Here is a 114,025-nt window from a genome sequence, read left to right as displayed (position 1 = left end):
CACCGACGCAGGCACGCTCGATCCGATCATCGACCGCATCCTGCGCGCGGTCGGCACGAAGCCCACGCGCATCGTGATGGGCACGACGCTCCTCGCGCTGCTGATCCATCTCGACGGCTCCGGCGCGGTCTGCTTTCTCGTGACGATTCCCGCGATGCTGCCGCTCTACGATCGCCTGAACATGGACAGGCGCGTGCTGGCGGCGGCGGTGTCGATGGCGGCGGGCATCAACTTCCTGCCGTGGACCGGGCCGATGATCCGCGCGTCCGCGTCGCTGCATCTGCCGATTTCGGCGCTCTTCAATCCGCTGATTCCGGTGCAGGCGATCGGCCTCGCGTTCGTGTTCGGCATGGCGTGGTGGCTCGGCCGCCGCGAGGAAAAGCGTCTGGGCTATTCGAGCGCGAACGGCGCGATTCCCGTGCCCAAGCGCGAACTCACGCCCGAGGAACAGGCGCTGCGCCGCCCGAAGCACTTCTGGTTCAACATCGTGCTGACGATCGTCGTGCTCGGCACCATGGTCGTGATGGGCGAGAAGATTCCGCCCGCGATCATGTTCATGGTTGGCCTGTGCATCGCGCTGATGGTGAATTACCCGAACGTCGACATGCAACGCAAACGCATCGACGCCCACGCGCGCGCCGCGCTGATGATGGCGGGCATTCTGCTCGCGGCGGGCGTGTTCACCGGCATCATGCAGGGCAGCGGCATGCTCAAGGCGATGGCGCAGGCGGCCGTCGGCTTCGTGCCGCCCGCGATGGCCGGACATATTCCGGTCGTACTCGGCCTCGTGTCGATGCCGCTTTCCATGCTCTTCGATCCCGATTCGTTCTATTTCGGCGTGCTGCCGGTGATCGCCGAAGTGGCGTCGCAACTCGGCGTGCCGGCGGTGCATGTCGGACAGGCCGCGCTGCTCGGCCAGATGACCACCGGCTTTCCCGTGAGCCCGCTCACGCCCGCGACGTTTCTGGTCGTCGGGCTGTGCGGCATCGATCTCGCGGATCATCAGAAGTTCACGTTCCCGCTGCTGTTCGGCGCATCGATCGTCATGACGATCGCGTGTGTCGTGCTCGGCGTGTTTCCGCTTTAATCCAGAACGGACGAAGTCATGAAAGACACCATCAGAATCGGCGCGGGCGCGGGCTATTCGGGCGACCGCATCGAGCCTGCCGTTGAACTCGCCGAACACGGCGCGCTCGACTATCTCGTGTTCGAATGCCTCGCCGAACGCACGATCGCAATCGCGCAGCAGGCGCGCCGCAACGATCCGGACCACGGCTACGACCCGCTGCTCGAAGCGCGCATGCGCGCCGTGCTGCCGGTCGCGGCGAAGCACGGCGTGCGCATCATCTCGAACATGGGCGCGGCCAATCCCCGCGCGGCGGCGTGCAAGACCGCGCAGATCGCGCGCGAACTGGGCCTGCACGGACTGAAGATCGCCGCGGTCAGCGGCGACGACGTGCTCGATGTCGTCCTTCGTTCGCCGCTGCGTTTCGAGGAATCCGGCGACGATGTCGGCGCGTACGCCGAGCGCATCGTGTCGGCGAATGCGTATCTCGGCGCGGCGCCGATCGTCGCGGCGCTCGCGGCGGGCGCGGATATCGTGCTGACGGGGCGTGTCGCCGATCCGTCGCTGTTCACGGCGCCGCTCATCCACGAATTCGGCTGGTCGATGGACGACTGGAACACGCTCGGGCAGGCGACTGTCGTCGGTCATCTGCTCGAATGCGCGGGGCAGGTAACGGGCGGCTATTTCGCCGATCCCGGTTGCAAGGACGTCGGCAATCTCGCGCGTCTGGGCTTTCCGATCGGCGAGGTGAGCGCGGATGGCTCGGTCGTCGTGACGAAGGTCGCGCACGCGGGCGGATGCGTGACCGAGGCCACATGCAAGGAACAACTGCTGTACGAGATTCACGATCCGGGCCGATACTTCCAGCCCGATGTCGTCGCGGATTTCACGCAGGTGCGCGCGGTGCAGGAGGCGCAGGATCGTGTGCGCGTGACGGGCGGACGCGGCAACCCGCGCACCGATACGCTCAAGGTCTCGGTCGCTTACGCGGATGGCTACATCGGCGAAGGGCAAATCTCCTACGGTGGACCGAACGCGGTAGCGCGGGCGCGGCTGGCGCTGGACATCGTGCGCGAACGCCTCGCGATCACGGGCGTCGACACGAGTGAACTGCGCTTCGACCTGATCGGCGTGAACGCGCTCTATGGCGACACGCTCGGCGCACGACGGGACGATCCGTATGAAGTGCGCGTGCGCGTCGCGGGCCGTACATCGAGCGCGAAGGAAGCGGCGCGCATCGGCAACGAGGTCGAGACGCTCTATACCAACGGACCGGCGGGCGGCGGCGGCGTGACGAAGGCGACGCGCGAAGTCATCGCCGTGCAATCCGTGCTGCTCGCGCGCGAGCATGTGAATCCGGTGTTCGAATTCGTGGAGGCAAGCGATGAAACTGCGTGAACTGGCACACGGCCGCACCGGCGACAAAGGCAATACGCTGAATGTCTCGGTGATCTGCTTCGATGCGAAGCACTACGCGCAATTGCGTGAACAACTCACGCCCGAACGCGTGAAGGCCCATCTCGCCGATGTCGTGAAAGGCGAAGTCGTGCGCCACGAACTGCCGCTACTGAACGCGTTCAATTTCGTGCTGGGCCACGCGCTCGGGGGCGGCGTCACGCGTTCGCTCGCGCTCGACGCGCACGGCAAGTCGATAAGTTCGGCGCTGCTCGATATCGATATCGACGCGATTTCGTAGGAAGAAAGCGCCCGCTCGCATAGGGTTCGCGATGTCGCCCCATATCTTGGGATGTCTAACTGGTTAGGTAAAAAGAGCCGCTCGAAGCTGGACAAAAACTCGCCAAACGCTCGTATAAAGCTCTCGTTAGACTTTTTTACATTTTAGTTGGAGGGTGGTCCTAAACGTCTGAATACAATCGATTTGTTACGAATTGAGCAGTCGCCGGGACCCATGAACACGAAGCGAAAAACGAGACTTTCCATTTTCGGGGCGCCGCCCGAAGCCATCAAGATGGCATCCCTCCTCAAGGCGTTGGCAGCGGAACCGGACGTGCGTTCCGTGGCGTGCGTGACCGGCCGGCATCGCTCGATGCCGCAGCACGCGTCGCTCGTCCTCACCGATCCGGACGGCGTCGCGTCGCTCGCGGGCCGTCCCTTCGAAGCATTCAATCCTGCGACGCCGCGCGCAATGAAATCTGCGACGCGCGTCGTGCGCGAGGCATTCGCGTAGGCACCCGGCATCCTGTTTCACGCAACCGGGGCTAAACGCGCGCGATGTGCTCATTCCTTCGCGGCCATCCCGTCTCGTTGCGTCAATTTCGAGTCACTCAACTTGCTCAACGACATCATCGACCGGCGCGGCCTGCGTGCCGTGCTGGCTTCACTCTTCACGTGCGCGGCGCTCCTGGCGGGCCTCCAGGATGTCGCCCTCGGCGCCACGACGGACACGCCGGGCGCTATCGAGCGCCTCGGCCTCGATGTGCCGGAGACGCGCACCGTGACCTTGCGGCAACTGGGCCTGCTCGAAAGCGTGACGCTCAATGCGCCCGAGACGCGCCGCGAATTCTTCCTGCCCGTGCCCGCCGGCGTGCCGATCAGCGACGCCACCTTGCAATTCGACGGCGGCTACGTGCGCGGCGACGGCGGCCGGGTGACCATGCTCCTTTCCCTCGACGGCGCTCCCGTGCTGGCGCGTGCGTTCACGCAGGATGCGGGCGGCGTGTCCGTGAATCTCGGCGTCGATGCCGCGGCGCGATCGGCCGGCTTCGTGCGCCTGGGTCTCGGCTTCGCGTCGGTGATCAGCCAGAGCGAGTGCGCGGATCAGACGGCCATCGGCAACGTGCTGCGCGTCGATCCGACCACGCGTCTCACCTTCCGCTTCAATCCCGCCGATGTGCAGGATCTGCGCACCGCATGGAGCGCGCTGCCCTATGCGCCGGTGCTCGCGGTGTCCGGCCGCAAGCTGTCGACGAATGCATTCGACACCGCCTGGCGCACCGACGCGCTGTTGCAACGCGACGGCAAGCGCCCCGTGATGCAGACGCTGCCGGCCGTGGGCGACACGGTGGATCTCACGGGCATCGACGTGCCCGCGGCGTTGCGCAGCGTGCCGGCCTTCGGCGCACTCGCTGCGGGCGGCAAGCATGCCATCGCGGATCAGGCGGAACTGGGCGCGCTCGTCGCGCTCGGCGCGCGCGCGGCGTTCGGTCCGGATGTCGTCGTCACCGACGAAACGATGCGCAAGACCATCAACGGCGCGCTCGACGCGCTGCGCGCGCAAGTCGCGAACACCTCGGGCGAGGCGCTCGCCGCCTTCGACGCATGGCGCAAGCGCACGGCCTCGCAACTGACGGCGCAGCTCGCCCCGGGTGAAGTGCGCGTCGCGCATGTCGGCGGGCGCGCGATGATCGTCGTCGGCGACCCGCGCGGCATCGGCGCGCTCGCGCAGGGCTGGCGTCCGATCGACGTATCGAACCGCGTGATCGTGCATCGCATCGATACCGCGCAGCAGACGCGTGGCGACACCATCGCGCTGTCGGAGCTGGGCGGCGATCCGCGCAGCATCGACGTGCAGACCGCCGCATCGTGGAATGCGCGTTTCGATCTCGCGGCGGCATCGGGCAACGGCCGGCTGCCGGAGCAGGTCGTGCTCGACCTCGCCGCCTCGCCGACGCTCTCCAACGGCGGCGCGACCGCCACCGTGTATCTGAATGACGTGATGATCGGCGCGAAGCTGATCAACGTCGACGGCGCGCGTCAGCGTCTCGTCGCGCCGATTCCGCGCTACGCGCTCGCGCGCACCAACGATCTGCGCGTGACCTTCCGCCGTCAGCCCGACGGCGGCTGTCAGGCGCGCCAGACCTATCCGGTCGCGGTGCTGCCGTCGAGCCATCTGCGTCTCGCCACGGCCACGCCGGACAACACCTTCGCGGGCATGGCGGCGCGCTATGCGTCGTCGGCCACCGTGTATGTGCCGCGCGCCTGGCTCGACGATGCCCTGAACAGCGTACCGCGCCTCGCCGTGCTGACCGGCGCGGCGGGCATCGCGCCGGTATCGGCGAAGTTCGCGGTGAGCAACGCACAGGACGCCGCGCAGCCCGATGGCCCGTTCCTCGCCGCCGATGTCCGGCTCGCCGACGAGAAGAACCCCGCCGTCTATTCGGCCGAGCATCTTTCGCTGAGTTCGCCCGCGGGCGATACGCTGCTCGACATGTCGGGCCTGTCGCGCGTCGCGGTCGTGAGCGTGGCGAGCGCGGGCGGGCAGAGCGGGGTCGTGTATCGGTCGGCGGGCGCCGCGCCGGTTCTCACCGACCGGCTGCAACTCTCGCGCGGCAATATCGCCGTGGTCGACGGCAGCGGCGTGCTGAAGCAGTTCGACACCGTGAACCCCGAAGAGATGACCGACGAGCCCGCATCCAGCAACGACTGGGTGACGCGGCACTGGGCGCGCTGGGGCATTCCGGCCGTGCTCGTCGTGCTGCTGCTCGCGCTGATCGCGCTTGCCGGTAACGCGCGCCGCCGACATCGCAACCGACGCGCCCGCGACGACGAGGATCGCGTGTGATGCTGGAGACGCTTAGGTGGTACGGCGAGATCCTGCTCGCCGATTACTACCAGGGACTCGAATACGTGGCCGCGACGGTCGCGGCGATCATCCTGCTTTCGAGCCTGGACGATCTGTTCATCGACGCCTGGTACTGGACGCGGAAGTGCTGGCGGCGTGTGACGGTCGAGCGCCGTTACGCGCCGCTCACCGTCGAGCAACTCTATGCGCGCGAAGAGCAGCACATCGCGATCATGGTGCCCGCGTGGCACGAGCACGACGTGATCGCCGCGATGATCGAGGATCTCGTGCGCGTGCTCGACTATCGCGCGTACACGGTGTTCGTCGGCACGTATCAGAACGATGCGGCGACGATCGCCGAAGTGGAACGCATGCGGCATCGCTACAAGCATCTGCATCGCGTGGAAGTGCCGCACGACGGCCCGACCTGCAAGGCCGACTGCCTCAACTGGCTCGTGCAGGCGATCCTGCATTACGAGTTCGAGGCGGGCATCGAGTTCGCGGGTATCGTGATGCACGACAGCGAGGACGTGCTGCATCCCGTCGAGCTGAAGTTCTTCAACTATCTCCTGCCGCGCAAGGACATGATCCAGTTGCCGGTGGCGTCGCTGGAGCGGCACTGGTTCGAGCTCGTCGCGGGCACCTACATGGACGAGTTCGCCGAATGGCACGCGAAGGATCTGGTCGTGCGCGAGAGTCTGGCGGGCGCGGTGCCGTCGGCGGGCGTGGGCACCTGCTTCTCGCGCCGCGCGATCCTCGCGCTCGTCGAAGAGACGCAGCATCAGCCGTTCAACACCGAAAGCCTCACTGAAGATTACGACATCGGCACGCGCATCACGCGGCTCGGCATGCAGTCGATCTTTCCGCTCTTTCCGGTCGAATTCACGACGCGTCGCAAAGGCTGGTTCGGCCTCGGCCGCGAGCGCGAAATCAAACTGACGATGCCGCTGTGCGTACGCGAATTCTTTCCCGATACCTTTCGCACCGCGTACCGGCAGCGCGCGCGCTGGACGCTCGGCATCGGCTTGCAGGGCTGGGCGCTGACCGGCTGGAGCGGATCGCTCGCCAACCGCTATCTGCTGATGCGCGATCGCAAGGGCGTGGTGACGGCGTTCGTCGGCATGCTCGCGTATCTGCTCGCCGTGCAGTTCATGCTGTTCGCCACGGCGTCGTATTTCGGTCTCGCGAGCGACTTCTTCCCGTCGCCGTTCATCGATTCACGCTGGCTGCAGTTTCTGCTCGCCGCGAACTCGGTCGCGCTCGTGCTGCGCGTCACGCAGCGCATCGTCTTCACGACGCGGCTCTATGGCTGGGAGCACGGTGTGCTCGCGGTGCCGCGCATGGTTATCGGCAACGTCATCAACTTCATGGCGGTGGCGCGCGCGTGGCGGCTCTTCATCGTGCATATGGTGACGGGGCGGCGGCTCGCGTGGGACAAGACGATGCACGATTTCCCCAGCAACGAGGGCCTGCGCGATACGCGTCAGGATCTCGGCGAACTGCTGGTCTCGTGGCAGGCGATCGACCCCGAACGGCTCGAAGAAGCGCTGCGAACCGATCACGCGCGCGAGGCCCCGATCGGGCGCGTGCTCGTCACGCGCGGCTGGCTCGACGAGGAAACGCTCGCCGAAGCAATCGCGTTTCAGGCGGACCTGCCGCGCAGCCGTTTCGAGGCCGCGCGCATGGACCTGACGACCGTCGCCACGCCTGAGACGCTCGTGCGGCTGCGCGCGCTGCCGCAGGGCGTCGATGTGAACGGTCACGCCGTGTTCGTCTGCGCGAGCCTGCTCGACGACGTGTCGCTCGCCGAATTGCACGCGGCGGCGGGCCGCTCGGTCGCGCTGCATATCGTGCGCGAAAGCGAGATCGCGGGCGGACTGCGGATGCTGCGCGCGGTCGGCATGCCCGTCTATGCCGGCGACGGGGACGAGGAAGCGTCGCCGTCGCTCGCGGATGCGACCGCCGCGCGCGGCGTGCCGCTCGTCGGCGACATCATGATCGAGATGGGCCTCGTCACGAGCAGCGCGTTCGAGACCGCGTTGCGCAACTACCGGCCGGAGCGGCACGGGCGTATCGGCGATTACATGGTGGCGGAGCAGGTCATCACGCCCGATGCGCTGACCGTCGCGATCGCGGAGCAGCGGCGCCGCTATCTCGCGCGGGCCGGGATTCGATGACGCGGCGCTTGCGACTCGCCGTGTGGACTGCCGCCGCGTTGTGCGCCTCGGGGGCAGCCCGCGCCGACGAGACCTTGCCGCTGCCGCTCGCCGGCGCGGCGTATCGCGTGGCGCGCGAAGCGTTCGCGGCCTACGACGCGCATCGATATGCCGAAGCCATCGCCGGCGCGCGCGAGGCGATTCGCCAGCGGCCGGATGTCGCGGAGTTGCGTCTGCTGCTGGCCAATGCGCTCGCGGCGCGCGGGCGTCTGAAGGACGCGAGCCGTGCGCTCGCCGACGCCATCGCGCAACTTGGTCCGCTGCCCGCGCTGACGGCGCGGCGCAGGCAGATCGACGTGCTGATCGCGTCGGGCGGCGCGGGCGGCGTGCCGGGCGATCTGCCGGAACCGGCGCTGAAGGCGGCGCGCGCGGCGTATCGGTCGTATGCGCGCAAGGACTACGCGGCTGCGGTGGCCGAAAGCCGTGAAGCGGTGCGGCTCGCGCCGCAGGCCGAGCGCTTGCGCTATCTGCTGATCGATTCGCTCGCCGCATCCGGCGACGATCTCGCCGCCTATGACGCCGTCGCCGACGCATCGAAGCGCTTCGGCGAGCGTGACGGCTTGCGCGAGCGGCAACGCTTCATCGGCGACAGACTTGCGCCGGCGGCGTCGAAAGCGGCGTATGCGGCGCGCGAGCGAGGCGATATGGACGCGGCGCAAAGGCTCGCGCAACAGGCGGTCGCGTATGCGCCGGAGCGCAAGGATTTTCGCACGCAGCTCGTCGAGATACTGTTCGCGCGCGGCGATTTCGCGGGCGTGGAGACCACCACGAGCGATGCCATCGCGCTCGATCGCGACGATACGCTCGCGTGGACCTTGCGCGGCTATGCGCGCGCGGCGCTCGGACAAGACGCCGGCTTCGCGCAGGCGCTGACGCTCGCCGCATCGACCGATGCAGCCGACGAACGCCGATACCGCGATGCCCGCGTGGCGCGCACGATCATCGCCGATGTGCGGCTCGCGCAAGGCAACCCGCAAGCGGCGCTCGACGCGCTGCCGCCCGTCGCAACACAGACTCCCGATGACGCCGACGCCGCGATCACCTTGCGCCGCCATCGCGCGCAAGCCATGTTGCGCATGGGCGCGGCGCAAGCGGCGCAAATCGATCCGCGCGCGCGCCCGACCTTCGAGTGCCGCGAAGATTCGTTCGGCGCTTCCTGCGATGTCTATGCGCACGATCCCGCGCTCGCCGCGACACGCGAAGCGCGTCTTGCGGAACGGCGCGGCGATCGCGGCGCGGCGATCGGCTACTGGCGCACGGCGATCGCCGAAGTGCCCGACGATCCGCAGCCGCGCATCGCGCTGATCGATGCGCTCGCGGCGACGGGCCGCACACGCGAGGCGTCGGGCGAAGCGCGCGCGTTGATCGATGCGAACCTGCTCGACTCGATGACCGACACGCAGGCCGCGTTCATCGCGCGGCGCGCGGGCGACAGCGCGCTCGCGCTGAACTACTTCGCGCGCGCCGAGCGCGACGGCAAGCTGTCCGCATCGGCGCAAGCGGACGCGGGTTATGCGGCGCTCAGTCTGCATCGCAATGAAGAGGGCGCGAAGTATCTGGAACGCGCAATCGACCACGGCGCAAGCGCGCCTGCCGACGACGCGCTCACGCCCGAAGCACTGAACGACGCGCGCGCGGCCCACGCCGAAGCGACGCGCAACTGGGGCTTCAGCGCGACCGTGAACTATCGCGGCAACGGCGCGCAGCAAGGCTTCGCGTTCGCGCCGACGCCCGGTTTGTCGAACAACTGGCAGGCGGGCGCGGAAGCGTACTGGCGTCCGTTCGGCAGTCTCGGCGACCGCATGTTCGAGGTGTATGCGCGCGGCTACGAGAACTTCGGCGTGCAGGGCGACGGGCCGTCGGGGGCATCGACGTTGCAGGCGGCGATCGGCGCGCGCGTGAAGCCGTTCGCATCGGTCAATGCGATTTTCGCCGTCGAAAAGATTCTGCCGATCGGCTCGGACGTGCGCTCGGACTGGCTCGTTCGCGCGGCGTATTCCAATGGTTTCGGCGACACGCGCCGGCTCGACGTACCGAGCTGGTGGACCGGCACGGTGTACGGCGAAGCGGGGCATTACATCGAGAACGATTCGACCTACGCGACCGCGAACGCGCGTCTGGGCCGCACGTATCGGCTCGATGCGCTGAGTCCGCGCCTGACGGTGTTTCCGCATGCGGTCATCGGCATGGACTACGATTCGGCGATCGATCACAGCGTGCCGGTGGGCGTCGGCGCGGGCGTGGCGGCGCGTTACTGGTTCCGTGGCGGTCCGTACGATGCGCCGCGGTCGTTCGTCGATGTGTCGGTGCAATACCGGTTTCGCGTCGCGGGCGATGATCGCGCCAAAGGCGTGTTCTTCGGTGCGGTATTCTCGTACTGATGTCTTCCCTGATCTCCGTTCTCGTCATCGCGTGCTGCCTTGCGTGCGCTCCGGTTTCGGCGCATGCCGATGCCGCGCGCGCGCGTGCGCATCTCGTCGACGGCATCGTCTGGCAGCCCGACAACGCGCATGCCGATCCGCACGGCGACTGGGACAGGCTCGGCGCGCATGAGCTGATCGTGCAATGGACGTCTGTCGATGGCATATCGTTCGTGCCGGGCGCGGGATTGCGCGCGGCGGCGCGCATGCCCGACTGGGAGCGCATCGGGCAGGAGCCGTGGGCGCGCGATGTGATCGTCGGGCTCGCCGGGCGCTTCGACGAAGCGGCGGCGCGTGCGAATGCGGCGCAACTGTTCATCGAATCGATGCGGCTCGCGGAGGTTCATCCGCCCGTGCATGTGACGGGATACTACTTTCCCGTGGAGATCGATCCGACCTGGCAGAACGCGAGCGCGTTGCGCACGATGCTCGATGCGTTGCCCAAGCCGTTGTGGGTCAGTGTTTATGACCGCGCGAATGTCGGCGGCGCGGCGATTGCGGAATGGCTGGATCAATGGTTGCCGCGTGATGTGGGCGTGCTGTTGCAGGATGGATGCGGGGTGTATGCGCGTGAGCCGCGCGTCGCTCGGGAGTATGCGGATCAGCTTGCGGCAAAGCTGGGGCGGCATCGGGTGAGGATCATCGCGGAGGCGTTTCGTCCGCAGGTGGGCGGGGGGTTTCGCTCCGCGACGGTGGAGGAGCTGAAGCCGCAGATCGATGCTTATCGGGGGTATCGGACGTATCTCTTCGATGGACCGCATTATGTGTCGGCGGATGTTGTGCAGGGGTTGGTTGATGCGTATTCGTTCGTGCGCAAGTGATAGGCTGATACGTTCGGTTTGTTCCTGAAGAAGATCGGTAGGCTTTCGCCGAATCTGGCATTCGCGTTAGGTTCTGCGCCAAGTTTCTCGCTGACAACCTGTAGATGCCCCGCGCGAGGATCAAGGTGCCAGTCGTCCTGATCGGGTGTACGCATTGAGCGCGCCCAAGCAATGCTCGGACCGTGTCTCTTCCGCTTTATAGTTGACTTAGTCAGCGTTTTCAGCTTAAAGGTTAACCCGCATTTATCCCGAAATAAATCCCGCTTATGTTTCGACCCGTCAAATTTGCGTCAGCTTGTTTGACCGCTCAGCAATGCGGTGCTTTCAGGGAAATTGTTTATGCCGCGTCAATTCGACTATAGTTTTATTTTCAAGTCCGCCAGCGGCTTGACTTTCGATGTATTGGAGTTCGATTTAGAAGAGGCATTATCCGAGACTTTCGTTCTCAACGTTGAACTCTCAAACGCCGATCCTGCCGTTGATTTCAGCAAGGTTCTCGATCAGGGGGCGCTGCTCACCATTCTGTGCAACGGCGAGCCGGTGCGCTACGTTCACGGAATCGTGAGCACCTTCGAACAAGGTGAAACGGGTTTCAGGAGAACACGCTACCACGCAGTTATTGAACCTCTGCTCGCTCGCGCTTTTTTGCGAAGTAATTGGCGTATTTTCCAGCAACGGAATATTCCGCAAATATTGCAGACGCTGATGAGCGAGCAAGGCATTACTGACTACGAGCAGCAAACGTATCTCGAATACCTGCCGCGTGAGTATTGTGTCCAGCCGGGTGAAACGACACTCCAATTCATTCAAGGGCAGGCAGCGGAAGAAGGGCTTTTCTACTATTTCCAGCATTCTGCCTCCGGCCATCGAGTTATTCACAGCGACAGAGCCTACGTGCATGGTGCGATCGATGGCGGTCCCGTCTCCTACAACCCGAACCCCGGCGGCGACGCGCCCGAACCGGCGCTTCGCACCTTCCGCTATACCGAGCAAGTCCGGACTGCACGCCAAGTGCAGCGTGACCGAACGTTTAAGCACCCGCGATACAACCAGCAGCACGTTGCTGAAGGCGCGAATCTCGACCATCAAGGGCGCGATTACGAGCGCTACGATTCGCCGGGGCGGTACAAGGAAGATTCAGCTGGGAAGCCTATGACGCAGACCCGGCTGCTGGCATTGCGCCGTGATGCGCGCATTGCCATCGCCGAGGGCGATGACGCGCGTCTTGTTCCCGGTTTGGCGTTTGACCTCGAAGGGCATCCCCGCGAGGAGTGGAATCGCGGCTGGCGGCCCGTGCGCGTCAAGCACCACGGCAAACAGCATGTGAGCCAGGAAGAGGAATCGGCTGAAGCCGCCGAGGGCACGCATTACAGCTACACCGCCGAACTCGTGCCGGATGACGTCGAATGGAAGCCCGCCCTGCTACCGAAACCGCGCATCGATGGCCCGCATATAGCGATCGTCACGGGACCGGCGGGAGAGGAAATTCATACGGACCAGCACGGCCGCGTGACCGTGCAATTTCCGTGGGATCGCGAAGGCAAGAACGACGAGCACAGTTCCTGTTGGATACGCGTCGCGCAGAACTGGGCCGGGGCCACGTGGGGGCACATGGCGATACCGCGTATCGGGCAGGAAGTCATCGTTGACTGGCTCGACGGCGATTGCGACCAGCCGATTATTATTGGCCGCACCTATAACGCGCTGAACCTGCCGCCCTACGAACTGCCGCGCCATAAGACGCGCATGACCATCAAAAGCCAGACCCACAAGGGCGACGGTTTCAATGAACTGCGCTTCGAGGACGAGGCCGGGCAGGAGGAAATCTACGTTCACGCGCAGAAGGATCAGAACATCCATGTGAACCACGACGAGACAACCTTCGTCGGCAACGACCGCAGCGAGAACGTCGGGCATGACGAAACCATCGGCATCGGGCACGACCGCACGGAGACGGTCGGCAATGACGAACAGGTAAACATCGGGCGCAATCGCCGTCACCAGATCGGCCAGGATGCGTTTCTTCTGATCGAGCGTAACCACACGATCAACATCGGCAAGGATCGCGTTGAAACGGTCGGCAACCATCGGAAAGACCAGACCACGGCCAATCACATCAGTGACGTGGGCGGGCATGTCGAGCACACCGTGCAGGGGCATCACAAGCTCAGCGCGGGGCAACGCATCGAACGGCAGACGCAACGCTATCTGTTACAGGCCAGCGACCGCACGGTCATTCAAGGGCCAGGCGGCACCATCACCATCGACAGCAGCGGCGTCAAGATCGAAGGCACGGCAATCAGATTCAAGGGGCCATTGACGATCGATTCGGCCGGTGCCGGAAACGTCTTTTGGGCCGAAGCAAATCCGAACTCAGGCGTCGCTTCGGACATTGGCTCCGTCGTGCTCGACCACCGTTACCACGACGACGAAGGGCTTCGAAGCGCGACCTATGTCGCCACGCTCGCCGACGGCACCCAACGCACAGGACAACTCGATGCACACGGCCAAGCCACCCTCGCCGATGTGTCGGGAGGCAGCGCGTGGGTGCAATACAGTCCTGCGGAGTTCGATTACGCGCGGCGTGATCGACGCCCTACGCCCGACCACAACCCGAATCCTGTGGGCACCTTTAACGCGCGCATCGAGCGCTATAGCGATCAACGAAATGAAACCAACGAGGACAACGCATGAACGCAGTAGTCAATGACAAGGGGGCTGCGCCGGGCGGCATGAGTTGGGCTGGTTTCAAGGCTCTGGCTGTGGATACGGGACAGTGGATATGGGGCACGGCTCAGGGCACGTTCAACACCAAGGCGACCGTTTCACAGATCATCGTCGATGCCGTCATCGGTATGATTCCGCTGCTGGGCGACGCGACTGCGGTCCGCGATCTGATTGCTTCGTCAATGGGTCTGATCGACGACCAGAAGAAGCGCGACGACAAATGGGAATGGGTGCTGTTCATCGTCCTGTTGCTGGCGCTCATTCCCGTACTAGGCGGAGTAGTAAAAGGTGTCGGACGCCTGATTATCAGCGGTGTACGCAGCGGCGAAGCAACGGCCAAGCTGGCGACCGATATTGTCGAAGTGCTCAACCATCTGGGACACGGTAATGCGGAGCAATGGTTGCTCAAGCTGCGCTTTGCCGACTACCAGCCGCAGATCATCGACGCGCTTAACCGCTATACCGCAACGATGGTGGATGGCGTCACCGCGATTCGAAAGCGGATGCACCTTCCTGAGAGCCTGGCCAATCGCCTCGATCGATTGGGAAAAAGCATGCGCTGGCTGAAGGACGAAGCCGGGAAGCGTATCCCGGACGCGCTCAAGGAACTTGATCAGAAGCTACGGGAAATTCAGGCGTGCATTCGCAGCGGCGGAGAAACTACCAGTCGGGCCGTCCGATATGAAGTGTCGGCGGGTGAAAAGGCGCACACCTATACCGACGAGCGAAGGGTGGTCGAGGAAGGCGCTTTGCCCATGCGTTCGAGGCGTGGTGGGTGGAAGCAGAATCCGGCGGACGCGCAGAGACCAAAATCGTTGGAGCCCTATTATGAGCCCAAGGAAGGCTATCCCGACTTGGCCAAAACGCCGGATGACAAAGGTCAATTGACAAAAATCGCGGCTTACAGTGGCCGGATCACGAACCGGCCCTTGGCAAAAGGAGAAAAAATCGCGCGATTATTCGGACCGGAGGACCTCACGCTTGGCGTACACGTCGGCCCGTCGTCTGCCGGAGGCGCGTGGTGGTGGATTGGCGAACCTCCGGCCAATGCAAAGCAATGGCGCGAGCAGGCGGCTGTGCTGGATGAATTCAATCGCGATGGCTACATCGTCACTGGACATGTGATTAGCGACCAAGGACCGAAAGCTGCGGTTGGTACCGTTTCAGAACAGGTAAGCGAAAAGATTCCGGGCCAGTATCTGCCTGGCGGCGGAACGCAAGCGTTCTTCTTTTTGAACAAGGAATCTTCCGACATGCTCAGTGAACTGGGCAAGAACGTCATCGACACGCGAAGCCCTGTTCCATGGGTCGACGAGATATCAGGCATCGCCTTCGAAATCAAGCCGACCGGATGGAAAGACGCCAATGCCGTGCATGGTTACTTGCGTCTGCCCGGGCAAGGGACTGTTCAAACCGTGAAGTTGGGTAAGCGCGAGCAAGCCAGCAAAACAGAGGAAGCCACCCAATGAGTACGTATCCCCAAGGCGTCATGCTGCCCAGCGAGCAGGAACGCAAGCAGATCTTCCATTGGCTCAAACGCGTCAGTTCCTATACCGCGTGGAACCGCATTTTGAGCTATTTCCGTGCGTGGGCTAAGATCACCGAGAAAAGCGTACAGGCCGCCAGTGAGCGCGGGTGGAGTGAAAAGACCGGCGTACCAGAAAGTGATCTGATTCTGATCCTCAAGTGTCTGGCCCACTGCGAGGAAGGGGTCAGTCGCCTGCGCGCGGGAGACAAGCGCGTATTCAAGTACGGTGCCAACGGTGAGTTTGTCATGGCAAACCGAATACTCTCCTATTGGAACCAGATGCAAGATCGCATCGAAATTGGCGAAAACTACATCGACGAGAAGCACACACCGTTGTGGCAGGAATTCAACTTTGCATTGTCACAACTGAGCGACGTTTGGAGGGAGTGTTGTCCAAACATCATCGAGCGTCGCGACCTCGACGAGCCCTCACTGGTTGTCTATGGCGTTTGGCTGCAAGAATGGTTGCCGAAGATGACCTTTCCCACGGTGTTGCCCGATGTGCCCGATCCAGCGAAACACACGCTGGTCGTCACTGGAAGAACTACGCCATGTTCGGGCATTTGGGAACCGGTAGAAGTGCCCAAACCGAAGGGCTTTCATCTGTTCGGTGCGCCGCCGCCTCCCGAAGGACCGCTGCCTAAGATCGGATGCATGGCCTACCTACATGGTCAATCCAATGCACCGCAAGCCTCGCTGGAAACCGCCGACGCCAATCCGAACGCAGACGTTACATGGCGCTTGCTCTGGCGCGATGACCGCTACGAAGACGGCACAGTCCCCGAGGAGGAGAGCGAGTACGCGTTCCTTTCTCCGGACCCGACGCGCGAGGCCCCCGAGCCGGAAGAACTACGCGGCGGCATGCGCGTGTGGTCGGACACGCCCTGCCCGTATCCGGGCGTATGGCAATGCCTCGACAAACCGCTCGGGCCACAAACCGTAGCCTTTGGCGTGCCAATGCCGCGCCTGCAAGGTGAGCGTGTGCTGTGGCGTCTGATGAAAGCGGTCTGAAGTAGCTAATGTCCGAGTCACGCCGTGAGCATCTGCTAGTGGAGGAGGAATCGGACGCGCGGGGTCTAAAACCCCCAGAATCCTGTTCCTCAAGCGGGCGAACTCGAGCATGTGCTGATCGATTCGACCGTCATCCGAGCACTCCAGCATTCGGCCGGAGCGCGGAAAAAAGCGGACCCCAAGCGCTCGGGCGATCGCGCGGAGGACTGAGCACCAAGATTCATCTGGCTGTGGATTCGCTTGGTCGAGCGCTGCGATTGATTCTTACCGAAGGACAGGTGGCTGATATTGCGTGCGCGCAAGATCTGGTCGACGGACTGCGCTGCAAAGCGGTCATCGCCGACAAGGGCTATGACTCGGACGCCTTTGTCAAAAGCATTCGCGCCAGTCGAGCCAAGGCCGTCATTCCACCACGCTCGAACCGCAAGATTCAACGTCGTTACTACCGTTCGTTGTACCGTCAGCGCAATTTGGTCGAACGCTTTTTTAACCGTATCAAGCATTTCCGTCGCGTCGAGGCGCGTGGTGGGTCGGCGAGCCGCCAAAAACCGCCAAGCAATGGCGTCATGACGCCGCCGTGCTGGATGAATTCAATACGGACGGATTCGTGGTGATTGGTCATGTCACCGGCGACAGCGGACCCAAAGCCGCAGTAGGCACAGTATCCGAACAAGTCAGCAAAAATATCCCCGGCCAATATCTTGAAGGCGGTGGCACTCAGGCGCTGTTCTTTATGGATCGAGCCTCGGGCTCGCGACTGAGTGAACTTGGACAGGAAGTGATCCAGACCAAACAGGTTAAACGGTGGCTCGATCCTGTTTCAGGCATCTCATTCGAAATCAAACCCACCGGCTGGACCGATGCCAATGGTATGCACGGATACCTGCACCTTCCGGGACCGGGAACGGTTCAGACCATGAAGCTGGGAGCCCGTGAGCAAGCCAGCAAAACAGAGGAAGCAACCCATGAGTAACTACCCACCCGGCGTGATGCTGCCGAGCGAGGCGGAACGCAAACAGATTTTCTACTGGCTCAAGCGGATTAGTTCCTATACAGCGTGGAAGCGCATTTTGGGTTACTACCGTGCGTGGGCCAAATTTACCGAGAAAAGCGTTCAAGCGGCCAGTGAGCGCGGCTGGAGCACCCAAACCGATTTGCCCGAAAGTGATCTGGTGCAGATTCTGAAATGTCTAGCCCACTGCGAGGAAGGGGTCAGTCGCCTGCGCGCGGGAGACAAGCGCGTATTCAAGTACGACGCCAACGGTGAGTTTGTCATGGCAAACCGAATACTCTCGTACTGGAACAAGATGCAGGATCGCATCGAGATTGGCGAAAACAGTATCGATGAGAAGCACACGCCGTTGTGGCAGGAGTTCAACTTTGCATTGTCTCAACTGAGCGACGTTTGGAGGGAGTGTTCGCCTTCCATCTTAGAGCCGCGAGAACTGGATGAACCATCACTAACCATTTACGGCGATTGGTTGCTGGAATGGCTGCCAAAGATGACCTTCCCCACGGTGTTGCCCGATGTGCCTGATCCAGCGAAACATACGCTGGTCGTTACTGGCAAGGTCGCCCCGTGTTCAGGCATCTGGGAACCTGTCGAGATGCCCAAACCGAAGGGCTTTCACCTGTTCGGGACGCCGCCGCCAGCGGAGGGACCGCTGCCTATCGTCGGTTGCATGAGCTATCTTCACGTTGGCTCGAAAGTGCCGCGAGCGCGTCAGGAGACGAAAACAGAAAGCCTACGGAATGATGTTACATGGCGCTTACTCTGGCGCGATGACCGCTACGAAGACGGCACCGTCCCCGCGGAAGAGAGCGAGTACGCGTTCCTTTCGCCGGACCCGACGCGCGAGGCCCCCGAGCCGGAGGAACTACGTGGTGGGATGCGCGTTTGGTCGGACACGCCCTGCCCGTATCCGGGCGTATGGCAATGCCTCGACAAACCGCTCGGACCGCAAACCGTAGCCTTTGGCGTGCCAATGCCGCGCCTGCAAGGTGAGCGTGTGCTGTGGCGTCTGATGAAAGCGGTCTGAAGTAGCTAATGTCCGAGTCACGCCGTGAGCATCTGCTAGTGGAGGAGGAATCGGACGCGCGGGGTCTAAAACCCCCAGAATCCTGTTCCTCTCCTTCTCCCATTTCGTGTACGACGAAGGGGTTGAGCGTAGTGACTAGACGACGCTTGCTCGGAAACGCGTCAGCGCGAACACCAGATTGAGCGGCGCGGCTCGATGCGGGTCTGCGTTCATGCGAGCGTATGTGAATCATCTCCGCTCAAAACATCGCCATATGCAAATGATGCGGGTCCGCGAGCATATCCGCCACTCGCTTTACGGCCTCCCGGCAATCCTCCCGCCCCTGCGGCCCGCCAAGACACAAGCGCAGCGCATTCGGCGGATTGCCATCAGTGGAAAACGCCGCCCCGGCCACCGCACCGATGCCTTGATTGCGCAACTGCAACGCGAGTTCGGAAGCACTCCAGTCGCACATCGGCGGCACCGGAAGCCACAGATGAAATCCATGCGGATCGGCATCGAAGGCAAACTCGCCAAGTTCGACCGCCGCGATCGCCTGCCTCGCCGAAGCTTCATCGCGAATCGCGCAAAGCACGTCGTCGGCGGTGCCGTCGTTGATCCAGTGCGTCGCGAGCAGCACGGTGAACGGGCTAGGCATGACCGTCGTCGCCCGCAGTGCGCCCGCGATACGCTGCGTCTGCCGCGGCGTCGGCGCCTTCAGATACCCGATCCGCAAACCCGCGCCGAGCGTCTTCGATAAGCCCGTGACGTGATACGTCAGCTCGGGCGCAAGCGTCGCCAATGCCGGCGGCGCATCGGGCGGCAACATCCCGTAAGGCTCGTCCTCGATGATCGGCACGTTGTAGCGCAACGCCACATCGGCAAGGGCTTCGCGTCGCTGTCGCGTCAAGGTCAGGGTGCCCGGATTCTGCAAAGTCGGATTGCAATAGAACCCGCCCGGCTTCTCCGACTTGCACAACGCCTCGAATGCATGCGGCAAAGGGCCGTCATCATCGCGCGGCAACGCCTGCAACCGCACGCCCAGTTGCGACGCGATCGCCTTGATGCCGGGATAGGCAAGCGAGTCGAGGCAGATCATCTCGCCGGGCCGCGCAAGCTGCGACACCAGCGCCACGAGCGCGCCGTGAATGCCCGGACACACGAGCACGGTATCGGCATCGCAATCCGGCACGCGCGCGCGAAGCCAGTCGCGTCCCGCCGCGCGATCCGCCGCCGTGCCGCCGAAATCCTGATAGCGCAGCAACTGATACGGGTCCGCGCCACGCATCAGCGCCGCCGCCGATTCACGCAGGCGCGACGCGAGCGCGGTCGGTTCCGGCGGCATGTTCATCGACATCTCGACGCTGCTGCCGCCCGCGAGCGGCAACGTCTGCGTTTTGCCGCGCACGAAGGTGCCGCTGCCCGCGCGCGCATCGAGCAGGCCGCGCTTGCGTGCTTCCGCATAGGCGCGCGCGACCGTCGTGTAGTTCAGGCACAGCAGATCGGCGAGATCGCGCAAACCCGGCAGGCGATCGCGCGGCCGCAACCGCCCGCTCGCGAGGTCTTCCTCGATCAGGTCGGGAATCGTCAGATACGCGGGCTTTCTGCTCTCTTCGAGCTTTCTGATCCAGTGATGCGCCGGCTGATTCATCGTCCGATACCCCGTGGAATCGCACTTGATTGCATTGATCGCATCGATGCACGGCTTCGGTGTGCCGCGCACCATGCACACGCGCCTTTGCGCTGAAAGCGTGCGTGTCCGGTTCGCGCAGCGCGTCTGCGCGATGTCGCGAAAGCTCGCCAGTCAAGCCGCAGCCAGAAAATTTTCGCGTCGCTCGCGCAAATTCGTTTTGCTTGATCGCAAAGTGATTGCATTTCGCGGGCCAATCATTGGCATATCCGTTGCGTTTGAGCGCTCGCCATCACTCGACAATCACGGAGAATGCCATGCCCGCAGTCAGTCAACCGCTTCACAAGAACGGCGATTATCTGGTCGACTACGAAGAAAAAGTCTTCGAGGACGTGAAGGCCGAGCCCGGCGAGAAAGCGCTCGTCACGTTTCATACGGTGGCGTTCGAAGGCTCGATCGGCTTCGTGAATCTGCTGCAGGCGACGCGCCTGCAACGCAAGGGCTTCGATACATCGGTCCTGCTCTACGGCCCCGGCGTGACGCTCGGCCTGCAACGCGGCTTTCCGACGCTCGGCGACGAAGCCTTTCCCGGCCATCTCAACTTCAACAAGCAACTGCAGAAGTTCATGGCCGAAGGCGGCAAGGTCTACGCATGCCGCTTCGCGTTGCAGGCGCTGTACGGACACGGCGAGGCATCGCTGATCGAAGGCATCCGGCCGATCAACCCGCTCGACGTGCTCGATCTCCAGTTGCTTCATCGCAAGGAGAACGCGCTCATCATCCACACGTGGACCGTGTGACGATCATGGCCGCGACGCCCTCGACCAAACGCATCGTCCGCGCGGCGGCGGTGCAGATCGCGCCGGACTTCGAACATGCGGGCGGCACGCTCGACCGCGTGTGCACGGCGATCGATGAAGCCGCGGCGCAAGGCGTGCAACTGATCGTGTTCCCCGAAACCTTCGTGCCGTATTACCCGTACTTCTCGTTCGTCCGCGCGCCGGTCGCATCGGGCGCGGATCACATGAAGCTCTACGAGCAGGCGGTGGTCGTGCCGGGGCCGGTCACGCAGGCGGTCGCGGAACGCGCGCGGCTCGCGAACATGGTCGTCGTGCTCGGCGTGAACGAGCGCGATCACGGCAGCCTCTACAACACGCAACTCGTCTTCGATATGGACGGCAAGCTGCTGCTCAAACGCCGCAAGATCACGCCGACGTTTCATGAACGCATGATCTGGGGACAAGGCGACGCGGCCGGTTTGAAGGTCGTCGAGACCGGCGTCGGACGCGTGGGCGCGCTCGCGTGCTGGGAGCACTACAACCCGCTCGCGCGCTATGCGCTGATGACGCAGCACGAAGAGATTCATTGCAGCCAGTTTCCCGGCTCGCTGGTCGGGCCGATCTTCGCGGAGCAGATCGAGGTGACGATCCGCCACCACGCGCTGGAGTCGGGCTGCTTCGTCGTCAACGCGACGGGATGGCTCACCGATGCGCAGATCGAAGCCATCACGCCCGATCCGAATCTTCAGCGCGCGTTGCGCGGCGGCTGCAACACGGCGATCGTGTCGCCCGAAGGCCAGCATCTCGCCGAGCCGTTGCGCGAGGGCGAGGGCATGGTCATCGCGGATCTGGACATGTCGCTCATCACGAAGCGCAAACGCATGATGGATTCGGTCGGCCACTACGCGCGTCCCGAGTTGCTGAGTCTTGCGATCAACGACCGTCCCGCATCGCCCGTCACTTCTTTCAAGGACACCCACGACGATGAGCGCGAGAGAGAACCTGCCGGCGTCGAGCCGGCAATTGATGACTGAGCTTCAGTCGACCGGCCTGCGGCTCGTCGATCCGCGCGCGGGCGTAGCGAGCCGGCGCGGTGGCGCGGGTCCGTCGGATCACAAGGCGGTCACCGTCGATGGCGTGACGATCATGGTGCCCGTGCACACGAGCACGGCCTGGGATTCGCCATTCGTCGCCGGGCAACCGGATGCGAACGGCAACAGCGCGCTCATGCGCGACGCCATTCCGATCGCCAACATCAGCTTTCCGAAGGCGCCGCGCTTCTATGCGATGCAGACACTCGACGGCGTGCCGTATTCGCACATCGCGACGCTGCACGGCGCGGACGTACTCGCGACGACGGTCCTGCAAACCTGCATCCGCTACGAAAGCCGCCGCAAGTCGTGCAAGTTCTGCGCGATCGGTCAGTCGCTCGCGGCGGGGCGCACGATCGCGCGCAAGACGCCCGAGCAGCTCGCGGAAGTGGCGCGCATGGCCGTGTTGCTCGACGGCGTGAAGCACATGGTCCTCACGACCGGCACGCCGCCCACGCCCGATCGCGGCGCGCGGATCCTCTGCGAGAGCGCGTTCGCGATCAAGGCCGCCGTGAATCTGCCGATCCAGGCGCAATGCGAGCCGCCCGACGACGATCGCTGGTTCGAGCGCATTAAGGCAAGCGGTATCGATACGCTCGGCATGCATCTCGAAGCCGTGACGCCCGCCGTGCGTGAACGCATCATGCCGGGCAAGGCGACGGTGCCCGTCGCGCGCTACATGGAAGCGTTCGAAGCGGCGGTGAACGTGTTCGGGCGTGGGCAGGTGAGCACGTACATCCTCGCGGGTCTGGGCGACAGCGCGGCGGCCATCGTGCAGATCGCGCGCGAATGCATCGCCATCGGTGTGTATCCGTTCGTCGTGCCCTTCGTGCCGATCAGCGGCACGCCGCTCGAAGATCATCCCGCGCCCGCGCCCGATTTCATGCGCGCGGTGCTCGCGCCCATCGGTGCGATGCTGGCCGATGCCGGCATGCGTTCCGCCGACATCAAGGCGGGCTGCGGCAAATGCGGCGCGTGTTCGTCGCTTTCATCGTACGAGGTGTGAACATGTTCGTCGATGCCATTGAGGGCGATGCGCTCGCGCTCGATTACATACCGGTCGAATATCGCGTGAAATGGGCGACGCTGCCGTGGGAAGCCGATGAAGCGTACAAGTTGAGGCGCGCGGTGTTCTGCATCGAGCAGGGCGTGTTCGCCGGCGATGATCGCGACGAGATCGACGCGCGCGCGCAACTGCTCGTCGCGTTGAGTTGCGTCGCGGGCATGCCCGAGCAGGTCGTCGGCACGGTGCGTATCCACGAGAACGAGCCGGGCGTGTGGTTCGGCTCGCGGCTCGCGGTGCATGCGGCATTTCGCTCGCACGCGAAGATCGGTGCGACGCTCATCCGGCTTGCGGTGTCGAGCGCGCATGCGCAAAGTTGCGAGACGTTTCTCGCGCACGTTCAGGCGCAGAACGTGGCGCTCTTTCAGCGCTTGAACTGGACATCGCTTCGCGAGGAAACGCTGTTCGGCCGGCCGCATCATCTGATGCGTGCGCAACTCGATGCGTATCCGCCCTGCGTCACGCCGCAAAGCGGTTTCGTCGCGCTGTCGCGGAGGGTGTCGTGAGCGCGCTCACCGAACTGGTCGAACGCTTGCGCGAGAGTCGCGGCTTTCGTCACAAGCGCGATATCTCGCAGGTGCTTTCACGCTTGCCGCAAGGTGCGCAGAGCGTCGCGATAGGCGACGATTGCGCGGCGATTCCCGATGGCGACAGCTACATGCTGTTCGCGATCGAAGGTCTCGTGAGCGACTTCGTTCGCACGATGCCGTGGTTCGCGGGCTATAGCGGCGTGATGGTCAACGTCAGCGATATCTACGCGATGGGCGGCCGTCCCATCGCCGTCGTCGATGCGTTGTGGAGCGGCAATGCGCAAGACGCACGCGACGTGCTCGCGGGCATGGCGGCGGCATCGGCGGCGTATGGCGTGCCGATCGTCGGCGGACACAGCAACGTGCGCAGCGATGGTGCGCAACTCGCGGTCGCGATCGTCGGCTGGGCGCGCAAGCTTCTGACGAGCTTCGATGCGCGTGCCGGCGATGCGCTCGTCATGACCGTCGATCTGCGCGGCAAGTTCGAAGAGCCGTATCCGTTCTGGAACGCGTCGGTGGGCGCGCCCGAGGGCCGCGCCCGCGGGGATTTCGAACTGCTGCCCGCGCTGGCCGAAGACGGTCTGTGCGATGCCGCCAAGGACATCAGCATGGCCGGCGCGCTCGGCACGGCGTTGATGCTGCTCGAATGCTCGGCGGTGGGCGCGCGCATCGATATCGACGCACTGCCGCGTCCTGCCGATGTCGATATCGAACGCTGGCTCACGGCGTTTCCGAGCTTCGGTTTCGTGCTGTCCGTGCGTCGCGAACATGTCGATGAAGTATGCGCGAGGTTTGCATCGCGTTCGCTTGCATGTGCGGTGATCGGCGAAGTGGATGCGTCGTGCGAGGTCGTCGTCGAACGTGGTTCGGAGCGTGCGTTGCTGTGGAATCTGCACGATGAGCCGTTCATATGTGCGCGCTGAACGGTAAGCGGATCAGGCCATTCTCCGGCTTTCTCGACGACGCGCTCGACGCATAAAGGAAACGCGATCATGCCAGTCATGCACTTTCGAATTCGCTGGCCCGATGGCATCGAGGCGAATTGCTATTCGCCATCGACTGTCGTCGGCGAGTTCTTCACGGCGGGCGAGAGCTACGGCGTCGGCGAGTTCGTCGCGCGCTCGCGCGAGGCGCTCAACATCGGCTCGGAACGCGTGCGCGAAAAGTACGGTTTCGCCTGCTCCGCCGCGCTCGATCAGCTCGCGCGCATCGAAGAAGACGCGCGCCGCTTCATCGCAACGCACGACGCGCGCGTCACCGTGCTCGCGCTCGATTGATTCATTCATCTGTGGGAGAGGATGCGGATATGTCGAACGTTCAAGCAACGCATTACAGCGTGATCGTCGTCGGTGGCGGGCAGGCGGGGCTGTCGGTCAGTCACTTTCTGCAGCGGGCGAACATCGATCATCTCGTGCTCGAAAAGCACACGCTCACGCATACGTGGCGCACGCAACGCTGGGACACGTTCTGCCTCGTGACGCCCAACTGGCAGTGCGCGTTGCCGGGGCATCCGTATTCCGGCGCGGATCCGCACGGTTTCATGAAGAAGGACGAGATCATCGCGTATCTCGATGGCTTCATCGGGAAGGTGAATGCGCCCGTGCTCGAAGATGCGGCGGTCACGCGCGTCAGGCGCGGCGCGGATGGACGTTACATCGTGGCAAGCACGCGCGGCGAGTTCACGGCCGATCGGATCGTGGTTGCGTCGGGCGGCTATCACACGCCGATCGTGCCGCGCATGGCCGAACGCTTGCCCGTGCAGATCGCGCAGGTGCAGTCGTCGGACTATCGCAATGCGGATGCGTTGCCGCCGGGCGCGGTGCTGGTCGTCGGTTCGGGCCAGTCGGGCGCGCAGATCGCGGAGGATCTGCATCTGGCGGGCCGCAAGGTGCATCTCGCGGTGGGCGAAGCGCCGCGTTGCGCGCGTTTCTATCGCGGACGCGATGTGGTCGACTGGCTCGCGGACATGCGCTACTACGACATGCCCGTGACCGATCATCCGTTGCGCGAAGGCGTGCGCGACAACACCAATCACTACGTCACGGGCCGCGACGGCGGACGCGATATCGACTTGCGCCGCTTCGCGCTGGAAGGCATGGAACTGTTCGGCCGTCTGGAAGACTTTCGCGACGGCAAGCTGCGTTTCGCACCGAATCTGCGCGCGAATCTCGACGATGCCGACGATACCTATAACCGCATCAACGCGAGCATCGACGGATTCATCGCGAAGCACGGCATGGATGCGCCGCCGGCCGCGCGTTACGAGCCGCTGTGGCAACCGGATGGCGAACGTATCGAGCTTGATCTGGAGGCGAGCGGGATCGGATCAGTGGTGTGGTGCATCGGCTTCACGCCGGATTTTGGCTGGCTCGACGCGCCGGTCTTCAACGGGCGCGGACACCCGGCGCACTTGCGCGGCGTGACGGCGGTGCCGGGGCTCTATTTCATCGGCCTGCCGTGGTTGCACACGTGGGGATCGGGCCGTTTCTCGGGCGTTGCGCGCGATGCGCAATATGTCGTCGATGCAATCTGCGCGGAGCGCGCGAACGCGCCCGATCGTGTGTCGATTGCCTGCGCGTGAAGCTTACCTGACCGATGCGGTGTCGATCGCACGCGCCGAATCGGCGGGCAGCACCGAGGTCAGCACGCTGGCCGGCACATGCTGCGCTTCTTCCTGCGACACCGCGCCGACGAACTTCCATCCCGACGGCATCTTCACGAAGGTGAAGCCGGTGGGCTGATCGACGAACACCGAATACGGCGCGGGCGAGGCCGCCGTCGCCGTGGTTTGCGCGAATGAAACGAGCGGGCTCATCAGCAGCAACGCGGCTGCAAGCGCGGACAAAGTCGATTTCATGACGACACTCCTAAGAAGGTTCCGGGATTTATGTAGCGATCGATACACATATTTGAACATTGTCCCGCGACAGCGTCCAGTTATTTTGTTACGATCGACACATAATTCTGAATTTCAGTGCGCGCACTAATCGCAGGCACGCACGAGGAGCGAGACATGTCGTCGGAAATACGAGAGACGCAGCACAAGGCGCGCGGGCGGCCGCGCGCGTTCGATCGCGAGGCGGCGCTGCGAAGCGCGATGGACGTGTTCTGGGCCAAGGGCTTCGACACCTGCTCGATGGCCGATCTCGTCGACGCGATGGGCATCAATTCGCCGAGCCTCTACGCCGCGTTCGGCAGCAAGGAGGATCTGTACCGCGAGGCGGTCGAGCTTTATACGGACGCCGAAGGCGGCGCGGCGCTGCGTCAGTTGCAGGCGCATGAATCCGTGCGCGACGGGCTGCGCGCAATGTTCCGCGCGAGCGTCGAGCTGTTCACCGGCACGCAGAATCCGCGCGGCTGCATGATCTTTCTGGGCGCGATGTCCGTCGGCGCCGAGCACGCGCAGTTGCGCGCCGAGATGCAAAAGCGCAGGCGCAAGGTGGCGTCGATCGTCGCGGCGCGGCTCGCGCAAGGCGTCGAAAATGGCGAGTTCGACGCGCGCACGGACGTTCAGGCGCTCGCCGCGCTGTGCATGACGCTGTTCGCGGGTTTGTCGATTCAGGCGCAGGACGGCGTGCGCCGCGCGGTGCTCATCGCGGCGATCGATCAGTTTATCTCGACATTGCCGCTGCGCGCGAAACGCTGAAATCCGGTTGCGAATGTCGTTGCGTGCAACGATCGCGGCCCGCGTGAACCAGGATGAAACAAACTGTGCGTGCGCTTGCTCGCGCGCCGAGTGACGGGACAAAATGCCCGACACACGGCATCACGGAGCATCGCCATGACGACCCACGTCATCAGTTTTTTCGCCGACGACAACGCTCGCGCGTCGTTCGAGAATCATCGCCGCTACTGCGCGCGGCGTTCCTACGCGCACGAATATGTCGATGTGAGCTCGATCGGCTGGCCGCATCTGCGCCTGTTTCAGAAGTACCAGGTGTTGTTGCGTACGCTGCGCGCTTGCGCCGAAGGCGATCTCGTACTGCTGCTCACGCAGGACTGCATGCTGTTGCGCGACGTCCCGTGCGAGACGTTGATGCGCGACGAAAGCCGCGACTGGATCGTCACGTACCGCGACAGCGCAGCCGATGATGTGATGGCGTCGTTCCAGCTCTGGCGCAATACGCCCGCCACGCGCGAACGCGTCGAGCGCCTCTGCGCGGGCGCTAAGTTCGGCGGGGCGCTTGCGAGCGAAGCCGACTTACTGCGCGGACTGGAGCCACAGCCCTACAACTCGATGATCGAAGGATACGTGCCCGTCGTGCTTGCCGCGCTGCACGTCCATCCGGTTTGGGCTGAATGGCCCGCATTCGCGCTCGCGCTCGCGGATCTGCCGGACGCGCCGCACAACCAGCCCGTGTTCGCCGACCTGCGCGATCTGCTCGCGGAACACGTCAACGATTGCCAGGCGCGCGGCGCGCCGTATCTCACGCTGCCGCCACCGGAAGCCGGCGAAGCGCCCTGCGAAGCGTTGAACGGCCACGCACCCATCGCACTCGCGATGCTCTATACGCCGAACATCCGCGAGTACGGTGCAATCGCCGAGCGCAATCTGCGCCGTTATTGCGAGCGCCACGGCTATGCGCTGCATCTTTATCGCGAGGTGCCGCCGGAAGCAGGCCCGGACGCAAGCGGCAACTGGCTGAAGCCGTGGGTGTTGCTGCGCCATCTGCCCGAGCACGAGTGGATTTTCTGGATCGATGCGGACGTGCTCGTCGTCGATCAGGGACAGCCGCTCGAACCGCTGTTGCAGCATCGCGACCGCGTGATAGCGACGGACATGAGCTGGCAGTTCAATTCAGGCATCCTGGGCTTTCGCAATACGCAGCAGAATCGCGATCTGCTGACGGAGATCGAGCAGACGATCGGCGGGATCGCGGATAAATCGTCCACCTATGCGAGCGGCGGCGATCAGGACGTGTTCATCAAGGTGCTGCAACGGCACGGTCTGGCAGAGGACCACGATCTCTTCGACTGCATGACGATCAACACGCCATACCAGCTTCAGAACCGCGACAGCTTCATGGTGCATTACATGCATATGTGGCCGTCGCTGCGCGCGCTCCTGATGCATCACGGCGACCTGACGAGCCAGATGCGCGGTGCGCGCCGTCCTTGACTTTCTGATCGTTTACGCGCGAGCATGAAACGCGTTCGCGCGGGGCTGCCGCGCGGGCATCGCCTCTGTACGTAGTCCCTACTTACACATCACTCCGATGTCGACGCGCGCGCCCACAACACGGCAGCAGATCCGCCTCTGCACGGCGAGCGACGGCGTGCGCATCGCGTATGCGACGTGCGGTTCGGGCCCGCCGCTCATCAAGGCGGCGAACTGGCTCAGTCATCTGGAACTGGACTTCACGAGCCCGGTCTGGAGCCATCTGATGCGCGAACTGTGCAGCCGCCACACGCTGATTCGCTACGATCAGCGCGGCTGCGGTCTCTCCGACCACGATGTCGGCGATATTTCCTTCGACGCCTGGCTGCGCGATCTCGAAACCGTCGTCGATGCGAGCGGCTTGGCGCGTTTCCCGCTGCTCGGGATATCGCAGGGCGCGTCGATCGCCATCGCGTATGCGGTGGCGCATCCCGAGCGCGTCACGCATCTCGTGCTGCACGGCGGCTACGCGCGCGGCCGTTTGAAACGAACGTGCGATCCGGCGCTGCACGAGGAAGCCGAAATGCTCGTGAAGCTCGCGGAACTCGGCTGGGGCAAGCACAATCCGGCGTTTCGTCAGTTCTTTACGACGCAGTTCATCCCCGGCGGCACGCCGCAGCAGCATCACTGGTTCAACGAGCTAGAACGGCTCACGACGACGCCGCGCAACGCCGCGCGCATCATGCGCGTGTTCAACGAGATCGACGTGGTCGACCTGCTGCCGCGCGTGCAATGCCCGACGCTCGTGCTGCACGCGAGCGGCGACGCGCGCGTGCCCTTCGACGAAAGCCGTCTGCTGGCGGGGCAGATTCCCGGCGCGCGCTTCGTGCCGCTGGAAAGCGAAAACCATCTCACGCTCGAATTCGACGCTGCCTGGCCGCGCTGGTGCGAGGAAGTGCGCGCGTTCCTGCCCTCGGCGCAAGTGAGCGATCCCGTGTTTTCCGCGTTGACGCCGCGCGAGCGCGATATCGTCGAATTGCTCGCGGGCGGGCGCGACAACGCGCAGATCGCCGCGCGCCTCGCGCTCAGCGAAAAGACCGTGCGCAATCACATCACCAGCATTTTCTCGAAGCTCGAAGTCGAGAACCGCGCGCAGGCGATCGTGCTCGCGCGCCGCGCGGGCTTCGACGCCTCCGCCTGAGTCTGCCCAAGCCCGTCGGGACACAGGTCCCGCTTTCCCGCCGACAAAACCCAGTCTCCCGGTACGCAACCGGGACATGCGCCTCATGTGCGCAAACGCGCCTTTGCCGAGAATGATTCGCAGAACGGTGACGCGACGCATGACCCTACGCCGACCTGTTCGACGCAGCGCGCCGCTCTACATGGCGCCATTTCATCGCAATCATCGACGCAGAGTCATCCCGGAGTTCGCACATGAAAGCTGTTCAACACGAGTCCGCCAAGGTCAGCCCGCATCAACGCTATGCGAAGTGCATCGAAGTGTCCCGCCGCATCCGCTGGGACATCGATCGCGACGTATTGCGCGGCCGTCAATTCGATCCCGCGCACAAGTTCATGCCCGACGGGCTGTCCGAAGTGAACCGCCTGCCGTTTCTCGATACGCGCGAACGCCGCCTGATGTCGCAGATCCAGGGCCGCACCTACGCCAACATGTTCGGCATGATCGAGCGCTTCGTCGGCGCGAAGATGCTGGAAGTCGGACGCGATCACGCGCTCGGCGACCAGACCGCGCTCGAAGCGATCGTCCGTTTCACCGATGAGGAGCTGAAGCATCAGGAACTGTTCCGCCGCGTCGAGGCGCTCGCGGCGCTCGCGCTGCCGCCCGGCTACCGCTTCGTCTCGCAGGCCGACGAAGTCGCCGCGTTCGTGCTCGGCAAATCCACCTGGTCGATTCTCGCGCTGACCTGTTGCGTCGAGATCGTCACACAGGTGCATTACCGGCAGAGCATGGAGAGCGACGCGACGCTTTCGCCGCTCTTCAAGGACATCTTCCTGTTTCACTGGAAGGAAGAGTCGCAGCACGCGATCATCGACGAACTGGAGTGGCTGCGCGAGGATGCGCGCATCGACGACGCCGCGCGCGATGTCGCGATCGGCGATCTGATCGACCTCGTCGCCGCGATCGACGGCATGATGCAGGCGCAAGCCGCCGCCGATGCACATTACTTCGTCACGCTGCTCGACCGCGCGTTGTCGGATGACGAAGAGGCGCACGTGCATGCGGCGCTGGTCGATGCGTATCGCTGGCAGTACATCATCTCGGGCGTCGACGAGCCGCGCTTCGGCGAGATTCTCGGGAGCGTGATCACCGAGGCGCAGGGCGAACGCCTCGGCGCGGCGCTCGCGCCGATCAGACGCCGCGCGCTCGCGAGCGAACTCGACGCGCTCGCCTGATCCGCTCAGGTAGATGCGGACGAAGGCCGGGCGATCGTGCCCGGCCTTCGCCGTTTTCGAAAGCAATACGTAAGAGAAAACGTTTTGCTGCTCTGCAAAACGCTGAATTACCGTGAAAATCTAGTTGTTACTGACGTACTGAACCGCGTTCTTTTCGTGCAACATATGCGTCAACAGGTAGCCGCCGTTCGCTGTCCCAAACTGATAACTAGATTGGACCATCATGCTCGCCGCACCGTTGCCGCACGCATCCGACATCGAGAAATTCGCCGAAGATCACGAACGCTTCGCGCGCCATACGCCATCCGAGATTTCCATCTGTCTGCGCAGTCTCGCGCAGCGCCGCGACATGCTGACCGTGACGAGCGCGCGCGGGCAGATCGTCACGCAATTGCTGGAGGTCGACGTGCGCGGCGCGCGCATCGTGTTCGACTGGGGCGGCGTGGAATCGGACAATCGCGCGTTGCTGGACGCGCGACAGTTGTATTTCAAGGGCGCGCCGGACGGCGTGCGCGTCGAGTTCACCACGGGCGCGGCGCTCGCCGTGACTCATGAAGGGCGACAGGCGTTCGAAGCCGAGTTTCCCGCGAAGCTCTATCAGTTCCAGCGACGCGAATATTTCCGCGTGCCGGCGCCGATCCTCGATCCGTTCTACGCGAAAGGCGCATTCGCCGATGGCGAAGCGTTCCGCTACGAAGTGCACGATCTGTCGCTCGGCGGCATCGCGCTGCGTATGGACACGCCGCGTCTCGCGGAAACGGAGATCGGCACCATGTTCAGCGATGTCGTGCTGCATCTCGGTGCGGGCGCGGCCTTGCCCGTCGATCTGGAATTGCTGTCGCCGCGCACGGTGACCACGCCGCGCGGCGACGTGCGCTATGTCGTCGGCTTTCGCTTCGTGCGACTCTCCGGCGCGGCGGAAAACGTGCTGCAGCGGCTCATCACGCGCATGGAGGCGAAGCGCCGTAGCCTCTCGGTGTAGGCCATGCGTGGAGTAGAATGCGTGCCTCCTTCCACTGCATCGCAACGCATGTTTCGCAAGGCCTGGCGCGGAGAAGAACGCTTCTGGAAAGTCTGGTGGCTGTTGGGCGTGCCGATCCACCTCGCATGGTGGTTCGTGTACCTCGACCTCTGGACGAGAGGTGTCGCTCCCGAAACATTTCTGCTGCTCACTGTCTGGTTCTGGCCCGGCATGCTGGGCGTATTCGCCGTCTGCTCGGCGCTGTATCTGCTGTGGTGCATGCTCGCGTGGCGCTGCTCGGGCAATGTCGATCGCCGCGTGTGGACCTATGTCGCGCGCGTGCTGATCGGCGTCGGGCTCGGCTCGTTTCTCACCGAATGCGCGTTGATTCTCACGCAGCCGTTCGCCTGAATCGCGTAGCAAATCCACGCACGTTCGTCCAGTTAGCGTGCACAATGTCCGGGCTTGCAGCACGCCTACGAACGGACAAAAACGCGCATGCTCAACGAATTCGCCCGGACGGTTCTCGTGATCGTCGCCGGATTGTTCCCGATCATCAATCCGCCCGCGACGGCGCTCGTCGTGCTGAGCATGCTGCCGCATATCGGCGATGACGATCGCGCGGAGCTCGCGCGGCGCATCTGCATCAACAGTTTCGCGATTCTGCTGGCGTCGCTTTCGATCGGCGCGTACGTGCTGTCGTTCTTCGGCATCTCGATTCCGGTGCTGCGCGTGGCGGGCGGCCTGGTCGTCGCGATGGCGGGATGGGGTTTGCTGCAGGCGCCCGATGACGACGACGCCGTTGAAACCGCGCCCCGGCCGCGCAGCGGCGCGTCGCTGCGCGCGAAGGCGTTCTACCCGCTGACGCTGCCGATCACCGTCGGACCGGGCGCGATCGCGGTCGCCATCGCGCTCGGCACCGGCTCGCCGCGCCACGGCGTGCAGCCGGTGCATATCGCCGGCGTGGGCGTCGGACTGGTGATCCTGTGCGCGAGCATCTATGTGTGCGTGCGCTTCGCCGGGCATCTGGAACGTCTGCTCGGCACCGCCGGCACGCAGGTCGCGATGCGCCTCTTCGCGTTCGTCATCTTCTGCATCGGCGTGCAGATTCTGTGGCTCGGGCTTTCGGAACTGATCGCCTCGGTGCATCTCACCATCAAATAGCGAATTCCCCGGACAAACCCCAAGCGACGCTCGCCGATCACGCCGATACCATTTTTCGTCGCATGGTAGCGCAACCATCAAGGAGAGGTTGTTTGACTTCGAATCGCAAGAAGCCGGAGGAACTCCGCAGTCACCGCTGGTACGGCGTGAACGACCTGCGCTCGTTCGGCCATCGCTCGCGCACGGCGCAGATGGGCTATCACCCGTCCGATTACATGGGCAAGCCGGTGATCGCCGTGGTCAATACGTGGAGCGAGATCAACTCGTGCCACACGCATTTCAAACAGCGTGTCGAGGAAGTGAAGCGCGGCGTCTGGCAGGCGGGCGGCTTTCCTGTCGAAATGCCGGTGATGACGCTCGCCGAACCGTTCCAGAAGCCGACGACCATGCTCTACCGCAATTTCCTCGCGATGGAAGTCGAGGAAGTGCTGCGCTCGTATCCGTTCGATGGCTGCGTGCTGATGGGCGGCTGCGACAAGACCACGCCCGGTCTTCTGATGGGCGCGATCAGCATGGATCTGCCCGCGATCTATCTGCCCGCCGGACCGATGCTGCGCGGCGACTGGAACGGCCGCACGCTCGGCAGCGGCTCGGATACCTGGAAATACTGGGCGGAACTGCGCGCGGGCAAGATCAGCGAGGACGAGTGGAAGGGCGTGGAAAGCGGCATCGCGCGCTCGCCGGGCCATTGCATGACGATGGGCACCGCATCGACGATGACGAGCGCCGCCGAAGCGCTCGGCCTGACGCTGCCGGGCTTCGCGTCGATTCCGGCGGTGGACTCGCGGCACGCGCAGCATGCGTCGCTGACGGGACAGCGCATCGTCGAGATGGTGTGGACGGACCTGAAGCCGTCCGACATTCTCACGCCGAAGTCCTTCGACAACGCGGTGACGACCGTGCTCGCGCTGTCCGGCTCGACCAACGCGATCGTGCATCTGGTGGCGGTCGCGCGGCGCGCGGGCGTGCCGCTCACGACCGCGCGCTTCGACGAACTGGCGCGCGTGACGCCGGTGCTCGGCAATATCCGCCCGGCCGGCAAGTATCTGATGGAAGACTTCTTCTACGCGGGCGGCCTGCGCGCGCTGCTCGCCGAACTGGGCGATTTGATCGATGGCTCGCAACTAACCGTCAATGGCGCGACGCTCGGCGAGAACATCGCGGCTGCCGAAATTTTCGACGACGACGTAATTCGCCGTCGCGACAATCCCCTGGTTCCGAACGACGGCCTCGCGGTGCTCACCGGCAACCTCGCGCCCGATGGCGCCGTGATCAAACCCGCGGCGATGGAAGCGCATCTGCTGAAACATCGCGGCCGCGCGGTCGTGTTCAGGGATTACGCCGACATGGCCGCGCGCATCGACGACGACGCGCTCGACATCGACGCCGATTCGGTGATCGTGCTTCAGCACGCGGGGCCGGTGGGCGCGCCGGGCATGCCGGAGTGGGGCCAGTTGCCGATTCCGCAAAAGCTGCTGAAGCAGGGCGTGCGCGACATGGTCCGCATTTCCGATGCGCGCATGAGCGGCACGAGCTATGGCGCATGCGTGCTGCATGTGGCGCCGGAGTCGTTCGTCGGCGGGCCGCTCGCGCTGGTGAAGGATGGCGATATCGTCGAACTGGATGTGCCCGCGCGCCGCCTGCATCTCGATGTCGGCGACGATGAGCTTGCCGCGCGCAAGCGCGCGTGGAAAGCGCCGAAGCGTCCGTTCGAACGCGGTTTCGGCGTGATGCATCAACTGCATGTGACGCAGGCGGACAAGGGCTGCGATTTCGATTTTCTCGAAGAGAGAACCGCGACGGGCGGCGAACCGGACATTCACTGAGACGCGACAACATGACGACAACCGATATCGCCATTTCCGACGAGACCATCGAACTGCTGCGCCACGTCAGCACCGCGACGCTCACGACACAGCTTTTCAAGCGCGGTTTGCGCAACGTTTTTCTGCAAGGCGTCGCGCCGCTCGTGAAGCCCGCGAAGGGCGCGCCGAACATGGTTGGGCCGGCGTTCACGCTGCGCAATATTCCGGCGCGCGAGGATATCGATCATGTCGGCGTGTTTCAGGACCCGGATCATCCGCAGCGCAAGGCCGTCGAGACCGCGCCGCCCGGCAGCGTGCTCGTGCAGGATTGCCGCGGCGAGCGCAGCGTTGCGTCGACGGGCTCGATTCTGACCACGCGGCTGAAGATTCGCGGTGTCGCTGGCATGGTGTCGGATGGCTGCGTGCGCGATTCGGGCACGATCGGCGATATCGGCCTGCCGCTCTTTTGCGCGGGCGCGAGCGCGCCGCTCAATCTCGCGAAGCATCATGCGGTCGATATGGATGTGCCGATCGCGTGCGGCGGCGTGGCGGTGTATCCGGGCGATATCGTCGTCGGCGATGTGGATGGGGTCGTGATCGTGCCGCGCTATCTGGCCGAGGAAGTCGCGCGGGATGCGACCGAGCAGGAGGTGATGGAGGAGTTTCTGTCGGCGCGGGTGGAAGGGGGCGCGGTGCTGCGCGGGACGTATCCGCCTAGTGAGGAGACGCTGGCCGCGTATAGGCAGTGGCGGAGCGAGCGGGAGTGAGTGACTCCCGGCGGCGCTTGGGTTGCTGGTTTCCTGGCACCCGTCAAGGCAAAAGATTCCACTTGATGATCGCGCGCACATCGCGCTCGAACCCGAGCACGCTCATCGCAGCCGTATCCATCGCCAGATGGGCCCCGAGCGACGCCGCCCCCGTCGCCCATTGCGCGCCGAACACCCGCGAAAAATGCGCATGCGAAAAGAGCGCGATATTCGTCGCCCCCGTCGCGAGCAGCTTGTCGATGAGCGCCTGCGCGCGCTTGCCGACATCGGCGAGACTCTCGCCCTCGGGAATCGGCGACGTCCACACCGACCAGTCCGGAATCTCCTTGCGGATGTCCGCCGTCTTGCGCCCTTCGAAAACTCCGTAATTCCACTCGTGCAACTTAGGCTCGATCTGCGCGCGATCGCCCAGGCCCGCGAGGCGGCAGGTCTCGATCGCGCGGTCCATCGGACTGGTCAGCACCAGATCGAACGTCTGAGCCGCGAGAATCGGCACGAGCGCGGCCGCCTGTTTGCGGCCGTCATCGGTGAGCGGCACGTTGGTCGTGCCGGTATGCTGGCCCGATTTGCTCCATTCCGTCTCGCCATGCCGGATCAGCCAGATATGGACGCCGCCTTTCATGTTCATGTCGTTCACCCGGTGTCTGAGGAATGCGGCCACGCGCCGGCGCGGCACAGCTTCGGATTTTGCACTGATTGCCGATCGCGCGCCTCAGTCCAGCTCGCCCTGCGCAAATGCCTTCAGCAAATGATGCGCGATCGCGAACGGCTTCGGCGCCGAAAGCACCTGTTCGTGCGTGCCGTCGAGCATCGCGGCGACTTCCTGGCGCGTGAACCAGCGCGCGTCTTCCAGCTCGTTCCTGTCGACGACGATCTCCGTACTCGCCGCGCGCGCGAAACACCCGATCATCAGCGACGACGGAAACGGCCACGGCTGCGACGCGTAGTAACGCACGTCCGTGCAGCGAATGCCCGCTTCCTCCAGCACTTCGCGATACACCGCGTGCTCGAACGTCTCACCCGGCTCGATGAAGCCCGCCAGCGCCGAATACATCCCCGGCAGAAACTGCGGCTGGCGGCCGAGAAGGCACCGTTCGCCGTCGGTGACGAGCATGATCACGACCGGATCGACGCGCGGAAAATGCTGCGCCTTGCAATTCGGACAGATGCGCCGCCAACCCGCGCCCGCGGAATCGGTCGGCTGGCCGCAGTTCGCGCAGAACCGGTGACGACGATGCCAGTCGAGCATCGAGCGTGCTTCGCCGAGCGCGCTGACCATCGGCGGCGGCACGAGGCCCTGCATCGCGATCGGGCGAAGTTCGATGGCTTCGACTTCCGGGGGCGGCGGCGCGCCGTCATCGAACGAACTTGCGAAGAGTGCGCGATTCTGCGTATCGCGGCCGAGAAACACGGTCTGCAAAGGCGCGCCGAGCGTCGCGGCTTCCTGCGCGCTGAACAGGGGATCGTGCCCGTTCGCGCGCTTGAAGAGCGGCACGTTGTTCACGAACAGCAGAAAGCGGGTCGACGGATCGTCGCGCAGACCGGCGACGAAACGCTCGTCGTCGCGCTTCTCCGACAGGCGATCGAGCGGGTCCAGCGTAAAACCGATGGCATGAGGCGGCGTGGGCATAGTATTTTGTGTGTGGCGGCGCGCGGGGTCCGGTGCGCCGCGTGACGGGAACAAGCGGGACGAAGCAAGGCCAATCGGGAATCGTAGCGAAGTTGGCGCGTCCTTGCAGGGCGACGCCCGGAGACATCGATGATCACGCTCTATTCGTATCCTCAGTTGTTCGGCCTCGAAGACAACAATCCGTTCGGATTGAAAGTGTTCGCGTTCCTGAAGCTGGCGGGCTTGCCGTTCGAGCATCGGCACGTGCTCGACACGAGCGCCGCGCCGCGCGGCCAGCTTCCGTATCTCGTCGACGACGATGAAACCATCGGCGACAGCGATGCGATCATCGCGCATCTGAAGCGCAAATACACGCTTACGCTCGACGATGCGCTGAGCGCGCCGCAACGCGACCTCGATCTGCTGATCCGCCGCACGCTCGACGATCTCTACTGGGTGATGTCGTACTCCCGCTGGCGCGACGACCGTTATTGGCCGCAGTTCCGCGATGCGCTGCTGCATCAGCATCCGGACATCGGCGCTCAGGCGCTCGAGGGTGCGCGCAAGTACAACTTCGAGCGGTATCGGTATCAGGGCATCGGTCGATACGAACCGGACGCCGCGTATGCGCGCGGCATCGCAAGCCTTAAGGCCATCGCGAATCTGCTGGGCGACGGGCCGTTCATGTTCGGCGATGCGCCCGCGAGCATCGATGCCGCATTGTATGGGTTCGTCGCGAGCATCTGGTTTTATGACATCGATACGCCGCTCAAAGGGTTTGTCGCTACGCAGGGCAATCTCGTGAAGCATTGCGCAGCAATGCGCGAGCGCATGGGGCAGAGCGCGGCGCCGTGAATACCTTCACTAATCAGATTTATCTAGTGCTCGCGCCGCGCGGACCCTTCTACAGTTGGACTTCCACGATCCCGGATGGAGACATACGATGGAGTCCAAAATGAGCGTCGCAGTCAATGAGAAAGGTCAGGCAGTCATCACTTATTCGATGCCCTTGAGCGACTATTGCTCGCAGCGCGCAAGAACCCTGCGCGCAATGGTGCAGGTCGTCAGCGGTGCGAAAGGAACGGACGAAAGCGCGGCGCTCGTGAAGCCGCTGATGGAACTGATCCGCATGCATGTCGATGAACTCGAGCCGCTTTTCAAGTCGCTCGATCAGCGCGCCTATGAGAAGGGCTTCGAGGACGGGCGGGACGTCGGCTTTCCGAAAGGGAAGAACCAGATCGAGTACACCAAAGCACCGGTTGCCGAGACCGCCGTAATCAGGACCGCGCGATGAATGTTCGGACGTTCATGCGAACGCCGCAATAGTCCGGATTCGCCTCGGAAGAATCTGCGGCGTCTTCGGCGTCCCGATAGCCAGCGATGCGCTGCGAGACGACTTCATGCGCGCCTGAGACCACGCGTGCACAAACGCGCTCGAAGGCGCGCGCTTCTTCGCGTGCGCTCACGATTCCTGCCGCGTCCGCGCGCAGCATGTCGGCCAGCGCTTGCGCGTCGGTTTCGTCGGTGAAGACGACGACAGGCGTATCCGGGAACGTTCGCCGCAATGCGCGCAGCAGCGCGAAATCGTCCGCACGCGAACCTTCCAGGCCGCTGCCCAGTACGATCACGTCGTAATGCGCGGCATTCAGCCTTGCAAATAACTGATCGGCGGTTTTGACGCACGCCGCTACCTGAAACCGTTCGTGTGACTCGAACCAGCTTTGCAAGCCATACAGCACCACAGGGCGATCGTCTGCCATGACGATCTTGATTTTGTCTTCGCGCTTCATTCTTTTTCGACCAGCCTCGTCGGACTATTGTGGGAATCCGCCGCTTTTACAATTGCCTTGGGACAGGCACGTTAGCAAATCAGCCGCGGTCAGGTTGCGCTGCACAACAAAATATGTCCGATTCGTTGTCGATTCGCACGCATGCCGCTCGTCGTGCATATAACCGGCGCTGCAAATCGTCGCGGATGACTGTCGCGCCGCATCCTGAACCGCTTGACAATCCGGAGGCTGTCAGATGAGTTTGCAACTGTATGCACACCCGTTTTCTTCATATTGTCAGAAAGTGCTGGTGGCGCTGTACGAGAACGGCACGCCCTTCGAATGGCGCGCGCTCACGCCCGAGGCGCCGCAATCCATGCGGGAACTCACCGAAATCTGGCCGATGAAACGCTTCCCGGTGCTCGTCGACGACGGGCGGCCGGTGATCGAGGCGACCGTGATCATCGAATATCTCGGGTTGTATCACCCGGGCCCGGTGCGTCTGATTCCCGCCGATCCGCGCGACGCGCTCGAAACGCGCTGGATGGATCGCTTCTTCGACAACTACCTCTCGACCCCGGTGCAGAAGATCGTGTTCGACGCCATGCGCGATTCCGCAGAGCGCGATACGCGCGGCGTCGCCGATGCCCACACGATGCTCGAAACGTCCTACGCCTTTCTCGAACGCAAGATGGCGACACGCGAATGGGCGGCGGGCGACACCTTCAGCCTCGCCGACTGCGGCGCCGCGCCGTTCCTGTTCTATGCCGACTGGACGCACCGCATCGGCGACGCGTATCCGAACGTGATCGCGTACCGCAAGCGTCTGCTCGCGCGGCCTTCGTTCGCCCGCGCGGTCGACGAGGCGCGGCCGCACCGGAATCTGTTTCCGCTCGGCGCGCCGGACCGTGATTGAGCCGATTATCGTTGAGGAGATCGAACATGAGCACGACCACGAACTACGTTTCGGCCAGTGAACTCGCGATGCGCGCGACAATGCGGTTCCCCAATGAAAGCGCCGAATACCGGCGCGCACGGACCGAACTGCTGGCGGAGGAAATCGAGTTGCGGCGGCATATCGAGCGCGTCGCGCAGATGCGTCGCGCGCTGCCGCCCGGCGGCGAAGTGAAGGGCGATTACCGATTCGAAGGCGAGCGCGGCGCGGTCGATTTCGCGGGACTGTTCGGCGACAAGGACACGCTTGTCACCTATAGCTACATGTTCGGACCGCAGCGCGAACGGCCGTGTCCGATGTGCACGTCACTGCTGTCGGCGTGGGAAGGCGAGGCGCGCGATATCGAACAACGCGTCGCGCTTGCGGTGGTCGCGCGTTCGCCGCTCGCGAAGCTCGTCGCGTTCAAGAAGGAACGCGGCTGGCGCGATCTCCCGCTTTTCTCCGATACCAACGGCGAATTCAGCCGCGATTATCACGCGATATCGAAAGAAGGCGGCGACGAAGCCGCACTCAACGTGTTCACGCGGCGCGACGGCGTGATTCGCCATTTCTGGAGCGGCGAGATGGATTTCGACACTGCCGATCCCGGCGAGGACCCGCGCGGCGCGCCGGATCTGATGCCGCTCTGGACCGTGCTCGACATGACGCCCGAGGGGCGCGGGACGAACTGGTATCCGAAGCTGGATTACGGGCCGCGCGGATGAATCAGCGCGCCGTCATTCAGGCGCGCCTCTGTAAAGATGGGTCATAACTTCGGCGCACGCGTCAACTTCGACGCGTGGCGCACGTTGTGAGCGAGCCGATACCAAAAGTGTCGGCATTTTTTATTGGAGAGGCTCGCTCATGCAGGACAACGGATTCATCGCGCACTGGGGCGCGGCCGGGATCGCGGCCATCGCGGCATCCGGCGCATGCGCGACGTTAAGCGGATGCGCAACGCATCCGCCCGCGCCACCGAAGGAGGCGGGCACGCCGGCCATTTTGACGGAAGGCGCGCACGTCGCGGATTCGATGCAGGGTCACGAAAGCAACTCGCTCGATGCCGAGCCGCTCGACTATCACAGCGCGAGAGCGAGCGTCGCACCGCAGATCGGCTGGGCGTCGTATTACAGCGGGAAGTTCCAGGGCCGCCGCACGGCCAGCGGCGAACGCTACGACATGCGCGCGCTGACCGCCGCGCATCGCACGTTGCCGATCGGCACGCGGGTGCGCGTGAGCAATCTCGCGAGGACGAGATCGGTCGTCGTGCGGATCAACGATCGCGGTCCGTTCGTAAAAGGCCGCGTGATCGATCTGTCGTTCGCCGCCGCCGTCGAACTCGGTCTGCAACACGCGGGAAGCGCACAGGTGATTCTCGAACCGGTCAGCCAGACAGTCGCGCAGACGGCCACACCGCGCGCGCCCGAGCGCATCATGCTGCGGATTGCGCCTCATCCACGGCACAGCCGGAAGCGCGCGCATCGTCATTGAGGCGGGACGGATACAATGCGGCGGCGCGCGATCATCGCGTGCCTCGCCAAGGCTTTCCGATCCACGTCATGAACAATTCGCCCCGGGCCGTTCTTCTGGGCCCGCTTCTCAAGAGCGTGTCGCGCTCGTTCTATCTCACGCTGCGCATCCTGCCGGCCGGCATGCGCGATCCCATCGGGCTGGCGTATCTGCTCGCGCGCGCGGCGGATACGATCGCGGATACCTCGCTGATTTCGCCGCAACGCCGTCTCGAACTTCTGCTTTCGCTGCGCGCGCAAGTCAATGGCGCAGCCGATGACGGCGCGCTTGCGCGCATCGCGGGCGAAGTCGCCGGTCAGCAGGCGCAGCCGGACGAGCGCGCGTTGCTCGAAAGCCTGAGCGCCGCGCTCGCGATCCTGCCGCAACTCGACGTTCAGGATCAGGCCGCCGTCCGCGACATCGTCACGACGCTCAGCACCGGCATGGAGTTCGACCTGCGCACGTTCCCGGACGAGACATCCGGCGAGATCGTCGCGTTGCAGGAATTCAGCGAGCTGGACCGCTATACGTATCTCGTCGCGGGCTGCGTCGGCGAATTCTGGACGAAGATGACCTACGCGCACAAACCAGGCACGTTGAAGGCCGCGCCCGAGACCATGCTCGCGCTCGGCGTGCGCTTCGGCAAGGCGCTGCAGATGACCAACGTGCTGCGCGATTGCGCGCGCGATCTGCGCATCGGCCGCTGCTATCTGCCCGAAGTGATGCTCGCGCGTCATGGGCTGACGCCGCATGCGCTCTTGCAACCGGAATCTTCGGCGCGCGCGCGGCCTGTGCTGTTCGAGCTTTTGCGGACATCGCTTGCGCTGTTCCAGGACGCGGTCGCTTACACGCTTGCGATTCCACCGGGCGCGGTTCGCCTGCGCCTCGCGTGCCTGTGGCCGATCATGATCGGCCTCGACACGCTCGTACTGCTCGCGCGCAACGACGCGTGGCTCGATCCCGCCAGCATCTCGAAGGTGCGCCGCAACGACGTGTATCGCATCATCGCGGCATCGTTGCCGATGGTCGCATCGAACGGCATGTTGCGCGCGTGGACCGCCCGCCGCATCCGCGCAGTCGAAGCCGCGCTCAGCGCCGCAACTCGGCCATGATGCGCTCGGCGAGAAAGTCGCAGGGCGGGCGTCTGGACGCCGCGCTGCGCGCGAGCACGACTTCGAGCGTGCCGATATCGGGCAGGCCTTGCGCCGCTCCGAGCAGCGTGAAATGCGAAGGCACCGCGCATTTTGCGAGCGGCGTGACGGCAAGGCCCGCTTCGGCCATCGTCAAGAGACCGAGCAGACTCGGGCTTTCATACGACGTCCGATAGCCGATGCGCGCGCGCTCCAGGCTGCGGATCGCGTTCTCGCGCGCGACGCTGCCGGGCAGAAACACCGCGATCGGCAAGGGCCGCTCCTTCCAGATTTCGGTCGCGCCGGGCGCGGCGGCCCAGACCATCGGCTCGTGGCGCAGGAATTCGCCGGACAGCCCCTTCACGCGCGTCGCGCAGACGAGATCGACCGTGCCGTCCTTCACCATCGGCGCGAGCGCGAGGCTCGGCAAGCCGACCACCTGAATCTCGACCTTCGGATACGTCGCCGAGAATTTCTTGAGGATCGGCGGAAACAGCGACGACGCGTAATCGTCCGGCACGCCGATCACCACGCGCCCGGTCACGTCGGGCCGCACCACCGCCGCCCACGCCTCGTCGCGCAGCGCGATCATGCGGCGCGCGTAGGTGAGCAGCACCTCGCCGTCCTGCGTCGGCACCACGCTGCGCGGCTTGCGCACGAACAGCGGCTTGCCCAGCGCGGTTTCCAGCGTCTTGATCTGCATGCTCACCGCCGATTGCGAGCGATGCACGAGCTCCGCCGCGCGGCTGATATTGCCGGTTTCCGCGACGGCGACGATCATCGACAGGACATCCAGATCGAGCGCTTTCATGGTGAACGACCGTTTGGTATCAGAAAATCTGAACGATTCTATCAAAATTATGCGTTTTTCTTTTGGTGCAGTGCGGCGCATAGTCGCATCAAAGGAGCGAACCATGAACGCGCGAACCGATCTTTCCGTCCTCACCGCCGTGCAAGGCCTGCCCGAACCGTCGTTCGCCACTACGGCGTCGGGGGTTTCGGTGCCGTACATCGAGTGCGGCGAGGGCGAGCCGCTCGTCTTCGTGCATGGCTCGCTGTGCGACTACCGCTACTGGAGCGCGCAGATCCTGCCGCTCGCGAAGCAGTTCCGCTGCATCGCGCCGAGCCTGTCGCACTACTGGCCCGCCGTCGATGCCTTCGTGCGCGGCGAATTCGGCTGGGAAGCGCACGTCACGGAAATGGCCGAGTTCATCGAATCGCTCGATCTCGCGCCGGTGCATCTCGTCGGGCATTCGCGCGGCGGCTGCGTCGCGTTTCATCTGGCGCGCGAGTATCCGCGGCTCGTGAAGACGCTCACGCTCGCCGATCCGGGCGGCCCGCTGCAAACGACGCCGCAGGCCGTGCCGGCCACGCTGCCGCCCGCGACCAACGCGCTGCGTGCGCGCGTCGCGGAGCTGATCGAGCAAGGCGAGTTCGACAAGGGGCTGGAGATGTTCGTCGATTCGGTGAGCATGCCGGGCTTCTGGAAGAAGAGTTCGGAGAGCTTCCGGCGCATGGCGCTCGACAACGCGCTCACGCTGCCCAAGCAATTCCGCGATCCGTTGCCCGCCTACACGCGCGAAGCGGCGCGCGACATCAAGTGCCGCACGCTGCTCATCGACGGGCAAAAGAGCCCGCGCATGTTCCGCAACAACGTCGACCGGCTGGAAGAGTGGATCGAGTTCGCGGAGCGCCAGACGATCGCGGGCGCGTCGCACGGCATGAACGCCGCCAGCCCCGGTGCGTTCAATCGCGCGGTGCTGGCGTTCGCCGCCGCCTGGTGAGCCGCACGCGGGTTACTGCAGCTTCCAGATGTTCGCCGCGATCGTGCCTTCGTCGTTGAAGACGTTGAGGATGTCGGGGACGTCGGTGATCGGCACGTTGTTCACCATCAGCGCGAACGCGAGCCTGCGGCCGCTCTTCGCGTCGATATAACCCGCGAGCGCCTGTCCCTTGAGCGTCGTCTGCACCTGGCCGTTCGGGAGGTCGGTGCCGATCGCATACGTGCCCGTCTTCGCGTAGACCTTGCCTTTCGCGTCCGCGAGCGTCGGATCGCTTTCGAACGCGGTCGTGCTCGCGAGCGAGCCGTCGACGCCGAGGAACGGCATCGAATCGACATACGCCGGGAAGGCCGGGCGGCCATTCATCGCGCGCAGCATCGCGATGACCGCGATCGGCGTGGCCGTGGTCTCGCCGCCGCCGCTGCCGTCGATGAAGTGCGTCTGGTTCATCGGCACGTTGAACGGCGCGCTCGAGAGCGTCGCGTTTTCGGCGGCGAGCGCGGCGTCGAGCGTCGTCGAGCCGTTGTTCGCGACGCCGAACAGCATCAGGCTCGTGTCCGCGCCGATGTTGTAGCTGACCTTCAAAATCCACTTCGTATATTCACTGTACGGCTGCGACGTGAGCTGCGCGACGCGCGTATCCGCCGCGTACGCGTTCTTCGCGGGCAGCAGTTGCACGGGATTGTTCTCCACCGCCGTCGCGGTGACGGTCACGCCTGCGCGCGCAAGCGCTTCGATGAGCACCGTGCGCGCGTAGTTCGACGGCTGCGTGATGCGAAACGTGCGGATCACCGGGAAACTCGGGACGATCGGCGGCACGTAATCGGCCGGAATCGTGCCGCCCAGCACGCCACCGCACGGCAGCGTGCCAAAGCAGGTCGGGTCCGTGGGCGTGACGGTGATGTTCGCGCTGGTTCCAGCGGCACCGGTCATCAGCGTGGACTGCACCGTGAACGCCGATGATTTCGGCCGGTAATCCACCGGCGCCGCCGAGCCCGCGCTGCCTTGTCCGATGATCGTATCGACGAGATCGTCGTTGACGAAGATCGGCCGCAGATCGAATTCGTCGCGGAAGTCGAAGGGTTCGAAAAGGCGATCGTCGATCACGACTTCGCCGTTGATCTTCTTGATGCCCGCCGCCGCCACCTGCGCCGCGAGCGAATCGTAGCCCGCGAGCGGATCGGGCGTGGTGATCTGCGCGTTGCCCAGACTGTTCGCTTCGTTGTGGTCGAAGTTGGTCCAGGCGAGTGTGCCGTCGGGATTGGTGCGGCCGCCCATCGCGAGGTCGCCGCTCGCGACGAGCACGAGGTTGCCGTTGAGCGTGCCGCTCGCATCGACGGTGCCGAGGCGATACACCGGCGTCTGGAACTGATGCTGCGCGCCGTACTGATCGAGCGCTGCGCCGAGCGAGAACACCTTGCGCACCGAAGCGACATACACCTGCGCGTTCGAGTTCATGTCGTAGATGACATCGCCCGAATTCAGGTCGACGACGCGCAAGGCCCATGTCGAGCCCTGGTACATCGGCTTTTTCATCACCTGGGTGATGGCGTCGGGAACGGATGTGTCGTTGGAATCCGAGCCGCCGCATCCGGCGATGAATGCGGCGAGCGCGCACGAAAGCGCGAGAGCGGCAGCGCGTGCCGGACTTCCTGAAAGCGGGTTCATGACGCGGCTCCGATAAAGGCACATCGCGCTCCGGATGGAGCGAACATCCAATACGTCGGGACTGCTTCACAGCGCAGACAGGAGATGTCGGCGGCCGGCCACCATTTTCGAATGGTCGGGTGAGTGAATTAAATACCTTGCACGGGCCGTGTCAAGCAAGGACTATCGCGAATCCGGCGCTTCAGGCAAGCGCTTTTTGTACGATTTCTGATGCGCTTTTCCTCTGCTTGTTGTGGCGCGACAACGGCAAAACGTTTGGCGCGGGCTAACATCTTCGGCACCTCATCGCGAAGCAGAGGACATCTGTGAGCACGGGCCACGACGATCTCGACGCATGGAAGCGCCAGCGCACCCTTGAACTGGCGTTCGAACTGGCCGATAGCGGCCGCTATGAGGATTTCACCGACATCGCCTACGCGCTGCAATTCGAGCGCGGCCTGGCGACCGCGCAGGCACTCATCGACGACCCCGACATGCGCCGCGTGCTCAACCGGCGTTGCGCCGACGCGCGCGAGAAGCTCGCGCCCGTGCAGGAGACCGAGGTCGTCGAAACGGTCGTCGAAACATCGAACGATCATGCGGAAATGCCGCAAGCCGCCGATTTCGAACGCGCGCCATCCTTGATTCGCCGCGCCTTCGGCTTCGTCTGGCGATCCGGCAGCGCGGGCGATTTCAACTCCGCCGCTTCCTGAGCGCATTTATCGCAGGCCGTGCGCCAACGCACGATCGACGCGCATTCGCGCCGCGCGTGCGCACGAATGGCGGATTTCCACGTCTTGAGCATCCCCTAAAACCATTACACTTGTCGAAGCTGAACCATGAGCCCGGACCGCGCACGTAAAACAGGTCCGGTGTTTGAACTTCGAGGAGGAAATGTTCGTGGCTAACGAAAAGATGCTCACGCAAATGGCTGAGAAGGATGGTTTCATCGCCGCGCTGGATCAAAGCGGCGGTTCGACACCCGGCGCGCTACGGCAGTACGGCATTGCGGAAGATGCCTACAGCGGCGACGCGGAAATGTTCAAGCTGATGCACGAGATGCGCGTGCGCATCATGACCGCGCCTTCGTTCACCGGCAAGAAGGTGATCGGCGCAATTCTGTTCGAGCGCACGATGGACGGTGAAGCGGAAGGCAAGCCCGTTCCCACGTTTCTGTGGGAAGACCGCGGCGTCGTGCCGTTCCTGAAGGTCGACAAGGGCCTCGAAGCCGAAGCCGACGGTGTGCAGGTCATGAAGCCGATTCCCGGCCTCGACGATCTGCTCGCGCGCGCCGTGAAGCTCGGCGTGTTCGGCACGAAGATGCGCTCGGTGATCCATCACGCGGACGAGAAGGGCATCGCCGCAGTGGCGAAGCAGCAATTCGAAGTGGGCGCGCAGATCATCAAGCACGGTCTCGTGCCGATTCTCGAACCCGAAGTCTCGATCAAGAGCCCGGACAAGAAGGGCGCGGAAAAGATCCTGCGCGACGAACTGCTCAAGGGCCTCGACGCGCTGCCGGAATCGAGCAAGGTGATGATCAAGCTGACCATCCCCGATGAAGCGGATTTCTATCGTCCGCTGATCGAGCATCCGCGTGTCGTGCGTGTCGTCGCGCTGTCGGGCGGCTATACGCGCAGCGACGCCTGCAAGAAGCTCGAACAGAACCACGGCATGATCGCGAGCTTCTCGCGCGCGCTCATCAACGAGCTGAAGAAGTCGATGAGCGACAGCGAGTTCGACAAGACGCTCGAAGTGTCGATCGACGAGATCTACAACGCGTCCGTGAAGAAGGCCTGAAGCTTCAGCGCTATTCAGCGCGTTCCTCGCGTTCGGTTGGCGGCGGCGTCTGCACGACGGGCGCCGCCGCCCGAAAGATATCCTCGCGCAAGCCGCTTTTCGGCGGATAAATGCGCTCGCCGTTGATCGTGCGCTTGGTCGCCTTCGCCGTCTCGCCTTCGGAGACGAGCTTCCTGTCCCATCCCTCCGTGTACACCGCGCCCCACGGCCCGAGATCGCAGATGGTCGTGTACCAGTCGATCGACAGCGGCAGCATCTCCAGCCCGAACAGATCGCAGACGGCGTTGTTGCCCGCGTAACGTCCCATCGGCCGGCCATGCTGGCACGACATGACCGAAGGCCGCGTGCCGTCGATCAGAATGCGCGCGCAATCGCCCGCCGCAAAAACGCCCGGCACGCCTTCCGCGCGCAGGAACGCATCGACCGGCACGCGCCCGAGCGGATCGAGCGCGACCGGCAGTTGCGCCGCGAGCGCGTTCGCATGCATGCCGCCGCACCAGACGACCGTCGCGGCCTCAATGCGCTCGCTCGCGGCGCCGTCGTTAAGCGTCACGCTCTGGCCATCGAGCGAGGCCAGCGACACACCGGAGCGCGTCTCGACATTCAGCGTCGTCAGCGCGCCTTCGATGACAGGCTGCGCGCCGCCCATCGATTGCGCGATCTTCGCCGAGCGATCCGCGAGCACGACGCGCACCTTGTCGCGATCGCCTTCCGCGACGATCTCGCGCAAACGCGCGGGCAATTCCGCCGCCAGCTCGATGCCGGTCAAACCCGCGCCGACCACGACCGCCGTGTATCGGCTCGGCGTATCGGGCAACGCGGGCAGCGTGAGCAGATGCGCCTGCAGCTTGCACGCGCCCGCATAGGTATCGACATCGAACGAAAAGCGATCGAGGCCCGGAATCGGCGGGCGCACGAGCACGCTGCCGGCGGCGAGAATCAGCCGGTCGTAGTCGAGCGATTCGGACGCGCCATCATGCTCGATCTTCACGCGGCGATTCGCGCTGTCGATATCGGTCGCTTTGGCCTGGATCAGCCGCACGCCCGCCGGCCCGAGCACGGTGTCGAGCTGCACGAGCGTCGGGTCGAGCGGTTGCTCGTAATTACGTACCCGCACGCTATGAAACGGCGCCGGGTTGACGATGGCGACTTCGGCGTCATCCGTGCGATGCAGTTCGTCGAGCTTGCGCGCCGCCGACAGCGCGCTCCACAAACCGGCGAAGCCAGCGCCGATCACCAGGATTCGGTTCAAAGTCATTCCCCTTAATAAACGATCGTTCGTGCTATCAAATTAATGCGCCAGTCTTGCTGCTTTTCTTTATAGGCGATTAACCAGGCAGTAGCGCACCTGCGTTCGTGCCGGGATTAGTACGAATTTCGCCAAAAGTGATTTCGTTCTTTAGGTATTTACCCTAGAACGTGCGATCCCTAAACTCTCTTCAACGGTCGCAAACGAGCAAACACAGCAACGTGAGCGGCAACTCAATAACTTATGTACGGAGGTCAGCATCATGAACAAGTTCATCGGTATTGCAGCGGTCGCTCTGGCTTTTGCCGCTCCGGTCGCATCGTTCGCGCAATCGAATCAGCCTTTGACGCGCGCTGAAGTTCGCCAGCAGATCGTTCAACTGGAAAAGGCGGGTTATAACCCCGGCGTGATCAGCGATTCGAAGTATCCCGGCGACATTCAAGCCGCTGAAGCGCGCATTGCAGCGCAGAACGGCACCGCGCAAAGTGCCTTCGGTGGCTCGGCGGATGGCTCGGCGCAATCGGGTGCTCGCGTCAGTGCGGCTCAAGGCGATGTGTTCCCGACGTTCGCGCATCACTAAGCAGCAAGGGGTCTAACGAAACGCGCCCGCGTGTTAGCGGGCGCGTTTTGTCGTTTATAGAAAGTCGATCTAAAGCGGAAACCCGCCCGCAAACGCCTCGCGCAAATATCCGATAAAAAGCGCGACCGCGCGCGGCACATGCGGCGCATAAGGCCGCACGACGAACAACTGATCCGCGAACGCCCCGACCGGACGCCAGTCCGGCAGCAGCACCACCAGCTTTCCCGCCTGCACCGCAGCCTGCGCGGTGAAATCCGGCAATAACGCAATGCCGAGATCGTCGAGCGCGGCATCGCGCAACACCTCGCTATTGTTCGCTGCAAAAGGCCCGTTCACCGCGAGCGTATAAGGCCCGGTCGAACTCTTGCGCCCGCCTTTTCTCTCGAACGACCAGATGCTCGACGCCTGCGGACGCGGATAGACGAGGCAATCGTGCGTGGCGAGATCGGTCGGCGTCGTGGGGGTGCCGCGCCGCTTCAGATACGCGCGCGTCGCGACGATCACCGAATGCGTATCGCACAGCTTCCACGCGACGTGCGTATCCGGTACCTGCGCGCTGTGCCGCACCGCGAGATCGAAGCCTTCGGTCGCGATCGAACTCAATCGGTCCGATGCCTCCAGTTGCACCCGCACATCCGGATGGGCGTGCAGAAATCCCGCCATGCGCGGCACCAGTTGCTGCCGCGAGAACGCCATCGGCGCGGTCACGCGGATCAGGCCGCGCGCGACGCCCGCCATCTCCTTCACGCTCAAAAAACTCGACGCGATGCGCTCGTACTGCTCGCGTGTATCGTCGACCAGCCTGCGTCCCGCTTCCGTGAAGCGCACGCTGCGCGTCGTGCGCGTGACGAGCGGCACGCCCGCCGCGCGCTCCAGCTCCGCGATACGCTGGCTCATCGCGGCCTTCGACACGTTCAGGCGCGCGGCCGCCGCCGTATAGCTGCCCTGTTCCGCGAGCACGGTCAGCCAGTGCAAATGGGTCCAGAGACCTTCGATCTTTTGCTCGTCCATCAGCGGATTGTTTGCCGATATAAACAATGAGTTCAATCATAGCGTCTTTGCACGGGGCGCAACGCTTCCTACACTGTGTCCATCGCCAAACTAATTCCTTCGAGGAGACGAGATGCAAGCGTTCAACGACACCGCCGACGTGGTTCATTACATTCACGGCGAGCGCACGCATGGCTCGGCCACGCGCACGCAGCCGGTGTTCAATCCCGCGACGGGCGAGCGTCCGCGCAAGCTCGTGCTGGGCGAAGCCGCCGATGTCGACGCAGCCGTTGCGAGCGCGAAAGCCGCGTTCCCGGCGTGGCGCGACATGCCGCCGATCCGCCGCGCGCGCGTCATGCTGAAGTTTCTCGAACTGATGAACAAGCATCGCGACGAACTCGCCGCGATCATCACGGCGGAACACGGCAAGGTGTTTTCGGATGCGCAGGGCGAAGTGTCGCGCGGCATCGACGTGATCGAATTCGCATGCGGCATTCCGCAACTGCTGAAGGGCGATTACACCGAGCAGGTCTCGACCGGCATCGACAACTGGACGATGCGCCAGCCGCTCGGCGTCGTCGCGGGCATCACGCCGTTCAATTTCCCGTGCATGGTGCCGTGCTGGATGTTCCCGGTCGCGATCGCGGCGGGCAACGCGTTCATCCTGAAGCCGAGCGAGCGCGATCCGTCCGCGTCGCTGTTCATGGCCGATCTGCTGAAGCAAGCCGGTCTGCCGGACGGCATTTTCAACGTCGTGCAGGGCGACAAGGTCGTCGTCGATGCATTGCTCACGCATCCGCAAGTGAAGGCGATCAGTTTCGTCGGCTCGACGCCGATCGCGAACTACATCTACGAAACCGGCGCGAAGCACGGCAAGCGTGTGCAGGCGCTGGGCGGCGCGAAGAATCACATGGTCGTGATGCCCGATGCGGATATCGATCAGGCTGTCGATGCATTGATCGGCGCGGGTTACGGCTCGGCGGGCGAGCGTTGCATGGCGATCTCGGTCGCGGTGCTGGTGGGCGATGTCGCCGACAAGATCGTGCCGCGTCTCGCCGAGCGCGCGAAGCAGCTCAAGATCAGCAACGGCATGGAAGCCGACGCGGAAATGGGTCCGATCGTCACGCGCGCCGCGCTGGAACGGATCGAAGGCTACATCGCGATGGGCGTCGACGAAGGCGCGACGCTCGTCGTCGATGGCCGCGGCTACAAGGTGCCGGGCCATGAAGACGGCTTTTTCACGGGCGGCACGCTGTTCGATCACGTTACGCCGGACATGCGCATCTACAAGGAAGAGATCTTCGGTCCGGTGCTCGCTTGCGTGCGCGCGAAGGACTTCAGCGAAGCGGTGGAACTCGTCAACGAACACGAGTTCGGCAACGGCGTCGCCTGCTATACGCGCGATGGCCATATCGCACGTGAGTTCGGCCGACGCATCGAAGTGGGCATGGTCGGCATCAACGTGCCGATTCCGGTGCCGATGGCATGGCACGGGTTTGGCGGCTGGAAGCGCAGCCTGTTCGGCGACATGCACGCGTATGGCGAGGAAGGCGTGCGCTTCTACACGAAGCAGAAGTCGATCATGCAGCGCTGGCCCGAGAGCACGGAGAAGGGCGCGGAATTCGCGATGCCCACCGCGAAGTAAGGTCTCGATGAACGCATGAATATCGCCCGCTTTTTCCCGTGTGGAACAAGCGGGCGATTGTGTTTCGGGGCTTGCAGAATCGATTTGTTCCCGCGCGTCACAACTCAAGTGAACTCGCGTCCGGTTGACCGTGCGCGCGCAAGCAGGGAAGATGCAGCGACAACGACGCGAAGCCAACCGACATGCAGCGGCAATTCGACGATCTTCTCCTCGGCAGCATCGAGCTTTTCTGCCTCGCGGCGGAACTCGGCAGCTTCACGCTGGCGGCGACGGCGGCGAGCGTGACGCCCGCGGCGGTGAGCCGCTCGGTCGCGCGGCTCGAAAAGCGCCTGGACGTGCGGCTCTTCGTGCGCACGACGCGCCAGATTCGACTGACCGATGCGGGCCGCCGCTACTTCGAGCAATGCCGCGACGCGCTCAATCGTCTCGCGGAAGCGGAACGCGAAGCGACGGGCCAGCAGACCAGTCCCAAGGGCGTGCTGCGCATCAGCATGCCGACGCCATACGGCCACTATCGCGTGCTGCCGCTGCTCGCGGAGTTTCGCAAGCGCTATCCCGATGTGACCGTCGAAGCGCATCTGAGCAACCGCAACATCGATTTCGCCGATGAAGGCTTCGACCTCGCGATACGCGGACGCGCGCCGCGCGATTCCGGTCTGATCGCGCGCAAGCTGGAAGACGCGGAACTGGTCGTGGTGGCGTCGCCTGCTTATCTGAAGCGCGCGGGCACGCCGAAGACCATCGACGATCTGCTCACCCACGAATGCATCCAGTTCGAGATGCCGAGCACCGGACGCCCCGTGCCGTGGCTCTTCATGCAGAACGGCGAAGCGCTGGAGATCACGACGCAAAGCGGTTACGGCACGTCCGGCGATGCGCTCGCGGGCATTCCGCTCGCGCGCGGCGGCGCGGGTCTTTTTCAGATCTACCGCTTCACCGTCGAGGACGATTTACGCGCGGGCACGCTCACCGAAGTGCTACGCGAATTTGGTGGATGCAGCAGGCCGTTCATTCTGCTGTATCCGCATGGCAGACATCTGTCGTCGCGCGTGCGGGCTTTCGTGGATTTCATCGTCGAGAAGCTCGTCACGCGCTGAATCATGCAAAAGTCTGGAGGACGCATATCCATGAGCAAGAACGCATTGACATCACTGCTCGGCATCGACACGCCGATCATTCAGGCGCCGATGGCCGGCGTGAGCACGCCAGCGCTCGCGGCAGCCGTATCGAATGCGGGCGGTCTCGGCTCGCTCGGCGTCGGCGCGATGAACGCGCAAGGCGCGCGCAAGGTGATCCGTGAAACGCGCGAACTCACGGGCAAGCCGTTCAACATCAACGTCTTCTGTCATGCGCCGGCCACGGCCGATGCCACCGTCGAAAAAGCATGGACCGAGTGGCTCGCGCCCGTGTTCGCGCAATACGGCGCGACGCCGCCTTCGACGCTGAGCGAGATCTACACGAGCTTCGTCGTCGATGAAGCGATGCTCGAGGTGTTCGTCGAAGAAAAGCCGGCTATCGTGAGTTTTCATTTCGGCTTGCCATCGAAGGAATATATCGATGCGTTGCGCGGTGCGGGCATCAAACTGATCGCATCCGCAACCAACCTGCGCGAGGCCGAACAGCTCGTGGTGGCGGGCATGGATGCGATCGTCGCGCAGGGCATCGAAGCGGGCGGGCATCGCGGTAGCTTCGACCCGCAAGCCGATGACGACAACCTCGGCGTCTTCGCGCTCACGCGACTTCTCGCCAGCCGGTTCGATGTGCCCGTGATCGCGGCGGGCGGCATCATGGATGGCGCGGGCATCGCGGCGGCGCTCGCGTTGGGCGCGCAGGCGGCGCAGCTCGGCACCGCGTTCGTGCCTTGCTTGGAGACATCGATCGATGAAGGGTATCGTCGCGCAATCCTGAGCGATGCGGCGAACCGCACGACCTTCACGGCCGCGATCTCCGGCCGCCGTGCGCGCGGCCTCGTCAACAAGTTCACCGAACTGGGGCGTGGCGCGCAAGCGCCCGCGATTCCCGCGTATCCCGTCACTTACGATGCAGGCAAGTCGCTGCACGCGGCGGCCAAGGCGAAAGGCGAATTCGGTTATGGCGCGCAATGGGCGGGACAGGCCGCCGCGCTCGTGCGTGAGTTGCCCGCAGCCGAGCTGATGACGCGCCTGCAAGCGGAACTGCAAGAAAGCATCGCGGGCCTGCAGCAATATGCATCGCGCTGATCGATGTAAAGCTTAGTCGAAACACTTCGTTGGTCGAACGTCCTGTCGATGCTTCAATGTTTTGGTCGCATTCCATGCGGCCTGCATCCGACAAACGCATAACCAACGGAGTTTTTCGATGGCCGATATCCCCACGCTCGCCGCCGGGTCCACGCTCGCTCCCGCTGCATCGAATGAACCGTTTCAGGTGCGCGCGATAGGCGGGCGCATCGGCGCGGAAGTACGCGGCGTGACGCTTTCCGCCGATCTCGACGACAACGCCATCGCCGCGCTCAACCAGGCGCTGCTTGATCACAAGGTGCTGTTCTTTCGCGGCCAGTCGCATCTCGACGACGCCGCGCAGGAAGCATTCGCCGCACGCTTCGGCGAGACCGTCGCGCATCCGACCGTGCCTTCGCTTGCGGGCAGCAGCCGCCTGCTCGAACTCGATTCGAAGCACGGCACGCGCGCCAACTCATGGCATACCGATGTCACCTTCGTCGATGCCTACCCGAAGATTTCGATTCTGCGCGGCGTGGTGATTCCGCCCGCGGGCGGCGACACCGTATGGGCCAACACCGCCGCCGCGTACGCGAACCTGCCGGACGTCCTGCGCGAGCTTGCCGACAAGCTGTGGGCGCTGCATTCGAACACCTATGACTACGCCGCGACGCGCAACGCGCCCGACACGGAATCCGAGCGCGAATACCGCAAGCAGTTCACCTCGACGCTGTATGAAACGGAGCATCCGGTCGTGCGCGTGCATCCCGAGACGGGCGAACGCACGCTCATTCTCGGCCACTTCGTGCAGCGTTTCATCGGCCTGTCGCAGCGGGATTCGGACCGTCTGATCGAACTCTTCCACGACCACGTCACCCGCCTGGAGAACACCGTGCGCTGGCGCTGGACGCAAGGCGACGTGGCGATCTGGGACAACCGCGCGACGCAGCATTACGCGGTGGCCGATTATGGCGACGCGCATCGCGTCGTGCGCCGCGCGACCGTGCACGGCGATGTGCCCGTGGGCATCGACGGACGCAGGAGCCGCATCGTCAGGCAGGAAACGCGATGACACTACGATTCAGGCTCCTCATCGGCGCGGCGACGTTGTTCGCCGCGCTCATCGGTCCCGCGCATGCCGCCGATCCCGCCGTGGTGCGCATTGGCGTGGCGCAGCAGGGCAGCGGCGATCCGCCCACGTTCGGCGGGTCGCCTGCCGCGACCGCGCAGTTACAGCATCGCGTCGAGGATGCATTGCAGCCCGCGCACGTGAAAGTCGAATGGATCTTCTTCAAGGGCGCGGGGCCGGCCGTGAATGAGGCCCTCGCGAACAAGCAGATCGATTTCGCGTATCAGGGCGATCTGCCTTCCGTGCTCGGCCGCGCGAACGGACTGAAGACGCGCTTGCTGCTGGCGTCGAACGTGCGCGCGGGCGTCTATCTCGCGGTGCCGCCCGACTCCGATATCAAGAGCGTCAAGGATCTGAAGGGCAAGCGCGTGGGTCTCTTTCGCGGGACGAATCTGCAACTCGTCGCCGATAACGTGCTGAAGGAAAACGGCCTCACGGAACGCGATCTGCGCGTGATCAACCTCGATACCGCCGCGGCGCAGGCCGCGCTCGCATCGAAGGGCGTCGATGCCGTGTTCCTCGACTACTCGCTCTTCAAGCTGCAACGTCAGGGGCTGGCGAAGATCGTGTACGCATCGCGCGACGATGGCTTGCAACTCACGCGACAGGCGCATCTGCTCGTGCTGGAGGACTTCGAGCGCGCGCATCCCGATACCGTGCAGACGGTCGTGACCGCTGTCGTTCAGGCGGCGCAATGGTCGTCCGACGAAGCGAACCGAAATGCGCTCTTCGCGCTGTGGTCGAAGAGCGGCATACCGACCGAATCGTGGGCATCCGAATACGCGAATCAGCCGTTGAAGGATCGCAATTCGCCGCTGATCGATCCGTTCATCGTCGCGCGCTATCAGTCCGTCGCCGATGATGCGCTGCGTTTGAATCTGATCCGTCAGCCTGTGAGCGTGAACGGATGGTTCGAGCCGAAGTATCTGGACCAGGCGTTGAAGTCGCTCAGGCTCGAAGCGTACTGGCCGCGTTTCGATGCGTCGGGCAAGCCGATCGTTCAACGTGTCGCGGAGAATCGATAGATGGCCAACGCCCTGACTCGCGTATTCCTGCCCGCGCATCGTGTGCGCGGGCCGTTATCGAGTGAAGCATGGCGCACGGTCGGCTGGACTGCGCTGCCGTGGATCGTGCCTATCCTTTGCGGCTTGCTGTGGATACTCGGTTCGCATTACGGATGGATTTCCGCGCAAGTGCTGCCGCCGCCCGCGCTCGTGTTCGAAACGCTCGGCGCGCTCGTGAAGAGCGGCGAGTTATGGATGCATCTGTCCGCCAGCATGACGCGCACCGCGGTCGGGTTCGGCGGCGGGGTGCTGCTCGGTATTCTGCTGGGTGGTCTTCTTGGCTTGTCGCGCACGCTGGAAGCGTACGTGCTGCCGAGCTTCAACGCGATCGTGCAGGTGCCCGTGCTCGGCTGGCTGCCGTTTCTGATGATCGTCGTCGGTATTGGCGAGCCGCTGAAGTATCTGCTGATCGGGCATGCCGCGCTCGTTCCCGTCACGCTGTCCACGCTGCAGGGCTTTCGCGGTTCGCCGCGCGCGTTGCAGGAAGTGGCGGCGGTGTATCGCTATACGCGCTGGCAGGTCATCACGCGCGTGACCTTGCCGGCGGCGATTCCCGTCATCGGCACGGGCGTCAGGCTCGCGTTCACGAAGGCGTGGCTCACGCTCGTCGTCGTGGAACTGGTCGCTTCGTCGGAAGGGCTCGGATATCTGATCGTGTATGGCCGTCAGCTTTTTCAGCTCGATCTCGTGCTGGCTTCGGTGCTGATCGTCGGCGCGATCGGTTACGTGGCCGATCGTCTGCTCAACGCGTTCGAGCGCAAGCTTCAGCGCGGCCGCGCCAACTGAGGAGAACCCATGTCGACACTGGATCTGGAAGCGGGCGCCGTCAAGGGATCGTGGCGCGGCCTCGTGCTGCCGCTGGGCGCGCTGGCGGTGTGGTGGTTCGTGTCGCGCGGCGCGCAATTAGGGCACGGCGTGATGGTGTCGCCCGCGCAGGTCTGGGATACCGCCGGGGCGCAGGTTCGCAGCGGGGCGCTCGTGCGTGCGTTGTCGGCATCGCTTGCGCGCGAACTGACGGGCTTTGCGATCGGCACGACACTCGGTCTTGCGCTCGGCGCGTTGCTCGGCATCTCGAAGCTGGCGAACCGCGCGATCGCGCCGAGCTTCAACACCTTCAAGCAAGTGTCGCTGTTCGCGTGGATTCCGCTGATTTCCGTATGGTTCGGCCTGGGCGATGTCGCGAAGGTCGTGTTCCTGTCGCTTGCCGCGCTGGTGCCCGTCGTCATGCATACGAGCGATGGCATTCGCGCGGTGCCCGTGAACTGGCTCGATGTCGCGCGCGCGTATCGCTATGGCAAGTTGCAGACGCTGGCGTATGTGGTGCTGCCCGCCGCGTTGCCGTCGATCTTTACGGGCGTCTATCTCGCGCTCATTTATTCGTGGCTTGCGACTTTGGGCGCGGAGTATCTGCTGGTCGCGGGCAGCGGGATCGGCAATACGCTCGTCGATGGCAGCGAGCAGTTTCGCATGGATCTCGTCGTGTTCGGCGTGATCGTGGTCGGTTTGACGGGGTGGGCGTTGAATGCTTTCGCGCGCGGCGTGCAGCGGCGCTGGTTCGGTGCAGCGCGCGCTGCTTGAGGAGAATCCAGACAATGACGACGGTAATCGAGCAGGGCAGCGGACTGACGCTGCGGCATGTGAGCAAGCGCTTCAACGACGATGCGGCGCCGCCGGTGCTGGATCGAATCGACCTGTCGATCGCGAGCGGGGAGTTCGTGAGCATCGTCGGGGCGAGCGGTTGCGGCAAGTCGACGTTGCTGCGGCTGATCGCGGGACTCGATGGCGATCATGAAGGCGAGATCGGCTTCGATGGCGAGCGCATCGTGACGACGGACCTGTCGCGCGGGATCGTGTTTCAGGATCATCGGCTGTTTCCGTGGCTCGATGTCGAACAGAACGTGGCCGTCGCATTACGCAATGCGCCGCTGTCGAAGGCGGAGAAAGCGCGGGCGGTGGCGGAGCATGTCGCGCTCGTTGGCTTGAAGGGATATGAGCGGCATTATCCGCATCAGTTGTCGGGCGGAATGGCGCAACGCGTCGCGATTGCGCGCGGGCTCGTGAACCGGCCTCGATTGCTGCTGCTCGATGAGCCGTTCGGTGCGCTCGATGCGTTGACGCGCCGTCGCTTGCAACTCGAACTGCAGCGGATCTGGGAGCGCGAGCGGATCACGATGGTGCTCGTCACGCATGATGTCGAGGAAGCGGTGCTGCTTTCGGATCGCGTTGTCGTGATGGAGGCGCGGCCGGGGCGGATTGGGGATGTGATCGAGGTGGGATTGGCGAGGCCGCGGAAGGTGGGGGACGCCAGGCTCACGCGGTTGCGGGATGAGATTGTGGGGAGGTTTTTTTCGAGTGGTTCGTGACGATGTCGTAAATCGCGATCCAGGTTTCCTGTCAACGCTTCGCGATGCGCGAGTTGTGACGGCGATCAATGAGTCTGCCCACAATCTTGTAAAGCGCGACTATGACAATCCCCATCATGACCCAGCAAGCGATGAGCGAGAACAGCATCGACAACATGCTTATATCGTCGGGATCGCGAAAATCAGCATTGCCTGTGTGGTCGAGCACGAAACGCATTGTGTCGTACATCCATTCCGGCATTTCGTAGAAAACGCCGTAAGCAAGAAATCGTGCAAGATGCACGCCCCCGAGGAATATGATCAGCGACAGTGCGACGACGCGTGCCGCGATCCGCAGCTTATGTTTCAACGGAATTCCAGCGTGCCGTAGGTCAAGAGCGTTGAAGCTTTTTATCGAAGCGTCCGGGCATAACGGTGGACGAGTTGCCGGGAGATTTTATAGAACACGATCAACGCTATCGCGACCGCGATCCAGCATGCGACAAGCGTCGACAAAAGCGCGATCCCACTGAGATCGTCGGGTTCGCGGATATCTGCGTTACCCGTGTTATCGAGCACGACGCGGATCGTTTGATGCATCCAATCAGGCATCTCCGTCATGTATCTATAGACGAGAAAGTTGGCGAGGCGCGCGCCCGCATAGTGCACGACGAGCAGGAACGTGATCAGGCGAGCCGCGATCATTTGAGCCTCACAACGATAAATGTGCTAACGGTATCGTTTACGAGTCTTTCAATGTATGGATTTTGGTAAAAGCCTGAATCGATGTCAGCTGGCACGTAATGCGCCATTCCAGTTGAATTTAAGCATCGAGAAATCGGGAGCCTAAATCTGCGCCTCGATCGCGGCCTTATCGATCACCGACCAGACGTTGTCAATTTTCCCGTCGCGGAATTCATAGAAAACATTCTCGCAAAAGACCACTCGCTTTCCATTCACAGGCAAGCCCATGAAAACCCCCTTCGGCGCGCATTCAAAGCGCAATCTGCAAGCGACGCGCGGCGGCTCTGCAATCAACAGTTGAATATCGAAGAAGAGATCCGGAATCTCGCGAAAATCCTTCTTCAGCATGTCGCGATAATCATCGAGCGTCAGCGTCCGCCCGTTGTAATGCAGCGCATCATGAACGAACGTGCTGAGATTGCCCCAGTCCTGCGCGTTCAGGCACGCGATGTATCCTCGATAAATATCTGCAAGCATCGGATGCGCTCCACGAAAGAATAGCGATCCGCGCATCCTCTCATAGGGCGCGGCAGCTCCTCAAACTCACCCCGCTTGCGTCCTGCTTCACCAGCCATCAGTTTTGTTTATCGGCTTATCGGTGACGTGGTGCCTCGGAACTTCCCCGCCCGCCGCGCCACAGCGGCCTCCCACCCCCTTCAAACCCCATCCCCACCAACAAAGTACTGGTTAACACGTAATACCCGCGCCACCTCCTTCCTCGCTAACCTTCGGCTTCAGTTTCCCTAAAGCAAGCCCGCTCGGCCACGCATTCTGAAGGAGTAGCGCACATGGCACGGATCATCGGAGGCATTGCCGCCTCGCATACACCGACTATCGGTTTCGCGTTCGACAAGAACAAGCGCGACGATCCCGTCTGGGCGCCGATCTTCGAGAATTTCGCGCCGCTCGCGAACTGGCTCGCGGAGAAGCAACCCGATGTCATCGTCACGATCTACAACGACCACGTCACGTCGTTCTTTTTCGATCACTATTCGGCGTTCGCGCTCGGCGTGGGCCCGGAATGGCGCGTCGCGGACGAGGGCGGCGGCGCGCGCGACCTGCCGCCGATCAAAGGTCATCCGGCGCTCGCCGCGCACATCGGCACGTCGCTGATGTCCGACGAATTCGACATGTCGTTCTTCCAGAACAAGGCGCTCGACCACGGCTGCTTCTCGCCGCTCTCGATGCTGTGTCCGCACAAACCCGAATGGCCCGTCAAGCTCGTGCCGCTGCAAATGGGCGTGCTGCAATTGCCCGTGCCGAGCGCGCGCCGTTTCTACAAGCTCGGTCAGGCGCTGCGCCGCGCGATCGAAAGTTATCCCGAAGACATCAAGGTCGCGATTCTCGCCACAGGCGGTCTCTCGCATCAGGTGCACGGCGAGCGCGCGGGCTTCAACAACACGGAATGGGATGCGCGTTTCCTCGATCTCTTCGAGCGCGATCCCGAGCAACTCGCGGACATGACGCTCGCGGAATACGCGGCGCTCGGCGGCTACGAAGGCGCCGAAGTGATCATGTGGCTGACGATGCGCGGCGCGCTGTCGTCGAATGTCGTGTGCAAGCATCGCAGCTATTACCTGCCGTCGATGGCCGGCATCGCGACGGCGATCTACGAAGGCGAGGACAGCGAGACGAAGCCGGCGATCGTCGAGCGTCATCGTCAGAAGATGGCGGTGCAACTGACCGATGTCGAGAAGCTCGACGGCACCTATCCGTTCTCGATCGAGACCGCAGTGCGCGCATATCGCATCAACGATTATCTGCATCGCATGGTCGAGCCCGCGCATCGCGAGGCGTTCAAACAGGACGAAGAAGCGAGCTTCGAAGCGGCGGGTCTCGGCGAACAGGAGCGCGATCTGATCCGACGACGCGACTGGCAAGGCCTGCTTCACTACGGCGTGATCTTCTTCATGCTCGAAAAGCTCGGCGCGGTCACGGGCGTATCGAACCTGCATATCTACGCCGCGATGCGCGGTGAAACGCTCGAGGAATTCCAGAAGACACGCAACGCCCCCGGCGCACTGTATTCGGTGGCGGGCAAGGGCGCGGGCAAGCTCGACTGGGACAAGGCGAAGAACTGAATAAAAGAGGAGACAGGAGACAAACATGGATATCCGTAAAACCATCGACATCAAGAGCTTCATCGACGAACGTCCCATTGCCGCCTACCAGTGGCTGCTGGTCGCGCTGTGCTTCCTCGTCGTGATGGCCGACGGCATGGACGTGGCCATCATGGGCTTCGTCGCGCCTTCGATCATCGCGGACTGGCATATCTCGCGCCCCGCGTTCGGTCTCGTGATGAGCGCGGCGCCCATCGGTCTCGTGATCGGCGCATTGGCGGCCGGGCCGGCATCGGATCGCATCGGGCGCAAGTGGGTCTTGATCACCTCCGTGTTCCTCTTCGGTGTGTTCACGATCGGGACCGCGTTCACGACCTCGCCCATGAGCATGGCGGTGTTGCGCCTGTTGACCGGCATCGGCCTCGGCGCCGCGATGCCCAACACGACGACGCTGCTCTCCGAGTACGCACCGCAACGCAAGCGCGCGCTGCTCATCACGATCATGTTCACGGGCTTCAATCTCGGCTCGGCGCTGATCGGCTTCGTCGCGGGCTGGCTGATTCCGGTGCACGGCTGGCGCTCGGTGCTGATCTTCGGCGGTGCGTTGCCGCTCGCGCTGATTCCGCTGCAGATGTGGCTCCTGCCCGAATCGGCGCGTCTGCTCGCGGTGCGCGGCGCGACGTCCGCGCGCATCGGCAAGGTGCTCGGCCGCGTGTGCGGTGCGCGCTTCGACGGCAGCGAAACCTTCGTGTCGAACGAACCGCCGCTGCCGACGAAAAGGCCTATCGGCGTGCTGTTTTCGCACGGCTACGGTCTGATGACCGGTGCGCTGTGGGTCACGTATTTCATGGGCCTGCTCGTGATCTATCTGCTGACCGGCTGGCTGCCGACGCTGATGAAGGACGCGGGCCTCACGGTCTCCGCAGCGGCGAACATCACCGCGATGTTCCAGATCGGCGGCACGATCGGCGCGATCATCGTCGGCTGGATCATGGACAAGGCACGCCCGGCGCCCGTCATCAGCGCGGCCTATCTCGGCGGCGCGGTGTGCGTGCTCGGGCTGGCGTGGATCGGCGCGTTGTCGTCGTCGCTTGCGATGCTCGTGTTCGCAGCGGGCTTCTGCATGAGCGGCGCGCAAACGGGCCTGAACGCCTTCGCGCCTGGACGTTATCCGACGGTCGCGCGTGCCACCGGCGTGAGCTGGATGCTCGGCATGGGCCGCTTCGGCAGCATCTTCGGTTCCGCGTTCGGCGGTGCGCTGCTCGGCCTCGGCTGGGAGTTCGGCGCGATCCTCGCGATGCTCGCCGTACCCGCGACGCTCGCGGCCCTCGCGATTCTCGTGGCGCAGCGCACGCGTGTCGACGAAGCGCACGCACAGACGACGGCAGCACATTAACGAGTATCTGGAGTAAGGCATGATCATCGACATACACGGCCATTACACGACCGCGCCCAAGGCGCTCGAAGCGTGGCGCAACCGGCAGATTGCAGGCATCAAGAGTCCTTCGGAGATGCCGGCCGCATCCGAGCTGCGTATCAGCGACGATGAACTGCGCGAATCGATCGAAACGAATCAGCTTCGACTGATGCGCGAACGCGGCCTCGATCTCACCGTGTTCAGCCCGCGCGCGAGCTTCATGGCGCATCACATCGGCGACTTCGAAGTGTCGAGCACGTGGGCTGCGATCTGCAACGAACTGTGCTATCGCGTGAGCGAACTTTTCCCCGATAGCTTCGTGCCGGCGGCGATGCTGCCGCAGAGTCCGGGCGTCGATGTCGCGACGTGCGTTCCCGAGCTCGTGAAGTGCGTCGAGCAGTACGGCAATGTCGCGATCAACCTGAACCCGGACCCGTCGGGCGGACACTGGACCAGCCCGCCGCTCTCGGACCGCTCGTGGTATCCGGTCTACGAGAAGATGGTGGAATACGACATCCCCGCGATGATTCACGTGAGCACGAGCTGCAACGCGTGTTTTCATACGACGGGCGCGCACTATCTGAACGCCGACACAACGGCGTTCATGCAGTGCCTCACGTCCGATCTGTTCCGCGATTTTCCGACGCTCAAGTTCGTGATTCCCCACGGCGGCGGCGCGGTGCCGTATCACTGGGGACGCTTCCGCGGGCTCGCGCAGGAGCTGAAAAAGCCCTTGCTGAAGGATCATTTGCTCAACAACATTTTCTTCGATACATGCGTGTATCACCAGCCGGGCATCGACTTGCTGACGCGCGTGATTCCCGTCGACAACATTCTGTTCGCGAGCGAGATGATCGGCGCGGTGCGCGGCATCGATCCTGAAACGGGGCATTATTTCGACGACACGAAGCGCTATGTCGAGGCGGCGCACATCGAGCCGGAAGCGCGCTACAAGATTTACGAAGGCAACGCGCGCCGCGTGTATCCGCGACTGGATGCGGCGCTCAAAGCGAAAGGACGTTGACTATGTACGAACTGGGAGTGGTGTATCGAAACATCGATCGCGCGAACGCGGACGCAGCCGAAAAGCTCGGCGCGCTCGGCTCGGCGACGGTGCACGAAGCGATGGGCCGCGTCGGCCTGATGAAGACCTATATGCGGCCGATCTACACCGGCGCGCAGGCGGGCGGCACGGCGGTGACCGTGTTGCTGCAACCGGGCGACAACTGGATGATGCATGTCGCGGCCGAGCAGATTCGTCCGGGCGATATCGTCGTGGCCGCCTGCACGACCGATAACACCGACGGCTTCTTCGGCGACCTGCTCGCGACGAGCTTCAAGGCACGCGGCGCGCGTGCGCTCATCATCGATGGCGGCGTGCGCGACGTGCGCGTGCTGACGGAGATGAACTTCCCCGTCTGGAGCCGTGCGATCTCGGCGAAAGGCACGGTGAAGGCGACGCTCGGCTCGGTGAACATTCCTGTCGTGTGCGCGGGCGCGCTGGTGACGCCCGGCGATGTGATCGTCGCGGATGACGACGGCGTCGTCGTCGTGCCTTCGGCATCGGCGCAGCAAGTGCTCGACAAGGCCATCGCGCGGGAGGCGCTCGAAGAAGAGAAGCGCGCGAAGCTCGCGAGCGGCGTGCTCGGCCTCGATATGTACAAGATGCGCGAACCGCTGGAAAAGGCGGGCTTGCGCTATATCGACTGACGCCCATGAGTATCACAGGCATCTCTTCGATGGCGACGCGCCAGGTGTTGAACGAGCTTGCTTCGGCTTATGAGGCGAGGGCGGGAGAGCGCGTGGCGATCGAATCGGTGGGCGGCGTCGCGGCGTTCAGGCGCGTCGATGAAGGTGAGGCGTTCGACATCGTCGTGCTTGCATCGGACGCGATCGACCGGCTCGCGGCGTCGGCGCGCGTCGATGCAGCGAGCCGCGTGCGCGTTGCGCGCTCGGGCGTGGCGGTTGCGGTGGCGTCGGGCGCGCCGCGTCCTTCCATCGACGATGAAGCCGCCGTGCGCGAAGCGGTGCTCGCTGCGCGCAGCATCGGCTATTCGACGGGGCCGAGCGGTGTGTATCTGACGCGTCTTTTCGAACGCTGGGGCATTGCGGAGCCCATCGCATCGCGCATCGTGCAGGCGCCGCCGGGCGTCGCGGTGGGCACGCTCATCGCGCGCGGCGAAGTCGAACTGGGCTTTCAGCAGATGAGCGAGATGATCGGCGTCGAAGGCATCGATGTGCTCGGCATGTTGCCGCCCGGGATTCAGACGCTGACGATATTCGAAGCCGCGATATGTGCGAACGCTTGCGAGCCGCAGCGTGCGCGTGCGTTTCTTGCGTTCATCGCGTCATCGGATGCCGACAGCGCGAAAGTACGGAACGGCATGGAGCCGTGCCAGCCGGCATAGTTGAAAAGCGCGCAACGATCACGTTGCGCGCTTTTCACTTCGAGAGACGTCATTCAGCCACGGCGTAACGTTCGAGCCAATGCGCGTACGGCGCAGGCAACGCCCACGAAGGCCGCTCGACCTTCAACTGCTTCGCCGCCTGATACGGCCAGTGCGGATTCGACAGATGCGCGCGGCCGACCATCACGAGATCGAGCTGACCCGATTCGACAGCCTGTTCCGCGTTCGGCGGCGAATCGAATCCCCATGCCGATGCAACCGGAATCTCCGCTTCACGACGCACACGCTCCGCGATCGGGCCGAGGAACGCCGGTCCCCACGGAATGCGCACATCGGGCGTCGAGAAGCCGACGCTCACGCTCATCAGATCGAGGCCTTTGCGACGCAGCGTCTTCGTCAGTTCGATCGATTCGTTCAGCGTGACTTCATCGCGGCCGTCGTATTCGATGACACCGAAGCGCGCCGTCAACGGCAGGTTCTCCGGCCACACTTCACGCACCGCATCGAAGGTCTCGACGATGAAGCGGCTGCGGCCCGCGAGATCGCCGCCGTACTGGTCATCGCGCTGATTCGCATCGACGGAGAAGAAGCTCTGCGCGAGATACCCGTGCGCGAAGTGCAGTTCGAGCCATTCGAAGCCCGCCTCGCGCGCGCGGCGCGTGGCCGCTGCGAAGTCCGCTTTCACGCGTTCGATATCTTCGAGCGTCATCGCCTTGGGCACTTTCGGCAGTCCCGCGCCGAATGCGACGGACGAAGGTGCGAGCGTGTCCCAGCCGCGTGCGTCGTCGGCTGCGATGTGATCGTCGCCTTCCCACGGACGATTCGCGCTCGCCTTGCGGCCCGCATGCGCGATCTGGATGCCAGGCACCGCGCCTGCGGCCTTGATCGCCGTGGCGATCTTCTTCATACCTTCGATTTGCGCATCGTCCCAGAGGCCCGTGCATCCCGGCGTGATACGGCCTTCCGGCGACACGCCCGTCGCCTCGACGATCACGAGGCCCGCGCCGCCGCGCGCGAGGCTCGCGTAGTGGCTGACGTGCCAGTCGTTGACGAAGCCGTCGATGGCGCTGTACTGGCACATCGGCGGAATGGCGATGCGGTTGCGCAACGTGACGTCTTTCAGTTTGAACGGAGTGAAAAGTGCTGACATCGTGTGTTCTCTGGTTCGGATGACCGAAGTCGAATTGAGTTGAGGGCTCCAGATTAACCCGTACGTGCCATAATGAAAACTATCTGCAAGTTATCAATTCGATAAAATTTTGTGATGCTCAATCCGACCTGGCTGCGCACCTTTCTTGCGCTCGTCGAAACTGGCAACTTCACGCGTGCCGCCGAACGGCTCGATCTGACGCAGGCTGCCGTGAGCCAGCATCTTCGTCATCTCGAAGACGCGCTCGGGCTGCTCGTGATTCGCCGTTCGCGCGGCATCGAACTGACGCCGGCTGGGCGTGCGCTGATCGACTACTGTGACGAGATGGAACTGGCGAGCAAGCGTCTCGTGTCGCGTCTGTCGGACAGTGAGGATGAAGCGGGCGAGATCGGTCTCATCACACCGGGCAGCATCGGGCTGGTGCTGTTTCCCCTGTTGCTGGACTTGCAGCAGCAGCGGCCCGAATGGAAGATGAGGCATCGCTTCGCGCCGGATTCCGAAGTGCTCGAAGCCGTATTGGAGAGTCGCTACGATCTCGGCATCGTTGCATTGAAGCCGGATGATCCGCGTCTTGCCGCGAGCAAGTTCATCGAGGAGCCGCTCGAACTCGTCGTGCCCGCGAATGCGGATGTGCATGCCTGGAGCGATCTGGAAAGGCTTGGTTTCATCGACTATCCCGAAGCGCATATGACGGCCAGCCGCTTGCTGAGCAGGCGCTTTCCGGGCAATCCGGGCGTGGGCAGCCTGCGGCGGCAGGGCTTCAGCAACCAGATCAGCCTCATTCCGGAATTCGTCGCGCGGGGCCTGGGCTTCACCGTGATACCGCGCTATGCGCGTATTGCGTTCGGCAAGCCGGAGGCGATCGGCGTGGTGGAGTGCGGCGCGCCGGTCGTCGATACGCTGTGGCTCATTCGTCGCGCGGAATGGCCGTTGCCGGCGCGTTGCGCGCGGGTGGTGGAGTATTTGCGGGAGCGGGTGAGTGTTCCTGCCATGAAGGCAGATACGAGGATGCGGGCGGTCAAGGCGCGGGGTTAGTCGATGTGGGCAGTGCGCCGCGTGCGGCAACAACGAAGCCCGAGCAGGCGACTCATGCCGCCACCACCGCATTCAAGGCATTGATCAACGCCAGCGGATCGAAAGGCTTGCGCAACTGCACGGCTTTCGGCAGCGCCCGCCGCTCCTCCTCGCTGAGCGCGAGATCGAACCCCGTCACGAACACGACCCCGAGTCCCGTCGTCTCCCGACTGGCTGCGAGCGCAAGCTCGACACCCGAACGCCCCGCAAGATCCACATCCGTCAACAGCACCTCGAAGCGATGCGCCCGCAACAACCCGAGCGCCTCGTCCACACTGCCCGTATCGATCAAATCGAGCCCGAACGTGCGCATCAGTTCCGCGGTGCTCGCGCGCACGAGCTCATTGTCTTCCACGTACAGCACGCGCACGCGCGAAAGCACATCGTCCTGTTCGCTGCCCGGCAGGCGCGTATCGTCGATATCCACGGCCACCGGCGCCGCGTCCTGCACACGTTGCCCCAGAACGTGGCGCACCTTGCGCGCCAACGCCTCGTGCGTATAAGGCTTGCTCAACAGATCGATGCCCTCGTCGAGTCTTCCCGCATGGACGATCGCGTTATCCGTATAGCCCGACGTGAACAGCACCGCGATTCCCGGCACGCGCTCACGCGCCTTGCGCGCCAGCTCGGTGCTGCGCAACGGCCCGGGCATCACGACATCGGTGAAAAGCAGATCGATCGGCACGCCGCTCTCGACGATCGCCAGCGCGCTCTGCGCATCCTTCGCACGCAACACGCGATAGCCGAGATCCGCAAGCAGTTCGACCACCGTCGCGCGCACTTCTTCATCGTCCTCGACGACGAGAATGGTCTCGCTGCCGCCCTTCGCAGGGCCGGGGTCGATATTCGTTTCCAGATCCTCTTCCTCGCGCGCGCGCGGCAAATAGATGCGCACCGTCGTGCCGTGTCCCTGCTCGCTGTACACCTTCACATGCCCGCCGGACTGCTTGACGAAGCCGTACACCATCGAAAGCCCGAGGCCCGTGCCCTGACCCTCGCGCTTGGTCGTGAAGAACGGCTCGAACGCGCGCTCCTGCACTTCGGGCGACATGCCCGAGCCCGTGTCGGTAACCGCGACCATTACGTACTGGCCGGGGGAAACATCGGCGTTGCGCAGCGCGTAGGTTTCATCGAGCGATGCATTGCCGGCTTCGATCGTCAGCCTGCCGTGGCCGTTCATCGCGTCGCGCGCGTTGATCGCGAGATTGAGCAGCGCGTTCTCGACCTGAAACGGATCGACGAGCGTATTCCACAAACCACCCGTCACGACGGTCTCGATCTCGATGCCGTCGCCGAGCGCGCGCCGGAACATGTCGTCGAGGCCGCGCACGAAGCGGCCGAGGTTGACGACCTTCGGCGCGAGCGGCTGACGTCTCCCGAATGCGAGCAGTTGCGACGCCAGATTCGCGCCGCGCGCCACGCCCGCGAGCGCGCTTCTCACGCGCTGCTCGGGCTTGTCCTGTCCGGCGACATCCTTCGCGAGCAACTGCAGATTGCCGCCGATCACCTGCAGCAGGTTGTTGAAGTCATGCGCGATGCCGCCCGTCAGCTTGCCGATCGCTTCCATCTTTTGCGCCATGCGCAGGGCTTCTTCCGCGTGACGCAGCGCGTCGGCGGTTTCGCGGTCTGTCGTCACGTCACGGCCCACGCCGTGAATGCGCCGCGTGCGCGGATCGAGCGAGACCGTCCACGCGATCCAGCGCCAGCCGCCGTCCGAACGGCTCAGGCGGCATTCGTAGCGCACGGGCAGGCCGCTCGCGCGCAGACTATCGAGTTCCGCGGCGGCGGCGCGCGCATCGTCGGGATGCACGAGGTCCATCACCGTGTGCGAATGCAGCCGCTGCGAGTCGAAGCCGAGCACCGTCGTCCATGAGGGACTCACGCGCAACAGCGCGCCTTCGAAGCTCGCGACGAAGAACAGGTCTTCGCTCAGCTCCCACAGACGATCGCGATCGGCGACGGCGTCGGCGACGCGGCGCTCCAGTGTCTCGTTCAGATCGCGCAGCGCATCTTGCGCCTTCGTGCGTTCGGCGATATCGTCCTGCGCAGCCTGAAAGAGGCGCGCATTATCGATGGCGATCGCCGCCTGCGCCGCGATGCCCGTGAGGATCCGTTCCGAGCGTTCGGTGAATACGCCCGGCTCCGGATGGCCGAAGAAGAGGCCGCCGAGCACTTCGCCCGTGCGCGAGAGCACCGGCGCGGCGAGATAGCTGCACACGGCGAGATGGCCCTTCGGCATGCCATGATGCGGCGCGTTGTGACCGTAGCGCGCATCTTTCGTGATGTCGTCCGAGCGCACGATGCCTTCGCCCGCGAACGTCGGGCCGAACACGGCGGTGTTGCGCGGCATCGGGAACTTCGCGAAGGTATCCTTCGGCACGCCCGAGAGCGTATAGAGCGTGTAGCGGCCGCCCTTGTCGTCGAGCACGTTGTAGAAGAACGAGCCGAAGGCGGCGCCGGTCAGCTCGGTCGCGGCGTCGACGACGACCTGCACCGCACGGCTCAGTTCGAGTTCGCCCGCGACCGTCGCGCCGACGCGATTGAGGATTTCGAGCGTGCGCGATTCGTCGCGCAGCTTCTGCTCGGTCGCGTTACGCAGCCGCGCGAGGCGCAGATTGCTCGCCACGCGCGCGAGCAGTTCGCGCGCGGCGAAGGGCTTGGTCAGATAATCGTCCGCGCCCGCTTCGAGGCCTTCCACACGCGCCTCTTCGCCCGCGCGCGCCGACAGCAGCACGACCGGCGTCTCGCGCAGCGCCTCGTCCTCGCGCAGCGCGCGCAGCAGCCCGAAGCCGTCGAGGCGCGGCATCATCACGTCGGAGACGATCACTTCCGGATGCATCGTGCGGGCCATCGCGAGGGCGGCTTCGCCATCGGCGGCGACGTGCACGTCGTGGCCCGCGCCGATCAGCATGCGGCGCATGTAGTCGCGCAGATCGGCGTTGTCGTCGACGACGAGCACGCGGCCCGGCAGCGCATCCGGCGGCGTCGGTTCAACGGTCGCGCCGAGCGGCGTGTCTTCGTCGCTTTCGAGTGCGGCCGGCTCGCCCGCGTCCGGCATCCAGCGCATGGCCGCATCGACATACGAACGCGCGCGGATGCTCGCCTCGGCGTGCGGCGCATCGGTCATTTCGCGCGGCACGGGCAGCGAGATAGTGAAGCACGCGCCGCGCCCGAGCGTGCTCTGCACGCGGATCGAGCCGCCGTGCAGCTTGACGAGCTCCTGAACCATCGCGAGCCCGATGCCGCTGCCTTCCACCGACCGGCCCGCCGCGCCCGCGACGCGATGAAAGCGCTCGAACACGCGCGCGAGTTCGTGCTCCGGAATGCCGATGCCGCTGTCGCGCACGCTCAGTTCGATGCCGTGTCCGGCGTGCGGATGCAGCGAGATGCGGATCGCGCCGTCGAACGTGAACTTGAACGCGTTCGACAGCAGGTTCATCACGATCTTTTCCCACATGTCGCGGTCGATGTCCGCGATCACGGGCGTCGGCGGGATATCGATCTCGAGGCGCAGACCGGCCGACTCGATCGCCGAGCGAAACAGCGACGCGAGCTCGGCGGTGAACACGGCGATGTCCGTCGGCTGCCGATGAATCTCGATGCGCCCGGCCTCGATGCGCGAGAAGTCCAGCAGCGCGTTGACGAGCTTCAGGAGCCGCAAGCCGTTGCGATGCATGATCTCGACGACGCGCAGGTCGTCGTGACCGATGCGCTCCGGATTCGCGAGCAGTTCTTCGAGCGGGCCGAGCATCAGCGTGAGCGGCGTCCTGAACTCGTGGCTGATGTTGGAGAAGAAGGTGGTTTTCGCGCGGTCGATTTCGGCGAGCGCTTCGGCGCGGCGGCGTTCTTCGTCGTACGCGTGCGCGTAGCCGATCGCCGCGCCGATCTGGTTCGCGACCAGATTCATGAACGCGCGATAGCCTTCGTCGTAGAGCCGGTATGGATTGAGCGCCGCGATCAGGACGCCCGCGCGGCCGGTCTCGCCGCCGGGCGAGATCGGCAACAGCACCGCGCTTTGCGCCGCGACGCTCCATGCCCCGGCGGGCAGCGGCGCGTCGAAGCGCGCGTGCAGGTCCGTCTCGAGGCGCGCCGCGTTGTCGCGCAGCACGTCCTGAAGGGGCCACGGGCTCGGATCCGACGTGCGCAGGATCGCGGGCGCGGCCGGATGGCCCGGCTCGATGCCGCAAGCGCCGACGAGCGTCGCCGTGTCGCCGCCCGGTGCGGCCGCGTAGAGCAGCGCGAAGGGCATGTCGCGCGATGCGTTGCCGAGCGCGTTCATCGACAGTTCGCACGCCTCGCGCCAGGTGCGCGCATCGGCCGCCGATGCAGCGAGTTCGCGCAGCACGTTCAACTGGCGTTCGCCGAGCACGCGTTGCGTGTCGTCGCTGTTCGCGCAGATGATGCCGCCCGCGCCGCCGCGGTCGTCGGGAATCGGGCTGTAGGAGAACGTGTAGTACGTTTCTTCCGGAAAGCCGTTGCGCTCCATGATGAGGAGCTTCTGTTCGACGAATGTGCCTTCGCTTCCGACGAGCGCGCTGTCGAGCAGCGGGGCGATCTCGCTCCAGATTTCGCGCCAGACGACCGAGGTCGGCTGGCCGAGCGCCTGCGGATGCTTCCCGCCGATGATCGATTTGTACGCGTCGTTATAGAAGAACAGCAGGTCGGGACCCCAGCCGACCCAGATCGGCTGGCGCGACGTCAGCATGATCCGAATGGCCGTCTTGAGGCTTTGCGGCCAGTGTTCGGGCCAGCCCAGCGCGGTTTGCGTCCAATCGAAACTGCGGATGAGCGCGCCCATTTCGCCGCCGCCCAGAAGGAAGCTCGGGCCGGGCCCGTTCGTCCTTGTATCCGCGATCAGATTGTCAGCTTTCATCGACGCTCGTTCTCCCGCCCGGTTTCCCCGGCTCCCGTCAGAGTGATTTCGAATTCTCGCACGGAACGCGCTTCGATTCGCATCGGCCGCGCATGGCAGGCCCGTCAGCAAAGGCGCGCAGAGCGGAACGCTTCTTGCTGAATCGATGCCGACACGAACACGCCGCCCGCCGATCCACACCATGTCGAGACCCATGCCTAGAACCACACTGATATCCGAAACAGGGGCATACGAAGGCTTCGACATCTACGCGTCGTACGTGGTGAATGCGACGGGCATGCATATCGGCACGTTGAAGGTCGTGCGCAAGCGCGACAAGCGCGTGCTCTATCCGTTCGACGGCTGCGAGACCATCGGTCCGTTCGAGTCCAGCGAGGATGCGCGGCATGCCGCCGAAGCGCTCGGCAGACGGATCGTCACTGCGGATATCTCTAATCCAGAGCCTTGAACGATTGTCCTATGACGCTCGTGGGATTCGGTAAGAAACCCGCCTGGTTCGCCGTCGGGCGGCAAGAATGAACCGTTGTCTGGGGAAAACCCCATCGTCCTCATCGTCCTAGGACATGCGGGGCAAGCTGCGTGCGTCTGTATCTTGGACTCATGGCGGTGCTTGGCGCGCGAACGCGAGCCAAGCACCGGGTCACCGACGCATCAGGACAACGACTATGAGTTACGTGCAACCCTCCACGAGCAAAGACGCGCAGACGGCGCACGATGCGCAAGCGCGCGGGCCGATCAGGCGCGCCATGGCGGCATCGGCCATCGGCAACGCGACCGAATGGTTCGACTACGGCATCTATAGCTACGGCCTCACTTATATTTCAGCCGCGCTGTTTCCCGGCAGCACCGCGCAGGCGACGCTCTTCGCGCTCGCGACTTTCGCGATCTCCTTCCTCGTCCGGCCGCTCGGCGGACTCTTCTGGGGACCGCTCGGCGACCGGCTCGGCCGCAAGCATGTGCTCGCGCTGACCATCCTCATCATGTCGATGGCGACCTTGCTCGTCGGCCTGTTGCCTTCGTATGCGAGCATTGGCTTGTGGGCGCCGGCGGCGCTGGTCGTGCTGCGCATGATTCAGGGCTTTTCGACCGGCGGTGAATACGGCGGCGCGGCGACCTTCATGGCCGAGTACGCACCCGATCACAAGCGCGGTTTCTGCGGCAGTTTCCTCGAATTCGGCACGCTTGCGGGCTTCTCGCTCGGGGCGCTTCTGATGCTGGGCTGTTCGGTCCTGCTCGGCAACGACGCGATGCATGCATGGGGCTGGCGTCTGCCGTTCGTCGTCGCGGCGCCGCTCGGTCTGATCGGGCTGTATCTGCGTTCGAAGATGGAGGACACGCCGGTGTTTCGCGAATGCGCCGAAGCGGCGGAGAGCGGGAATCATGCGGGCGTGCCGTTGCGCGAACTGTTCGCGGACTACTGGAAGCCGCTGCTGCAACTCGGTGGACTGGTCGTCGCGCTCAACGTGGTGAACTATGTGCTGCTCGCCTATATGCCGACGTTCATGAAGAAGGAACTCGGCATGAGCGATAACCTTTCGCTGCTGCTGCCCCTGATCGGCATGTTGTCGATGATGGTGCTGCTGCCGTTCGCCGGTGCGCTGTCGGATCGCATCGGACGCAAGAAGGTGTGGTGGCTTTCGCTCGTCGGCATCTTTGTGGCAGCCGTGCCGATGTTTTCGTTGATGTCGCATGGCATTGCGGGCGCACTGATCGGGCTTGCCGTGCTGGGGCTGCTCTACGTGCCGCAACTCGCGAGCATCTCGGCGATGTTCCCCGCGATGTTCCCGACGCAGGCGCGGTATGCGGGGATGGCGATCGCCTATAACCTCTCGACGTCGATCTTCGGCGGCACCGCGCCGATGGTCACCGATTGGCTCATCGGGCGGACGGGCAATACGCTGGTGCCGGCGTATTACATGATGGGCGCTTGTGTGGTGGGGGCGGTTGCGCTGCTGTTCGTGACCGAGACGGTGGGGTGCTCGCTGCGCGGGCGAGGGATGCCCGGTGCTGTAGCAGGGATGCGGCGGGAGGAAGTCGTGATGGAGAGTGTGCCGGAGCATCGGCATGCTTGATGCGGTTTTGTCCGACGCGAATACGGGGTCCGGCGAAAGCCCCAAAAAAGGCGACGCGCTTTCGCCAGAAACCGTATCGCTCACTCACGCATGCGCACGTGCCAGCCACTGCTCGAGGCTAATGCTCCCACGCCGCGCAACGCCGGTCGGCACGAGCGAATCTTCCGCGATCGTCCCACCGAAGTAGGTGGCCTTCGGATCGACGACGATCTCACGCGCATCACCCTGCGCCTTGAGATACTGACCGACGATCCGATGCAAGGGCGCGCGCTCGGGCCCAGCGATGTCGACGATGCCGTTCAGCGGCGCATCGAGCGCGGCCTCCGCGACGAACGCCGCGACATCATCGGCGGCGATCGGCTGAAACTGCCCCGTCGACAGATGCACCTTGCCATCCTGCATGCCCGCATCGGCGATGCCGCCGAGGAACTCCAGGAACTGCGTCGCGCGGACGATCGAATACGGCACGCCCGATTCCGCGATCAGCTTTTCCTGCGCCACTTTCGCGCGGAAATAGCCGTTGTCCGGCATGCGATCCGTCCCGACGACCGACAACGCCACATGATGCTGCACGCCCGCAGCGGCTTCGGCTTTCACGAGATTCGTGGTCGACGCGCGGAAAAACGCCATCACGTCATCCGGCGCCCACGAAGGCGCGTTCGACACGTCGATGACGACCTGCGCGCCGCGAAGCGCTTCATTCAATCCCGCGCCCGTCACCGAATCCACGCCGTTGCGCGGCGACGCGGCGACTGCCTCGTGGCCCTTCGCACGCAGAATCGCGACCGTTTTCGCGCCGATCAAACCCGAACCGCCAATGACGACCATCTTCATGATGTACCTCGCTCAGATAAGTGAAAGTGAAGTCATTGTGTGACAATCATGGCTTAGCAGAAAGGGACAAGAATCGTCGATTCAACTAGTCCATGAGCCACAACATGCCGACCACTGACCTTGCGTTGAACATAGAAATCGACCGGCGCGAAGCGTCGCCGATCTATCTGCAGATATGCGAGCGCTTCAAGGCGGCGATCGCGGCGGGCCATCTGAAACCCGGCGACCGCGTGCCCGCGTTGCGCGGACTCGCGACGCAACTGAATACTGCGCGCGGCACGGTCGAGATGGCGTATAACGTCCTCGTCGATGAGGGTTATTTGCAGATGCGCGGCGCGGCGGGCACGTTCGTTTCGGCGTCGCTGCCGGGCGCGGTCACGCCTTCCGCCGCGCGCAAGAGCCGCGAACGCGCCGATGCGCCGCGCGTGAAGCGTGCGCAGGCCGACACCGACATCGGCAACGACGCGAAGCCGCTGCGCCCCGGCCTGCCCGCGCTCGACGCGTTTCCGCGCAAGGTATGGAGCCGGCTCGTCGCGTATCGCGCGCGCGGCGGCGATCCCGCCACGCTGAGTTATCCCGATCCGTCCGGCTATCGCCCGTTGCGCGAGCGCATCGCGACGTATCTCGGCCTGTCGCGCGGCGTGGAGTGCGTGCCGGAGCAGGTGTTCGTCACGAACGGCTATCGCGCGACGCTCGAACTGATCCTGCGCGGTTTCGCGAAGCCCGGGGACCGCGCGTGGTTCGAAGAGCCGGGCTATCTGCTCGCGCGTAACTTTCTCGTCGATGCCGGCATGCGGCTCGTGCCGATGCCTGTCGATCATGAAGGACTCGACGTCGACACTGCCCGCGCGCTCGACGACGATGCGCGCTTCGCATTCGTCACGCCGTCGCATCAGAGCCCGCTCGGCGTGACGCTCTCGCTCGCACGGCGCATGAAGCTGCTCGACTGGGCGAGCCGCGCGGGAAGCTGGATCGTCGAGGACGATTACGACAGCGAGTTCCGCTACGTGGGCCGTCCGTTGCCCGCGCTCAAAAGCCTCGATCGCGACGACCGCGTGATTTATTGCGGCACCTTCAGCAAGGTGCTTTTTCCCGGTTTGCGGCTTTCATACGTGGTCGCGCCCGAGCGGGCCGTCGCGCGGTTCGGGCAGATCACGAAGAGCATGAATGCGGGATCGCCTTATCTCTATCAGGCGGCCGTGGCGGACTTCATCGCGCAAGGGCATTTCGCGCGGCATCTGAAGCGCATGCGCGCGCTCTATGCCGAGCGGCGCATGCTGCTCATGAATGCGATCCTGAAGGCGTTCGGCGACAAAGTCAGCATCGAATTGCCGACCGGCGGCATGCATCTCGTCGCAATCTTCCATGCGGGACGCGACGGCCCCATCGACGACATGGCGATGGCCGCACGCGCGCGCGAAGCGGGTCTCGCGGTGCTCGCGCTATCGGCTTGGTATCTGAACGGGCGCGCGAAACATGTGTTGCGCGGGATCGTCGTCGGCTTTGCGAATGTCGCCGATGCCACCGAAGCGGCGCGTCTCGCGGGCATGCTTCGGCGGGCCTACGACGGTTAGAACGCGACGGCGTCATCCGATGCGAAGATCGCGTGACGCGCGATCTCGCCGCGTGCGCTTCGCAGCGCTTCTGCCACCGCGTCATGGCCGTGCACGAGTCCTTGCAGCAACAGGAAATGCAGGCTTTGCAGGCCGATCGAGCCGAGCGCGTAACGCAGATACGGCGTGAGGAAATCGCGCTGGCGCGCGTGCTCGCCGCTATGAAAGCCGCCCGAGCCGACGATCACGAACGCGGGCCGGTCACGCATCAGTCCGAGCTTGCCTTCGGGCGTCGCGGCGAACGTGCGGTGAATCCGCAGCACGTAATCGATCCACAGCTTCAGCGCGGCGGGGACGGTGAAGTTGTGCATCGGCGTGTTGATGATGAGCGCGTCGGTCGTTTCGATTTCGCGGATCAGTTGTTCGGAGACGTCGAACCGGGTCTTGTCCGGCTGGCGCGATGTGATCGCGCTCGCGTAATCCTGCGTGATGGGAGGCAATGGCGCCGCCGCGAGATCGCGTTCGACGATCTCCACGCGCGCCGTCTTGCGCAACATCTGGATCATCTCCAGCGCGAGCTGGTAGCCATGACTCGCGTCGCCGTGCGGGCTCGCGTTGATGAAGAGCACTTTCATCGCGCGGCCTCCGTGTCGTTGCCCGTCAGCGGCTGGACGAAATGCATGCCCTTCGCGAGCAAGCCATTGCGATAGTAGAAGCGCTGCGCGAGCGCCATATGCAGGCCGGTGTCGAGGACGAAATGCGCGCAGCGCGAATGGCGCGCGATCTCACGGACCTTGTCGAGCAACTGCGCGCCGATGCCGCTGCGATGCAGCCGCGCCGTCACGACGAGATCGTCGACATAGACAAAACGGCCGTACAGCGTATTCGTTTGCGTGCGATAACCGGCGAGGCCGAGCATCGCGCCGTCCTCGTCGCAGGCCGCGAGCAGGCGATAGCATTCCTCGCGTTGACGGCGCATTTGCGCGCCGAACGCGGCGGCGTCGGTCAGATGCGGGCGCAGTTCCTTCATGACGTCGAAGGCGCGCGTCCAGTCGTCGGGCGAGTCGAGATGCCGAAAGGTGATCGAAGTGTCCATGCGTGTTCTCCACGTTGCATGCCACCTACGATATCGGCGCGATGACACAGCCCAAAGAGCCAAGAATCGCGCTTTGGACTAGGCCATGTCGGGCCACGGGTAGAATCGGACGGACTATTTTCGATTCCCGCTCATGCCGCTCAATCCGGATTCCCCTCTCGCGCGTCTCATGAACGCGCCCGTGAAAGCGGGCCGTGTCGAATGGATCGGTTTGCGTGAAGCGCGGCGCGCGCCGCTTCGTGTGGTCGAATCGGCGCTGGCGATCGAAGGCATCGGTCTCGATGGCGATCACTACAGCCGAAAGGACGGCAACCGCCAGGTCACGTTGATTCAGGCGGAAAGCCTGCGCGCGATCGCGAGCCATCTCGGGCTCGACGATGTCGCGCCGGGCGATCTGCGACGCAATATCGTCACATCCGGCATCAATCTCAACGCGCTGAAGGGGCAGCGTTTTCGCATCGGCGATGCGGTGCTCGAAGCGAGCGGCGAGTGTCATCCGTGCTCGCGCATGGAAGAGACTTTCGGCGCGGGCGGTTATAACGCGGTGCGCGGTTTCGGCGGCATCACGGCGCGCGTGATCGTCGGTGGAAGGATTGGGCTCGCGAGTCCGGTCGAGCCATTGCGATGATCGGATAAGATACGGCGCCCCGCATCATCAACTCATCACATGGAGTGCTTTTCGTGATCCAGCCGAGCAACGTATTCAAGGATAACCTCGCCCAATTGCCTGCCATCGATGGCATCGAGCGCATCGATCTGGTCGACGGCCAGGGCGACGTGGTCGCGAGTATCGAGAACAAGCCGGGCAAGCAGGGTTCGCTCGCGGTCTACAACTACGTGCAGCAGACGTTCGGCACGCTCGACGCGAAGGCCGCGGAGCACGCGCTCGCCGTGTTCGCCGAACATACCGCCGATGCGCACAATAGGCCGGGCGCGCATCCGAATGTGGATCGCCTGCTGGCGATCGCCGACGGCGGCGAAGCGCTGCGCATCGACGTGATTGAGGCGAGTTGATGCGTATGCCCGTTCCGCCATCGACGGAACGGGCTTGCAAGTCTGATCAGACGCGCAATTCCACGCGCTTGATGTCCTTCACGATCACGAGATAACTGAACACCGTGATCAGCGCATTGATGCCGACGAACGCCAGCGCGCCATTGAACGAGCCCGACTGCGCGACGAGATAGCCGATCACGATCGGCGTCACGATCCCCGCCACATTGCCGAACATGTTGAAGATCGAGCCGGAAAGCCCGATGGCTTCCTTCGGCGACGTATCCGCGACCACGGCCCAGCCCAATGCGCCGATACCCTTGCCGAAGAACGCGAGCGACATCAGCGCGACCACGACCCAGTCCGTATCGACATAATTGCAGCCGATGATGCACGACGACAGCAGCATGCCGCCGACGATCGGCGCCTTGCGCGCCAGCGTGAGCGAGCAGCCGCGCCGGATGAGGCCATCGGAGATCACGCCGCCGAGCACGCCGCCCGTGAAGCCGCAGATGGCCGGCAGCGACGCGACGAAGCCTGCCTGTAGAATCGTCATGTGACGCGCCTGCACGAGGTAGATCGGGAACCACGTCAGGAAGAAGTACGTGAGCACGTTGATGCAGTACTGCGCGAGATACACGCCGAGCAGCATGCGGTTGGTCAGCAGTTGCTTCACGACCGGCCAGCCCACGCTGTTCGACTTCGCCCGCGCCGCGCCGCCCGCGCGGTGATGACCGCTCACGAGACCGCCGCCTTCCTCGATGTACTCCAGTTCCTGCCTGTTCACGCGCGGATGGTCGACCGGATTCTTCATCACGGACAGCCATGTGAGCGCGAGCACGAGACCCGCCACGCCCATCACGATATACACGTGATGCCAGCCGAATGCGTGCGTGAGCCACGCCATCAGCGGCGTGAACACGACGGCCGCGAAGTATTGCGCGGAGTTGAAGATCGCCGATGCCGTGCCACGCTCTTTCGTCGGGAACCAGCTCGCGACGACTTTCGCATTGGCGGGGAAGGCGGGCGCTTCCGCCGCGCCCATCGCGAAACGCAGGACGAACAACGCCGTCACCGCCGTGGCCGCGCTGCCGAGCAGGCCGATCGAGCTTTGCAGCAGCGTGAACAGCGACCACAGAAAAATGCTCGCGGCGTAGACGCGCCGCGCGCCGAAGCGATCGAGCAGCCAGCCCGCCGGCACTTGCGAAAGCACGTACGCCCAGCTGAAAGCCGAGAAGATATAACCCATGCGGATCGAATCGAAGCCGAATTCGGCGCGCATGGCCGAACCGGTCACCGACAGGGTCGCGCGGTCTGCGTAGTTGAACGTCGTGATCACGAAGATCAGCAACAGGATGAGATAGCGCACGCGGGTGCGCTTCATGACGTCTGCGGGATTCGCGGTGCGGCTCATCGACATGGACTTCCCCTTTGATTCGATCGTGCTGATGCACGGAGGGCCGCACGCGCGGCCCTCATGTGCGAAGCGACGCGCGGCGCCGTTGCGGCGCCACGCGTTCTCACGCTTCGCTGTCTCCTTCCAGTGTTGCTTACTGCGCGCCGAGCTTCTTGATCAGCACGTCGAGTTGCGCGACTTCTTCTTCCGTCAGATCGGTCAGCGGCGCGCGCACCGGGCCCGCATCGTGGCCGACGAGCTTCGCGCCCGCCTTGACGATCGACACCGCATAGCCCGCCTTGCGGTTGCGGATCTTCAGGTACGGCAGGAAGAATTCGTCGATCAGCTTGCCGACCGTTGCGTGGTCGTCCGCCGCGATCGCGCGATAGAACTCCATTGCCGTCTTCGGGATGAAGTTGAACACCGCCGACGAGTACACCGGCACGCCCAGCGCCTTGTATGCCGCTGCGTAGACTTCGGCCGTCGGCAGGCCGCCGAGGTACGAGAAGCGGTCGCCGAGACGGCGGCGGATCGTCACCATGTTCTCGATTTCACCCACGCCGTCCTTGAAGCCGATCAGGTTCGGGCAGCTATCGGCCAGTTGCTCCAGCATGTCGGCGTTGAGCTTCGAATTGGCGCGGTTGTAGATGATCACGCCCATGTTCGGCACGGCCTTGCACACTTCCTCGGCGTGCGCGCGGATGCCGTCCTGCGACGCTTCCGTCAGATAATGCGGCATCAGCAGCACGCCATGCGCGCCTTGCTTCTCGGCTTCCTGCGCGAACGCGATGGCCGTGCGGGTCGGGCCGCCCGCGCCCGCGAGGATCGGCACCTTGCCGCGGCACACTTCGGTGGCCGTCTTCACGATCTGCGAATATTCGGGTTGCGTCAGCGAGAAGAACTCGCCCGTGCCGCCCGCGACGAACAGCGCTGAAGCACCGTACGGAGCCAGCCATTCGAGGCGCTCCGCGTAGGTATCTGCGCGGAAGTTGCCTTGCTGGTCGAAGTCCGTCACGGGGAAGGAGAGCAGGCCTTCGGAAACGATTTGCTTCAGTTCTTGCGGTGTCGTCATGGTGAATGTCTCGATGGTCAGCGACCGGCGGGTGCCGAGCTTATAAGTCATCGTACAACATGAGATGACATCGGACAACAGTTTTAAGCCAATAAAATCAATGGATACGGGTAAATACTAAGCAATTGTGACGGTCTATGTTGTAGGATGACATAACTCCAGCCGCAGCCGCGCGGTGTGTTCGCTCAAGGATTCGTCAGAATGAATCAGTCCCCTCTATATATTCGTGTCCACCCGGACGACAACGTCGCGATCGTCGTCAACGACGGCGGTCTGGGCGAAGGCGCCACCTTCTCCGATGGCCTCGTGCTGCGCGAGCGCGTGCCGCAAGGCCACAAGGTCGCACTGAAGGATCTCGCGGAAGGCGATGCCGTGATGCGCTACAACGTAGTGATCGGCTACGCGACGAAAGCGTTGCCGAAGGGAAGCTGGGTGAACGAGCACGTCACGCGCATGCCGGCGTCGCCGGAACTGCACGATCTGCCCATCGCGACCATCAAGGCGCCCGACGAATCGCCGGTGGACGGCTTCACGTTCGAGGGCTATCGCAACGCGGACGGCACGGTCGGCACGCGCAACATCCTCGCGATCACGACCACCGTGCAGTGCGTCGCGGACGTGGTGCAGCACGCGGTCACGCGCATCAAGGCGGAACTGCTGCCGCAGTATCCGAATGTCGACGACGTCGTGAGCCTCGGCCATACCTACGGCTGCGGCGTGGCGATCGACGCCCCCGACGCGATGGTGCCGATCCGCACCGTGCGCAACATCGCGCTGAATCCGAACTTCGGCGGCGAAGTGATGATGGTGAGCCTCGGCTGCGAGAAGCTGCAGCCCGAGCGCCTGATGCCGGCGGGCACCATTCCGATCGCGGCGGCGTCGGCGCAAACGGAAGACGTGGCCGATATCGGCGACAACACTCATGATGACAACGGCGGCGCGGTCGTGCTGCAGGACGAGGCGCACGTCGGCTTCGGCTCGATGATCGATTCGATCATGCGCATGGCCGAGACGCATCTGAAGCGCCTGAACAATCGCCGTCGCGAGACGTGTCCGGCGGCGGATCTCGTCGTCGGCGTGCAGTGCGGCGGCAGCGATGCGTTTTCCGGCCTGACGGCGAATCCGGCGGTCGGCTTCGCGACGGATCTCATCGTGCGCGCGGGCGGCACGGTGATGTTCTCGGAAGTCACGGAAGTGCGGGACGGCGTCGCGCAGCTCACGGCGCGCGCGGCGAACGGTGAAGTGGCGCAGGCGATCATCCGCGAGATGCAGTGGTACGACGATTATCTGAAGCGCGGCGGCGCGGACCGCAGCGCGAACACGACGCCGGGCAACAAGAAGGGCGGGTTGTCGAACATCGTCGAGAAGGCGATGGGGTCGATCGTCAAGTCGGGCAGTTCGGCTATTTCCGGTGTGCTGTCGCCGGGCGAGAAGGTGAAGCAGAAGGGGTTGATTTACGCGTCGACGCCCGCGAGCGATTTCATCTGCGGCACGCTGCAACTCGCGGCGGGCATCAACCTGCATGTGTTCACGACCGGGCGCGGCACGCCTTATAGTCTCGCCGAAGTGCCGGTGCTCAAGGTCGCGACGCGCTCGGACCTCGCGCGCCGCTGGCACGATCTGATGGATGTGAACGCGGGCACCATCGCGACGGGCGAAGCGACCATCGCCGATGTGGGCTGGGAACTGTTCCGGCTGATGCTGGATGTCGCGAGCGGGAAGAAGCAGACGAAGGCGGAGGCGCTGAAGCTGCATAACGCGTTGGTACTGTTCAATCCGGCGCCGGTGACGTGATTCGAACCGCTCACCGCAGGAAAAATTGCCTCGCTTCGTGCGGGGCTTTTTTTTGGCACGATGGAGCCGGTCCAACTCGTCGTCCGGGCGTGAACCCATGACATCCATCCCCCGCACCGTCTGGGCGCTAGGCTTCGTCAGCCTTTTCATGGACCTGTCATCCGAACTGGTCCACGCGTTGCTGCCGATCTACCTCGTCACGACCATGGGCATGAGCATCACCGCGCTGGGCGCACTCGAAGGCGCAGCCGAAGCGACTGCGATGATCGTGAAAGTCTTTTCCGGCTCGCTCAGCGACTGGCTCGGCCGCCGCAAGGGCCTTTTGCTGTTCGGCTACGGCCTTGCCGCATTGACGAAGCCGCTGTTCCCGCTCGCCGATACCCCCGCGATGGTCGTGACCGCGCGTCTGCTCGACCGCTTCGGCAAGGGCATCCGCGGCGCGCCGCGCGATGCGCTCGTCGCCGATATCGCGCCGCCAGCCATTCGCGGCGCCTGCTTCGGTCTGCGGCAATCGATGGACACGATCGGCGCGTTCGCCGGGCCGCTACTCGCGATCGCGCTGATGCTCGCGCTGTCCGGCCACATCCGCACGGTGCTCTGGTTCGCGACGGTGCCGGCGGTTATCGCCATCATCATCATCCTGGTTGGTGTTCGCGAGCCTGAACGCACATCCGCGCAAGGCGCGTTGCGCGCGCCGCTGCACTGGCACGCGATGCGCGGATTCTCCGGGCGCTACTGGTATGTCGTCGGCATCGGCGCGACGTTCACGCTCGCGCGATTCAGCGAGGCGTTTCTCGTGCTGCGCGCCCAGCAGACAGGACTCGACATCGCCTGGATTCCCGGCGTGATGGTGGTGATGAGCCTCACGTATTCGCTGAGCGCGTATCCCGCCGGCGTGTTGTCGGACCGATGGGACCGGCGCGTGCTGCTCGCGTGCGGCCTCGTTCTGCTGATCGCGGCTGATGTGCTGCTCGGCGCGGGCGCATCGATGATCACGCTGTTCGCAGGCGTCGCGGTATGGGGACTTCACATGGGTTTCACGCAGGGCATTCTCGCCGCGATGGTCGCCGAAGCGGCGCCGCCGTCGCTGCGCGGCACCGCATTCGGCGTGTTCAATCTCGCGAGCGGCGTGTGCATGCTGCTGTCGAGCGCGCTCGCCGGGTGGCTCTGGGATCGCAGCGGCGCGTCGACGACGTTCTTCGCAGGCGCCGCGATCGCGGTGATTCCGCTCGTCATGTGCATGCTGGCGCCGCGCGCTGAATGACGCCTCAAGCCGCGTAACGCGCAGCCGGCGTGTTGGTCGACAACTCCGGCGCCATCGCCTGCCGCGCGGCTTCGTACGCCTCCCACTTCGCGCCGTCGTGCAACGGTGGAATGGTCACGAGTTCGCCGCGATCGAAGCCGACGAGCGCCGCATCGACCAGATCGCCCGCGGACATGATGATGGCCTGGTCCAGATTCTCCATCGGCAGTCCGCCCGTTTCCCAGAAGTCCGTGGCAGTCGCGCCGGGCAGCACCGCCTGAATCTGCACCCCCTTGCCCGTTAGTTCGCGATGCAACGATTGACTGAACGCGAGCACGAACGCCTTGGTGCCGCCATACACGCCATTGAGAATCTCCGGCGCGATGCCGACGATCGACGCGATATTGATGACCGCACCCTTGCCGCGCGCAACGAAGCCCGGCACCGCCGCGTAGGTGAGACGCGTGAGTGCGGTCACGTTCAGGTCGATCATGCGCGTCATCGCGTCGACGTCGCTGTCGAGCAAAGGCGTATGGGTGCCGACGCCCGCGTTGTTCACGAGCAGGGTGATGCTCGCGTCCTGCTTCAGTTTCGTTTCGACGGCGGCGAGCGCGTCGCGTTCGTTCAGATCGGCATCGAGAATTTCGACGCTACGGCGCGTCTCGTTGCTGATGCGCTCGGCGAGCGCCGCGAGCCGGTCGCGATTGCGCGCGACGAGAACGAGGTCGTAGCCGCGTCGCGCGAGACGTTCCGCATAGACCGCGCCGATGCCGGAAGATGCGCCCGTGACGAGCGCGGTGCCAAGGTAAGTCTGCGTCATGATTTCACTCCGTTCGATGATTGCGTGAGTGAATGATGATCCCGTTTGACCGTGACGCAAATGACGTATATGGTATTGATTCAGGACATGACAGCGGACAGAAAAATGCATCGCGTCGGCTTTTTGTTGAGCGAAGGCTTTCAGGTGATGGCGCTGGCGTCGCAATCGGTGTTCGAGTATGCGAACGTCGTTGCGGGCGAAGCGTTCTACGGCATCGAAAATTATTCGACGACGGGCGGTGAAGTGCGCTCGTCGCTCGGCATGAAAGTGGACACGCGGCCGATCACCCCGCGCACCGCAATGGACACGTGGATCGTCGCGGGCGTCAACTCGCCGCTCACCACGCCCGCGCCCGCCGATGTGCTCGCGTTTCTGCGGCGCCGGGCCGGCAAGCGCGCGCGGCGCATTGCGGGCGTCTGCACAGGCGGCTTCACGCTGGCAGAAGCGGGCCTGCTCGCGAACCGGCGCGCGACCACGCACTGGGCGTACGCGCGAGACATGCAGCAGCGCTTTCCGGATGTGCGCGTGGAGGAAGACCGCATTTATATCGTCGATGGTCCGGTGTGGACCTCGGCGGGCATGACGGCCGGCCTCGATCTCGCGCTCGCGATGGTCGAGAAAGATCTCGGCGCGGAAGTCGCGCGTTCCGTCGCGCACAAGCTCGTGATGCATCAGCGTCGCGCGGGCGGGCAGTCGCAGCATTCGGAGATGCTCGATCTCGCGCCGAAGACCGATCGTATCCAGAATGCGCTGAACTACGCGCGCAAGCATCTGAACCGGCCATTGACGGTCGAGGAACTCGCGGGCGAGGCGCATCTGAGCCCGCGTCAGTTCAGCCGCGTGTTCACGCTGGAAACGGGGCAATCGCCGGCGAAGGCCGTGGAGGGTTTGCGGCTGGAAGCGGCGCGCCTGATGATCGAAAAGAGCCGCCATTCGCTCGAAGCGATTGCGCAGGAAACAGGTTTCAGAGACCGGCGTCACATGCGCGAGGCATTCATGCGCGGCTTCGGCGTGCCGCCGCAGGAAGTGCGGCGCGAAGCGCGGACCGTGGCTTGAACCCATATGTTTTACGCACCACGAGGACACGCTGTGCCGAAGATCAACCCTCAACGCTTGCTGAACGACCTCAAACACCTGCGCACATTCGGCGCGACGGGGCCGGGCGTCGTGCGCCTGTCGCTGTCACCGGTCGATATGGACGCGCGTCGCTGGCTCGCGGGCCGCATGAGCGATGCGGGCCTGAGCGCAACCATCGATGGCGTCGGCACCGTGTTCGGCCGTTCGCGCAACGCGGGGCCGGCGCTCCTGATCGGCTCGCACACCGACACCCAGCCGACCGGCGGCTGGCTCGACGGCGCGCTCGGCGTCATCTATGGTCTGGAGATCGCACGCGCGCTCGCCGAATGCGAGGAGACGCGCCATTTCGCGGTGGACGTCGCATCGTGGATCGACGAAGAGGGCACGTTCTCGGGCTTTCTCGGCAGCCGCAGTTTCGTCGGCGAAGACGTCGATGAAGCCATTCGCGGCGCGCGAAACCGTGAAGGCGTGCTGCTCGGCGATGCGCTGAAGCAGGCCGGGCTCATCGACGCGCCGTGCGTGCGCCTCGACAGGGCGCGATACCGGGCGTATCTGGAGCCGCACATCGAGCAGGGCGGACGCCTGGAAGCGCACGGCAAGTCGATCGGCGTGGTGACGACCATCGTCGGCATACGGGAATTGAAATTGCGCTTCAGCGGGCAGCGCAATCACGCGGGCACCACGCCGATGTCGATTCGCCGTGACGCGGGCGCGGCGCTCGTCGCGTTCATCGCGCGCATGGACGAAGCGTTCCGCGCACTCGCCGACGCCGATACCGTGTGGACGGTGGGACGCATCGAGCTCGATCCGGGCTCGTTCAGCGTGGTGCCGGGCGCGGCGGCCATGCATCTGCAGTTTCGCGACGCCAGCGCGGAACGTCTGCACGCGATGGAAACGGCGCTCGCCGCGCTCATTCGCGACTTCAACGCCGAAGGCAAGGTGAGCGTCGCAATCACCGACAGCGAGCCGCCCGAAGCGCCCGTCGTGATGGACCCCGCGTTGCAGGCGCAGCTCGCCGACGCGGCCGAAGCGATCGCACCGGGGCAATGGGAGCGCATGCCGAGCGGCGCGTCGCACGATGCGCAGGTGATCGCGCATCACATTCCGGCGTGCATGCTGTTCGTGCCGAGCATCGGCGGAGTGAGTCACGACTTCATCGAGGACACGGCCGAGGCGCATATCGTGTTGGGCTGTGAAGTGGCGACGAGGGCCGCGGCGGCCATCCTGCGGAAAACTTCGGGATAGTTGCGCGAAGCAAAATAGTGGAGCGCTTAAAAAACATCGCTGCAACGCGCGCGCGGCTTGTAATCCCCAGCACCTAACATATTCTTCCTCAGTGCGATGAGCGAACCGGGGGACGATCATGAGCGATGTTCCTGCAGCCGATGCAGCCGCGAACGCCAGAGCCGCCGCGAGCGACGTATCGGGCTATGCATTCCAGCATGACGTCGTGAGGAATCTCATCTGCCGTCAGGCGCGTTATCCCGACATCGCCACACAGGAGGACTGGTACATGGCGCTCGCCTTCAGCGTGAGGGATCGCATGCTCGCGCGCTGGGCGGCATCGACCAGGAGCTACAAGGCGAAGGACGTGAAGGTCGCCTGCTATCTTTCGGCGGAATTCCTGATCGGCCCGCAACTCGGCAATAACCTGCTGAACCTCGACATGCAAGCCGAAGCGCGCGAAGCAATGCATGCGCTCGGCCAGAATCTCGACGAACTGCTCGCGCTCGAAGAGGAGCCGGGCCTCGGCAACGGCGGTCTGGGACGCCTCGCCGCGTGTTATCTGGATTCGCTCGCAACGCTGCAGATACCCGCCATCGGCTACGGCATCCGCTACGAGTTCGGCATCTTCGATCAGGAAATCCGCGACGGCTGGCAGGCGGAAATCACCGACAAGTGGCTTCAGAAGGGCAATCCGTGGGAGATCGTGCGCCCCGATGTCAGTTGCTATGTGTCCTTCGGCGGCCGCACGCAAAGCGATACGGATGCCGAAGGCCGGCTGCGCGTGCGCTGGATTCCCGCGCGACAGGTGAAAGGCGTCGCGTGCGATATGCCGATGCAAGGTTATCGCGTCGATACGTGCAACATCCTGCGACTGTGGAAGAGCGAAGCGGTCGAGTCGTTCGACTTTCAGGACTTCAATGCGGGCGAGTATTACGAGGCCGTCGAGGAAAAGGTGGTCTCCGAGACGCTGTCGAAAGTGCTCTATCCGAACGACGAGCCCGAAGCCGGCAAGCGTCTGCGTCTCGCGCAGCAGTATTTCTTCGTGTCCTGTTCGCTTCAGGACATGCTGCGCCTGATGGATGCGAAGGGCACGCCGATCGACCACTTCGCGGACCTCTTCGCCGCGCAGCTCAACGATACGCATCCTTCCGTCGCGGTGGCGGAGCTGATGCGCCTGCTCATCGACGAGCGTCTGCTTTCGTGGGATGCGGCGTGGGACATCACGCGGCGCACGCTCGCCTATACGAATCACACGCTGTTGCCCGAAGCGCTCGAAACATGGGGCTTGCCGCTTTTTCAGAGCCTGTTGCCGCGTCCGCTCGAAATCATCTACGAAATCAATCGCCGCTTTCTCGATGAGGTGCGCCGCCAGTTCCCCGGCGACGATGCGCGCATCAAACGCATGTCGCTCATCGACGAAACCGGCGACAGAAAAGTGCGCATGGCGAATCTCGCGACGGTCGGCAGTCATGCGGTCAACGGCGTCGCGGCGCTGCATTCGGATTTGCTGAAGCAGACCGTGCTCCACGATTTCGCCGAAATGTTCCCGGAACATTTCCTCAACGTGACGAACGGCGTCACGCCGCGCCGCTTTCTGATGCTGAGCAATCCGGGGCTCGCGCGCCTGCTCGACAAGACCATTGGCGATGGCTGGCGCAGCGATCTCGCACGGCTCGATGCGCTGGCCGCCCACGCCGACGACTCCGCCTTTCACGATGCATGGCGCGCAATCCGGCGCGACAACAAGACAGCGCTCGCAGCGCGCATCAGGAACACGACCGGTATCGACGTCGATCCGAACGCGCTCTTCGACATTCAGGTGAAGCGCATCCACGAATACAAACGGCAGCATCTGAACGCGCTTTACATTATCAGTCTTTATAGACGGCTGTGCCGCAATCCCGAACTCGACACGGCGTCGCGCTGCTTCATCTTCGGCGGAAAGGCCGCGCCGGGCTATGCGATGGCGAAGCTCATCATCCGCCTGATCAACGGCATCGCGGAAGTCGTGAACAACGATCCGGCGATCCGAGGCCGGATGAAAGTCGTCTTCTATCCGGACTTCAACGTGAAGAACGGGCACTGGGTCTATCCCGCCGCCGACCTTTCCGAGCAGATCTCGACAGCGGGCAAGGAAGCGTCCGGCACCGGCAACATGAAGTTCATGATCAACGGGGCGCTGACCATCGGCACGCTGGATGGCGCGAACGTGGAGATTCGCGAGGAAGCGGGCGCGGAGAACTTCTTTCTGTTCGGCCTCACCGCGCAGCAAGTGGACGAGTTGAAGCGCGCAGGCTATCGGCCGGCGGAATACGCGCAAGGCAACGATGAATTGCGCGACGCGCTCGATCAGATCGCGCAAGGACGCTTCTCGCGCGGCGACAAAGAGATGTTCCGCCCGCTGCTCGATAACCTGCTGCAACACGATCCGTTCCTCGTGCTCGCCGATTTCGCGGAATACGTCGCGTGCCAGGACCGCGTGAGCCAGGCATGGCGCGACGCGCGGCAATGGACGCGCATGTCGATCATGAACACGGCGCGCTCGGGCAAGTTCTCGTCGGACCGCGCGATCGCCGAATATTGCGAGCGCATCTGGAAGACGCATCCCGTGAGAATCGATCTTGCCCAGTCCTGAGGCGCAGGTTCGCGACGGCTATCGGACGCACCCGGGCTCGCGCTTTCCGCTCGGCGCGACGGTCGTGCCGGGCGGCGTCAACTTCTGCGTGTTCTGGCGGCATGCAACGCGTCTCGAACTGCTGCTCTATGCATCCGAGGAAAGCGCCGAGCCGTTCCAGATCGTCGAACTCACGAGCGACGTGAACCGCACGTTCTTCTTCTGGCATGTGCTGGTGGAGGGGCTTCCGCTGCGCTGCTGCTTTACATGGCGCGCATACGGTCCGCTCGGCGTGCCGCAGATGAGCGACGCGGCCGCGAGCCGCAAGGAACTGCTCGATCCGAACGCGCGCGGTGTGAGCGACCGGTTCTATCATCGCAAGCAGGCGGCGGGCGAGGATGCCGCGGGTCATGCGTCGTTGAGAGCGATCGTCACCGCGCCGCTCGACCGGCCCGACGACGACATCGAAGTCCGCACGCTCGACGACGCCATCATCTACGAACTGCACGTGGGCGGCTTCACGCGGCATCCGTCGAGCGGCGTGCGTCATCCCGGCACGTTCGCGGGGCTCATCGAGAAGATTCCTTATCTGAAGGCGCTCGGCATCACGCATGTCGAACTGCTGCCGGTGATGGCCTTCGACGAGCAGGACATTCCCGACTTCGCCGCCGCGCGCGGGCATCGCAACTACTGGGGTTACAGCACGCACAGCTTCTATAGCCCGCATCCGCGCTATTGCGTCGAGCCGGCGCGCGCGCCGCAGGAATTCCGCGCCTTCGTCGATGCCCTGCATGCGGCAGGCATCCGCGTGCTGCTCGATGTCGTGTTCAATCACACATCGGAAGCGGGCAAGAACGGGCCGGTGATCCACTTCAAGGTGTTCGCGAACGAAGCGTTCTATCAGGTCGATGTGAACGATGCGCGGCATTATCGCGATTACACGGGTTGCGGCAATACCGTCAACTGCAATCATCCGCTGGTATCGGCGTTCATCATGCGCTGCCTCGAATACTGGGTGCGCGAACTCGATGTCGATGGCTTTCGCTTCGATCTCGCGAGTGTCTTCGCGCGCGGCGAAAACGGCGAGGTGCTGCGCACGCCGTACCTGCCGTGGGCGATGGAAGCGTCGCCGGTGCTCGCGCGCGTACCGCTGATCGCCGAAGCGTGGGACGCGAGCGGCCTCTATCATGTCGGCGCGTTTCCGGGCATGGCGTGGGCCGAATGGAACGGGCGCTATCGCGATGTGATCCGGCGCTTCGTGCGCGGCGACCCGGGCCTGGTCGGCGACGTGTGCACGTGCATCGCAGGCAGCGCGGATCTGTATCAGGAAGACGGCAGGCTGCCCGCCAACAGCATCAACTTCGTGACCTGTCACGACGGCTTCACGTTGAGCGATCTCGTCAGCTACGACGCCAAGCACAACGAGACGAACGGCGAGGACAACCGCGACGGCAGCAACGACAATCTTTCGTGGAATTGCGGCGCGGAAGGCGAGACGGGCGACCCGGCGATCATCGGCATGCGTCTGCGGCAGGCGCGCAATCTCATGGCGATACTGCTGCTGAGCCAGGGCGTGCCGATGCTGCTCGCCGGCGATGAAATCCTGCGCAGCCAGCGCGGCAACAACAACGCGTTCTGTCAGGACAACGCGCTCTCGTGGATGGACTGGCGACTCTCCGACGACGCGCTCGACATGCTGCGCTTCGTGCGCGAGATGATCGCGCTGCGCAAGCGTCACGCGAGCCTGCGCCGCCGGCGCTTTCTGACCGGACGGCCCGCGCACGGGCAGACGCATCCGGATGTAGCATGGCACGGCGAACGGCTCGACGCGCCCGCGTGGCACGACTCCGGCGCGCGCTTCGTCGCGTTCACGCTGGCGGGACAGACGCCCGACGAGCCGATGCTGCACATCGTGTTCAATATGCACGACGATGCGCGCGAGGCCGCGCTTCCGGTTCCTGACGATCGTGGCTGGCGCAGAATCGTCGATACGGCGGCCGAATCGCCGCAAGACATTGTGCCGCATGCCGAAACGGCGCGAACCGAACGCGGGCAGTGCCGCATCGAAGGGCGCAGTGTCGTCGTGCTCGAAAAGCATTGATGTGCACGGTGGTGCTGGACTGTCCGCTGTAAAGCGCCTTTAATGTTCGTGTACTGCGTTGCTCGGCCCATCCACAGGAGGCGGCATGGAGGCAGTCAGAACCTTCCTCGAGAATCAATCACTGTTTGCGCTCTTTCTGACGATCGCGCTGGGCTATCTGATCGGCGAGATCAATATCAAGGGCGTGGCGCTCGGGTCCGGCGCAGTGCTGTTCGTCGGGCTCGCAATTGGTGCATTCGCGCCGAAGTCCGCGCCGCCCCCGTTGCTGGGCACCTTGGGGCTGCTGCTGTTTCTGTACGGCATCGGCATTCAGTACGGGGCGCAGTTCTTTCGCGGGCTCACGAGCCGCGACGGCATGAAGGCGAACGCGGCGGCGTGCATCGGCGTGATCGTCGCGGGTCTCGTGTCGTGCGCCTTCATGCACTTCGGCATCAAGCTCGCCGATTCGCTCGGCATGTTCGCCGGCAGCGGCACCAGCACGGCGAGCCTGCAGGTCGCGATCGCGTCGATGAAAAGCAACGACGCCGCCGTCGCGTACAGCATCTCGTATCCGTTCGGCGTCGCGGGGCCGATTCTGTTCATCTACCTCCTGAACGTGATGCTCAAGGTCAAGATCCAGAAGCCGCCGGCGAAGCTGATCGAAACGGCGGAGATCGCGCTCAGGAACGCGAGCCTGTTCGGCCTCACGCTGGCGGAACTCACGAGCCGTCTGCCTTCCGGCGTGGTAATCGCGGCGGTGCGGCGCGCGCATCACAATCAGTTGCCCACGCCCGACTTCACCCTGCGCGCGGACGACGTGCTGCTCGCCACCGCCACCGACCGGCGCCTGCTCGACGAAGCCACCGCGCTGTGCGGCGAGCTGCAGCCGGGACGCATGGCGAGCCATCGCGAGGACCTCGACTACATGCGCGTGTTCGCGTCGAATCCGGCGGTCGTCGGCATGGCGCTCGGCGACATTCGCTTTCCCGATGGCGTGAGCTGCGCGATCGCGCACGTGCGCCGTGGCGATGCCGACATGGTCTCGACGCCCGATCTCATCCTCGAAGCGGGCGACCGCGTCGGCCTGCTTGTCAATCGCGCGCATCAGGCGACCATGCGCACCTTCTTCGGCGATTCGATCAAGGGCACGGCTGATCTCAGCTTCATCTGTCTCGGCATCGGCGCGGCGGTGGGCTTGCTGGTCGGCGCGATTCCGCTGCCCGTGCCCGGCCTCGGCGCGTTCAGCCTCGGACTCGCCGCGTTGCTGCTGGTCGCGCTGTGTCTCGGCAAGGCGCGTCGCAACGGCCCGTTCGTGTGGGTGATGCCGCTCTCGGCGAATCTCGTGTTGCGCAACCTCGGTCTCACGATCTTTCTCGCGCAAGTCGGCATTTCATGCGGGCCGAAATTCGTCGCGACCGTGGGCACCGCCGGGCCGATGTTGCTGATTCTCGGCGCGATCACGTTGCTGGTTCTCGTCGCCGTGACCGCCGTGTGCTGCCTGTGGATTTTCCGGTTGCCCTTCGATACGTCGGTCGGCGTGATCTGCGGCGCGACCGGCAATCCGGCGATCCTCGCGTTCGCCAATCGCATCGCACCGACGGATCAGCCCGACATCATGTACGCGATGATTTTCCCTTCGATGACCATCGTCAAAGTGCTTTTCGTGCAGATCGCCATATCGCTTGCCGCTGGTTAGGCTTTGCCCCAACATGCCGGATCGAACGTCAGAAGGAGCACATCATGGAAGTGGCGATCTACAGCTCGACGCCTTACGAGCGCGAGTATCTCGACCAGGCGAACAAGGTCGAGAACCATAAGCTCAGATATCACGACATGTCGCTCGATATGGATACGGTCGAGCTTGCGGCGGGTTACGGCGCGGTGTGCGTGTTTGTCAATGACAAGGCGGATGCCGAGGTGCTCGAAGCGTTGCACAAGGGCGGCACGCGTCTGGTCGCGCTGCGCTGCACGGGCTTCAATAATGTCGATCTCGCCGCCGCCGCGAAGCTCGGCATCAAGGTGGTGCGCGTCGTCAACTATTCGCCGAACTCGGTGGCGGAGCATGCGGTCGCGCTGCTGCTCGCGATCAATCGCAAGGTGCATCGCGCCTACAATCGCACGCGCGATTCGAACTTCTCGCTCGACGGCCTGATCGGTTTCGATCTGTACGGCAAGACCGTCGCGGTGGTCGGCACCGGCAAGATCGGCTGCGTGTTCGCGAAGATCATGCAGGGCTTCGGCTGTCATGTGTTCGGCTACGATCCGTATCCGTCGAAGGCGTTCGAGGCGCTCGGGCTGCGCTATGCGACCTCCGGCGAGATCGGCGAGCGGGCGGACATCGTCGCGCTGTTCTGTCCTTTGACGCCGCAGACGCATCACATCATCAACTCGGAGTCGCTCAAGCGCGCGAAGCGCGGCGCGTTGCTCGTCAACACGAGCCGCGGCGCGCTGATCGACACGGAAGCCGCCATCGAAGCGTTGAAGACCGGCCAGCTGGGCGGCCTCGCAATCGATGTCTATGAACAGGAGGCGGATCTGTTCTTTCGCGACCTGTCGAGCGAAATCATCACCGACGATATCTTTCAACGGCTCGTTTCGTTTCCCAATGTCATCGTGACGGGACATCAGGCGTATCTGACGCGCGAAGCGCTGACCACCATCTGCGAAACCACGTTGCAGAGCATCACCGCGTTCGAGAAGAATCAGCCTCTGGAAAACGAGGTGAAAGTCGCGTAGCGGCACACGCCGATGAGTGCCGGCGATGCGGCGCAGGAACGCGCGCGGGAGCCCGTGCTCGATACTGTCGATCGCGTGTCCGAGCTGTGCTTCGGCCTGTTCATGGCGCTGACGTTCGTCGGCACGGTATCGGCGGCGACGGGCGGCGAGGATGCGGGCCGCAAGATGCTCTACACGGCCTTCGGCTGCAATCTCGCGTGGGGTCTTGCGGACGCCGTCATGTATCTGGTGCGCACGATCGCGAACCGCGCGCGCAGGCACGCGCTCGCGCTCTCCATCCAACGCGAGCGCGATGCGGCGGCGGGCGTGCGCGCGTTGCGCGAGCGCTTATCCACGGCGCTCGACCCGTTCGTCTCGGACGCCGATCTCGAAGCCATCCGCAAGCGCATCGCCGCGAGCGACGGCCTGCCCGAGCGCGCGCGTTTCGTGCGCGGCGACTTTCTCGCGGCGCTGGGCATCTTCATCATCATCGTGCTGTCCACGTTTCCTGTCGCCGCGCCTTTTGTCCTCGTCAAACACGTGCCGACTGCGTTGCTGATATCGCGGGTGCTGACGCTCGCGATGCTGTTTTTCTGCGGCTTCGCGCTGGGCGGCTATGCGGGCTGGAGCGGCTGGAAAGCAGGACTTTCGATGACGGCGCTGGGCGTACTCCTGACGATGGCGATCATCGCCCTGGGCGGGTAATTAAAAGCTGAAATCACGGCGCGGATGAGCGAACAAATACCTATGCCGTCGGTCTTGTAATCGCGAAAGTGTTCGCATATCTTGCAATGGCAACTTCACCGCGCATCAAGCTGCAAACGGCACTACGAGAATAGATAAACGCTGCTCCGATCTTTGGCTTCTCCACGCATTCGACGCCTCTCGGCTCGGTGCGGGTACAAGACGATGCGCAAACTCATGAGCGTGCTTCTCGTCGCGTCCGCGCTCGCGTGCGGTGCGAGTGCGTGCGCGCAAGCGCCGGTGGCGAGCACGGATGTGCCCGCGCCCGTCGCGATGAATCCGGCTGACCTGGACAGGCTCGTCGGGCCTATCGCGCTGTATCCCGACGATCTCATCGCGATCATGCTGCCCGCTTCGACCTATCCGATCGAGGTCGTGCAGGCCGACCGCTTTCTCGAACGCAGAAAGATCGACAAGGATCTGCCTGTGAACGAAGCATGGCAGGACCCGGTGAAGGCGCTTCTCAATTACCCGGAAGTCGTGAAGAAGATGAGCAACGATCTCGACTGGACCGTTGCGCTCGGCGAAGCGGTGGTCGCGGACCAAAGCGCCGTTTTGCAGGCCGTGCAGCGCTTTCGACGGCAGACTCAGTCCGTCGGCAATCTGAACACCGACGACAAGCAGACGATCGTCGTCGAGAAGGAAGTGATCAGGATCGTGCCGTCGAATCCCGAAGTCATCTATGTGCCGCAGTACAACCCGGCGACGGTCATCGTGAGCAGTCCGACGCCGGTCTATGCGTATGCGCCCGCGCCTTATCCCGTCTACTACTATCCGTACGCGCCCGGCGCGGCGTTCGCGACGGGTCTGATATGGGGCGCGGCGATCACCGCCGTGTGGCACGGCGGGCACTACGAAACCAACTACAACGGCGGCAACAACACGATCAACATCAATCGCGAGGGCAACGTCAATCGCACCGAGGTGAAGAACGAGTTGAGCAATCGCGCGGCGAACCGCGGCGCAACGGGATCGCAACAGTCGAGCACCTGGCGCTCGGAGAAGAAGCCCGGACAGGTATCGGGCACGACGGCCCGTGCATCCGGACAACGCGTCGGCGATGCGCCATCGCGCGCAGGCGGCGGCGCACAGCGCGCAGCGGCAGGCGCGCCGATGGCCGCGCAGAACGCCGGCAACTTTCAGGGACGCGGCGGCGATGCATTCAGCGGCTATGGCTCCGCGCAGAACGCACGGGCGGACGGTGCGCGCGGCGCGGCGAGCCGGCAGTCGATGTCGGGCGCGCAAGGCGGCCGCAGCTTTCAGGGCGGCGGCGGCCGCGGCGGATTCGGCGGCGGTCGCAGCGGACGTCGATAGGAGCCAGATCATGAACATATCGACGCGCCTGTTGATTGCGTTTGCAACCTGCGCGATGCTGCTTGCGCCGCTACGCATTCTCGCCGCCGACCAGCAGCAGACGTTCGCGACGCCCGACGAAGCAGTGAGTGCGCTGGAACAGGCGCTGAAGTCGAACGATGATACCGCGCTCATTGCGATCTTCGGCAACGCGCACAAGCGTCTCGTCGTGACGCCCGATGAAGCCGAGAATCGCGAGCTGCGCGCGAACGCGCTCGCCGAATTCAATGCGTATCACGCGCTGGAACCAACGTCGCCCGATCGCCGCATTCTGCGCATCGGCGACGAAGCATGGCCGATGCCGATTCCGCTCGTGCGCGAACATGGCGCGTGGCGCTTCGCGACCGAAGAGGGGGAGCAGGAAGTGCTGGACCGGCGCATCGGAGCGAACGAGCGCGAGGCGATCAAGGTGCTGCGCGCGTATCTCGACGCGCAACGCGAGTACGCGACGAAAGATCGCATGGGAGACGGCGTGCTGCAATATGCACGCAAGCTAGGCAGTTCGCAGGGCACGCGCGACGGCCTCTATTGGCCCGCCGATGAATCGAAGGGCGAAGAACCGAGTCCCTTCGGTCCGTTGATCGCCGCGAGCACAAATTATTTCAAGAATCGAAACCCGGGTGACGCCTATCACGGATATTATTTTCGTATCCTAATGAAGCAGGGAAATCACGCGCCAGGCGGCGCATTCAGCTATATCATCAACGGGCGCATGCTCGCGGGCTTCGCGATGGCCGCTTATCCCGCACAGTACGGCGCGAGCGGCGTGATGACTTTCATTGTCAACAACAACGGCGTCGTGTATCAGAAGAATCGGGGCGCATCGGCCGCGCCGCTGACGGAATTCGATCCCGACGCATCCTGGACTCGCGTGCAGGAGCGCTAACCAAAACGCATGCGCGGGTTCGCCGAATCATTGAATCGCTCGAATTTTAGAACTCAGCCAAGGAGTCGCCATGAATGCATATACATTGCGCGCGGGCTGCGCCCTCGTGATCGCCGTGATGGCGCTCGATGCCATCGCGCAGAGCAAGCCGATCGCTTACCCATCCAAAGGTCAAAGCGCCCAGCAGCAGCAGAACGACGATGGCGCGTGCTATAGCTGGGCCAAGAGCAACACCGGCATCGATCCTGCCACGGCATCGGCGGCGCCGCCGCCACAAGGCGGCGCGGCGGCGGGCGGCGGCCAGCGCGTGGGCGGCGCGGCGCGCGGCGCGGCGGGCGGTGCTGCGATCGGCGCGATCGCGGGCGATGCCGGCAAGGGCGCGGCCGTCGGCGCGGTAGCGGGCACGATGGCGGGCGGCGCGCGCGCGCGGCAGGAAAAGCGCGCGCAGCAATCGAATGCGCAAGCCCAGAGCCAGGGCGCGATGACCACGTACTACCGCGCGTGGGCGGCGTGCATGCAGGGACGCGGTTACTCGATTCAGTAACTTCATTGCGGTGTCGCTGAAACCAGGAGCGCGATCATGAAACGCATGAGCCTCGTTGTCCTGTCGTGCCTTGCGATATCCGCGAGTGCATGGTCCGCCGGGCCCGAAACCGACGTAAGCGTCGTGCGCGATGCGAACGGCGCCACGGTACAGGGCGTCGCCAAAGTCACGGCGACGATCGTCGGCATCGATCCGGCGACGCGCACCGTCACGCTGAAAACGGCCGCGGGCAAGGTGATCGAACTCGAAGTCACGAACGAGGCGCGCAACTTCGACCAGCTTGCGCTCGGCGATGTCGTGACCGCGCAGTATCGCCAATCGCTGACGCTGAGTCTGGTCGGCAAGAAGACGGAGGCGTCGCGCTCGGAGAAGGACACGTCCGAGCGCGCACCGCGCGGCGCGAAACCGGGCGGAGAGCTGGGCCGCGAAGTGACGATCATCGCTGATGTCGTCGGCATCGACCGTCATGCGAAGACCGTCACGTTGCGCGGCCCGCATGGCCAGACGGTGGATCTGCTCGTGGAGGACCCCGAGCGCCTCAAGCACATGAAAAAGGGCGATCAGGTGAAAGCGGTGTACACGGAAGCGCTCGCGATCGCCGTGGAACCCGCCACGACGAAATAAGCGAGAGCGCCGGTCGCGCCGACGCGGGAGAGGCCAATGAAAAAGCAACTTGCATGTGCGTGCGTCGTGGTGCTCACGATCGCAGGCTGCGCGCAACCCGAGCAGCGCGTGCAGCCTGGCATGGACCAGCAGGCGATCATCGCGAAGCTCGGTCCGCCGAAGGAAACCTACGATCTACCCAACGGCGGCAAGCGTCTCATGTGGCCCACGCAGCCGATGGGATCGACGACCACCGCCGTCGATCTCGATGCGTCGGGCAATACCGTCAGTGTGCGGCAAGTGCTTCAGGAAAAGGAGTTCTATCGCGCCGAGGTCAATAAGTGGACGCGCAACGACGTGATGGTCGCGTTCGGCAGACCCTTCGAAACGGCGTATTTCAAGCGAATGGATCGTGAGGTGTGGTCGTACCGGTATATGGAGAACAACATCGACCACATGATCTTCAATTTCTATTTCGATCCGCAAGGCGTGCTCACACAGACGCAAAAGCAGCCGGACCCGAAATTCGATCCGAGCCAGCGCAACAGGTTCTGAGTGCTTCGCTAGAAGCTGACCGCGAGGCCGAACGACACCCCGTGCACATTGTGGCCGAACACGTAACGCACCATCGCCCGCGTGCGCGTGATGACGACGGGATACTTGCTGCTATCGAGTTCGAGGCCCACGCCGAGCGAGGTCAGATCGTTGAAGCCGAGCACGCCGGCGCTGTCGCCGAAGTAATGCGAATACGCGGTTTCGAGCACGTAGCGCACCGGCCGGTCGAGCGCGGCAAAGCCCGTCGGCGCACGCCAGCGCGCCCACAGGCTGAACTGCTGCGCCGTCGCCGATCCCTGCACGGCCTCCGACGAACTGCCGAAGCTGCGCAAATAGATATCGGTTGCGCGCAGTTCGACATCGATCTCATAGTGTTCGCGATAGTGCTCCAGATCGAGCATCAGCGAGCCGCCGAGGCCGTAGGCGTTGAGCGCGCCGTCCTCGAGGAACTGGAGATTGGTGCTGGCGACATGGTTGAACACGGTCTGCGCGACGCGCAGATCGCTCGCGACACGGCCGATCATGCCGTTGAGGATCGGCCGCAGACGCAGCTCGTTGGTGATCGGAATATCCCAGCCGATACCGATCGTCGTGCTCGCGGTGTTCCATTTCGCCGGCACAGGGCGTTGCTGAGTGCCGTCGGTCGCGATGAAGGTCGGATCGTAGCGGCTGTACGCGACGGTGCCTTCGAGATAGAGCGGAAACGACCTGCTGAGGGTGAAGCCGCCGCCGAGCTGCGTCTGGCCGAAGCCCGGATTGCCGGTCGCGCCGCTGTTGATGGAGAGCGAACTCGTCGTGACGTCCGGCACCGCCGTGTACGACATGATCGCCAGCACGGCGTTCGCGTAGTTCTTGACGTTGGTCCCGACCACGGCGCGATCCGGCGCGGCTTGCGCGTGCGCGGCCACTGGCGCGAAGGCGAGCAGGATGAGCATCGAAACGATGAACGGCCGGCTCGAAGAGAGGATCGGCTTTCGCATGAGCGGAGCGCACCCGAACGTTGAACGGCGATTGGTCGTACATTGCCCGATCCACGGTCACACGCAGAGAATGTAGTCTACCGGTCGCCGTACGCCAAGTGCGCGAGTTGCACGTACGTTCACACGGCGCCCCGGATTTGCCTAAACTGAAGCTATCTCGCGCAATATTTCCGGGAGACATCGATGAGACTGAACGAGCCGCGCATGGTGGTTGCCTCGACGGGCGTGTTCATCTGGCTCGCGGGCCTCTACTTCACGATTCACGGTCTCCTGTACGACATGGCGCGCGAGTTTCGCTACGGCATGTGGGCGCTCGGCATCGGCATCGTGATTTTCGTCGTCGCATTGAATCCGCTTGCGCAGCGCCGGTCGGGAAAGCGTGATGGATCAGCGTGAATTTGCAGTTACCGCAGGACTCAACGGAGAACTTCGCAATGGGTGATCTTTGGCTAGGCAATGTCGACGAGTCGACGACCGACGACGAGATAAGAGATTTTCTCTGCAATTACGGCTTTCCTCCGTACGATTCGATTCAGCGTGTGCCCGGCACCGGAGAGCATCCGGCCGCGGTCGTGAGTTTCGATAAAGTCGAGCCGCACGTGCTGCGCACCTTTCAGCCGCGCATCCACAATATGTTCTGGAAAAATCGCACGCTCGTGGTGCAGGTCATGCCCGAGCGCAACGAAACCTGACGGCATCGCCGCAGATCACAATCGCGTGCCGCGCGCAGCTCACGACGGCGGCCTTGGCGTGGCCGCGCGGGTCGCATCGGACGACAAGAGGAGACGACGATGAACGAGGACAAGGCCGACAAAGCGTCGAAAGGCGAGCGCCTGAGCCGCAAGCAGTACGACAAGGAGCTTGCGCGCTTGCATGTCGAACTCGTGAAGCTGCAGGAATGGGCCGTCCATACGGGCGCGAAGATCTGCATCGTGTTCGAAGGGCGCGACGGCGCGGGCAAGGGCGGCACGATCAAGGCGCTCACCGAGCGCGTCAGCCCGCGGGTTTTCCGCGTGGTGGCGCTGCCCGCGCCCACCGAGCGTGAGAAAACCCAGATGTACGTGCAGCGCTATTTGCCGCATCTGCCCGCGGCGGGCGAGATCACGCTCTTCGACCGGAGCTGGTACAACCGCGCGGGCGTCGAGCGCGTGATGGGCTTCTGCACCGACGAACAGGCGACCACCTTCCTGAAGGGCGTGCCGCTCGTGGAGCGCGCGATCATCGATTCGGGCATCCTTCTGTTCAAGTACTGGCTCGAAGTCGGGCAGGAAGAGCAGACGCGGCGTCTCGAAGAGCGCATTCACGACGAACGCAAAATCTGGAAGCTCTCGCCGATGGACCTGCGCTCGTACAGCCGCTGGTACGACTATTCGCGCGCCCGCGACGACATGTTCGAAGCGACCGACACCGATCTCGCGCCCTGGTATGTCGTGCGTTCCGACGACAAGCGCTGCGCGCGCCTGAACCTGATCAGCCATTTGCTGGCGAACATCCCGTACAAGGCCGTGCCGCGCGAAAAGGTGAAGCTGCCCAAACGCCAGAAAGCGGAGGGGTATCGCGAGAGCGACCGGCCGCTGCGCTACGTGCCCGAACGCTTCTGAGCGCGGCGTCGTCATGTCGCGTCGCTCGTCCATTGCGCCCGAGTGGCTGTTTCACTACGAGAAACAATGGGCGCGCGCCGATATCGTTGCGGGACTGACGGCGGCGGCCGTCGTCATTCCGAAGTCGCTGGCTTACGCGACGATCGCCGGCCTCCCGGTGCAGGCCGGCCTTTACACGGCCTGCGTGCCGATGATCGTCTACGCGTTCACCGGATCATCGCGCGCGCTTTCCGTCAGCACGACGACCACGCTCGCGATTCTTGCCGCGAACGCGCTGAGCGCGACCGTCGGCGGCGATGATGCGAACGCGCTCGCCGCCGCCAGCGCCACGCTGACGATGCTCGTCGGCCTGATGCTCGTCGCGGCCGCGGTCTTGCGCCTCGGCTTCGTCGCGAACTTCATTTCGGAGCCGGTGCTCGTCGGCTTCAAGGCGGGCGTGGCGATCGTCATCGTCATGGATCAGTTGCCGAAACTGTTCGGCATGCATTATCCAAAAGGATCGTTTTTTCACAATGTCGGTGCATTCGTCGCGGATTTGCCGCATCTGTCGGCGACTACACTCGCGCTCGCGTTGCTCACGCTCGCCGCGCTCGTGCTGCTCGAACGCTTCGTGCCGCGTGCCCCGGCGCCGTTGATCGTAGTTGCGGCGGCGATCATCGCGGTCGCGCTTTTCGGCCTGCGCGCGCACGGTATCGAAACGGTCGGCGCCGTGCCCGCCGGATTGCCGTCGTGGACACAGCCGGATTTGCCGCTGGCGCTCAAACTATGGCCCGACGCGCTCGGCATCGCGCTGATGAGTTTTACCGAAAGCATCGCGGCGGCCCGCGCGTTCGCGCGCAACGACGAACCCGCGCCCGATGCGAATCGCGAACTGCTCGCGACCGGCCTGGCGAATGCGGGCGGCGCGTTGCTCGGCGCGATGGTTGCGGGCGGCGGCACGAGCCAGACCGCCGTGAACCGGCAAGCGGGCGCGCGCTCGCAACTCGCGGGCCTCGTGACGGCGCTCGTCGCGCTCGCGGTAATGTTGCTGTTCGCGCCGCTGATGGCGTCGATGCCGCACGCGACGCTCGCCGCCGTCGTCGTGTTCTATTCCATCGGGCTTTTCAGCCCCGCCGAATTCCACGCAATCCTGAAGGTTCGCCGCACCGAATTCGTCTGGGCAGTGACGGCATGCGCGGGCGTCGTGTTGTTGGGCACGCTGGAAGGCATCGTGGTTGCGATCATCGTGTCGCTGTTCGCGCTCGCGCATCAGGTGTCCGACCCGCCCGTGTACGCGCTCAGGCGGATACCGGGCACCAACGTGTTCCGGCGCGATTCATCGAAACATCCCGACGACGAAGCGTTTCCCGGACTGTTGCTGTTGCGTCCCGAGGGACGGATTTTCTTCGTCAATGCGGAACGTGTCGCCGAAAAGATCCGGCCGCTCGTGCGCGAGTCAGGCGCGAAAATCGTCGTGCTGGATCTGAGCCGGGTCTTCGATGTCGAATACACTGCGCTCAAGATGATGATCGAAGCGGACGCGCGCCTCGCCGCCAACGGAACCACGCTGTGGCTCGCGGGCCTGAATCCCGGCGTGCTCGCGGCGGTGCGGCGCTCGCCGCTCGGCGAGCGGCTCGGCCAGACACGCATGTTCTATAACCTCGAACATGTCGTGATCAAGTATCAGGAGATTGTTTCGCGCAATGGCGATGATGCCGCGCGTCGTTAAGTCGCCATTTTTTGCCACTTTCCTGTCGCGCATTGCGAATATATTTTAGTGGTGGTATTCAATTCATCGGTCCAGGCATCTGCTTCCAGCGTCATCGCTTGCAGGTTTCCGTCGAGGAGGGTACGTCATGACGTATGGGGATCAACTGGCGCGCAGCCGGGACATCGCGGACAAGGTCACACGGGTGTTTCAGAAGCGCGCGGAAGTGGCGCAGCAGAATTTCAGCGAGCGCACGCGCGATGCGGGCATGCGTCTTTTCAGCAACGGCGGCGCGGATCATTTCAGTGGTCCGGGTGCGAACGCAACGGGCCAGTTCAGCGGCTACGCGTATGCCGTCGATCTCATCCAGCGCTCCGTGCTGTTCTGGGACACGTTGCGCCAGCGCGGCAATAATTTCGTCGAGCAGACGAAGCGCGGTCTCGAACCGGTGCTGCATTTCGACCATGAAATGCTGATCGATGGCCGCACGTTCACGCGCCCGGTGAACTACGCGCTGTTGCGCATCGTGCCGCCCGAGGGCGTGACCATCGATGCGCTGAAGCGCCCGTATCTCATCATCGATCCGCGCGCGGGGCATGGTCCCGGCATCGGCGGCTTCAAGGACGATTCGCAAGTGGGCGTCGCGTTGCGCGCGGGGCATCCGGTGTACTTCGTCACGTTCTTCCGCGACCCGCAGCCCGGTCAGACCTTGCTCGATGTCTGCGCGGCCGAGCAGCAGTTCGTCCGGCACGTGCGCGAGCTGCATCCGGAGAGCCCGAAGCCCGCGATCGTCGGCAATTGCCAGGGCGGCTGGGCCGCGATGATGCTGGCAAGCTCCCAGCCCGACGATACCGGCCCGCTCGTCATCAACGGCGCGCCGATGTCGTACTGGAGCGGCGCGTGGAGCGAAGGCGAGGGCGACAACCCGATGCGCTATTCGGGCGGCATGCTCGGCGGCACCTGGCTCGCGTCGCTGACGGCGGACCTCGGCAACGGCAAGTTCGACGGCGCGTATCTCGTCGAGAACTTCGAGAACCTCAATCCGGCCAACAGCTTCTGGGACAAGTACTACACCCTGTTCGCCAACATCGATACCGAACCGCCGCGCTTTCTCGATTTCGAGCGCTGGTGGGGCGGCTATTATCTGATGAACCGCGAGGAGATCGAATGGATAACGCGCAATCTGTTCGTCGGCAACAAGCTATGGTCGGGCGAAGTGAGCGGTGCGTCGGGCGCATCGTTCGATCTGCGCGCCATCAAGTCGCCGATCATTCTCTTTGCGTCGATGGGCGACAACATCACGCCGCCGCAGCAGGCGTTCAACTGGGTCGCGGACATCTACGGCAGCACCGACGAGATCAAGGCGCGCGGACAGGTGATCGTCGGTCTGATGCACAAGAGCATCGGGCATCTGGGCATCTTCGTGAGCGGCAAGGTCGCGAAGAAGGAATACACGCAGATCGCATCGGTGCTGGAGGCGATCGAATCGTTTCCGCCGGGGCTGTACGGCATGGAAATCGCCGAACGCAAGGGCGAGGGCGGCAAGATCGAGTACGACGTGAGTTTTCACGAGCGGCGTCTCGAAGAAGTGACCGGCTTCAATCGTTTCGAGCGTGTCGACGAATTGCCGTTCGAAGCCGTCAAACAGGTATCGGATTTCAATCAGCGCGCCTATGAACTGTTCGCGCAGCCCTTCGTGCAGGCGCTCGCGAACGACACGACCGCGAAGATGCTGCGCGCGTTCCATCCGCTGCGCGCGCAACGCTGGATGTTCTCCGACCTGAACCCGTGGCTCGCATGGCTCGGCCCCGCGGCGCAGGCGGTCAAGGCCGCGCGCCAGCCCGACACCGACCGCGACGTGCTGCGCCGCGCGGAGCATTGCGGCTCCGACATGATCAGCGCGAGCCTCGATTTCTATCGCGCGATGCGCGATGCCACGACCGAAGCGATGTTCTTCTCCGTGTACGGCAACATGTTTTCGGCGCATCAGGCGCAAGAACACAAGGACCCGGCGCAGACAACCGATCCGCGCGATCTGCCGTTCGTGCAGGAAGCGCTCGCATCGATGGCGCAAGGCGGCTATGCGCAGGCCGTCGCGCGCGTCGCGTGCCTGCTCGTGCGGCACGACGAACCGCTGCCGCTCGCGCGCATGGTGCTGCGCCAGGAACTGGCGGAGGACTACGCGGAGTACTTGCCGCAGATGCCGCGCGACGAATGGCGGCGCCTGCGCGGCGAGCAGGAAATCGTCGTGCGTTACGAGCCGGAGCAGGCGCTCGCGACGCTGCCCGATCTGCTCGGCGACAACGGCGATCGCAAGAAGCTCCTCACGCTCATCGACAAGCTGCTCGCCGATAGCCGCATGCAAGGCTACGAGCCTACTACCGCGCAGCAGGACATGCTCGCGCGCATTCGCGCGGCGCTGCCCGTCAAGGCGGCGCGTGCAGCAAGACGTTCCGCGCCCGCGCACTGAGGCGCGGGCGGCGCATCTCACGTTCACACGGGAGGCGATATGGTTCATTCGCACGAGAAGTACGAACGGCTCATCGAGGTTTGCCGGGCCCTGCCGCCGCTCGCGGTGGCGGTGGCGCACCCCTGCGACCGGACATCGCTCGAAAGCGCGGTCAAGGCGCACGAGATGGGCCTGATCGCGCCGATTCTCGTCGGGCCGCGCGAGCGCATCCGCGAGGTCGCGGAGCAATGCGGGCTGAACATCGCGGGCCTGGCCGTCGTCGATGCGCCGCACAGTCACGCAGCCGCGGAAAAGGCGGTCGAACTGGTGCGCGAGGCGAAGGCCGAAGCGCTCATGAAAGGCAGCCTGCACACCGACGAAGTCATGGCCGCCGTCGTCAGACGCGAAGGCGGACTGCGCACGCAGCGGCGCGTCTCGCACTGCTTCATCATGGACGTGCCGGGCCATGAGAACGTGCTCATCATCAGCGACGCCGCGATCAACATCCTGCCGACGCTCGCCGACAAGGTCGACATTCTGCAGAACGCCATCGATCTCGGCCACGCGCTGCGCTTCGACGAGGTGCGCGTCGCGATTCTCTCGGCGATGGAAACGGTGAACCCGAAAGTGCCCTCGACGCTGGAAGCCGCCGCGCTCTGCAAGATGGTGGACCGCCATCAGATCACGGGCGCGCTCGTCGACGGGCCGCTCGCGCTCGACAACGCGATCGATCTCGAAGCGGCGCAGACGAAGAAGATCGACTCGCCTGTCGCGGGCCGCGCGAACGTGCTGATCGTGCCGGACCTCGAAGCGGGCAACATGCTCGCGAAAAGCCTGTCGTTCCTCGCGGGCGCGGACGCGGCGGGCATCGTGCTCGGCGCGCGCGCGCCGATCATACTGACGAGCCGCGCCGATTCGCTGCAATCGCGGCTCGCGTCGTGCGCCATCGCCGCGCTGGTGGCGGCGAAGCGTCGCGAAGAAACGCAAGTGGCGGGGTGATCCCATGGCCGACGTCATTCTGGTTCTGAATGCGGGCTCGTCGAGCATCAAGTTCAGCGCGTTCGACGTGCAGGGCAAGGCGCTCTCGCTCGTCACGCACGGGCAGGTGGAAGGCCTCTTCAGCTCGCCGCGTTTCGTCGCGTTCAATGCGAACGGCGAAAAGACCGGCGAGCACGCATGGGGCGACGGCGTGAAGCTCGAACATGCCGAAGCCATCGCGCATCTGGGCGCGTTCCTGCGCGGACACGGCGCGGGGCATCATCTGATCGGCGTGGGGCATCGGGTCGTGCATGGCGGCGCGCATTTCACGAAGCCCGTACTGACGAGCCCGGAAGTGCTCGACGCGCTCGACAAGCTCACGCCGCTCGCGCCGCTGCATCAGCCGCACAATCTGAAGCCCATTCGCATCATCGCGGAGCGCAATCCGGGGCTGCCGCAAGTCGCCTGTTTCGATACCGCTTTCCATGCGACGCAGGACCCGCTCGCGCAGGCGTTCGCGCTGCCCGAATCGATCACGAAGAACGGCGTGCGGCGCTACGGTTTTCATGGCCTCTCGTACGAATACATCGCGAGCGCGTTGCCGGAGATCGCGCCGGACGCGGCGCGCGGGCGCACGGTCGTCGCGCATCTGGGCAACGGCGCGAGCCTGTGCGCGCTTTCTGCCGGCAAGAGCGTCGCGAGCACGATGGGCTTCACCGCCGTCGACGGCCTGATGATGGGCACACGTTGCGGCAATCTCGATCCCGGCGTGATCCTCTATCTGCTCGACGAACTCGGCATGAACGCGCGCGAGATCGAAGACCTGCTGTATCGCGGCTCGGGCCTGCTCGGTGTCTCCGGCGTTTCGGGCGACATGCGCGCGCTGCTCGCGAGCAGCGACGAACGCGCGCGCTTCGCCATCGATCTGTACGTGTACCGCATCGGCCGCGAACTGGGCTCGATGAGCGCGGCATTGCAGGGGCTCGACGCCGTCGTGTTCACGGCGGGCATCGGCGAGCATTCGAAGGAGATTCGCCAGCGCGTGTGCGAACAGGCGGCATGGTGGGGCATCGAGCTCGATGCGCAGGCCAACGCGAGCGGCGGCCCGCGCATCAGCACGGCGTCGAGCAAGGTGAGCGCGTGGGTGATTCCGACCAACGAGGAACTGATGATCGCGCGTCACGCGCTGACGCTGATCGAAGGAGCATCCGCATGACGGTGAACGTCCCGCAACCCGTGCTGAAGGGCGCAAAGGCGCTCGTCACCGGCATCGCCAACGAGCATTCGATCGCCTATGGCTGCGCGAAGGCGTTTCGCGAACTGGGCGCGGATCTCGCCATCACGCACGCGGACGAGAAGGCGCGCCCCTACGTCGAGCCGCTCGCGCAAGCGCTCGAAGCGCCGATCTTCATGCCGCTCGACGCGTCGAGGCAGGACCAGCTCGATGCGGTGTTCGAGCGCATCGCGAGCGAGTGGGGCACGCTCGACATCCTCGTGCATTCGATCGCATGGGCGCCGAAGGACGATTTGCAGGGCGGTCTGCTGAACTGTTCGGCGGAAGGCTTCGCGAAGGCGATGGACATCTCCTGCCATTCGTTCGTGCGCATGGCGCGGCTCGCGGCGCCGCTCATGAAAGACGGCGGCACGATGTTCACGATGAGCTATCACGGCGCGAACAAGGTGGTTCCCAACTACAACGTGATGGGCCCGGTGAAGGCCGCGCTCGAAGCGAGCGCGCGCTATCTCGCCTACGAACTCGGCCCGCAGGGCATTCGCGTCCACGCGATCTCGCCGGGGCCGCTCAAGACGCGTGCCGCTTCGGGACTCAAGGACTTCGACCTGCTGCTGACCGAGGCCGCAGAGCGCGCGCCGCTCGGCGAGCTGGTCGACATCATGGACGTCGGCTTCACCTGCGCGTTCCTCGCGACACCGTTCGCGCGCCGCATGTCGGGCGAAACGCTCTACGTGGACGGCGGCGTGCACATCATGGGATGAGCATGTTCAACTGGCTTTTCAGGCGCGAGGACACCACCGCGCGCGAAGACGTCAGGCAGGCGCTCGATCGCATCGTCGCGGTCGCGCCGCAGGTGAAGCTCGCGAATCGTTACGAGCCGCGGATTGCGTCGGTCATCGTCAAGACGCTCGACCATGCGCATGAACTCGTCGCCGCGCTGCCGGCGCCGCGCGATGCAACGCCCGGTGCGTGGGCGGACGATCCCTGGCTGCGCGCGAAGTTCGCGACGCCCGACGATATCGCGAAAGTCATCGGCGAGTCGCGCGACGTGCGCGACTGGTTCGACGGCAACATCGCCGCCGATTACGCCTTCGCGGTGCTGGGCGCGACGCTCGTCGAGCGGCGTGTGCTCGTTTCGGCCGTCGAGAACGGCGCGATGCGTTCGGATGTCGCGCGCACGGCAGTCGGCTTCGAAGACAAGCGCATGCGCTTTTGCAGCGAGACGGACGAAGCGCTCAGACAGGAACTCGTGCAGCGGATCGTCGAGCAGTTCGCGCTCGAAGCGATGTCGCGCGTCGCGAATCAGGAAGCGCGGCGCGACGCGCTGCAGGAACATCGCGCGCTCCTGAACGCGCGCATGCACATGCTCGGCCGGCGCGGCGCCGGCATGAGCAGCCTGATCGCGTCCACCGATGTTGCGGGCGACGCCACGCGGCTTCAGCGCGACTTCGAGGAAAACGAAGCCGCGCTTTCCGCATTGGGCTCGGTCGCCGATTCCATCGAGACGCAGCTTCAGACGATCGTCGATCTGCTCGCCGAACCGGCGGCGCTGATCTCGCTCACGCACCGCGAGTTGTGCCTGAATCAGATGAACCTGCTGATGGAAGCGGGCTGCGATGGACCGCATGCGGACATCGCGATCGAACTCGCGCACCTGCCGACGCAGCCGCCGCAAACACGCGCGGTCGAGATCGTGCGCATTGCGCGGCGCGACGTGCCGCCCGCCGGCGCCGCGTTCGACGAGGCTGCGCGTCTCGTGCTGTGAGTCCCGTTTTTACTGCGGCGCGGCGCCCTGTATCGCCGCGGCGATATCGCGGCTCACGCTCGCGAGCGCGCGGCTGTGCGCGGCCACGAGCGCGTTCCAGTCGGCGCCATTGACGGGTTCGCGCACGAGCGAGCGGCCGGTGAGCGCGTTATCGTCGCCGAAGCGGCGCACGGACCATTGCGCATCGATCGCGACGGCGTCGCCGGGAACGGATTCGAACTGCTGGATATCGACGCGCACGCGCAACGCTTCCGGCTCCGCGATCGCGCGCGAGGCGGGCGCGACGCGATTCGAACCGAGCAGCAACGCGAGATCGCCCGCGATGGCGTCCGCGATGCTGCTTCGGAGCGGTTCGCCCCAGCGCGCGTACTCGTTGAGCGCGACTTCGTTGCTGGTGTTGCGCGTGACGATCTGCGGCCGGTCGACGAGATCGGGCACCGTCACCGGTCCGACGATCACGGGCCGCGCGTTCGCGCGCGTGGTCGCGGCGGTGAGCGAGGGATCGGCGCTCAGACGATAGAAACTCGGCTGCGGCGAACGGCATCCGGCGAGCATCGCCGCGACGAGAAGGAAAGACAGCAGAGCGGGCCGCATCACTTCTGGTCCTCCGGCTTGCCGCGCAGCAGCGCTTCCGGATGCTGCTGCAGATAATCCGCGAGACTGCGGAACGAGGCCGCGGTGCGCGTCAGTTCGCGGACCGCTTCGGCCGTGTCCTGCTGCAGGCCGGAATCCGGCATGAGCGTCGAATGCGCGGCGTCGAGCGCGGCGCGCGCGGCGGCCAGCGTCGTCGCGGCTTGCGGCACGACCTGCGTGTTGAGACCCTGCATCAGCGCGGTCGTGCTGTTGAGCGTCTGCCGCGCGCTCGCCGTCAGTTCCTCGATCGGCAGCTTGTCGATGCGCGTCATGATGCGGTTGATCGAATCCTGCATCGATTCGAGGCCGCTCGGCGTGGTCGGCAATTCGGGCGGGTCGCGATTCCAGTCGATGCTCGCCTTCTTCGCGTTCGGGAAGAAATCGAGCGACACATACAACTGGCCGGTGAGCAGGCTGCCCGTGCGCAACTGCCCGCGCAAACCGCGCGAGACGAGCACGTCCGCGAGCGCGCGCCGGTCGGACACGACCCGGCCGCTCTTCGGCTCGGTCGTGAAGCGCGACGTGAAGCGCTCCGGATAGAGCTTGATTTCGACCGGTATGCTGATGCGCTTGGTGACCGGGTCGAAGCGCGTGTTGATGGCCGCCACCTCGCCGATCTGGATGCCGCGGAATTCCACCGGCGCACCCACGGCCAGGCCGCGCACCGAGCCGACGAAGTCGAACACATATTTGTCGACGATGCGCTCCTGCACGCGCAGCGCCTCGGCGCGCGTCGGAAACAGGTTGAAGGTCGTGTCGGGCGGCGCCTCCGACCAGCTGAGCGACACCGCCGGCGTCTCGAACGCGAGCCCGCCGATCAGGATCGACACGAGCGATTGCGTGTTGACCTTGAGGCCGTCGGTGCCGAGCGTCACGTCGATGCCGCCCGCCTGCCAGAAGCGCGAATCGGCGTTCACGTAGCGGTCGTAGGGCGCGTTCACGAACACGTGCAGCGTGACGCCGCTGCCGTCCTTGTCGAGTTCGAACGACGTCACCTGGCCCACTTGCAGACGGCGGAAATAGATCGGCGTGCCGACATCGACCGAGCCGAGATCCGTCGCTTTCAGGATGAACTGCCGGCCGGGCACGTCACTCGCGAACACCGGCGGCGTTTCGAGCCCGGTGTAATCGCGCCGGCTCTGCTTCGTATGGCCGATATCCATGCCGATATACGCGCCCGACAGGAGCGTGCCGATGCCCGACACCGAGCCGCCCGCCACGCGCGGCCGCACGACCCAGAAGCGCGTGTCGTCGACGAGCATGTTGGTCGCATCGCGCGTCAGTTCGGCCTTGGCGATCACATGCTTGTAATCCTCCGACAGCGCGACCGACTTCACGAGGCCGATGTCGACGTCCTTGAACTTGATCTTGGTCTTGCCGGCTTCGATGCCTTCGCCGGTCTTGAACGTGATGGTGACGGTCGGGCCCTGCTGGAGCACCGTCTGCACCGCGAGCCAGATGCCGACCGCCACCGCGATCGCTGGCACGACCCAGATCCACGGAATGCGCCAGCGCTTCTTCGGCGCGACTTCCGCATCGGGGATATCGCCGGGCGTGTTCATCTTGATTCTTCCGGAGGTGGCGGCGTATCCCAGATGAGGCGCGGATCGAACGACATCGCCGCGAACATCGTCAGCACGACGACCGCGCCGAACGCGATCGCCGCCGGCCCGGCCTCGATCGTCGCCATCGCGCTGAACTGCACGAGCGCGACGAGCACGGCGATGACGTAGATATCGAGCATCGACCAGCGGCCCACCAGCTCGACGATGCGGTAGATGACCGCGCGCTGCGTGCTCTGCTGCGTCATGCGCAGATTCGCGGTCGCCGCGAGATAGCCGATGGCGAGGATCTTGAGCATCGGCACCGCGATGCTCGCGATGAACACGATGATCGCGAGCGGCCACGAGCCCGAATGCCACAGATACGCGACGCCGCTCATGATCGTGTCCTTCTGCGCGCCGAACAGGGAACTCGTGTTCATCACGGGCAGCGTGTTGGCGGGAATGTAGAGCACCGCCGCCGCGATCAGATACGCCCACGTGCGCGACAGGCTCGACGGCTTGCGCAGGTGCAGGCGCGCGCCGCAGCGCGGACAGTACAGATGCGCATGCCGCGCCATGCCGCGCGTGCACAGGCCGCAATCGTGACAGACGCAGATGCCGCTCGCCGCCGCCGTGCGCCCGGCGAGCGGCGTGTCGGCGGCCATGCCGGGCGGCGCGCCTTCGAGGCGCAGCCACATCGCGCGCTCGTCGAACGAGGAGGTCGCCGCGACCAGCAGCAGCATCAGCGCGGCGAGCGACCACAGCGCGGGCCCCGTCACCACCGACGCGATATGCGCGAGCTTCACGACCGCAACCAGCAGCCCGAGCATCAGGACTTCGGTCATGCCCCAGTTGCGCGCGATGCGCAGCAGGCGAAACACGGCGTCGGCGCGCCACGGCCTGTGGTTCAGATGCAGCGGCAGCAGCAGCCACACCATGGCGAGCGCCTGGAGCGCGGGCATCAGAATCGTCGTGATGAAGATGAGGCCGGCGAGCGGCCACATGCCGTCGCGATACAGCACGCGCACCGCGCCGATTAACGTGGTTTCGACGAGATCGCCGTTGACCGCGAGGCCGACGATCGGAAACGCGTTCGAGATCAGCCACAGCACGCAGGCGGTGAGCGCATAGGCGAGCGCGCGGTCGAAGCCG

General features: G+C 64.2%; 105 protein-coding genes and 1 pseudogene (1 of these 106 cut by a window edge). 82 read left to right on the top strand and 24 right to left on the bottom strand.

Annotated features, from left to right (window positions below):
• The 14 genes and pseudogenes from AWB80_RS23985 to AWB80_RS23920 all read left to right on the top strand — a co-directional run.
• Positions 1-1,087, top strand: partial view of a CitMHS family transporter gene (locus AWB80_RS23985; protein ID WP_061177147.1) — the 3' portion only. 218 nt of this gene lie to the left of the window's left edge; only the last 1,087 of its 1,305 coding nucleotides appear in the window; its start codon lies beyond the left edge, outside the window; it ends in the stop codon at positions 1,085-1,087.
• Positions 1,088-1,105: 18 nt separating this feature from the next.
• Complete coding sequence (locus AWB80_RS23980) at positions 1,106-2,464, top strand: acyclic terpene utilization AtuA family protein (protein ID WP_061177146.1); 1,359 nt, start codon at positions 1,106-1,108, stop codon at positions 2,462-2,464.
• Positions 2,451-2,762 carry an AtuA-related protein gene (locus AWB80_RS23975; protein ID WP_061177145.1) on the top strand — a complete coding sequence of 104 codons (312 nt, stop codon included), beginning with the start codon at positions 2,451-2,453 and terminating at the stop codon, positions 2,760-2,762. Before AWB80_RS23980 ends, AWB80_RS23975 begins: the two co-directional genes overlap by 14 nt.
• Before the next feature lie 273 nt (positions 2,763-3,035).
• Positions 3,036-3,254, top strand: coding sequence for a hypothetical protein (locus AWB80_RS44640; RefSeq protein ID WP_208635684.1), 219 nt, complete (start codon positions 3,036-3,038; stop codon positions 3,252-3,254).
• Positions 3,255-3,356: 102 nt separating this feature from the next.
• Entirely contained in the window at positions 3,357-5,588 is a 2,232-nt protein-coding gene (locus AWB80_RS23965) for a cellulose biosynthesis cyclic di-GMP-binding regulatory protein BcsB (protein ID WP_061177143.1), read from the top strand.
• A complete protein-coding gene (locus tag AWB80_RS23960) occupies positions 5,588-7,765 on the top strand; it encodes a glycosyl transferase family protein (protein ID WP_061177199.1) in 2,178 nt (725 codons plus the stop codon). Before AWB80_RS23965 ends, AWB80_RS23960 begins: the two co-directional genes overlap by 1 nt.
• Positions 7,762-10,185, top strand: coding sequence for an NfrA family protein (locus AWB80_RS23955; protein ID WP_061177142.1), 2,424 nt, complete (start codon positions 7,762-7,764; stop codon positions 10,183-10,185). The genes AWB80_RS23960 and AWB80_RS23955 overlap by 4 nt, the downstream gene beginning before the upstream one ends.
• Entirely contained in the window at positions 10,182-11,045 is an 864-nt protein-coding gene (locus AWB80_RS23950) for an alpha-amylase family protein (RefSeq protein WP_061177141.1), read from the top strand. The genes AWB80_RS23955 and AWB80_RS23950 overlap by 4 nt, the downstream gene beginning before the upstream one ends.
• Positions 11,046-11,384: 339 nt before the next feature.
• Positions 11,385-13,739, top strand: a complete 2,355-nt coding sequence (locus AWB80_RS23945; RefSeq protein WP_087131559.1) for a type VI secretion system Vgr family protein — start codon at positions 11,385-11,387, stop codon at positions 13,737-13,739.
• Positions 13,736-15,241, top strand: coding sequence for a hypothetical protein (locus tag AWB80_RS23940; RefSeq protein ID WP_087131557.1), 1,506 nt, complete (start codon positions 13,736-13,738; stop codon positions 15,239-15,241). The genes AWB80_RS23945 and AWB80_RS23940 overlap by 4 nt, the downstream gene beginning before the upstream one ends.
• Positions 15,238-16,311: an Imm71 family immunity protein gene (locus tag AWB80_RS23935; RefSeq protein WP_061177138.1), complete on the top strand. Its 1,074-nt coding sequence runs from the start codon at positions 15,238-15,240 to the stop codon at positions 16,309-16,311. Before AWB80_RS23940 ends, AWB80_RS23935 begins: the two co-directional genes overlap by 4 nt.
• 99 nt (positions 16,312-16,410) lie before the next feature.
• Positions 16,411-16,835 (top strand): annotated as a pseudogene (locus tag AWB80_RS23930) (IS5 family transposase); the annotation flags it as partial.
• Positions 16,836-16,888: 53 nt separating this feature from the next.
• Complete coding sequence (locus AWB80_RS23925) at positions 16,889-17,284, top strand: hypothetical protein (RefSeq protein ID WP_208635683.1); 396 nt, start codon at positions 16,889-16,891, stop codon at positions 17,282-17,284.
• Positions 17,277-18,350, top strand: a complete 1,074-nt coding sequence (locus tag AWB80_RS23920) for an Imm71 family immunity protein (RefSeq protein WP_087131556.1) — start codon at positions 17,277-17,279, stop codon at positions 18,348-18,350. Before AWB80_RS23925 ends, AWB80_RS23920 begins: the two co-directional genes overlap by 8 nt.
• Positions 18,351-18,588: 238 nt before the next feature.
• On the opposite strand, the gene AWB80_RS23915 is transcribed toward AWB80_RS23920, so the two are convergent.
• Positions 18,589-19,980: an aminotransferase-like domain-containing protein gene (locus AWB80_RS23915; RefSeq protein ID WP_061177197.1), complete on the bottom strand. Its 1,392-nt coding sequence runs from the start codon at positions 19,978-19,980 to the stop codon at positions 18,589-18,591.
• A gap of 296 nt (positions 19,981-20,276) precedes the next feature.
• On the opposite strand from AWB80_RS23915, the gene AWB80_RS23910 reads away from it, so the two are divergent.
• The 7 genes from AWB80_RS23910 (at position 20,277) to AWB80_RS23880 (ending at position 26,003) form a co-directional block, all read left to right on the top strand.
• On the top strand, positions 20,277-20,759 hold the full coding sequence (locus AWB80_RS23910; RefSeq protein ID WP_061177135.1) for an MSMEG_0572/Sll0783 family nitrogen starvation response protein: 483 nt from the start codon (positions 20,277-20,279) through the stop codon (positions 20,757-20,759).
• Positions 20,760-20,764: 5 nt separating this feature from the next.
• A complete protein-coding gene (locus tag AWB80_RS23905) occupies positions 20,765-21,772 on the top strand; it encodes a Nit6803 family nitrilase (protein ID WP_061177196.1) in 1,008 nt (335 codons plus the stop codon).
• Positions 21,765-22,835 (top strand): MSMEG_0568 family radical SAM protein, encoded by a 1,071-nt coding sequence (locus AWB80_RS23900; protein WP_061177134.1) that lies wholly within the window; start codon positions 21,765-21,767, stop codon positions 22,833-22,835. Before AWB80_RS23905 ends, AWB80_RS23900 begins: the two co-directional genes overlap by 8 nt.
• A gap of 2 nt (positions 22,836-22,837) precedes the next feature.
• On the top strand, positions 22,838-23,398 hold the full coding sequence (locus tag AWB80_RS23895) for an MSMEG_0567/Sll0786 family nitrogen starvation N-acetyltransferase (RefSeq protein ID WP_061177133.1): 561 nt from the start codon (positions 22,838-22,840) through the stop codon (positions 23,396-23,398).
• Positions 23,395-24,345: a sll0787 family AIR synthase-like protein gene (locus tag AWB80_RS23890; RefSeq protein WP_061177132.1), complete on the top strand. Its 951-nt coding sequence runs from the start codon at positions 23,395-23,397 to the stop codon at positions 24,343-24,345. Before AWB80_RS23895 ends, AWB80_RS23890 begins: the two co-directional genes overlap by 4 nt.
• A 69-nt stretch (positions 24,346-24,414) precedes the next feature.
• Positions 24,415-24,699, top strand: coding sequence for an MSMEG_0570 family nitrogen starvation response protein (locus AWB80_RS23885; protein ID WP_061177131.1), 285 nt, complete (start codon positions 24,415-24,417; stop codon positions 24,697-24,699).
• Between the two features lie 29 nt (positions 24,700-24,728).
• Complete coding sequence (locus AWB80_RS23880) at positions 24,729-26,003, top strand: MSMEG_0569 family flavin-dependent oxidoreductase (RefSeq protein ID WP_061177130.1); 1,275 nt, start codon at positions 24,729-24,731, stop codon at positions 26,001-26,003.
• A gap of 3 nt (positions 26,004-26,006) precedes the next feature.
• Here the strand turns inward: AWB80_RS23880 and AWB80_RS23875 are convergent, their stop codons facing one another.
• On the bottom strand, positions 26,007-26,279 hold the full coding sequence (locus AWB80_RS23875; RefSeq protein ID WP_061177129.1) for a hypothetical protein: 273 nt from the start codon (positions 26,277-26,279) through the stop codon (positions 26,007-26,009).
• 156 nt (positions 26,280-26,435) lie between these two features.
• On the opposite strand from AWB80_RS23875, the gene AWB80_RS23870 reads away from it, so the two are divergent.
• The 9 genes from AWB80_RS23870 to AWB80_RS23830 all read left to right on the top strand — a co-directional run bounded on the left by AWB80_RS23870 (position 26,436) and on the right by AWB80_RS23830 (position 35,632).
• Positions 26,436-27,068: a TetR/AcrR family transcriptional regulator gene (locus AWB80_RS23870; RefSeq protein WP_061177128.1), complete on the top strand. Its 633-nt coding sequence runs from the start codon at positions 26,436-26,438 to the stop codon at positions 27,066-27,068.
• Between the two features lie 135 nt (positions 27,069-27,203).
• Positions 27,204-28,541 (top strand): hypothetical protein, encoded by a 1,338-nt coding sequence (locus AWB80_RS23865; protein WP_061177127.1) that lies wholly within the window; start codon positions 27,204-27,206, stop codon positions 28,539-28,541.
• Between the two features lie 97 nt (positions 28,542-28,638).
• Positions 28,639-29,721, top strand: coding sequence for an alpha/beta fold hydrolase (locus AWB80_RS23860; RefSeq protein ID WP_061177126.1), 1,083 nt, complete (start codon positions 28,639-28,641; stop codon positions 29,719-29,721).
• 233 nt (positions 29,722-29,954) lie between these two features.
• Positions 29,955-30,935, top strand: a complete 981-nt coding sequence (locus AWB80_RS23855) for a hypothetical protein (RefSeq protein WP_061177125.1) — start codon at positions 29,955-29,957, stop codon at positions 30,933-30,935.
• Positions 30,936-31,158: 223 nt separating this feature from the next.
• A complete protein-coding gene (locus tag AWB80_RS23850; RefSeq protein ID WP_061177124.1) occupies positions 31,159-31,917 on the top strand; it encodes a flagellar brake protein in 759 nt (252 codons plus the stop codon).
• Positions 31,918-31,938: 21 nt separating this feature from the next.
• A complete protein-coding gene (locus AWB80_RS23845) occupies positions 31,939-32,307 on the top strand; it encodes a hypothetical protein (RefSeq protein ID WP_244206695.1) in 369 nt (122 codons plus the stop codon).
• Positions 32,308-32,394: 87 nt separating this feature from the next.
• A complete protein-coding gene (locus AWB80_RS23840; RefSeq protein ID WP_061177195.1) occupies positions 32,395-33,060 on the top strand; it encodes a MarC family protein in 666 nt (221 codons plus the stop codon).
• A 92-nt stretch (positions 33,061-33,152) separates the two neighbouring features.
• Positions 33,153-34,886, top strand: coding sequence for an L-arabinonate dehydratase (gene araD, locus AWB80_RS23835; protein ID WP_244206693.1), 1,734 nt, complete (start codon positions 33,153-33,155; stop codon positions 34,884-34,886).
• Between the two features lie 11 nt (positions 34,887-34,897).
• A complete protein-coding gene (locus tag AWB80_RS23830) occupies positions 34,898-35,632 on the top strand; it encodes a ribonuclease activity regulator RraA (RefSeq protein ID WP_061177121.1) in 735 nt (244 codons plus the stop codon).
• Between the two features lie 43 nt (positions 35,633-35,675).
• Here AWB80_RS23830 and AWB80_RS23825 read toward each other — a convergent pair whose 3' ends face one another.
• The gene (locus AWB80_RS23825; protein WP_061177120.1) at positions 35,676-36,260 is read right to left on the bottom strand and encodes a histidine phosphatase family protein; all 585 of its coding nucleotides are present in this window, start codon (positions 36,258-36,260) and stop codon (positions 35,676-35,678) included.
• Between the two features lie 84 nt (positions 36,261-36,344).
• Positions 36,345-37,262: an NAD(+) diphosphatase gene (nudC, locus tag AWB80_RS23820; protein ID WP_061177119.1), complete on the bottom strand. Its 918-nt coding sequence runs from the start codon at positions 37,260-37,262 to the stop codon at positions 36,345-36,347.
• Between the two features lie 129 nt (positions 37,263-37,391).
• Between nudC and AWB80_RS23815 the strand changes: the two genes are divergently transcribed.
• Both AWB80_RS23815 and AWB80_RS23810 read left to right on the top strand, forming a co-directional pair.
• Complete coding sequence (locus tag AWB80_RS23815; protein ID WP_061177118.1) at positions 37,392-38,096, top strand: glutathione S-transferase C-terminal domain-containing protein; 705 nt, start codon at positions 37,392-37,394, stop codon at positions 38,094-38,096.
• Between the two features lie 100 nt (positions 38,097-38,196).
• Positions 38,197-38,535: a hypothetical protein gene (locus tag AWB80_RS23810; RefSeq protein ID WP_061177117.1), complete on the top strand. Its 339-nt coding sequence runs from the start codon at positions 38,197-38,199 to the stop codon at positions 38,533-38,535.
• Here the strand turns inward: AWB80_RS23810 and AWB80_RS23805 are convergent.
• Positions 38,519-39,031, bottom strand: a complete 513-nt coding sequence (locus AWB80_RS23805) for a response regulator (protein WP_061177116.1) — start codon at positions 39,029-39,031, stop codon at positions 38,519-38,521. The two genes, AWB80_RS23810 and AWB80_RS23805, sit on opposite strands and share 17 nt — an antisense overlap.
• 235 nt (positions 39,032-39,266) lie before the next feature.
• Between AWB80_RS23805 and AWB80_RS23800 the strand changes: the two genes are divergently transcribed.
• From AWB80_RS23800 to AWB80_RS23785, 4 genes are all read left to right on the top strand, one after another.
• Entirely contained in the window at positions 39,267-39,926 is a 660-nt protein-coding gene (locus tag AWB80_RS23800) for a glutathione S-transferase family protein (RefSeq protein WP_061177115.1), read from the top strand.
• Between the two features lie 26 nt (positions 39,927-39,952).
• Positions 39,953-40,669, top strand: a complete 717-nt coding sequence (locus tag AWB80_RS23795; RefSeq protein WP_061177114.1) for a DUF899 family protein — start codon at positions 39,953-39,955, stop codon at positions 40,667-40,669.
• Between the two features lie 139 nt (positions 40,670-40,808).
• A complete protein-coding gene (locus tag AWB80_RS23790) occupies positions 40,809-41,435 on the top strand; it encodes a septal ring lytic transglycosylase RlpA family protein (RefSeq protein WP_087131554.1) in 627 nt (208 codons plus the stop codon).
• A 68-nt stretch (positions 41,436-41,503) separates the two neighbouring features.
• Entirely contained in the window at positions 41,504-42,565 is a 1,062-nt protein-coding gene (locus AWB80_RS23785) for a phytoene/squalene synthase family protein (protein WP_061177194.1), read from the top strand.
• Here the strand turns inward: AWB80_RS23785 and AWB80_RS23780 are convergent.
• Positions 42,543-43,394 (bottom strand): LysR substrate-binding domain-containing protein, encoded by an 852-nt coding sequence (locus tag AWB80_RS23780; protein WP_208635681.1) that lies wholly within the window; start codon positions 43,392-43,394, stop codon positions 42,543-42,545. The genes AWB80_RS23785 and AWB80_RS23780 overlap by 23 nt on opposite strands.
• 103 nt (positions 43,395-43,497) lie before the next feature.
• On the opposite strand from AWB80_RS23780, the gene AWB80_RS23775 reads away from it, so the two are divergent.
• Positions 43,498-44,367 (top strand): alpha/beta fold hydrolase, encoded by an 870-nt coding sequence (locus AWB80_RS23775; RefSeq protein ID WP_061177113.1) that lies wholly within the window; start codon positions 43,498-43,500, stop codon positions 44,365-44,367.
• A gap of 12 nt (positions 44,368-44,379) precedes the next feature.
• Here AWB80_RS23775 and AWB80_RS23770 read toward each other — a convergent pair whose 3' ends face one another.
• Entirely contained in the window at positions 44,380-46,032 is a 1,653-nt protein-coding gene (locus AWB80_RS23770; protein WP_061177112.1) for a D-alanyl-D-alanine carboxypeptidase/D-alanyl-D-alanine-endopeptidase, read from the bottom strand.
• 305 nt (positions 46,033-46,337) lie between these two features.
• Here AWB80_RS23770 and AWB80_RS23765 point away from each other — a divergent pair, with 305 nt between their 5' ends.
• Complete coding sequence (locus AWB80_RS23765; RefSeq protein ID WP_061177111.1) at positions 46,338-46,724, top strand: hypothetical protein; 387 nt, start codon at positions 46,338-46,340, stop codon at positions 46,722-46,724.
• Positions 46,725-46,911: 187 nt separating this feature from the next.
• A complete protein-coding gene (locus AWB80_RS23760; RefSeq protein WP_061177192.1) occupies positions 46,912-47,808 on the top strand; it encodes a fructose bisphosphate aldolase in 897 nt (298 codons plus the stop codon).
• Between the two features lie 10 nt (positions 47,809-47,818).
• Here the strand turns inward: AWB80_RS23760 and AWB80_RS23755 are convergent, their stop codons facing one another.
• Positions 47,819-49,060: an NAD(P)/FAD-dependent oxidoreductase gene (locus AWB80_RS23755; protein ID WP_087131568.1), complete on the bottom strand. Its 1,242-nt coding sequence runs from the start codon at positions 49,058-49,060 to the stop codon at positions 47,819-47,821.
• A gap of 259 nt (positions 49,061-49,319) precedes the next feature.
• Between AWB80_RS23755 and AWB80_RS23750 the strand changes: the two genes are divergently transcribed.
• Complete coding sequence (locus AWB80_RS23750; protein ID WP_061177109.1) at positions 49,320-49,637, top strand: DUF4148 domain-containing protein; 318 nt, start codon at positions 49,320-49,322, stop codon at positions 49,635-49,637.
• A gap of 69 nt (positions 49,638-49,706) precedes the next feature.
• On the opposite strand, the gene AWB80_RS23745 is transcribed toward AWB80_RS23750, so the two are convergent.
• Positions 49,707-50,648, bottom strand: coding sequence for a LysR family transcriptional regulator (locus AWB80_RS23745; protein ID WP_061177108.1), 942 nt, complete (start codon positions 50,646-50,648; stop codon positions 49,707-49,709).
• A 112-nt stretch (positions 50,649-50,760) separates the two neighbouring features.
• Here AWB80_RS23745 and AWB80_RS23740 point away from each other — a divergent pair, with 112 nt between their 5' ends.
• The 8 genes from AWB80_RS23740 (at position 50,761) to AWB80_RS23705 (ending at position 59,026) form a co-directional block, all read left to right on the top strand.
• Positions 50,761-52,272, top strand: a complete 1,512-nt coding sequence (locus tag AWB80_RS23740; protein WP_061177107.1) for a CoA-acylating methylmalonate-semialdehyde dehydrogenase — start codon at positions 50,761-50,763, stop codon at positions 52,270-52,272.
• A gap of 182 nt (positions 52,273-52,454) precedes the next feature.
• Positions 52,455-53,369: a LysR family transcriptional regulator gene (locus AWB80_RS23735; RefSeq protein WP_061177106.1), complete on the top strand. Its 915-nt coding sequence runs from the start codon at positions 52,455-52,457 to the stop codon at positions 53,367-53,369.
• A 30-nt stretch (positions 53,370-53,399) separates the two neighbouring features.
• On the top strand, positions 53,400-54,491 hold the full coding sequence (locus AWB80_RS23730; RefSeq protein WP_061177105.1) for an NAD(P)H-dependent flavin oxidoreductase: 1,092 nt from the start codon (positions 53,400-53,402) through the stop codon (positions 54,489-54,491).
• A gap of 118 nt (positions 54,492-54,609) precedes the next feature.
• Positions 54,610-55,542 (top strand): TauD/TfdA dioxygenase family protein, encoded by a 933-nt coding sequence (locus tag AWB80_RS23725; protein WP_061177104.1) that lies wholly within the window; start codon positions 54,610-54,612, stop codon positions 55,540-55,542.
• Positions 55,539-56,624 carry an ABC transporter substrate-binding protein gene (locus AWB80_RS23720; RefSeq protein WP_061177103.1) on the top strand — a complete coding sequence of 362 codons (1,086 nt, stop codon included), beginning with the start codon at positions 55,539-55,541 and terminating at the stop codon, positions 56,622-56,624. Before AWB80_RS23725 ends, AWB80_RS23720 begins: the two co-directional genes overlap by 4 nt.
• Positions 56,625-57,449, top strand: a complete 825-nt coding sequence (locus AWB80_RS23715; protein WP_061177102.1) for an ABC transporter permease — start codon at positions 56,625-56,627, stop codon at positions 57,447-57,449. It begins immediately after the preceding gene.
• Between the two features lie 9 nt (positions 57,450-57,458).
• Entirely contained in the window at positions 57,459-58,241 is a 783-nt protein-coding gene (locus AWB80_RS23710) for an ABC transporter permease (RefSeq protein WP_061177101.1), read from the top strand.
• A gap of 14 nt (positions 58,242-58,255) precedes the next feature.
• Positions 58,256-59,026 carry an ABC transporter ATP-binding protein gene (locus tag AWB80_RS23705; RefSeq protein ID WP_061177100.1) on the top strand — a complete coding sequence of 257 codons (771 nt, stop codon included), beginning with the start codon at positions 58,256-58,258 and terminating at the stop codon, positions 59,024-59,026.
• Positions 59,027-59,057: 31 nt separating this feature from the next.
• Here AWB80_RS23705 and AWB80_RS23700 read toward each other — a convergent pair whose 3' ends face one another.
• The 3 genes from AWB80_RS23700 to AWB80_RS23690 all read right to left on the bottom strand — a co-directional run bounded on the left by AWB80_RS23700 (position 59,058) and on the right by AWB80_RS23690 (position 60,226).
• On the bottom strand, positions 59,058-59,375 hold the full coding sequence (locus AWB80_RS23700; RefSeq protein ID WP_061177099.1) for a hypothetical protein: 318 nt from the start codon (positions 59,373-59,375) through the stop codon (positions 59,058-59,060).
• Positions 59,376-59,416: 41 nt separating this feature from the next.
• Positions 59,417-59,710 (bottom strand): hypothetical protein, encoded by a 294-nt coding sequence (locus tag AWB80_RS23695; RefSeq protein WP_061177098.1) that lies wholly within the window; start codon positions 59,708-59,710, stop codon positions 59,417-59,419.
• Between the two features lie 141 nt (positions 59,711-59,851).
• Entirely contained in the window at positions 59,852-60,226 is a 375-nt protein-coding gene (locus AWB80_RS23690) for an ester cyclase (protein ID WP_061177097.1), read from the bottom strand.
• A 311-nt stretch (positions 60,227-60,537) separates the two neighbouring features.
• Here AWB80_RS23690 and AWB80_RS23685 point away from each other — a divergent pair, with 311 nt between their 5' ends.
• From AWB80_RS23685 to AWB80_RS23665, 5 genes are read left to right on the top strand one after another with little or no spacing between them, the layout of a single operon-like run.
• Positions 60,538-61,830, top strand: a complete 1,293-nt coding sequence (locus AWB80_RS23685) for a gallate dioxygenase (RefSeq protein WP_061177096.1) — start codon at positions 60,538-60,540, stop codon at positions 61,828-61,830.
• Between the two features lie 25 nt (positions 61,831-61,855).
• A complete protein-coding gene (locus tag AWB80_RS23680; protein ID WP_061177095.1) occupies positions 61,856-63,205 on the top strand; it encodes an MFS transporter in 1,350 nt (449 codons plus the stop codon).
• Positions 63,206-63,224: 19 nt separating this feature from the next.
• Positions 63,225-64,250, top strand: a complete 1,026-nt coding sequence (locus tag AWB80_RS23675; protein WP_061177094.1) for an amidohydrolase family protein — start codon at positions 63,225-63,227, stop codon at positions 64,248-64,250.
• A 2-nt stretch (positions 64,251-64,252) separates the two neighbouring features.
• A complete protein-coding gene (gene ligK / locus AWB80_RS23670) occupies positions 64,253-64,936 on the top strand; it encodes a 4-carboxy-4-hydroxy-2-oxoadipate aldolase/oxaloacetate decarboxylase (protein WP_061177093.1) in 684 nt (227 codons plus the stop codon).
• Positions 64,937-64,941: 5 nt separating this feature from the next.
• Positions 64,942-65,634 carry a substrate-binding domain-containing protein gene (locus AWB80_RS23665; RefSeq protein WP_208635680.1) on the top strand — a complete coding sequence of 231 codons (693 nt, stop codon included), beginning with the start codon at positions 64,942-64,944 and terminating at the stop codon, positions 65,632-65,634.
• A gap of 49 nt (positions 65,635-65,683) precedes the next feature.
• Here the strand turns inward: AWB80_RS23665 and AWB80_RS23660 are convergent, their stop codons facing one another.
• Positions 65,684-66,784: an NADH:flavin oxidoreductase/NADH oxidase gene (locus AWB80_RS23660; protein WP_061177091.1), complete on the bottom strand. Its 1,101-nt coding sequence runs from the start codon at positions 66,782-66,784 to the stop codon at positions 65,684-65,686.
• A 114-nt stretch (positions 66,785-66,898) separates the two neighbouring features.
• Between AWB80_RS23660 and AWB80_RS23655 the strand changes: the two genes are divergently transcribed.
• Positions 66,899-67,819: a LysR family transcriptional regulator gene (locus AWB80_RS23655; protein WP_061177090.1), complete on the top strand. Its 921-nt coding sequence runs from the start codon at positions 66,899-66,901 to the stop codon at positions 67,817-67,819.
• A gap of 52 nt (positions 67,820-67,871) precedes the next feature.
• Here AWB80_RS23655 and AWB80_RS23650 read toward each other — a convergent pair whose 3' ends face one another.
• Complete coding sequence (locus AWB80_RS23650) at positions 67,872-72,731, bottom strand: response regulator (protein WP_061177089.1); 4,860 nt, start codon at positions 72,729-72,731, stop codon at positions 67,872-67,874.
• A gap of 193 nt (positions 72,732-72,924) precedes the next feature.
• On the opposite strand from AWB80_RS23650, the gene AWB80_RS23645 reads away from it, so the two are divergent.
• Positions 72,925-73,179 (top strand): DUF6723 family protein, encoded by a 255-nt coding sequence (locus tag AWB80_RS23645; RefSeq protein ID WP_061177088.1) that lies wholly within the window; start codon positions 72,925-72,927, stop codon positions 73,177-73,179.
• Positions 73,180-73,396: 217 nt separating this feature from the next.
• On the top strand, positions 73,397-74,803 hold the full coding sequence (locus tag AWB80_RS23640; RefSeq protein ID WP_061177087.1) for an MFS transporter: 1,407 nt from the start codon (positions 73,397-73,399) through the stop codon (positions 74,801-74,803).
• Between the two features lie 84 nt (positions 74,804-74,887).
• On the opposite strand, the gene AWB80_RS23635 is transcribed toward AWB80_RS23640, so the two are convergent.
• Positions 74,888-75,637, bottom strand: coding sequence for an SDR family oxidoreductase (locus AWB80_RS23635; protein WP_061177086.1), 750 nt, complete (start codon positions 75,635-75,637; stop codon positions 74,888-74,890).
• A gap of 104 nt (positions 75,638-75,741) precedes the next feature.
• On the opposite strand from AWB80_RS23635, the gene pdxR reads away from it, so the two are divergent.
• Positions 75,742-77,211: a MocR-like pyridoxine biosynthesis transcription factor PdxR gene (gene pdxR, locus AWB80_RS23630; RefSeq protein WP_061177191.1), complete on the top strand. Its 1,470-nt coding sequence runs from the start codon at positions 75,742-75,744 to the stop codon at positions 77,209-77,211.
• Here the strand turns inward: pdxR and AWB80_RS23625 are convergent.
• Together AWB80_RS23625 and AWB80_RS23620 are read right to left on the bottom strand one after the other, a co-directional pair.
• On the bottom strand, positions 77,208-77,825 hold the full coding sequence (locus AWB80_RS23625; protein WP_061177085.1) for an FMN-dependent NADH-azoreductase: 618 nt from the start codon (positions 77,823-77,825) through the stop codon (positions 77,208-77,210). The two genes, pdxR and AWB80_RS23625, sit on opposite strands and share 4 nt — an antisense overlap.
• Positions 77,822-78,286 carry a GNAT family N-acetyltransferase gene (locus AWB80_RS23620; RefSeq protein WP_061177084.1) on the bottom strand — a complete coding sequence of 155 codons (465 nt, stop codon included), beginning with the start codon at positions 78,284-78,286 and terminating at the stop codon, positions 77,822-77,824. The genes AWB80_RS23625 and AWB80_RS23620 overlap by 4 nt, the downstream gene beginning before the upstream one ends.
• A gap of 133 nt (positions 78,287-78,419) precedes the next feature.
• On the opposite strand from AWB80_RS23620, the gene AWB80_RS23615 reads away from it, so the two are divergent.
• Positions 78,420-78,914, top strand: coding sequence for an MOSC domain-containing protein (locus AWB80_RS23615; RefSeq protein ID WP_061177083.1), 495 nt, complete (start codon positions 78,420-78,422; stop codon positions 78,912-78,914).
• Between the two features lie 53 nt (positions 78,915-78,967).
• Entirely contained in the window at positions 78,968-79,300 is a 333-nt protein-coding gene (locus AWB80_RS23610) for a DUF2322 family protein (protein WP_061177190.1), read from the top strand.
• 46 nt (positions 79,301-79,346) lie between these two features.
• Here the strand turns inward: AWB80_RS23610 and AWB80_RS23605 are convergent, their stop codons facing one another.
• Positions 79,347-80,699 carry an MFS transporter gene (locus tag AWB80_RS23605; RefSeq protein ID WP_061177082.1) on the bottom strand — a complete coding sequence of 451 codons (1,353 nt, stop codon included), beginning with the start codon at positions 80,697-80,699 and terminating at the stop codon, positions 79,347-79,349.
• A gap of 130 nt (positions 80,700-80,829) precedes the next feature.
• Positions 80,830-81,747 (bottom strand): 5-dehydro-4-deoxyglucarate dehydratase, encoded by a 918-nt coding sequence (gene kdgD / locus AWB80_RS23600; protein WP_061177189.1) that lies wholly within the window; start codon positions 81,745-81,747, stop codon positions 80,830-80,832.
• Positions 81,748-81,948: 201 nt separating this feature from the next.
• Here kdgD and garD point away from each other — a divergent pair, with 201 nt between their 5' ends.
• A complete protein-coding gene (gene garD / locus AWB80_RS23595) occupies positions 81,949-83,541 on the top strand; it encodes a galactarate dehydratase (protein WP_061177081.1) in 1,593 nt (530 codons plus the stop codon).
• 97 nt (positions 83,542-83,638) lie between these two features.
• On the top strand, positions 83,639-84,805 hold the full coding sequence (locus AWB80_RS23590) for an MFS transporter (RefSeq protein ID WP_061177080.1): 1,167 nt from the start codon (positions 83,639-83,641) through the stop codon (positions 84,803-84,805).
• A 4-nt stretch (positions 84,806-84,809) separates the two neighbouring features.
• On the opposite strand, the gene AWB80_RS23585 is transcribed toward AWB80_RS23590, so the two are convergent.
• A complete protein-coding gene (locus tag AWB80_RS23585; RefSeq protein WP_061177079.1) occupies positions 84,810-85,604 on the bottom strand; it encodes an SDR family NAD(P)-dependent oxidoreductase in 795 nt (264 codons plus the stop codon).
• A gap of 105 nt (positions 85,605-85,709) precedes the next feature.
• On the opposite strand from AWB80_RS23585, the gene AWB80_RS23580 reads away from it, so the two are divergent.
• The 12 genes from AWB80_RS23580 (at position 85,710) to AWB80_RS23525 (ending at position 100,002) form a co-directional block, all read left to right on the top strand.
• Positions 85,710-86,660, top strand: a complete 951-nt coding sequence (locus tag AWB80_RS23580) for a GlxA family transcriptional regulator (RefSeq protein ID WP_061177188.1) — start codon at positions 85,710-85,712, stop codon at positions 86,658-86,660.
• Positions 86,661-86,693: 33 nt separating this feature from the next.
• Positions 86,694-87,926: a Zn-dependent hydrolase gene (locus tag AWB80_RS23575; protein WP_061177078.1), complete on the top strand. Its 1,233-nt coding sequence runs from the start codon at positions 86,694-86,696 to the stop codon at positions 87,924-87,926.
• Positions 87,927-88,044: 118 nt separating this feature from the next.
• A complete protein-coding gene (locus AWB80_RS23570) occupies positions 88,045-90,543 on the top strand; it encodes a glycogen/starch/alpha-glucan phosphorylase (RefSeq protein ID WP_061177077.1) in 2,499 nt (832 codons plus the stop codon).
• Entirely contained in the window at positions 90,530-92,623 is a 2,094-nt protein-coding gene (locus AWB80_RS23565) for a glycogen debranching protein (protein WP_061177076.1), read from the top strand. The genes AWB80_RS23570 and AWB80_RS23565 overlap by 14 nt, the downstream gene beginning before the upstream one ends.
• Positions 92,624-92,708: 85 nt before the next feature.
• Positions 92,709-94,298 carry an aspartate:alanine exchanger family transporter gene (locus tag AWB80_RS23560; RefSeq protein ID WP_061177075.1) on the top strand — a complete coding sequence of 530 codons (1,590 nt, stop codon included), beginning with the start codon at positions 92,709-92,711 and terminating at the stop codon, positions 94,296-94,298.
• Between the two features lie 44 nt (positions 94,299-94,342).
• Entirely contained in the window at positions 94,343-95,338 is a 996-nt protein-coding gene (locus tag AWB80_RS23555) for a 2-hydroxyacid dehydrogenase (RefSeq protein WP_061177074.1), read from the top strand.
• Positions 95,339-95,350: 12 nt separating this feature from the next.
• Positions 95,351-96,022, top strand: a complete 672-nt coding sequence (locus AWB80_RS23550) for a hypothetical protein (protein WP_061177073.1) — start codon at positions 95,351-95,353, stop codon at positions 96,020-96,022.
• Positions 96,023-96,238: 216 nt separating this feature from the next.
• On the top strand, positions 96,239-97,375 hold the full coding sequence (locus tag AWB80_RS23545) for a DUF3300 domain-containing protein (protein ID WP_244206691.1): 1,137 nt from the start codon (positions 96,239-96,241) through the stop codon (positions 97,373-97,375).
• A 10-nt stretch (positions 97,376-97,385) separates the two neighbouring features.
• Positions 97,386-98,300, top strand: a complete 915-nt coding sequence (locus AWB80_RS23540) for a DUF2950 domain-containing protein (RefSeq protein WP_061177071.1) — start codon at positions 97,386-97,388, stop codon at positions 98,298-98,300.
• Between the two features lie 70 nt (positions 98,301-98,370).
• Positions 98,371-98,844, top strand: coding sequence for a glycine zipper domain-containing protein (locus AWB80_RS23535; RefSeq protein WP_061177070.1), 474 nt, complete (start codon positions 98,371-98,373; stop codon positions 98,842-98,844).
• A 36-nt stretch (positions 98,845-98,880) separates the two neighbouring features.
• The gene (locus AWB80_RS23530; protein ID WP_061177069.1) at positions 98,881-99,468 is read left to right on the top strand and encodes a hypothetical protein; all 588 of its coding nucleotides are present in this window, start codon (positions 98,881-98,883) and stop codon (positions 99,466-99,468) included.
• 36 nt (positions 99,469-99,504) lie between these two features.
• Entirely contained in the window at positions 99,505-100,002 is a 498-nt protein-coding gene (locus AWB80_RS23525; protein WP_061177068.1) for a hypothetical protein, read from the top strand.
• Positions 100,003-100,010: 8 nt separating this feature from the next.
• Here AWB80_RS23525 and AWB80_RS23520 read toward each other — a convergent pair whose 3' ends face one another.
• Positions 100,011-100,937 carry a hypothetical protein gene (locus AWB80_RS23520; protein WP_244206700.1) on the bottom strand — a complete coding sequence of 309 codons (927 nt, stop codon included), beginning with the start codon at positions 100,935-100,937 and terminating at the stop codon, positions 100,011-100,013.
• A 228-nt stretch (positions 100,938-101,165) separates the two neighbouring features.
• On the opposite strand from AWB80_RS23520, the gene AWB80_RS23515 reads away from it, so the two are divergent.
• The 9 genes from AWB80_RS23515 (at position 101,166) to AWB80_RS23475 (ending at position 110,696) form a co-directional block, all read left to right on the top strand.
• Positions 101,166-101,378, top strand: a complete 213-nt coding sequence (locus tag AWB80_RS23515; protein ID WP_244206689.1) for a DUF2964 family protein — start codon at positions 101,166-101,168, stop codon at positions 101,376-101,378.
• 38 nt (positions 101,379-101,416) lie between these two features.
• On the top strand, positions 101,417-101,674 hold the full coding sequence (locus AWB80_RS23510; protein ID WP_061177065.1) for an RNA recognition motif domain-containing protein: 258 nt from the start codon (positions 101,417-101,419) through the stop codon (positions 101,672-101,674).
• A 99-nt stretch (positions 101,675-101,773) separates the two neighbouring features.
• Positions 101,774-102,583, top strand: a complete 810-nt coding sequence (ppk2, locus tag AWB80_RS23505) for a polyphosphate kinase 2 (protein WP_061177064.1) — start codon at positions 101,774-101,776, stop codon at positions 102,581-102,583.
• A 13-nt stretch (positions 102,584-102,596) separates the two neighbouring features.
• Positions 102,597-104,291, top strand: a complete 1,695-nt coding sequence (locus AWB80_RS23500; protein ID WP_061177063.1) for a SulP family inorganic anion transporter — start codon at positions 102,597-102,599, stop codon at positions 104,289-104,291.
• A 127-nt stretch (positions 104,292-104,418) separates the two neighbouring features.
• Positions 104,419-106,740 (top strand): DUF3141 domain-containing protein, encoded by a 2,322-nt coding sequence (locus tag AWB80_RS23495; RefSeq protein ID WP_061177062.1) that lies wholly within the window; start codon positions 104,419-104,421, stop codon positions 106,738-106,740.
• A 39-nt stretch (positions 106,741-106,779) separates the two neighbouring features.
• Positions 106,780-107,718 carry a phosphate acetyltransferase gene (locus AWB80_RS23490; protein WP_061177061.1) on the top strand — a complete coding sequence of 313 codons (939 nt, stop codon included), beginning with the start codon at positions 106,780-106,782 and terminating at the stop codon, positions 107,716-107,718.
• A 4-nt stretch (positions 107,719-107,722) separates the two neighbouring features.
• Positions 107,723-108,913: an acetate/propionate family kinase gene (locus tag AWB80_RS23485; protein WP_061177060.1), complete on the top strand. Its 1,191-nt coding sequence runs from the start codon at positions 107,723-107,725 to the stop codon at positions 108,911-108,913.
• Positions 108,910-109,692, top strand: a complete 783-nt coding sequence (gene fabI, locus AWB80_RS23480; protein WP_061177059.1) for an enoyl-ACP reductase FabI — start codon at positions 108,910-108,912, stop codon at positions 109,690-109,692. The genes AWB80_RS23485 and fabI overlap by 4 nt, the downstream gene beginning before the upstream one ends.
• Positions 109,689-110,696, top strand: a complete 1,008-nt coding sequence (locus AWB80_RS23475) for a hypothetical protein (protein ID WP_061177058.1) — start codon at positions 109,689-109,691, stop codon at positions 110,694-110,696. Before fabI ends, AWB80_RS23475 begins: the two co-directional genes overlap by 4 nt.
• A 9-nt stretch (positions 110,697-110,705) precedes the next feature.
• Here AWB80_RS23475 and AWB80_RS23470 read toward each other — a convergent pair whose 3' ends face one another.
• From AWB80_RS23470 to AWB80_RS23460, 3 genes are all read right to left on the bottom strand, one after another.
• A complete protein-coding gene (locus tag AWB80_RS23470; protein ID WP_061177057.1) occupies positions 110,706-111,290 on the bottom strand; it encodes a PqiC family protein in 585 nt (194 codons plus the stop codon).
• On the bottom strand, positions 111,290-112,891 hold the full coding sequence (locus AWB80_RS23465) for a PqiB family protein (RefSeq protein ID WP_061177056.1): 1,602 nt from the start codon (positions 112,889-112,891) through the stop codon (positions 111,290-111,292). The genes AWB80_RS23470 and AWB80_RS23465 overlap by 1 nt, the downstream gene beginning before the upstream one ends.
• On the bottom strand, positions 112,888-114,025 hold a 1,138-nt coding region (locus AWB80_RS23460; protein WP_061177055.1), incomplete at its 5' end, for a paraquat-inducible protein A. The genes AWB80_RS23460 and AWB80_RS23465, both read right to left, overlap by 4 nt.

The sequence above is a fragment of the Caballeronia pedi genome (assembly GCF_001544915.2).
Classification (GTDB): domain Bacteria; phylum Pseudomonadota; class Gammaproteobacteria; order Burkholderiales; family Burkholderiaceae; genus Caballeronia; species Caballeronia pedi.
The sequence above is the reverse complement of the archived record's forward strand: the minus strand, read 5'-3'. Positions and strand labels throughout refer to the sequence as shown.

What these genes read in the sequence shown, in the direction of transcription:
- AWB80_RS23980 (WP_061177146.1), top strand. Translation starts at nt 1,106, where the DNA reads ATGAAAGACACCATCAGAATCGGCGCGGGCGCGGGCTATTCGGGCGAC.
- AWB80_RS23975 (WP_061177145.1), top strand. Translation starts at nt 2,451, where the DNA reads ATGAAACTGCGTGAACTGGCACACGGCCGCACCGGCGACAAAGGCAAT.
- AWB80_RS44640 (WP_208635684.1), top strand. Translation starts at nt 3,036, where the DNA reads ATGGCATCCCTCCTCAAGGCGTTGGCAGCGGAACCGGACGTGCGTTCC.
- AWB80_RS23960 (WP_061177199.1), top strand. Translation starts at nt 5,588, where the DNA reads ATGCTGGAGACGCTTAGGTGGTACGGCGAGATCCTGCTCGCCGATTAC.
- AWB80_RS23955 (WP_061177142.1), top strand. Translation starts at nt 7,762, where the DNA reads ATGACGCGGCGCTTGCGACTCGCCGTGTGGACTGCCGCCGCGTTGTGC.
- AWB80_RS23945 (WP_087131559.1), top strand. Translation starts at nt 11,385, where the DNA reads ATGCCGCGTCAATTCGACTATAGTTTTATTTTCAAGTCCGCCAGCGGC.
- AWB80_RS23940 (WP_087131557.1), top strand. Translation starts at nt 13,736, where the DNA reads ATGAACGCAGTAGTCAATGACAAGGGGGCTGCGCCGGGCGGCATGAGT.
- AWB80_RS23935 (WP_061177138.1), top strand. Translation starts at nt 15,238, where the DNA reads ATGAGTACGTATCCCCAAGGCGTCATGCTGCCCAGCGAGCAGGAACGC.
- AWB80_RS23920 (WP_087131556.1), top strand. Translation starts at nt 17,277, where the DNA reads ATGAGTAACTACCCACCCGGCGTGATGCTGCCGAGCGAGGCGGAACGC.
- AWB80_RS23915 (WP_061177197.1), bottom strand. Translation starts at nt 19,980, where the DNA reads ATGAATCAGCCGGCGCATCACTGGATCAGAAAGCTCGAAGAGAGCAGA.
- AWB80_RS23910 (WP_061177135.1), top strand. Translation starts at nt 20,277, where the DNA reads ATGCCCGCAGTCAGTCAACCGCTTCACAAGAACGGCGATTATCTGGTC.
- AWB80_RS23905 (WP_061177196.1), top strand. Translation starts at nt 20,765, where the DNA reads ATGGCCGCGACGCCCTCGACCAAACGCATCGTCCGCGCGGCGGCGGTG.
- AWB80_RS23900 (WP_061177134.1), top strand. Translation starts at nt 21,765, where the DNA reads ATGACTGAGCTTCAGTCGACCGGCCTGCGGCTCGTCGATCCGCGCGCG.
- AWB80_RS23895 (WP_061177133.1), top strand. Translation starts at nt 22,838, where the DNA reads ATGTTCGTCGATGCCATTGAGGGCGATGCGCTCGCGCTCGATTACATA.
- AWB80_RS23885 (WP_061177131.1), top strand. Translation starts at nt 24,415, where the DNA reads ATGCCAGTCATGCACTTTCGAATTCGCTGGCCCGATGGCATCGAGGCG.
- AWB80_RS23880 (WP_061177130.1), top strand. Translation starts at nt 24,729, where the DNA reads ATGTCGAACGTTCAAGCAACGCATTACAGCGTGATCGTCGTCGGTGGC.
- AWB80_RS23875 (WP_061177129.1), bottom strand. Translation starts at nt 26,279, where the DNA reads ATGAAATCGACTTTGTCCGCGCTTGCAGCCGCGTTGCTGCTGATGAGC.
- AWB80_RS23870 (WP_061177128.1), top strand. Translation starts at nt 26,436, where the DNA reads ATGTCGTCGGAAATACGAGAGACGCAGCACAAGGCGCGCGGGCGGCCG.
- AWB80_RS23865 (WP_061177127.1), top strand. Translation starts at nt 27,204, where the DNA reads ATGACGACCCACGTCATCAGTTTTTTCGCCGACGACAACGCTCGCGCG.
- AWB80_RS23860 (WP_061177126.1), top strand. Translation starts at nt 28,639, where the DNA reads ATGTCGACGCGCGCGCCCACAACACGGCAGCAGATCCGCCTCTGCACG.
- AWB80_RS23855 (WP_061177125.1), top strand. Translation starts at nt 29,955, where the DNA reads ATGAAAGCTGTTCAACACGAGTCCGCCAAGGTCAGCCCGCATCAACGC.
- AWB80_RS23850 (WP_061177124.1), top strand. Translation starts at nt 31,159, where the DNA reads ATGCTCGCCGCACCGTTGCCGCACGCATCCGACATCGAGAAATTCGCC.
- AWB80_RS23840 (WP_061177195.1), top strand. Translation starts at nt 32,395, where the DNA reads ATGCTCAACGAATTCGCCCGGACGGTTCTCGTGATCGTCGCCGGATTG.
- AWB80_RS23830 (WP_061177121.1), top strand. Translation starts at nt 34,898, where the DNA reads ATGACGACAACCGATATCGCCATTTCCGACGAGACCATCGAACTGCTG.
- AWB80_RS23825 (WP_061177120.1), bottom strand. Translation starts at nt 36,260, where the DNA reads ATGAACATGAAAGGCGGCGTCCATATCTGGCTGATCCGGCATGGCGAG.
- nudC (WP_061177119.1), bottom strand. Translation starts at nt 37,262, where the DNA reads ATGCCCACGCCGCCTCATGCCATCGGTTTTACGCTGGACCCGCTCGAT.
- AWB80_RS23815 (WP_061177118.1), top strand. Translation starts at nt 37,392, where the DNA reads ATGATCACGCTCTATTCGTATCCTCAGTTGTTCGGCCTCGAAGACAAC.
- AWB80_RS23810 (WP_061177117.1), top strand. Translation starts at nt 38,197, where the DNA reads ATGAGCGTCGCAGTCAATGAGAAAGGTCAGGCAGTCATCACTTATTCG.
- AWB80_RS23805 (WP_061177116.1), bottom strand. Translation starts at nt 39,031, where the DNA reads ATGAAGCGCGAAGACAAAATCAAGATCGTCATGGCAGACGATCGCCCT.
- AWB80_RS23800 (WP_061177115.1), top strand. Translation starts at nt 39,267, where the DNA reads ATGAGTTTGCAACTGTATGCACACCCGTTTTCTTCATATTGTCAGAAA.
- AWB80_RS23795 (WP_061177114.1), top strand. Translation starts at nt 39,953, where the DNA reads ATGAGCACGACCACGAACTACGTTTCGGCCAGTGAACTCGCGATGCGC.
- AWB80_RS23790 (WP_087131554.1), top strand. Translation starts at nt 40,809, where the DNA reads ATGCAGGACAACGGATTCATCGCGCACTGGGGCGCGGCCGGGATCGCG.
- AWB80_RS23785 (WP_061177194.1), top strand. Translation starts at nt 41,504, where the DNA reads ATGAACAATTCGCCCCGGGCCGTTCTTCTGGGCCCGCTTCTCAAGAGC.
- AWB80_RS23780 (WP_208635681.1), bottom strand. Translation starts at nt 43,394, where the DNA reads ATGAAAGCGCTCGATCTGGATGTCCTGTCGATGATCGTCGCCGTCGCG.
- AWB80_RS23775 (WP_061177113.1), top strand. Translation starts at nt 43,498, where the DNA reads ATGAACGCGCGAACCGATCTTTCCGTCCTCACCGCCGTGCAAGGCCTG.
- AWB80_RS23770 (WP_061177112.1), bottom strand. Translation starts at nt 46,032, where the DNA reads ATGAACCCGCTTTCAGGAAGTCCGGCACGCGCTGCCGCTCTCGCGCTT.
- AWB80_RS23750 (WP_061177109.1), top strand. Translation starts at nt 49,320, where the DNA reads ATGAACAAGTTCATCGGTATTGCAGCGGTCGCTCTGGCTTTTGCCGCT.
- AWB80_RS23745 (WP_061177108.1), bottom strand. Translation starts at nt 50,648, where the DNA reads ATGGACGAGCAAAAGATCGAAGGTCTCTGGACCCATTTGCACTGGCTG.
- AWB80_RS23740 (WP_061177107.1), top strand. Translation starts at nt 50,761, where the DNA reads ATGCAAGCGTTCAACGACACCGCCGACGTGGTTCATTACATTCACGGC.
- AWB80_RS23735 (WP_061177106.1), top strand. Translation starts at nt 52,455, where the DNA reads ATGCAGCGGCAATTCGACGATCTTCTCCTCGGCAGCATCGAGCTTTTC.
- AWB80_RS23730 (WP_061177105.1), top strand. Translation starts at nt 53,400, where the DNA reads ATGAGCAAGAACGCATTGACATCACTGCTCGGCATCGACACGCCGATC.
- AWB80_RS23725 (WP_061177104.1), top strand. Translation starts at nt 54,610, where the DNA reads ATGGCCGATATCCCCACGCTCGCCGCCGGGTCCACGCTCGCTCCCGCT.
- AWB80_RS23720 (WP_061177103.1), top strand. Translation starts at nt 55,539, where the DNA reads ATGACACTACGATTCAGGCTCCTCATCGGCGCGGCGACGTTGTTCGCC.
- AWB80_RS23715 (WP_061177102.1), top strand. Translation starts at nt 56,625, where the DNA reads ATGGCCAACGCCCTGACTCGCGTATTCCTGCCCGCGCATCGTGTGCGC.
- AWB80_RS23710 (WP_061177101.1), top strand. Translation starts at nt 57,459, where the DNA reads ATGTCGACACTGGATCTGGAAGCGGGCGCCGTCAAGGGATCGTGGCGC.
- AWB80_RS23705 (WP_061177100.1), top strand. Translation starts at nt 58,256, where the DNA reads ATGACGACGGTAATCGAGCAGGGCAGCGGACTGACGCTGCGGCATGTG.
- AWB80_RS23695 (WP_061177098.1), bottom strand. Translation starts at nt 59,710, where the DNA reads ATGATCGCGGCTCGCCTGATCACGTTCCTGCTCGTCGTGCACTATGCG.
- AWB80_RS23690 (WP_061177097.1), bottom strand. Translation starts at nt 60,226, where the DNA reads ATGCTTGCAGATATTTATCGAGGATACATCGCGTGCCTGAACGCGCAG.
- AWB80_RS23685 (WP_061177096.1), top strand. Translation starts at nt 60,538, where the DNA reads ATGGCACGGATCATCGGAGGCATTGCCGCCTCGCATACACCGACTATC.
- AWB80_RS23680 (WP_061177095.1), top strand. Translation starts at nt 61,856, where the DNA reads ATGGATATCCGTAAAACCATCGACATCAAGAGCTTCATCGACGAACGT.
- AWB80_RS23675 (WP_061177094.1), top strand. Translation starts at nt 63,225, where the DNA reads ATGATCATCGACATACACGGCCATTACACGACCGCGCCCAAGGCGCTC.
- ligK (WP_061177093.1), top strand. Translation starts at nt 64,253, where the DNA reads ATGTACGAACTGGGAGTGGTGTATCGAAACATCGATCGCGCGAACGCG.
- AWB80_RS23665 (WP_208635680.1), top strand. Translation starts at nt 64,942, where the DNA reads ATGAGTATCACAGGCATCTCTTCGATGGCGACGCGCCAGGTGTTGAAC.
- AWB80_RS23660 (WP_061177091.1), bottom strand. Translation starts at nt 66,784, where the DNA reads ATGTCAGCACTTTTCACTCCGTTCAAACTGAAAGACGTCACGTTGCGC.
- AWB80_RS23655 (WP_061177090.1), top strand. Translation starts at nt 66,899, where the DNA reads ATGCTCAATCCGACCTGGCTGCGCACCTTTCTTGCGCTCGTCGAAACT.
- AWB80_RS23650 (WP_061177089.1), bottom strand. Translation starts at nt 72,731, where the DNA reads ATGAAAGCTGACAATCTGATCGCGGATACAAGGACGAACGGGCCCGGC.
- AWB80_RS23645 (WP_061177088.1), top strand. Translation starts at nt 72,925, where the DNA reads ATGCCTAGAACCACACTGATATCCGAAACAGGGGCATACGAAGGCTTC.
- AWB80_RS23640 (WP_061177087.1), top strand. Translation starts at nt 73,397, where the DNA reads ATGAGTTACGTGCAACCCTCCACGAGCAAAGACGCGCAGACGGCGCAC.
- AWB80_RS23635 (WP_061177086.1), bottom strand. Translation starts at nt 75,637, where the DNA reads ATGAAGATGGTCGTCATTGGCGGTTCGGGTTTGATCGGCGCGAAAACG.
- pdxR (WP_061177191.1), top strand. Translation starts at nt 75,742, where the DNA reads ATGCCGACCACTGACCTTGCGTTGAACATAGAAATCGACCGGCGCGAA.
- AWB80_RS23625 (WP_061177085.1), bottom strand. Translation starts at nt 77,825, where the DNA reads ATGAAAGTGCTCTTCATCAACGCGAGCCCGCACGGCGACGCGAGTCAT.
- AWB80_RS23620 (WP_061177084.1), bottom strand. Translation starts at nt 78,286, where the DNA reads ATGGACACTTCGATCACCTTTCGGCATCTCGACTCGCCCGACGACTGG.
- AWB80_RS23615 (WP_061177083.1), top strand. Translation starts at nt 78,420, where the DNA reads ATGCCGCTCAATCCGGATTCCCCTCTCGCGCGTCTCATGAACGCGCCC.
- AWB80_RS23605 (WP_061177082.1), bottom strand. Translation starts at nt 80,699, where the DNA reads ATGTCGATGAGCCGCACCGCGAATCCCGCAGACGTCATGAAGCGCACC.
- kdgD (WP_061177189.1), bottom strand. Translation starts at nt 81,747, where the DNA reads ATGACGACACCGCAAGAACTGAAGCAAATCGTTTCCGAAGGCCTGCTC.
- garD (WP_061177081.1), top strand. Translation starts at nt 81,949, where the DNA reads ATGAATCAGTCCCCTCTATATATTCGTGTCCACCCGGACGACAACGTC.
- AWB80_RS23590 (WP_061177080.1), top strand. Translation starts at nt 83,639, where the DNA reads ATGACATCCATCCCCCGCACCGTCTGGGCGCTAGGCTTCGTCAGCCTT.
- AWB80_RS23585 (WP_061177079.1), bottom strand. Translation starts at nt 85,604, where the DNA reads ATGACGCAGACTTACCTTGGCACCGCGCTCGTCACGGGCGCATCTTCC.
- AWB80_RS23580 (WP_061177188.1), top strand. Translation starts at nt 85,710, where the DNA reads ATGCATCGCGTCGGCTTTTTGTTGAGCGAAGGCTTTCAGGTGATGGCG.
- AWB80_RS23570 (WP_061177077.1), top strand. Translation starts at nt 88,045, where the DNA reads ATGAGCGATGTTCCTGCAGCCGATGCAGCCGCGAACGCCAGAGCCGCC.
- AWB80_RS23560 (WP_061177075.1), top strand. Translation starts at nt 92,709, where the DNA reads ATGGAGGCAGTCAGAACCTTCCTCGAGAATCAATCACTGTTTGCGCTC.
- AWB80_RS23555 (WP_061177074.1), top strand. Translation starts at nt 94,343, where the DNA reads ATGGAAGTGGCGATCTACAGCTCGACGCCTTACGAGCGCGAGTATCTC.
- AWB80_RS23550 (WP_061177073.1), top strand. Translation starts at nt 95,351, where the DNA reads ATGAGTGCCGGCGATGCGGCGCAGGAACGCGCGCGGGAGCCCGTGCTC.
- AWB80_RS23545 (WP_244206691.1), top strand. Translation starts at nt 96,239, where the DNA reads ATGAGCGTGCTTCTCGTCGCGTCCGCGCTCGCGTGCGGTGCGAGTGCG.
- AWB80_RS23540 (WP_061177071.1), top strand. Translation starts at nt 97,386, where the DNA reads ATGAACATATCGACGCGCCTGTTGATTGCGTTTGCAACCTGCGCGATG.
- AWB80_RS23535 (WP_061177070.1), top strand. Translation starts at nt 98,371, where the DNA reads ATGAATGCATATACATTGCGCGCGGGCTGCGCCCTCGTGATCGCCGTG.
- AWB80_RS23530 (WP_061177069.1), top strand. Translation starts at nt 98,881, where the DNA reads ATGAAACGCATGAGCCTCGTTGTCCTGTCGTGCCTTGCGATATCCGCG.
- AWB80_RS23525 (WP_061177068.1), top strand. Translation starts at nt 99,505, where the DNA reads ATGAAAAAGCAACTTGCATGTGCGTGCGTCGTGGTGCTCACGATCGCA.
- AWB80_RS23520 (WP_244206700.1), bottom strand. Translation starts at nt 100,937, where the DNA reads ATGCTCATCCTGCTCGCCTTCGCGCCAGTGGCCGCGCACGCGCAAGCC.
- AWB80_RS23515 (WP_244206689.1), top strand. Translation starts at nt 101,166, where the DNA reads ATGAGACTGAACGAGCCGCGCATGGTGGTTGCCTCGACGGGCGTGTTC.
- AWB80_RS23510 (WP_061177065.1), top strand. Translation starts at nt 101,417, where the DNA reads ATGGGTGATCTTTGGCTAGGCAATGTCGACGAGTCGACGACCGACGAC.
- ppk2 (WP_061177064.1), top strand. Translation starts at nt 101,774, where the DNA reads ATGAACGAGGACAAGGCCGACAAAGCGTCGAAAGGCGAGCGCCTGAGC.
- AWB80_RS23500 (WP_061177063.1), top strand. Translation starts at nt 102,597, where the DNA reads ATGTCGCGTCGCTCGTCCATTGCGCCCGAGTGGCTGTTTCACTACGAG.
- AWB80_RS23495 (WP_061177062.1), top strand. Translation starts at nt 104,419, where the DNA reads ATGACGTATGGGGATCAACTGGCGCGCAGCCGGGACATCGCGGACAAG.
- AWB80_RS23490 (WP_061177061.1), top strand. Translation starts at nt 106,780, where the DNA reads ATGGTTCATTCGCACGAGAAGTACGAACGGCTCATCGAGGTTTGCCGG.
- AWB80_RS23485 (WP_061177060.1), top strand. Translation starts at nt 107,723, where the DNA reads ATGGCCGACGTCATTCTGGTTCTGAATGCGGGCTCGTCGAGCATCAAG.
- fabI (WP_061177059.1), top strand. Translation starts at nt 108,910, where the DNA reads ATGACGGTGAACGTCCCGCAACCCGTGCTGAAGGGCGCAAAGGCGCTC.
- AWB80_RS23475 (WP_061177058.1), top strand. Translation starts at nt 109,689, where the DNA reads ATGAGCATGTTCAACTGGCTTTTCAGGCGCGAGGACACCACCGCGCGC.
- AWB80_RS23470 (WP_061177057.1), bottom strand. Translation starts at nt 111,290, where the DNA reads ATGCGGCCCGCTCTGCTGTCTTTCCTTCTCGTCGCGGCGATGCTCGCC.
- AWB80_RS23465 (WP_061177056.1), bottom strand. Translation starts at nt 112,891, where the DNA reads ATGAACACGCCCGGCGATATCCCCGATGCGGAAGTCGCGCCGAAGAAG.